This is a genomic window from Massilia sp. BHUDP2, assembly GCF_046236355.1.
Taxonomy (GTDB): domain Bacteria; phylum Pseudomonadota; class Gammaproteobacteria; order Burkholderiales; family Burkholderiaceae_D; genus Telluria; species Telluria varians.
Genome location: NZ_JBJUVW010000001.1, coordinates 1,701,679 through 1,811,085, shown reverse-complemented (window position 1 = coordinate 1,811,085; position 109,407 = coordinate 1,701,679). Strand labels below are relative to the sequence as shown.

Below are 109,407 nucleotides of genomic sequence, written 5' to 3'. Positions count from 1 at the left end.
GCCGGCCTCGATGCCGAAATTGAGCTCGACGTGCGCGGCATTGCCGGTGAGGTCGAGCACGAGCTTGGCCGGGCCCTATGCGAACAGACTTGGGTGGTGACGCTGAGCGGCTTCCCGTCTTCGATCAAACTGCACCTAGCCGCGCCGCTGATCGCCATCGAGCACGTCAAGTTTTATGACGCCGACGGCAATCTGCAAACGCTGGACCCGCAGGACTACATGGCGCCGAAGACAAGCGAGCCAGCTTGCCTGATGCCGGCGCCAGGACGTCGCTGGCCAGATACGGCCCTGCGCGCGGATGCAGTCGAAGTGCAGTACCGCTGCGGCTACGGTCCAGATCACGCCGCGGTGCCGGCGCAGATCCAGAGCTATATCCTGGGGCGGATTGAGGCGAAATACCTGCCGGCCGCTTTGAAGAATGCGGAGTTCCTGGGCGGCCTGTTGGACCGCTTTAAGGTGTATTGATGGCGGCGCCAGTTCGACTCAATGAGCGCGCGAGCATTCAGCAGCCGCCGGCTGGTCGGGATGCCTACGGGCGCAAAGCTCCCGCCTCCGCTGACTGGTCGACCGTCGCTGAGCGCATATGGGTGGAGGTGCAGGACGTGCTGCCCAGCCGCGCGGAACGCTCCGAGAACGGCGCTAGGGTGGCGGCCACGCAGGCCCGGCTCCGTCTCCGCAGGCAGATTCCGATCACCGCTGAGTCGCGGGTTGTGCTCCACGGCCGCGGCGATCGCATCATGCAGGTAATCGCTGGCCCTGCCCTACTGGACGACAAAACGCACGTTGAGTGCATGATTGAGGAGGTGCGCAATGGCTGAGGAAACATCGATCGTCGGCGGCCGGCAGTTGGCTCAGTTCCTCCAGCAGCTGCCAGTTAAAGTCGAGAAAAACATCATGCGCGCAGCCCTCGGCGCCGGCGCCAGGGTGATTCGCGACGAGGCGAAGCAGAACGTCCCGGTTCAGCTCGGCGACCTCAAGCGTAGCATCAAAGTCTCGACCAACTCGAAGCGCGGGACTGTTACTGCCAAGGTCAAGGCGGGCGACAAAAAGGCGTTCTACGCGCACATGGTCGAGTACGGGACGAAGGCGCACGTGATCAAGGTGAAGGAAGAGGATCGGCCGATTAACTACCGCCTGACTCGCCGGCGCGGCGTGCTCACCCGGGTATCGATCCGCACAATCAACCGACGCGGACTCCTGATCGGCAATAACTTCGTCGGCTCCCAGGTGGATCACCCTGGTGCACAGCCGCGGCCCTACCTGCGCCCTGCCCTGGACAACAAGTCTGACGCCGCTATAGCCGCGGTCGCCGCGAAGGTCCGCGAGCGGCTGACTCAGGAAGGAATCAACGTTCCGGCGCCGGAGGGCTCATGAACGCGGTCCTGGTAATGCGCGAGCTGCTGCTCGGTCACCCGCCGGTCGTCGCCCTGGTCGGTGAGAACGTCACTGCCGGCGATATCGACTACAACCAGGTGCCGGCGATCGGTCTGAGCGAGATCAGTCGGCGCGAGCAGGATACGGTCGGCCGCACTAGCCGCATGGTGATCGCACGGGTGCAGGTCACGGTGCACGCTAAGGACTATGCCGCGCAGAAGGAGCTGCTGCACGCTACGCGCCTTGGCGATGGTGTCTTCACCGGCACGGTCGCAGGCGTCGAAGTTCGCAGCGTGCTGCGCGACACCGTGGGGCCCGACCTGGGCGACCCGGCAGCTGATCTGTACCAGCAATCCCGCGACTTCATCGTGACGTACCTGGAACCCGCTTAACCCGCAACACCAACCGGCCGCCGTGAGCGGTCTTCTTTTTGCCCGCGCCTCGCGAGATGTGCGGGCATTTTTCATTGAAAGGCACCACACCATGGCAGGAATTGATTTCGATACCATCGCCGGTACCAAGCTGTACATTTCCACGGCGGCCCCGGCTGCGCAAACCGTTGCCGCTTTCGAGGCCCTGACCTGGGTCGAGATCGGCCAAATCACGAACGTCGGCAGCGTCGAAGGTCGCGAATACACGATGGCGACTCTGTCGACCGTCGGCGATTCGCAGGACCGCGAAAAGAAGGGCAGCTTTAAGCTCCCGAATGCAGAGTTCGAATGCGCCTGGGTTCCCACTGACGCCGGTCAGATTCTGCTCAAGGCCGCCTCGAAGGACTATTCGGTCCCATCGTTCAAGCTGGTCGGCCAAGACGCAGACGACGATATCGCTTTCTTCACCGCGCAAGTCGCGAAGTTCGTCCGCACCGGTGGCCAGTCGAACGATGCAGTGAAGGGCAACTTCACGTTGCTCCGTCAGACCGACACCATCACTGCCTAATCCCGGCTTCGGCCAACCCTGAGCACCGACCGGCCGCCGTCTTCCTTCGCGGGAAGCGGCGGCTGGCACGGGCATTATCATCCCGCGAAAAAGGAGATCACCATGTACGATCAAGCCAACAACACCGCCTCGACCCTCGCCGACCTGGAAGCCCGCGACACCGCCTGGCTGGAAGTCCAGAACAAGCAGGACGACGGCCCGCTGCTGTTCAACGGCAAGCCGGTGCGCATCGAAGTGCGCAGCCCGGGCACCCGCGAGGCCCTGAGCGCGCAGCACAAGCTGGAGCAGGCGCAGACCGCCAAGACCTTCGCGGCCATGCGCGGCAAGCCGGTCAAGGAAACCGTGGACGACAAGATCGCGTCGAGCGCTGACAAGCTGGCTGCCGTGACCGCGAGCATCGACGGCCTGCCGGTCACGCCGATCGAGCTGTACAAGAACCCGCGCCTGGGCTACATCGCAGAGCAGGTCGCCAAGTTCCACGGCGATTGGGCTAATTTCTAAAAGCCGCCGGCGACGACCTCTGTCTGTACGTCCGGCATAGCGCCTGGCTTGGGACTGCGCCGGATCGGGACGAGGGCGATAAATCCAAAGCGCCCCTCAAGACCCGGTTGCAGCAGATGGAGTTCGACGCCGGCGGCTTCTTCGAGCCTGACATGCCCGATCCCGGCGCCGCGGCTTACCTGCTCAGGCACTTCTGGGCAGTTGGACCAACGGAAGGCGATCAAGCGCTTACGCATGCCGAGCTGCGGCACTACCAAGAAAACGAGGGAACTCGCCTAACGCCCTGGGAGTGCGACACGCTGCGGGCCATGTCAGGCGCCTATCTGGGCGAATCCTTCAAAGCGCGGGAGCGGGACTGCCCGCCACCGTACACCGATTCCAGCGATGCGCAACGACTGCGGAAGGTACGGGTGCGTGAAAAGCTGAGGAAGTTCCTGGATTGAAGGGGTGGTTGATTCGACCACCCCTCGGGAAAGGGTATCCCAGATTGGGTTACCCCTTTGACGAAGGGTCCCTCGTTTCTAGGGGGCCTTTGGTGCCAGAGGGCGCTGAGCCGCCTGGAGCAGCGCTTTCAGCTCAGGGCTAACACCTTCCCCACCTGCCAATCGCTCAATATGGGTTAGTGCTTGCTGCATAGCCTGCGCTTTGGATGCCATTTCTTCCTCCAGCATGCGAGGACTATGTAAAAACGACGAGGCCTCGCGATAGGCCAGATCGATCTGAGAGGATAACTCTGAGTTGGCCGGGTCCACATGTGGGCGCAGTGCATCGCAAAGGAAGCGAATATGCTGAGCGAGGATGTTGGTTCGCATTTGCTCACTAACCTTCTCGGTCCCTACTAGACTGAGAGCAACACTCATTCGCGCAATTGCGGCAACTAGTTGAGGTGAGGTCGCGCCGGAGAACGATTCTTCGAGGCGCGCGATGATCTCCGCGTTCATGCTTTTGCTGGTCGCGTCCGCAGCCCCCTGCAACTTCAAGTGCAGCGGTTTCGGCATTCGCAACGTTATGCGGGTGTAGTTGTCGTCTTCCATGGCGCGAAGAATACACCAAACTCGTGTCAAAAAACACTTGACACAGATTTGGTGTCATATACACTAGACTCTATCGACACCAAATTGGTGTCTTAAGTGGAGGCAAAAATGGGAATGCAAGTAATGCCGTATCCCTTCCGTATTGATCAAGCGATTCGGGAGCGCGCGGAAAAGCTGGCAAAGATGGACGAGCGCAGTTTGAATTGGATGCTGAACAAGCTGCTGGGCCCCGCTGTAGAGGCGGAGCTGGCTCGTCGCGAAAAAGAGCGTGAAGCGCACGCATAAAGAAAAGCCCCGAACATGCTTGGCGGCGATCGGGGCTTTGGATTCCAACTGTGAGAAGGAACCGACATGAATGCTACAGCAGCATCGACGGCGGCGCAAGCGCTGCCAGCAGTGGTCAACGGCGTGGAAGTGTCGCGTCTACTTGCCGGCTTGAGCGAAACCAACGCTAGCAGCTCGCACCTGGAACTGTTCAGTCGCTGCCTGGGCGCGTACATCGTGCTGAGCGCGATTTACGGCGGAGGTGCAGCATGAATATCGTTCTGGGTGGCTCGGGCACGATGTCTAGTGTTGACTTGGTTAAGGTCATTAATGAGGTGCGCGCCGAAGAGGGCAAGGCCCCGCTTGAGCATGCGGACTTCGTCAAGAAGATAAAAGCCCACCCAAGCATAGATGCCGGAAAATTCTCCGGCATCTACGTGGATTCCGCGAATCGGGATCAAGTGTGCTATCACCTCCCAAGACGGGAATGCGATCTGATGGTGATGTCGGATTCGAGGCCCGTACAGGCAAAGGTCTACGACAGGATTGCCGCCCTGGAAGCCGGTAGAGCCGACCCGTTTGCGATGCTTCCACCTGAGCAGCGCGCCCTAGTCCAGCTCATGTGCGACAACGTTCAGATCAAGGCGCGGCAAGCCGAAATCGAGGCAAAGCAGAACGAGCAGCAGGAATCAATCAAACGGATCGAGGCCAAGCAGTCCGCGTTTGAGAACGGCCACTCGTTCTTCACTGCCATGGGCTTCTGCGGGCTGCGAGACATCAAGCTCTCCATGCGTGACATGCAGCGACTCGGGCGCCGGGCCGGTGCAATCAGCCGGAAACGCGGGGTCCCTATCGACAGAGTTCGGGATGCACGCTATGGGATGGTCAACTCTTACCACGAAGAGACCTTGGCTCAAGCGCTGAACGAAATTCACGGGGGCATGTAATGAGCTTGGTAGCAGGGTATGTTTATGTTTGCGATCCTGGCACCGGCCTTATCAAAGTTGGACAATCGGCTGAGCCAGCAAAGCGGCTGAAGACAATTGCGGGGTATGTTGGCTGCCCTGACCTGAAGTCCTGGGTTTCCCCAAGGGTCTGCGAGTACAAGCGCTTGGAGCGTGAATCGCATGCGAAGCTGAGTGAATGGCGTATTGCGGGGGAATGGTTCAACTGCAGTATGGAGTTGGCGGTTGCTGCGGTGCAGAGCTTACTCAAGAACTGCACTTCTCCTCGACATGCGCTGCGAGCACGCTCAAACGAACTTGCGGAAGCAATGCGGCGCTCTGCGGATGCTGCGAGAAGATCGCAAGAGGCTTACCAAGCTGCTATCCGCAACTATGAGGGTGTAGTACGCGACCAGCTCGCAAGTAGAGGTCTGGACTTGGCAGGGACTGCGCTACAGGAATTCAGTACTGATAGCGCCGGTAGGGTCGCTATTCCGCGCGACCGGTTTTACGAGGAAGTCAAGTGCGATAACTCGCCAGTGATTGACGCGATATGGTCGCAGATGTGTTTGGAAGGCGGCATCATAATACACCTGACCTAAAGCACCTAATCTCCCTCAGCCGCCCCAGAAATGGAGGCGGCTTTTCGCGCTGGTGTAATATTGCCTCCTCACAACAGGAGGCGATATGGCTTTGGTCCAATGCAAGGAGTGCGGCGGCTCGGTTTCAAATAGCGCTGCAGTGTGCCCGCACTGCGGTGTCGCAGCGCCGGCATTGTCGGTCGCGGAGAAGCGGCAGCTCACAATCGATCTCAAGCGAGCCGCTTACGGCCGCTTGGGTGGCTTCGCATTTTTTGCGGGCATCGCTTGGGTCTGCTTTCCGATGTTGAGCGGAGCAGAAAAAGAAGCCGTAGTCTCGGCATGGGGGGGCGCCAAGTTCTTGATCTTCGGCGGGCTGCTTGCGTACGTAATTTCCGAAATCGATCGGAACCTCGAATTGAGGCGAAGAAGTAAAAAGTAACTCCGGCCCAGCCGGAAACCATCAAAGCCACCCTCCGCGGTGGCTTTTTTCATTTTGGAGTGCTCATGATCGCAGGTCAAATTTCGATCGAACTGGCAGCCAACGTCGCCAGGCTGCAGCGTGACATGGCGCGGGCCCGACGCGCCGTAGATGACGCGACGGGAGGTATGCTCCGCGCAGCGCAAATGGCTATGAACGCCTTGGGCGGCATCGGCGCTGGCCTGTCACTCGGGGCCCTTACCAGCCAGTTGGTGGGTGCGCAACGCGAGTTCGACAAGTTAAACGCATCTCTGATTACCGCGACCGGATCAGTCGAAGGCGCTAGCGCTGCCTACAAGTCATTGCAGGCCTTCGCAGCGACCACGCCATATAGCGTGGCCGAGGCGACCGAAGCGTTCATCAAGATGAAGAACCTCGGCCTTGACCCGTCGGAACGCGCTCTCCGCGCCTACGGCAATACCGCATCATCCATGGGCAAGGATCTCAATCAGATGATCGAGGCCGTCGCCGATGCGGCTACCGGCGAATTTGAGCGCCTCAAAGAATTTGGCATCAAGGCCAGCCAGAGCGGCGATCAAGTTGCACTCACTTTCCGAGGCGTGACAACGAAAATTGGCAACAACGCAGCCGAGATCCAGGCCTATCTCAAGAAGATAGGCGAAGTCGATTTCGCCGGAGCGATGGAGCGTCGTGCCGCAACTCTCGACGGCGCGATTAGCAACCTGGGCGATTCCTGGAATACTTTCGTCCTAAATTTTGCACAGAGCGGTTTTGGCGATGCTGCGCAGGATGGGGTGAGGAAGATGGCTGCCCTTCTCGATAGGCTTGGCGAGAAGGTCGATGCTGTCGCGGATGGCATGGTCACCGGCGCGAAAGTCGGCGCCGCCTACGTCGGCGCCTTCGTACTTGCCCCCATAATCTTCCAGGGTGCAGCTACTTGGCTCGGTAACCTGAATTTACAGATCGCCCTGGCGCGGATGGAAATGGCTAGGGGCACGCCTATCACCACCCTATTCGCCGGCAGCATCAACGGTGTTGGGGTTTCGGCGCTGTGGGCGTCGGGCATGCTCGGCAAACTGAAGATCGCAACTGCCAGCCTGTTTGCCCTATACGCTGGCTGGGAGATCGGCAAATATCTGGAAGAGCAGTTTGTCGAAGTCAAAATCTTCGCCGAAGTCCTGACCGGCGCCGTGCTGGAGATGTGGGAGCACATCAAGCTGGCCACCAAACTGGCTCTCGACGCGATGACCGTAATGTGGCGCACCACGTTCTCGGGCCTGACAAAAACGCTGGCCCCGATGTATGAAGGCATCGCATTCGGCCTGCGTAAGCTGGGATTCGACGAGAAGGCCGGGCAGATTCAAGACTTCGCCGACCGCGTACGCGCTGCCGGCGAGTCGCAAGGCACCTTTGCCAGCCGCACCGCCGAGGCTCGCGCAGAGCACGAGCGCAACATCAAGGCCATCCGCCAGGTCACAGACTCCCACGTTGCGGCGATCATCGTCGCCGACCAGGTGTCCGAGGCCACTCGTGGCGTCGCCACCGCAGCCACCGCAGCCGGCGCCGCCGTGAGCGAGATGAGCAAGGAGGAAAAGAAGGCTCTCCAGGACGCGAAGGATTTCATCGAGGGCCAGAAGCGAGAGCTTGAAGCGATCGGCAAGACGCAGTCGCAGCAACGGATGCTGACGGCAGCCCGAGCGGCTGCTGCGGCGCCGACTGCCGCCCTGCGCCGTGAAATCATGTCATTGGCAGATGCGATCGAGGCCGAGACGAAAGCTTGGGATGACGCAGAAGCCGCGCGGAAGGCAGTCGAGGATGCTGTGGGCGCCAATGCCGAAACCATGCTGCAGCTGCACGAGCGTGCACGCGGCCTGGAGCTGGAGATTGAACTGCATGGCAAGACTGCCGAGGCAGCCGTCTATGCCGAGGCAGCGAAGGTGCGCGCAACCGCATCCTCCCTTGCGATCAGCGAAGAATACCGGGCTGAACTCATCAAGCAAGCCGAGGAGCTGGACCGGATCGGCGGCCTCGTGGCGAAGAAAGCGGCCCTCGACGCAAACCAAAAGGCTGCGGAAGAAGCGGCTCGCGAGTGGGAGCGCGTCGGGGATTCGCTGACCGACAACATCATGCGTGGCGGCAAGTCGGCTGCAGAGTACCTTCGTGATCTGTTCCGCACGCTGGTGTTGAAACCGATCATTCAGCCGATCGGCAACGCTGTCGGCAACTTCGTCAATGGCGCCATGGGCATGCCAGGTGCTGCGCAAGCGGCCGGTGGCGGCCTGTCGGCTGCCGCTGGGGCGGCATCGAACCTGTATGGCCTGGTCACTGGCGGCGCAACCTTGGCCGGCGGTCTTGGTACTGGCTTCCTGGGCAGCCTGGCTGGTGGCCTGAACGGCGCCGGCATCGGCTCCGGGCTGACTTCGGCGCTGGGCATGAACATCGGCAACAGCATCGCGTCGGTGGTCGGTCCCAACGTGGCAAGCGGTATCGCCAGCGGCCTGAGCGGCCTGGCTGCTGCTGCGCCATGGGTAGCCGGCGCACTGGCGGTCTACACCATCGGCAAGAAGGCATTTGGCATGGGCCCGAAGGAGTTCACCGGCGAGCAGACCCTAAACGGTTCGCTGGGCGCCGGTGGATTCACGGGCACCCTCGATGCTGAGTGGGTCAAGAAAGGCGGCTGGTTCCGGAGTAACAAGAACGGCGTGGACCGCAATGCGGTGGGCGCCGAGATGTCGGCCGGCCTGACGTCTGCTTACGACGCCATCAAGGCAAGCTCCGCGGATTTCGCCCGGGTGCTGGGGATCAACGCCGACAGCATCGCAACCCGCACCCAGGCCATCAGCATCGCCATGGGCAAGGACGAAGCGGCGAACCAGAAGGCAATCGCTGACTTCTTCGTCGGCGTCGGCAACACCATCGCCGGCGAGCTGCTACCCGAAATCGGCAAGTTCCAAGCTCAGGGCGAAGCCGCAAGTGCAACGCTGCAGCGCCTGGCGGCCGGCTACTCGACCATCGAACAGGCTCTGTGGTCGATCGGCATGTCGTTCGGCGCCGTGGGCACTGCTTCGCTGGAGGCGCGGGAGCGTCTGCTGGCGGCTGCCGGTGGGATCGAGGCATTCGCGGCCAACACCGCGGGCTTCCAGCAGAATTTCCTGTCCGAAGCCGAGCGCAACGCCCCGGTGCTGAAGATGGTCACCGAGCAGATGGCGGCCCTCGGCCTGGCCAGTGTGGACACGCGCGACGAGTTCAAGGAGTTGTTCCTCAGCCTGAATCCATCGGACGAGGCGGACGGGAAGTTGCTCGCGTCGCTGCTGAACATCCAGGCCGCGTTCGCCCAGGTGTATCCGGCTGTCGACAAGGCAGCCATCGCCGCCCAGGTGCTGCAGCAGCGCGCGTCGCTACAGGAGGAACTAGACCAGCTGACCATGACGTCAGTGCAGCTGCTGGCGCGGCAGCGTGACGCGCTCGACGAGAGCAACCGCCCGCTGTTCGATCAGATCCAGGCGCTCAAGGAATCGCGGGCGGCACTGGAGGCGCAAGTCGAGGCGCAGCGTAACGCGACCCAGGCCGCAAAGGACCGCGGGGCCAACCTGCTGTCCGGCGTGGACTCGATGTTCTCCGCGCTGCAAAGCGTGGTGGGCCGCGAGAAGTCGTTGCTCGAGCAGTCGGCCAACGCCCACCGGGCGCTGTCCCAAGCCCTGCGCGGCACGCTCGACAGTATGAGTGCAGCTGGCCAGGGGCTGGAAGATCGCCAGAGTGCACGCGCGCAGATTCAGGCGGCTCTGGCAATCGCCAAGGCCGGCGGCGTGCTGCCGGATGCCGACAGCCTGAAAGGTGCACTGTCGGTCCTGAGCAAGGACGCCTCGTCCATGTTCGCGACCCAGCAGGACTATCTGCGCGACTTCTACTCGACCCAGAACGACATCGCAGCCCTCGCAGGCCTCACCGATGACGCCCTGAGCGTGGAGGAAAGGTCGCTCAAGGCCCTGGACGGGATTCTCGAAAGTGCGCAGCAGCAGATCAATGCGCTTAAGGGGATCGACTACTCGGTGCTGACGCTGGCCCAGGCGATCAGTGGTTTCCAAGGTGCGCTCGGTGCGGCGAAAGCTGACCCAGTGGCCAGCGCCGGCAGCAGCATCGCCAGCCTGTACCGGGAGCTGCTGGGGCGCCCAGCCGACAGCGCAGGCCTCGACTACTGGCAGAACGCGGTAGCCGGCGGCATGTCGCTCGACCAGGTGCTCAAGATGATCATGGAAGGTGCTGAGTACAAGGGCCTTCGCGGCTTCGCGGTGGGTACGAACTATGTTCCGACCAACATGCCGGCAATGATCCACGAGGGCGAGCGCATCATCCCTGCGGCTGACAATCGCGAGCTGATGCGCAGGCTGTCGAGCCCGGGCGAAGGCAATGCCGCACTGGTCGGCGAAGTGCGGCGCCTTGCCGGAATTGTTGAGAAGCAGCAGCAGGCCCTCGACCGCATCGCCGGTAGCACTGGGCAGCTTGCCGACCAGTTCGACAACGCTACGGACGGCGGTAACGCAATGCGTGCCGATGTGATTAACGTCGTGAGGACGAAGGAGGTCGCGTGACGACAAGTGCAAGGGTGATGGTTCCGATCGATGTCACGGCCAGCATGATTAAGGCCGGGACATCGATCCCCGAGCCTGACTTGGCGAACGGCGAAGTTGCCTGGGTGTCCGGTGGCAACTTCGCCGTCAACGACGAGCGCACGTACAGCGGCTCCGTCTGGGGATGCAAGGTGGCTCATTCGGGCCGCTCTGCAACGCCCGACGTCGACAGCAACTACTGGTACAGGATTGGGCCGACGAACCGCATGGCCCCGTTCGACGACTATTCGAACACGAAGGTAGTCGCTACAGGGTCGCTGACGTACGTGGTTGGGCCTGGATTCCTCAACGGGCTGGCGATCTATGGCATGGAGGGATCGAGCTACAGCATCGTGGTTCGTGATGGTCCAGGCGGCCCGGAAATGCGCTCATGGACCGGTGACCTGTACAGCCAGGCTGCTGGCTTGTACGAACTCCTCTTCTCGACCCTCGCCAAGACTGAGCAGCTCTCGTTCGACGACATCCCGCTATCCCCGGCTGCTGAGGTGGTGATCACCTTGACTGCTGGGCCTGGCGGGCGAGTAGCGATCGGCACGATCAAGTTCGGCGACTGGCGTCAGTTCATCGGAAACGGGAAATTCGGGGGCGCTCAGTACGGCGCCGAGTCCAACCGAAAGAGTCGAACGCTGAGGGAATACAACCCGGACGGCACTTACAAAATTGTGCGACGCGCAACGAGCCGCGACGTTAGCTGCAGCATTGTCGTCGATGCCGAGCAGGCAATGGTCGCAGACGCCATCTTGGGCGAGATCATCGACACCGCGGTGCCGTTCGAGGCCAGTGGCCTGCCGCAGTACGGATACCTGAACACTCTCGGATTTGTAACCGGGAGCATTCGTGCGGACAGCCACGGCACGACTTCGATTAACTTGAAAGTGGAAGGCAATATCTGATGGCAATGACACCTGTTCCGGCATTCCCGGCCCTGTCGGATCGTGCGGACGGCTCCTACAACAGCAAGGCATTTGCATGGGCTTCGCACATGGGCGGCGTGTTCGTGCCAGAGGCGAATGCCCTCATCGCCAACCTCAACTCCCTCGCCGCCGGCGGAGCGTTCTCGCTCCCCTACGTGATCCAGAGTTCGTCGGTAACGGTCGGTGGTCCCGCCGGCGGTAACTTCGCCCTGACCCCTGACGGCACCGGCCTGCTGATCGACACGAAGAGCGCTCAGGGCGTGAACGTCGCGGGCGCCCTGCTGGCGGCAACCGCGGCCGCCGGCACCGTCCGCGGCTCCGTGCGGATCGTGAAGCAGAACGACCCGTCCGTTTTCCTCCTGTACAACATCATCAACTCGTTCTCCCCGGACGCAGGCGGCCTGTTTGGCTACTTCGCGGTGAGCTATGTGGCCGGCAACGGGACGTTCGGCGAGGGTAGTAGCGTGATGCTGTTCTTCCAGCGCGCGGGTGAGAAGGGCGACATGGGTTCGCTACCGAGCATGCTGATCCGAGACCAAAAAGCCTCGGGAGCGACGGCCCAAAGCCTGTCCGCCGGGGTCTGGACGAAGCGTACGCAGAACACGACGGTGCAAAACTCGATCCCCGGCGCATCGCTAAGCAACGATGAGGCGGTGCTACCCATCGGCACGTACCTCATTCATGGCACGGCACCCGCTGCAGCAGGGGCAACTCATCAGGTTCGCCTGTTCAACGTGACGGATAACGTGCTTTGCGACGTTGGAACGAGCGAAGGCATGGGCGCGGGGCAGACGTCTGTGTCCAGGTCGCTGTTGCAAACAGTTCTCGTCGTGGCAGGGGCAGCTAAGAGATATCGGATCGACCACTTCGCAAACAATACCGTGGCGGGTGGACTGCCGGTTAGCTCCGGCGGGTCGGAAGTGTACACGCAAACTTCAATCACCAAGATCGCATAATGGACAACCTCGACACTCCTATCGCCCCCGAGCCGCAGCCACTCGGCTACGTCACCTTCGACGACGCCGGCAGCCTTACCGGCTCGTACTTCCAGCTGCTGCATCCTGATCACGCCGACTGCCACATCCCGGTCGATGAGCCGCACCGCCTCGCCTGGGTCAACTACCGCGCCAACGAGGCGCGCGACGGCCTGGAACTGCTGCCGGTGAAGGATCCGGCCGAGCAGCCGGCGCCGGTTCCGCAGTCCGTCACCCGCCGGCAGGCGCGGCAGGCGCTGCTCATGGCAGAGCTGCTCGACGATGTGCAGCCCGCCATCGACGCCATTCCGGATCCGGTCCAGCGCCGCATGGCACAGATCGAGTGGGAGGACTCGCTCGAGTTCGTGCGCACGCGCCCACTGGTGATTCAGATCGGCGCCGCCCTGGATCTGGACGAAGCAGCCCTCGACCAGATGTTCATCACCGCAGCATCCCTCTAGGAGCAGTCATGCAAAAACTCTCGCAGGTGTGGCAGAACTTCATCTTCATCCTGATCTCGATCGATCAGACCCTGGGCATGATCCTCGGCTTCGTCATGCACCCGGCCAGCAAGGAGCTGTGGCCGGACGAGACGCTGTCTGCCCGCTGCGGGCGGCTCGGGCACCGCTACCCCTACAAGTTCTGGCGTGTCGTGATCGATGCGCTGTTCTGGTGGCAAGGCCCTGGCCACTGCGTCAACGCCCACAAGAAGGAGCTGACGCGATACCACTTCCCGCCGTCGATGCGAAACGACAACACCACCGAAGCCCGCAAAAGCGGGCTTTTTAATGCCCACTGAAAGGCACACATGAGCAAAATCTCCGCGCCCGAAGTGGGCAGCTACGCCGGCGGCGCCGTTTCGGTTGCGGCATCCCTGACCCTGACCGAAGTCGGCATCATTGTCGGTATCGTGACCGCGCTGCTGACATTCGGCCTGAACTTCTAGTACATGGCCAAGAAGAACGCTCGCGAGCAGAAGCTGGCCGACCTGGATCAGCGCGAACGCGAGGTGCGGCTGGCGCAGTTGGAAGCCCACGGGGCGAAACCATGACGCGCGTGCGGCAGATTGTCGCCGGCCTGACGCTGAGCGCTGCAGCCTTCGTCGGCATCGTCACCAGCGAGGGCTATACCGAGACGGCCGTCATCCCCACCAAGAACGACCGCCCTACCAACGGCTTTGGCTCGACATTCAAGGAGGACGGCTCGCCGGTGAAGCTGGGCGAGCGCGTGACTCCGGTTCGCGCGGTGCAGCGCGCGGCCGCTCACCTATCGAAGGAGGAGGCGGCGTTCCGCGCCTCACTCCCCGGCGTGGCCCTGCATCAGGCCGAGTATGACCTGTACGTGGACTGGGTCTACCAGTACGGCGCCGGCGCCTGGCGGGCCTCCTCGATGCGGCGCGAGCTGCTGGCTGGGCGCTACCCGCAGGCCTGCGACGCGCTGCTGCTCTACAAGAAGTCCGGCGGCTACGACTGCTCCGTCCCTGGCAATAAGGTCTGCGCCGGCGTATGGACTCGCCAGCTCGAGCGGCATCGCAAATGCATGGAGGCGCAATGATGGGCGCAATTCCCTCCCGCACCCATCTCCTGATCGGCGCCGCCGTCTTGGTCGTGGTGGCGACCGGTTCGGGCGCCGCATGCTGGACGGCTAACGGCTGGCGGCTCAACGCCGCTCATCAGGCCGAGATCGCAACCCGCGACGCCCAACTGGCGGCGGCAAAAGACCTGGCGCGCTTGCGCGAGCAGGATTGGAATAAGCAACGCAACGAGGCCCTCGAAAATGCGAACTCCCGCGATCAGATCATCCGGACTCTGTCTGCTGGCTCTGCCGGCGCTTCTCTCAGCCTGCGCGACACCCTCGCCGCAATTAGCCGCGGCGTGCCCGACGCTTCCGTCGAAGCCCTCCGCCACTCAGCCACAACCCTTGCAGCCGTACTCCAAAACTGCCAGAGCGAATATCGAGAGCTGGCAGAAAAGGCTGACCGACACGCCAGCGACACGCTGACGCTCGAGCAAGCGTGGCCGACGAACCCGAGACAAGAAAAATGAGCACGCTCGATCTCCATGCCCACACCGACCAGGGCACGACCCACGTGTGCACCATCCACCGCGGCGAGAAGGACGAGACGCCGCTGCAGATGATCAGCGCGCAGGAGCTTGCCCGGCTGCGGGCGGCTGAGGCAGAGTTGCTAGCCCTGCGCGCCCTCGCCGCTCCGATGGCCTGAGCAAGACCCGCCGGGCCAGCTCAAGCGGCAAGCCCATCCGGAACAGTTCGGCGGCGCCGGCAGCGACCCCATGCGACCCGGCCAGGTTAATGGCTAGGTCGACATGGAAGGCGGTCAAGCGGTCGGTGCGTTTGGTCATCCAATGAGCATAGCACCGGCCGACCTAGCCAGCTTGCGATAGCTCAACGGTGCTAGACTTGCCCTATGTACGGTAAAGTCAAACGCCTGCGCGCGGCCGGTAAGCGCCTCTCGGATCACGATATTGCCCGATCGGACTTCGTCCAGGGCGAGGTGCGCGTCTATGGCCTGGCTGGCGTCATTGTGGCCAGCGTCAGCGATCCGAATTCCCAAGTGGGCGAGCCGCTACTCCCTATCCTCCACCACGCCAAGCTGGTCACAATGCACGGCCACGGCATGCTGCTCTACGGCGAGGAAAGGCCGCAGGGCGATGCCGGGCCGGCCTATGTTCAGGAGTGGTCGGTGATGATAGAAGCGCGCTGACCTTCTACTAAAATACAGCTGTAAGTCATTGTTTTTCGAACTGATATACAGTGTTTTTTGGTGCCTTTTGTAACACCTTCAAATCATCTCTAAAGCATTGATTCGCTTATGAAAAACGAGCATGACCCGTATCTTTGGCTCGAAGAGGTCGACGGCGCCCGGGCACGCGCCTGGGTCGAAGGGCGCAACCGGATCACCGAGGCGGAGCTGGAAGCACAGCCTTCCTGCACCGCCCTGCGCGCGCGCCTGCGGGCCATCCTCGACTCCACCGAGAAGATCCCGTACGCCGGCTGCCACGCCGGCCTGCTGTACAACTTCTGGCGCGACGCCGTTCACGCGCGCGGCATCTGGCGCCGCACCACGCTGGACGAATACCGCAAGGGGGCGCCGGCCTGGGAGACGATCATCGACCTCGACCTGCTTGCACGCGAGGAGGGCGAGAACTGGGTCTGGGGCGGCGTCACCTGGCTCGAGCCCGACGGGGCGCTGTGCCTGGTCTCGCTCTCGCGCGGCGGCGGCGACGCCCACGTGGTGCGCGAGTTCGACGTCATGGAGCGCCGCTTCGTGCCCGATGGGTTCAATCTGCCGGAGGCCAAGAGCGACGTCGCCTGGATCGACCGCGACACCCTGTTCGTCGGCACCGACTTCGGCCCCGGTTCGCTCACCGAATCGGGCTATCCACGCATCGTCAAGGAGTGGCGGCGCGGCACGCCGCTCGAGGCGGCCGCGACGGTGTTCGAGGCGAGGCAGGACGACCTGTCCGCCTCGGCATGGACCGATGCGACGCCCGGCTTCGAGCGCGCGTTCGTGCAGCGCCAGATCGGCTTCTACAGCAGCGAACTGTTCCTGCGGCGCGACGGCCGGCTCATCAAGCTACCCAAGCCGGAGGATGCGAATGCCTTCGCGGTGCGCGACCAGCTCGTGATCGAACTGCGATCGGACTGGGAAGCGGGCGGCACGACCTATCCGCAGGGCGCACTGCTGGCCGCGGACTTCGATGCGGCGCTGGGCGGCCAGGCGGCCTTCGCCCCCCTGTTCCTGCCCTCGCCCCTCACCTCGCTCGACGGCCTCACGGTCACCCGCGACGCCTTGCTGCTCACCGTGCTCGACAAGGTCAAGAACCGCATCGTCGAGCTGCGCCGCGAGGACGGCCGCTGGCAGGCGCGCGACGTCGATCTGCCGAACATGGGCGCGCTCGACACCTGGGCCTTCGACCGGGTCGCCTCGAACCGCTACTTCCTGACCATGACCGGCTTCACCGAACCGTCCACCCTGTACCTGATGGAAGCGGGCACGGACGCGCGCGAGCCCCTGAAAAGCATGCCCGCCTTCTTCCAGGCCCAGGGCCTGCAGGTGCACCAGTTCGAGGCGCCATCGCGCGACGGCACCCGGGTGCCCTACTTCGCCGTGATGCACCGCGACACCCCGCTCGACGGTGACAACCCGACGGTCCTGTACGGCTACGGCGGCTTCGAGGTGTCCCTCAAACCGTCCTACGGCGCGATCAGCGGCTCGGCCTGGCTGGAAGACGGCGGCGTCTACGTGGTCGCCAACATCCGCGGCGGCGGCGAGTTCGGCCCAGGCTGGCACCAGGCGGCGCTGAAGCAGGACCGCCAGCGCGCCTTCGACGACTTCATCGGCGTGGCCGAAGACCTCATCGCGCGCAAGATCACCAGCCCGCGCCGGCTCGGCATCATGGGCGGCAGCAATGGCGGCCTGCTGGTCGGCGCGGTGCTCACCCAGCGTCCCGAGCTGTTCAATGCCGTGGTTTGCCAGGTGCCGCTGCTCGACATGCGGCGCTACCACCTGCTGCTGGCCGGCGCTTCCTGGATGGGCGAATACGGCGACCCGGACGACCCGGCCGAGTGGGCCTGGATCGCCCGCTACTCGCCCTACCACCGGGTGCGCTCCGGCCAGCGCTACCCGCGCGTGCTGTTCACCACCTCGACCCGCGACGACCGCGTGCATCCGGGCCATGCGCGCAAGATGGCGGCGCGTATGCTGGAACAGGGCCACGAGGTGCTGTACTGGGAAAACCTCGAGGGCGGCCACGCCGGCGCGGCCGACAATGCGCAGACCGCGCGCATGTGGGCCCTCACCTGGACTTTCCTGCGGCGCCAGCTCGGCAGGGATTAGGCGGCCTGAGGGGCCATGCGCTGGGCATACAGCGCTTCCCAGGTGGCGCGCACGTCGACATAGAAGGCCACCGCGTTCTCGATCCCGATGCGCTGCGGCTCGCCGAGGCGGCTGGTGACCACGCCGGCGCGCCGGGTGAGGCGCTCCATCGCGGTGGTGGTCACCGTCACGTAATGGGTCAGGCCGTTCTCGATGCCGTAGCGGATCACGGCCTCGAAGCATTGCATGGTCATGTCCGAGAAGCCGTAGCGGTTCTCCTTGTCGGTCTCGAGGGCGAAGCGCGACAGCTCCCAGATGCGTGCGTCGCTCGGCGCCGCGCGGCCTTCGAGCAGCTGCGGGAAGGAATCCTTGAGCATGTAGGGACCTTCGGTCGGCAGCAGGCGCCAGCAGCCGAGCAGCGCGCCGGCGGGCTCGCGCATCACCATATAGGCCGGATCCAGGGCGTCGTAGCCATCGATCTCCATGCCGGACATGACGGGCACTTCCCAGCCCAGGCGCCCGCTGAACACCTTGGCGCGCAGGGTGTGCATCTCCCACAGGTCTTTGGATTTGAACTCACGGCGTGCTGCGATTTTGATTTGCATCGTCATTTCTGGCCCCTGGTGTGGTTAATCAAGCTATGCACTTGGCATACAAGATTCATGCATGACGGGCAGATTCGGAACTATCAGCTCTGCTAGGTGGCTATGCGCGCCGCCGGTGGAATACTTGCAGTTTGCATAGCCACCGATGGAAAGGAGCAAAGATGGGAAACGAGATGATGTGCGACGCACTTGCGGCGGAACTGGAAGCGCAACAAGCGGCACAGGCGGGCGGCGCGCAGCGGTCCGCGCCACATGAACTGCGGCGCCTGCGCATTGCCAAACGCGAAAGCCAGGAAAAATTCTGGAGCCGTTTCGGCGTCACCCAATCGAGCGGAAGCCGCTTCGAGACCGGCCTTGCGGTCCCTCCCCCGGTCGCCATCCTGCTGCGCCTCTACGTCAATGGACGGGTCAGCGATGGTGACCTTCTGGCGTGATCAGGCCCAGGGCAATCGCCTTGACCACCGCCTGCTGGCGGGTGTTCACGCCGAACTTCTGGCGCACGTTGGCCAGGTGAAAATTGACGGTCGCCTCGGAGCAGTTGGTGATCCGGGCGACCTCCCAGGAGGACTTGCCGACCATGACCCATTGCAGCACCTCGAGCTCGCGCCGGGTCAGGCGCGGCAGCTCCGGCTCCGCCTTGGCCTCGCGGAAACGCGCCGATGAGGCGAAGGCATAGTCACGGATCAGGGAAAGGGCCGGCAGCGCCTCGAACAGCGAGCGCTCGAAAGGCGCGTCGGGCCGCAGGTCGGACGCGAAGCTGATCATGCCAAGCTCGCCCTGCGGGCCGTGGATCGGCAAGGTCACGCCGCTGCGGATGCCGTGCGCGCTGGCTTCCTCGTACAGGGCGCCCGGCACGCCGCTGCCGAAGGTGGACGGCGCCCAGACCAGCGGCAGGGTGTTCGAGACGCAATGGACCACGGTCGGGTCGACATAGTGGAAGCCGTTGACTTCATACCGGCTACGCCACTCCGCCGAATAATTACTGCGAATAAAGGCGTGTTCGAAACGTACATGGCGCGACGGCACAACGCCAACCAGCATCTGGTCGAAGCCCTGGCTGCGCGCAAGCTCGAACAGACGCTGCGCCCAGGTGCGGTCGTCTCCGGCTTCCAGCAGCCCCAGCAATAGTGCGGTGTCGATCATAGGACAAATCCGGGTCAATACCTCATTCATCCTAAATGACTTTAGCGTCCACATATTCACCAATTGCCACAGCTTCAACCAATGTTAGCTTGGAGATACGCACAGTTGTCGTTCAAATACAACAACGCTCCTGCAATCGTGCGCTGTATTGATGGAGATTACGTTACCCTCCGCCGAATGCCCATTCCAGGTTTTCTAAATAGCAATATTTCCTGGCGTTAGCACCTCACACCGATTGCGATGCTTGACTTGAATTTTTACAAGAGTATCTTCTCAGCAGTTAACAGTTCACAGTCGCCGGTCCCGCCGGCGCGGCACTCTTTCACCACCCACGCGAAACAAGGATTTAGTCGATGAACAACATGACCGACATGGGCGAGCAGTTGGACGTCAAGCTATTGCTGACCACCCTGATGGCGCTGAAAAAAGGCGACTTCTCGGTCCGCATGCCCTCGGACTGGACTGGCGTGTCCGGCAAGATCGCCGACACGCTCAACGACATCATCGAAACCAAGCAGAAGATGGTGGAGACGGTCACCGACGTGTCGCGCGTGGTGGGCCGCGAAGGCCACCTGACCCAGCGTGCGGACCTGCCGGGCGTGGTGGGCGGCTGGGCCACCATCATCAGCTCGGTCAACACCCTGATCGACGACCTGGTGCGTCCGACCACCGAGATGGCGCGCGTCATCGGCGCGGTGGCGAAGGGCGACCTGTCGCAGACCATGGCGCTGGAAGTGGACGGGCACCCGCTCAAGGGCCAGTACCTGCGCGCGGCGATGACCGCGAACACCATGGTGGAGCAGTTGTCCTCGTTCTCGTCCGAGGTGACGCGCGTGGCGCGTGAGGTGGGTACCGAAGGCAAGCTCGGCGGCCAGGCACAGGTGAAGGGCGTGGCGGGCACCTGGAAGGACTTGACCGACTCGGTGAACTCGATGGCGGGTAACCTGACTTCGCAGGTGCGTAACATCGCCGAGGTGACCACCGCAGTGGCGAACGGCGACTTGTCCAAGAAGATTACCGTGGACGTGCGCGGCGAGATCCTGCAGCTGAAGGACACCATCAACGTCATGGTGGACCAGCTGCGCTCCTTCGCATCCGAGGTGACCCGGGTGGCGCGTGAGGTGGGTACCGAAGGCAAGCTCGGCGGCCAGGCCTACGTGCCGGGCGTGGCGGGTACCTGGAAGGACTTGACCGACAACGTGAACTTCATGGCCTCGAACCTGACGGGCCAGGTGCGTAACATCGCGGCGGTGACCACCGCGGTGGCGAACGGCGACTTGTCGAAAAAGATTACCGTGGACGTGAAGGGCGAGATTCTCGAGCTGAAGAACACCATCAACGTCATGGTGGACCAGCTGTCTTCGTTCGCATCCGAAGTGACCCGCGTGGCGCGCGAGGTGGGTACCGAAGGTAAACTCGGCGGCCAGGCGGTCGTGAAGGGCGTCGCGGGCACTTGGAAGGACTTGACCGACTCGGTGAACTCGATGGCGGGTAACCTGACCGGCCAGGTGCGTAACATCGCGGACGTGACCACCGCGGTGGCGAACGGCGACTTGTCCAAGAAGATCACGGTGGACGTGAAGGGCGAGATTCTCGAGCTGAAGAACACCATCAACGTCATGGTCGACCAGCTGAACTCCTTCGCATCCGAGGTGACCCGCGTGGCGCGGGAGGTGGGTACCGAAGGCCGCCTGGGCGGCCAGGCGAACGTGCCGGGCGTTGCGGGCACCTGGAAGGACTTGACCGACGGCGTGAACTCGATGGCGGGCAACCTGACCGGCCAGGTGCGTAACATCGCGGAGGTGACCACCGCGGTGGCGAACGGCGACCTGTCCAAGAAAATTACCGTGGACGTGAAGGGCGAGATTCTCGAGCTGAAGAACACGATTAACGTCATGGTGGACCAGCTGTCCTCCTTTGCATCGGAAGTGACCCGCGTGGCGCGTGAGGTGGGTACCGAAGGTAAACTCGGCGGCCAGGCTTACGTGCCGGGCGTCGGCGGCACCTGGAAAGACCTGACCGACAACGTGAACTTCATGGCCTCGAACCTGACGGGCCAGGTGCGTAACATCGCGGCGGTGACGACCGCGGTGGCGCGCGGCGACCTGTCCAAGAAGATCACCGTGGACGTGAAGGGCGAGATCCTGGAGCTGAAAGACACCATCAACGTCATGGTGGACCAGCTGTCCTCGTTCGCATCCGAGGTGACGCGCGTCGCCCGTGAGGTGGGTACCGAAGGCAAACTGGGCGGCCAGGCGAACGTGTCGGGTGTTGCAGGTACCTGGAAGGACTTGACCGAGAACGTCAACCAGCTGGCGGCGAACCTGACCAACCAGATGCGCGCGATCGGCGAGGTGGCGACCGCGGTGACCCGTGGCGACCTCTCGCGTTCGATCCAGGTGGAAGCGCGCGGCGAGGTGTCCTACCTGAAGGACAACATCAACGAGATGATCCGCAACCTGAAGGAGACCACCCAGAAGAACGCGCAGCAGGACTGGCTGAAGACCAACCTGGCGCGCTTCACCCGCCTGCTGCAGGGCCAGCGCGACCTGCAGGCCGTGACCAAGCTGATCCTGTCGGAACTGGCGCCGCTGGTGTCGGCCCACCATGGCGTGTTCTACATGATGGATTCGCAGGAGACCGACGCACGCCTGCGCATGATCGCCTCCTACGGCTACCGTTCCAGCCGCAAGCTGCCGACCTCCTTCCTGCCGGGAGAAGGCCTGGTGGGCCAGTGCGCGCTGGAGAAGACCCGCATCTGGCTGACCGACGTGCCGCGCGACTACATCGTGGTGTCCTCGGGCCTGGGCTCGGCGCCGCCGAACAACATCGTGGTGCTGCCGATCCTGTTCGAACAGCAGGTCAAGGCCGTCATCGAGATCGCCTCGCTGGACCGCTTCACCGAGACCCACCTGTCCTTCCTCGACCAGCTGATGGAATCGATCGGCGTGGTCCTGAACACGATCGAGGCGAACAGCCGTACCGAGTCGCTGCTGACCCAGTCGCAGTCCCTGGCCCAGGAACTGCAGCAGACCAACCAGGAACTGGCGGAGAAGGCGCGCCTGCTGTCCGAGCAGAACATCGAGGTGGAACGCAAGAACCGCGAGGTGGAACAGGCGAAGCTGGCGCTGGAAGAAAAGGCGACCCAGCTGGCCCTGTCCTCCAAGTACAAGTCCGAGTTCCTGGCCAATATGTCGCACGAACTGCGTACGCCCCTGAACTCGCTCCTGATCCTGGCGCAGCAGCTCTCGGATAACCCGGAAGGCAACCTGTCCTCGCGCCAGGTGGAGTTCGCGAAGACCATCCACGGCTCCGGTTCCGACCTCCTGACCCTGATTAACGACATTCTCGACCTGTCGAAGATCGAATCCGGTACCGTCACGCTGGACGTGTCGGAATACCGCTTCTCGAACCTGCGCAACTACGTGGATCGCACCTTCCGCCACATGGCGGAGGCCAAGCACCTCGGCTTCCAGGTCGATCTGGCGGACAACCTGCCGACCGCGGTGATGACCGACACCACGCGCCTGCAGCAGGTCCTGAAGAACCTGCTGTCGAACGCGTTCAAGTTCACCAGCCACGGCCAGGTCGAACTGACCATCTCGCTGGTGAACAGCGGCTGGACCCACGACCACCCGAACCTGGTACACGCCGACGCGGTGCTGGCGTTCTCGGTGCGCGACACCGGCGTCGGCATCCCGTCCGACAAGCTGCAGCTGATCTTCGAGGCATTCCAGCAGGCCGACGGCTCGACCGCGCGTAAATATGGCGGCACCGGCCTGGGCCTGTCGATCTCGCGCGAACTGGCGCGCCTGCTGGGCGGCGAGATCCGCGTCGAGTCGACCGTCAACGTCGGTTCGACCTTCACCCTGTACCTGCCGTACAACCGCGCCGGCTTCATCAACTACGAACAGACCCGCCAGCCGCAGCCGGCCCGCCTGGCCCCGCCGCCGGCCCCGGCCACCACCGTGTCTCACCAGCCGGTGACGGAAGCGAGCGCCGAGGTGGCGACTGCCGAGACGGTGGAAGCCGGCTCGCTGGTCGAATACTCCTCGGTGCTGGACGACCGCGGCCTGGTGACCCCGGGCGACCCGTCGGTGCTGATCGTGGAAGACGACGAGCGCTTCGCCAAGGTGCTGCTCGACTTCGCCCGCGAGAAGAACTTCAAGGGCATCGTCACCCAGCGCGGCGATTCGGCGCTGTCGCTGGCGCGCGACTACCTGCCGTCGGCGATCCTGCTCGACATCGACCTGCCGGACATCGACGGCTTCACGGTGCTCGACCGCCTCAAGCGCGACCCGAACACCCGCCACATCCCGGTGCACGTGATGTCCTCGCTGCGCGAGCGCGAGCGCGCGCTGCGCCAGGGCGCGATCTCGTACATCAACAAGCCGGTGGGCCGCGAGGCGCTGCAGGAAGAGTTCAAGCGCATCCAGAAGTTCCTGATGGGCGGCAAGCGTTCGCTGCTGGTGGTGGAAGACGACATGGCCCAGCGCGAGTCGATCGTGGCCCTGATCGGCAACGCCGACATCCACATGGTGACGGTCGACACCGGCGCCGCCGCTTGGTCCGCGCTGGAAAGCGCGCGCTTCGACTGCATGGTGCTGGACCTGACCCTGCCGGACGTCTCGGGCTTCGACCTGCTGGACCGCATCGGCGCCAACGAGCGCCTGCGCGACCTGCCGGTGGTGATCTACACCGCCAAGGAGCTGTCGCGCAAGGAGGTCACCAAGCTCAAGCGCTACGCCAAGACCATCGTCATGAAGGACGCCCGCTCGCCGGAGCGCCTGCTGGACGAAACCGCCCTGTTCCTGCACCGTTCGCAGGCCAGCCTGCCGGAGCAGCAGCGCCGCATCCTGGAAGAGATCCATGCGGCAGACGGCGGCCTGGCCGGCCGCAAGGTGCTGATCGTCGACGACGACCTGCGTAACATCTTCGCGCTGTCCACCCTGCTGGAGCGCCAGCAGATGCAGGTGCTGTTCGCCGAGAACGGCCGCGACGGCATCGAGGTGCTGGAGAAGGACCCGACCATCGAGATCGTCCTGATGGACATCATGATGCCGGAGATGGACGGCTACGACACGATGCGGGCGATCCGCCGCATCCCGAAGTTCCGTTCGCTGCCGATCATTACCCTGACCGCGAAAGCGATGAAGGGTGACCGCGACAAGTGCATCGCCGCCGGCGCCTCGGACTACATCACCAAGCCGGTCGATGTGGCCCAGCTGCTGTCGATGATGCGTGTCTGGCTCCACTAAGGCCGCGGCGATGGGTGAATTGAGTGCCTGGTCCGGGTTCGCCGCCGCCCAGGCAACGGAGGAACTCGAGATCGAACTGCTGCTGGAAGCCGTCTACCAGCGCTTCGGCGTCGATTTCCGCGGCTATGCGCGGCCCAGGCTGCGCGACAAGCTGTTCGCGCTGCTGCGCGCGCGCAAGCTGGCGACCATCTCCAGCCTGCAGGAGCGGGTGCTGCACGAAGCCGGTGTCGCGCACGAACTCGTGCGCACGCTGGCGGTGCCGCAGGCGGAGCTGTTCGACCTGCCCGAGGACACGCGGCGCCTGCGTACCGCGCTGGGCGACAGCCTGCGTCCGACCGCCCTGCCCAAGGTCTGGCTGGCCGAGCCGGCCGGCGTGGCCGAGGCCTGGACGCTGGCGATCCTGCTGGCCGAGGAAAAGCTGTACGGCCGCACCGAGGTGTTCGCCACTGTCGCCAGCGACGAGCTGCTGTTCGACGTGCGCAACGCCTCGCTGCCGGTGGCCCAGCTGACCCAGTCGCAGGCCCGGTACCAGGCCAGCGGGGGCGTCGGGCGCCTGAGCGACTACTTCGAGATCGAGAACGGCGAAGCGCGCCTGCTGCCGCGCCTGCGCGAACGCATCACCTGGGCGCAGTACAGCCTGGTGACGGACGCCTCGTTCAACGAGTTCCACGGCATCATCTGCCGCCGCGCCCTGCCCGATTTCGGGCCGCTGCTGCGCCAGCGCGTGCTGCGCCTGTTCCGCGACAGCCTGTCGCTGTTCGGGGTGCTGGGGCTGGACCGCGAACTCGCGCCCACCGACGCCGGTGCGGCGGATTACCAGCTGTTGTTCGAGGACGGGGGCTGGTACAAGCGCGTTCGATGACGCAACTTGGTGTTGACCCCGTGGGCGGGAGACCCGCCCACCCTACGAATGCAGTTGTAGGGTGGGCAGGTCTCCTGCCCACGCGGTCATCCAGCGTTCGAACGGTCGCAGACTAAACCCTGTTCTCAGACGCAATTCTGTCGCGCCACGCCTGCAGGTGCGTCATCCCCTCCTGTCCCGGCCTGAACTTCAGCAATCCGCGTGCGAATTCGATCGCACAAAAGGCCGTGATATCGGCAATCGTGAACCGTTCCCCAGCCACGTAGGGCTGCCTGCCCAGCTCCCCGTCCAGCCAGCGCGCCGTTGCGCGCATCTTTTGTCCCTGCGCCGCGCCGAAGTCCGGAAACTGCGGCTGCTCCAGGCTTGCCAGCCCCGGATGCGTATGGCGCACGCACAGCGCCGTTTCCAGCATCAGGTGCAGCTCCATGCGGCGGTCGGCCATCTCGATGAAGGCGCGCTCGGTGCTGTCCACTCCCATCAGGTTCGGTTCCGGATACAAGCCTTCGAGGTAGGTGCAGATGGCGCGCGTCTCGCTCAGCGCGCGGCCATCGTCGAGCACCAGCACGGGAACGCGCGCCAGCGGATTCAGGGCGGTGAATTCAGGCCTGCGGTGGCCGCCGGCATTCAGGTCGACGTCGACCAGTTCGATGCCTTCGATTCGTTTGGCCGCCATGAACATGGTGACACGCCGCGGATTGGGGGCGCGGGGACTGACGTAGAGACGCATGGGCTTTTCCATCCTTGGACAGGGATGGCCATGATAGCGCGAACCGGCAGGAGTTCAGGCCGGTTCGACCAGCGAGGCCGTCCCTTCGCTGGCCCGCGCGGCATCCATCCAGGCGTCGACGTCGTCCGCACAACCAGGGGGCAGGTGCAGCCCGAGCTTGCTGCGGCGCCACAGTACGTCCTCGGCGCAGCCGGCCCACTCGTGCCGCATCAGGTAGCGCAACTCGGCGGCATGGAGGCCGGGGGCCACCTCTTCGCCCAGGTCATCGATGCCGGCAGCGCCGGCCAGCAGGATCTCGGCACGGGTACCGTAGGCACGCGCCCAGCGCCGCGCCAGGCTGGCAGGCAGCCAGGGATGGCGGCGTTCGAGCGCGGCCACCCAGGCGTCGAATTCGAGCACGGCGCGGCTGTTTGGCACGCTGCCGAACAGGTCTCCACCTGGCAGCACGGCCTGCGCCGTCCATCCCGGCCGGGTGTGCCCGAGTGCGCCGGAGATCCAGTCCGCCGCTTCCTCGGCCAGCTTGCGAAAGGTGGTGATCTTGCCGCCGAAGACGGACAGCAGGGGCGCGCCCGCCGTATCGCGCCCGAGCAGGTAGTCGCGCGTGGCCGCGCTGGCGCTGGCGGCGTCGTCTTCGAGCAGCGGGCGTACGCCCGAGTAGGACCAGACGACGTCCGCGGGCGCGACCTGGCGCCGGAAATAGCGGTTGGCGAGCTCGCACAGGTAGGCGGTCTCGGTGCCGGCGATCGCCACCCCGTCCGGGTCGCCCTGGAACTCGAGGTCGGTGGTGCCGATGAGGGTGAAGGCGCCTTCATAGGGCATCGCGAACACGATGCGCCCGTCGGGGTGCTGGAAGATGTAGGCGTACTGGTGCTCGAACAGGCGCGGCACCACGATGTGGCTGCCCTTGACCAGGCGCAGGCGGCGCGCGGGAGCGCTGCCGGTGGCGATCTGGGCCACCCGCGCGGCCCAGGGCCCGGCCGCGTTGACCAGGCAGCGCGCCTTGACCCTCAGCCTGCGCTCACCGCGCACCAGCGTCGCCGTCCAGTACTGCGGGTGGCGCTCGAAGGCGGTGCAGCGCGTGTGCGTCAGCACGGTGGCGCCGCGCTCATGCGCATCGAGTGCATTCAGCACCACCAGCCGGGCATCGTCGACCCAGCCGTCCGAGTACTCGAAGCCGCGTGTAAAGCTGGGCTTGAGCGCGTCGCCGGCGCGGTGCCCCGCCAGCTCCACCGCTTTTGAAGCGGCCAGGAAGCTGCGCGGCGCCAGGCGGTCATACAGGAACAGGCCGGCGCGGATCAGCCAGGCCGGCCGCTGCGTGGCGTCGTGCGGCATCACGAAGCGCAGCGGATGCATGATGTGCGGTGCGCTGCACAGCAGGGTTTCGCGTTCACGCAGCGCCTTGCGCACCAGGCTGAACTCGCGGTGCTCGAGGTAGCGCAGGCCGCCGTGGATCAGCTTGCTCGAAGCGGAAGACGTGTGGGACCCGAGGTCGTCCTTGTCGCACAGGAGCACCTTCAGGCCGCGCCCGGCAAGATCTCGCGCAATTCCCGCGCCATTGATGCCGCCGCCCACGACCAGCACGTCGCATTCCAGCTGGGTGTCCTCGTTCATGTCGCCTCCCGTCTGCGGGCCGGGCCCGCCTAGCCGGTCCAGTGTAGGCACTCGGCAGTGGAGCATCTTTGCTTGTATCAATTATGCGGAGAATGGACCCGCCGGTGTGTAAAATCGGCGCATGCACAACTCATCCAGCGCCGACGTGCGTGCCTGGGTCCGCATGCCTTCCGGTAAGCGCCTGGACCTGCTCAACCCGACTCCCTTCGACTGGGACGACGCCGACCTGGCGCTGGGCCTGGCGCGCACCTACCGCTGGGGCGGGCATTCAGCCTGGCCGCTGCCCCTGTCGGTGGCCCAGCACTCGCTGACCGTGATGCTGCTGCGCCGCGCCATCGCTCCCCCGCCCACGCCCCTGCAGGAGCTGCGCGAGCTGCTGCACGACGCCGAGGAAGGCCTGCTCGGCTTCGATGCGATCTCGGTGATCAAGCCCTTCCTGGGCGAGGGCTTTCGCGCGCTGACCCTGCGCCTGGAGCAGATGGTCTTCCTGCGCTACGGCCTGCCGGCCTGGACCGAGAAGGAGCACAGGCTGCACAAGCAGGCCGACCGGCTCGCGGCGGCAAGCGAAGCCGTGCACGTGACCGGCTGGACGCCGGACGAAGTCAAGCGCACGCTGAAGATCCGCGCCGACGTGCTGGACCAGGACCCGCTGGTGCCCTATTTCGGCGGCACGCCCTGGGAACCGTGGCCCCCTGGCCTTGCTGCAGAACGCTTCCTGGCCGAGCTGGATCGCCTGAAGCGGGCCTGCGCCAACGCGCCTGCCTGATCCCGCAACACGGGCTTTCTACACCAGCTTGCAAAGCTGGGCTGCAACTCGGCGTCGAATCTTGAGGAAACTCAAGCTTCGCACGTAAGCGATTGATTTCATGGGAAGTTCTTCAATATCCACAAGAACTGTGGATAAAGATGTGGAAAAGCACTACTTGACAAGCTGAAAGTCCAGTAATGATGCGGGTTTCAACAAATTGCCCGTTCCGCAGGCAAATTGAAAAACTCTAAAAATCAATGACTTGCACGCGCCCCACTTTTGTGCAGTGCGGGGGTCTGGGGCATATTCCTACAAAATCGCCGCACGGGGGATAAGTCCTCAACGTGTGCCGATCTTCGCTCATTTCCACGCGTTCCGAGCGCGCTCCCGCACCAGCATGCGCACGCTCTCCGGTACCGGCTTGCGCAGCTGCTGCGTGTCCGCGCTGAGCCAGGTCGTCTCCTCGAAATGCTTCAGCATGGCCGGGGTGATGAAGCGCGAGCGGGCCGCGTAGACGTGGCGGTCGCCCATCTGGGCCTGCTGCTTGATGAAGAAGCGGTTCGGCAGCACCAGGTGCAGGTGTTCGCGGGCGCGCGTCATGGCCACATAGAGCAGGCGCCGCTCTTCTTCGATGTCGTCGTTGTTCCCGGTACTCATGTCCGACGGAATGCAGCCGTCCACCACGTTCAATACCGTCACCGATTTCCACTCCTGTCCTTTGGCGGAATGGATGGTCGACAGGATCAGGTAGTCTTCGTCGAGCAGCGGGCTGCCTGCGCGGTCGCTGGTGGCTTCCGGCGGGTCGAGCGTGATCTCGGCCAGGAAGCTCTCGCGCGTCGCGTGCCCGCCAGCCAGCGCGCTGAGCTGCTCGACGTCGGCGGCGCGCACCTGCGCGTCGTCGTACATGCGTTCCAGGTGCGGCAAGTACCATTGCTTGACCAGCTCGATGTCGGCCGGCCAGCGCAGTCCCGGCGTGCGCAGGCGCCGGTACAGTGCGCTAAAGGCGGCCCAGTCCTCGAGACTCTTGCCCGGCGCGGCGAAGGCTTCCACCGCCGCCAGCGGGTCGGCGGCCTCGCCCACCGCATCCAGCAGGCGGGTGGCGGTCGCCGGGCCGATCCCCGGGATCAGCTGGGCCACGCGAAAGCCCGCCATGCGCCCGTTCGGGTTCTGGGCGAAGCGCAGCACCGCCAGCACGTCCTTGATGTGGGCCGCTTCCAGGAACTTCAGGCCGCCGAACTTCACGAAGGGGATGTTGCGACGCATCAGCTCGAGCTCCAGCGCGGCGCTGTGGCTGGCCGCGCGGAACAGCACCGCCTGCGATTTCAGGGCGATGCCGGCTTCGCGGTGTTCCAGGATGCGGCGGCAGGCCCAGCGCGCCTGTTCGGCTTCGTCCGGGATCAGGACCAGTTGCGGCTTGAGGCTGGAGGCCTTGTCGGTCCACAGCGTCTTGGCGTGGCGTTCGCGGGCGGCGGCGATGACGGCGTTGGAAGCGTCGAGGATCGGCTGGGTCGAGCGGTAGTTGCGTTCCAGCGTGATGACTTCGGCGGGCTGCGAGAACTGCTTCGGGAAGTCGAGGATGTTGCGCACGGTGGCGCCGCGGAAGGCGTAGATCGACTGGGCGTCGTCGCCGACCACCATCACGCCCTCGCCGCCGGGCTTCATGCCGGTGATGATCGCCGCCTGCAGGTGGTTGGTGTCCTGGTACTCGTCGACCAGCACGTGGTCGAAGCGGGCGCCCAGCTCCGGGCCCAGCTCCGGGTCGCTCGCCATCTCGGACCAGAACAGCAGCAGGTCGTCGTAGTCCAGCACGTTCTGCTCCTGCTTGGCGTCGACGTAGGCGCCGAACAGGGTTTTCAGCTGCCCTTCCCACTCGCTGCACCAGGGGAAGGTGGACTGCAGCACCGCCTCCAATGGCTCGCGGCTGTTGACCACCCGCGAATAGATCGACAGGCAGGTGCCCTTCAGCGGAAAACGCTTTTCCGTATGCGACAGGCCGATTTCGTGGCGCACCAGTCCCATCAGGTCTTCCGAGTCGCCGCGGTCGTGGATGGTGAAGGATTCGTCCAGGCCGATGCGGCCGGCATACTCGCGCAGCAGGCGGGCGCCGATCGCGTGGAAGGTGCCGGCCCAGGGCAGGCTCAGCTGGGCCGCGTTGGCGCTGCCGCCCTTGCCGAGCAGGCGCTGCAGCACGCCGCTGGCGCGCTGGCTCATCTCGCCCGCCGCACGCCGCGAAAACGTCAGCAGCAGGATGCGCTGGGGATCGGCACCCAGCTGGATCAGACGCGCGACGCGGTGCGCCAGCGTATTGGTCTTGCCCGAGCCCGCCCCCGCCACCACCAGCAGCGGCCGCACGCTGGCGGCGCCAATGTCGTGCTCGACCGCGGCGCGCTGTTCGGCATTCAGCCCGGCGAAGGGATCATCTGGGGCGGACTGCTGGAGGACGGCGGACATGGGGTGGGCAAGGAAAGGGCGGCTGCAAATGCCATACTGTACATTTATCCAGTTCTCTTGCGCAAGCCTCAAGAAAGCTAGAGTCAAGCCCGCGCACGATTGAATCCACATTTTGCCCGGCGTCAGGTCATGGATTACATGCAGAAGACATGCTAAGTAGTTAATAATTAAAAAGTTTTCCTGATATCCACAAAGTCTGTGAATAACTATGTGGAAAAGCGGGGGCTTGACACGCCGAATGCGGCCATCCGTGCGGCTTTCAACAATTTGCCTATTGGGAAGGCAATCGCGATAGCCCCAGAAATCAAGGGTTTACGCGCAGCTGTCGCGCAAGGGGAACGGACGCGCACAAAGTTATTTTACGGCAATTTTTGTGTATAAGCCCGGCTCGCCTCAGCGTCCAGCGCTGCGCCGTCTCCCGCCTGCGCCGCCTACAATGGCCGCGTGACCAACCACTGTGAGGACGCCATGAGCATGCAACCCGATCCCGACCTGAATCCCGGCGACGAAGCGGAACCCGGTACGCCCGGCGCCGGAGAAGACGTTTGCGAAGCCTGCGCCGGCACCGGCAAGCTGTCCGATGGCCGGCCCTGCTCCAACTGCGGCGGCAGCGGCAAGGTCATGCGGGGTATCGGCGGCGGCTGAGGGCCTATCCCCGCGTGGACAGGCGGGCGCCGGCCCGGCGATAATCCGGGGATGCGCGCTCCGCCTCCCGCCGCCGTCCCCGATCCGGACCGTCCCCGGCCCACTTCGCTGGCCGACCTGTTCGTCTCCTTCACCGTCCTCGCCCTGCAAGGCTTCGGCGGGGTGCTGGCGGTCGTCCAGCGCGAAATCGTCGAGCGCAAGCGCTGGCTGACGCAGGAAGAATTCATCGAGGACTGGGCCGTGGCGCAGATCATGCCCGGGCCCAACGTGCTCAACCTGTCGATCATGATCGGGGCGCGCTGGTTCGGGCTGCCCGGCGCCGCGGCCGCGGTCGCCGGCCTGCTGGCCTTGCCGCTGGTGCTGGTCCTGGTGCTGGCGGCCTTCCACGCGCAGTATGCGGACCATCCCGCGGTGGCCGGCGCGCTGCGCGGCATGGCGGCCGTGTCCGCTGGCCTGATCGCCGCCACCGGCCTGAAGCTGTCGAGCGCACTGGCCAGGAGCCCGATCCCGCTTCCCTGCTCGGTCGGGATCGCGGCGGCCGCCTTCGCCTTGCTGGCCTGGCTGCGTGCGCCGCTGGCCTGGGTGCTGCCCACGCTGGGTGCGCTCGGCTGCGTGCTGGCCTGGCGCAGGCTGCGATGACGGCGGCCCCGCTCGTTCTGGGATGGCACGATTGGCTCGGCCTGTTCGTCCATTTCCTGATGCTGTCGCTGATGCAGTTCGGCGGCGCGATCTCGGTCAGCGCCGACATGCAGCGCTTCCTGGTTGAAGACAAGGGCTGGCTGGCCCAGTCGCAGTTCAGCGATGCGATCGCGCTGGCGCAGGCGGCCCCGGGCCCCAACGTGCTGTTCGTCGCGCTGATGGGCTGGCACCTGGGCATGAACACCGGCAGCTTCGGCGCGGCCCTGGGCGGCGTGGCGCTGACCATGGCCGGCATCCTGCTGCCCTCCTCCATCCTCAACTACCACATCGCGCAGTGGGGACACCGCAACCGCGAGCTGCGCGCGGTGCGCGCCTTCCGCCTTGGCATGGCGCCGATCGTGATCGGCATGCTCCTGGCCACCAGCTGGCTGCTCGCCGGCGCCGGGTCTGGCAAAAGCAATTGGCCGGCCTGGCTGCTGGCCCTGCTATCCTGCCTGCTCATCTGGCGTACCCGCCTGCACCTGCTGTGGATGCTGGGCGCCGGCGCCCTGCTCGGCGCGCTCGGATTCGTCTGACTGGCAAGCTGCAACGCCACAGGGCATACTTGCGGGATTGACCACTCATCCAGCGAACCCATGCTCGAACTTCTCAGCGAACATGCCTGCTTCGGCGGCGTCCAGCGCTTCTACCGCTTCGATTCGACCGCCATCGGCCTGCCGATGCGCTTTTCCGTCTACCTGCCGCCCGGCGCCGAAGGCAAGCGCCTGCCTGTCCTGTTCTACCTCGCCGGCCTGACCTGCACCGAAGAGACCTTCATGATCAAGGCCGGCGCCCAGAGGGTGGCGGCGCAGGAAGGCCTGATCCTGGTCACGCCCGATACCAGCCCGCGCGGCGCCGGCGTGCCCGGCGAGACCGACAGCTGGGACTTCGGGGCGGGCGCCGGCTTCTATGTCGACGCCACCGAGGCGCCATGGTCGCAGCACTACCGCATGTACAGTCACATCCTGGAACTGCGCGAGCAGGTAGTAGCCCAGCTGCCGGCCGACCCGGCCCGGGTGGGCATCTTCGGGCACTCGATGGGCGGGCATGGCGCGCTCATGATGGCGCTGCGCAATCCAGGCCTGTTCCGTTCGGTGTCGGCCTTTGCGCCGATCGCGGCGCCGATGCGCTGCCCGTGGGGCCAGAAGGCCTTCGGCGGCTACCTGGGCGCCGACCAGGCGAACTGGCGCCAGTACGATGCGAGCGAACTGATGGCCGCGATGGACGCGGCGCCCTTCCCGGGCGGGATCCTGATCGACCAGGGGCTGGCCGATAAATTCCTGGCCGAGCAGCTGTATCCGGAAGCCTTCGAGCAAGCTTGCGCCCGTGCGGGCCAGCCCTTGACCCTGCGCCGGCATGAGGGCTACGACCACGGTTATTACTTCATTTCGACGTTTGTGGAAGACCACCTGCGCTTTCACCGCAGGCTGCTTGGCTGAAGACCAGGCGGACACGGCTGCGCCCGCTTGAAATGCTGCGGCCTCCATCCTATAAAGACATTGCCGGCACCCACCGGCACTCTCAGTCCTTATCATGGAGGCCATCATGAATCTCATTAGACGAGGCAATAGCCCGCTCCCGGCCTACCGTCCGGGCGCCGTCGAGGACCAGTTCGGGCGCATGGTCGAGAGCATGTTCCAGGACTTCTTCGCCCCGCTCGCACAGGGCGGGCAATGGGCCGGCGAAGGCGCCGCGACGCCGCGGCTGGACGTCAGCGAAACCGAGAAGACCTACGAAATCCAGGCCGAACTCCCCGGCGTGAACAAGGAGGACGTCAAGGTCTCGGTCGACGGGCAGCGTGTCACCATCGAGGCGGAATGCCGCTCGGCAAACGAACGCCGCGAGGGTGAAACCGTGGTGTATGCTGAACGCACCGCACGCAGGTTCATGCGCAGCTTCGCCCTGCCCACCGAAGTCGACGACGGTTCGGCACAGGCAAAGCTGGAGAACGGCGTACTGCAGCTGAGCCTGCCCAAAAAGCAGGGCACTGAAGCACGCCGCCTGACCATCCAGTAATCGCCCGGCCACGCCCGGCGCAGTCCATGGTCCGCGTCCCGCGTTGCGGCGCCCTGCCGCGGCGCGGCGCGGCCGTTTTGCGTTCTACCATGGCTACGTTTCGTTCTATGCGCTTCACCATGCCGGAGACCGAAGGCTACAAGGACCGCACCCACGCCGGCCGACAACTGGCGCGCAGCTTGCGGCATCTCGCCGGCCGGGCCGACCCGATCGTGCTCGGCCTGCCGCGCGGCGGCGTGCCGGTGGCCTTCGTGGTGGCCCAGGCCCTCGGCGCGGAGCTCGACGTCCTGCTGGTGCGCAAGCTGGGCATGCCCGGCAACGAGGAATACGCGATGGGCGCGATCGGCAGCGGCGGCGTGCGCGTGCTGCAGCCGGGCGTGCCCGGCCTGCTGGGCGTGACCCAGGAACAGGTGGATCAGGTGGCCGCGCGCGAACTGGCCGAGCTCGAGCGGCGCGACCGCCTCTACCGGGGCGGACGCCCGCCGCCGCGGCTCGAAGGCCGCTGCGTGATCCTGGTCGACGACGGCATTGCGACCGGGGCCAGCATGCTGGCCGCGGTCCAGGTGGTGCGCAAGCACCGGGTCGCGCAACTGGTGGTGGCGGCGCCGGTGGGCGCGCCCGACACCCTCGAACGGCTCGCGCGCGAAGCCGACGAAGTCGTCTGCCCGCTTGCCCCGCCCCGCCTCCATGCGGTCGGCCAGTTCTACCGGTCGTTCGGGCAGACGGATGACGAAGAAGTACAGGACCTGCTGGCACAGGCATGGGCGGCGCCCGCCGCGCCGAATGGTGGGCAGCAGGGGAACAAGGACAACAGAAAGGAGCGGACATGAAACCAATTCCAACCGAGACGGCAACCGATGTGGGCAGCGTGGGTAAATGGCTGGGTGCGGCAGCGGCCGGAGCGCTGCTGATGTACCTGCTGGATCCCGAACGCGGCTCCGCGCGCCGTTCGCGCGCAGTGTCCGCGGTGCGCGCAGCCGGCGCCCGCACCGGGGCGACGGTCGACGGTGTGCTGCACAGCGCCGGCGACCGCCTGGTGGGGCTGAAGGACAGCGCCGCCAGCGCCCTGTCGCGCGGCGCCGACCGCGTGCAGGCCAAGGCGGCGCCGATGCTCGAACGCGCCCGCCACAGCGCCCAGGAGGCGACCCATCGCCTGGAAGACAGTGCCGAACGCGTGCGCGAGCGCGCCAGGGCCGCGGCCGACGGCAGCAGCATGCGCGGCTACGAATCCGAGACCAGCCGTTCGCCGGCGCGCTACAAGCGCTACGAGACGGCCCGAGAGCTCGAGGCCGGGCAGCGTGCGCGCGGCGGACTGTCCGCACGGCTGCGCGGCGCGCGCGGCAGCGCCCGGGACCAGCGCGGCCCCGACTATCTCGAAGGAGCCCATCCGGCCCTGGTGGGCGGCGGCGTGCTGGGCCTGCTCAGCCTGATGCGCCGCTCTCCGGGCGGCCTGCTGATCGGACTGGCCGGCCTGGCCCTGCTGTGGCAAGGCACGCGCGACAAGACCTACCGCGTCAGCGACAACATGCCGGCCCGGCTGCCGCAGATGAACCAGCAGGACGAGCATGGCCAGGCGCCGATGATCCCCCCAAGCGAGCAGTCCGGCAGCCGTTACCTGCACTGAGCGAGGCGATGCGTCCATGGCCAGCGTCAGCGACCACGAAACCGGCGTCCTGCGTGCGGCCGCCCGGCCTCTCACGGGCAGCGCGTCCGACTACGACCCGCTCCTCGAGCTCGTCGGCGATGCGCGCTTCGTGCTGCTCGGCGAGGCCACCCATGGCAGCGCCGAGTTCTACGACGAGCGCGCGCGCATCACCCAGCGCCTGATCGAGGAAAAGGGCTTCACGGCGGTGGCGGTCGAAGCCGACTGGCCCGACGCCTGGCGCGTCAACCGCTACGTGCGCGGCGAAGGCGCGGACGCCGACGGGCGCGCCGCCCTGTCCGGCTTCGAACGCTTTCCCGCCTGGATGTGGAGGAATACCTCGGTACTGGCTTTCGTGGAGTGGCTGCGGGAGCGCAACGACGCCGCGGGCGCCGGGGGCGGCAAGACCAAGGCCGGCTTCTACGGGCTCGACCTGTACAGCCTGTTCACCTCGATCCAGGAAGTCGTGCGCTACCTGGAAGGAGTCGACCCGGTAGCCGCCGAGGAAACCCGGCGCCGCTACGCCTGCTTCGACCACTACGACCAGGACAGCCAGCATTACGGCTATGCGGCCAGCGTCGGCCTGTCCGAGTCGTGCCAGAAAGGCGTCAACGCGGCGCTGCAGGATTTGCAGCAGCGCGCCTTCGACTACATGCAGGCCGACGGCGCCAGCGCCGAAGATGCCTTCTTCTACGCCCAGCAGAACGCGCGCCTGGTGAAGAACGCCGAGGAGTACTACCGCACCATGTTCCGCGGGCGCATCTCGTCCTGGAACCTGCGCGACAGCCACATGGCCGAAACCCTCGACGCGCTCGCGCGCCACTTGTCGCGCGAAGGCAAGCCGGCCAAGATCGTCGTCTGGGAGCACAACTCGCACATCGGCGACGCGCGCGCCACCGAGATCGGCCGCCAGGGCGAATGGAACGTGGGCGAGCTGGCGCGCAAGGCTTATGGCCAGGATGCCTGCCTGATCGGTTTCACCACCTATGACGGCCGGGTGACGGCGGCCTCGGAATGGGACGGCCCTGCCGAACACAAGCACGTCCGGCCCGGCATGCCCGGCAGCTACGAGCACCTGCTGCACAGCGTCGGCATGGAGCGCTTCTTCCTGCCGCTGCGCGAACCCGGCGCGGCGCGCGACCTGCTGATGGAAGAACGGCTGGAACGCGCCATCGGCGTGCTCTACCTGCCGCGCACCGAGCGCCAGAGCCACTACTTCATGGCCCAGCTGCCGCGCCAGTTCGATGCGGTGATCCACATCGACCGCAGCAGCGCGGTGACGCCGCTGGATGCGACCAGCGGCTGGCATTCGGACGAGCCGCCGGAGACCTATCCGCAGGGCTTGTAGGTTCTTAGCCTTCGAAGAAGGCGTAGCCGTTCCTGCCCTGCCCCTTCGCCAAGTACAGCGCACTGTCGGCCGCCGCCAGCAGCTGTTCCTGGGGCTGGCGCGGCTGCGACAGCGCCACGCCGACGCTGGTCGAGACCTGTACCGGCCCGGAGCTGGTGCGAAACGGCACCCGCATGCTTTCCACGATCTTCCCCGCGATGTGCTCGGCCTCGACGCGGGCGCCGATTTCTTCGAGGATGACGACGAACTCGTCGCCCGACAGGCGCGCCGGGGTGTCGGTGGCGCGCACGCCGGCGCTGAGGCGGCGTGCGAATTCCTTCAGCACTTCGTCGCCGATGCCGTGTCCATGGGTATCGTTGATCTTCTTGAAATGGTCGATGTCCAGGTAGGCCAGGGCCAGCGGCTTGCCGCTGCGGCGCGCGCGGTCGAGCGCGTGGTGCAGGGTCTCGCCGAACATGCGGCGATTGGCGATGCCGGTCAGGGTGTCGACCCGCGCCAGCTGCTGCAGCTGCTCCTCGACTTCCTTCACGCGGGTCATGTCGTGCACCAGCGCGTACGCACCCGCCACGCTGCCGTCCGGCTGCTGGTCCGGGATGTAGGTAGCCTGCAGGATGCGCGGTTCGCCCTGCACCCGAATGCGCACCTCGTGCGTCACCGCCTGCCCGCCGAAGGCCTGCTCCAGGTGCGGCGAGATGTCCGCCTCGGTTTCCGCACCCAGCAGTTTCGCCACCGGCATCCCGACCAGTTGCTCGGGCGTGATGCCGAACCACTTTTCATAGGTGGCGTTCCCGAAGCGGAAGCAGTGATGGCGGTCGATATAGGAAATCAGGACAGGTAGGTTGTCGGTGATCATGCGCAGGCGCCGCTCGCTGGCCGCCCGGTGGTTCTCGGCCAGCTCGCGCTCGGCCATGAGTGCATGAAAGGCCCGCCCCAGTTCGCCGATTTCGTCCTTGCGCCCGTCGCGCAGCACGTCGATGTCGGCGCCGTCCTCGCGAATCGCGGCGACGTTGTCGCGCAGGTCCTGCAGCGGCGCCAGCAACCGGAACACCAGCACCCAGGCCAGCAGGCCGGCAGCCAGCGCCAGGCCACCGGCGCTGAAGAAGGCGTTGTAACGCATCCTGTCCATCGGCGCAAAGGCCTCCGCGCTCGGATAGCGCGCCGCCAGGATCCATCCGGTGGAGCGCAGGCGCTTGTAGGCGTAGATCGAATCGGTGCCGTCCTTGCTTTCGGTTTCGAGCCAGCCTTCGAAGCCGGCCAGGGCGCGGTCGGTTCCCTGGTTCACGCCGGGCGTGCTGCCGACGTACTGGAACAGGCGCGATTCGTCGGGATGGTCGATGACCATGCCCTCGGCCGTCATCAGGAACAGGTAGCCGGTCTTGCCCGGCTTGAGGGTGCTGATCTGGCGCAGGAAGCCGGAACGCCGCAGGTCCACGCTGCCGGTCAGCACCGCCGCCACCTTGCCCGATTCGTCCAGTACCGGCGCGCTGAAGACCACGATATGGTTGCCCGTCAGGCGGCTGCGGATCGGCCGCGAGATCACGCCCTTGCGCGTCTGGAGCGTGCGCTCGAAGTAATCGGTGCCGCGCGCGTTGAGGGACGCCGCCCCCGGCAATTCGCGCACCGACAGGCGCAGCTCGCCGTCGGCATCGAAGACCACCAGGTTCAGGTATTCGTTGGCGTCCCAGAGCTTCATCTGGTCGGCAAGGAAAGCCCGCAGCCCGGTCCAGTCGGTGCGCAGCCGTGGCGGAATGCCGGCGGCGAGCGCTTCGACCTGCCCCAGCCGCTCGGCCAGGCGGTCGTCCATGAAGGAGGCCGCGCCGGACAGCAGGGTGTACTGCTGGTCGCCGATCACGCCCTTCATGTCGCGCTCGGCCACCGACAGCGTCGAGAGCGTTACCAGGAGGGTGGCGGCGAACACCAGTACGGCTGCCACCGAGGCCAGCCGCAGCTTGAGGTTCGCCGATGCCAGGCGTGGACCTTGTTGGGTCATGAAATATCACGAAACGGATCAGCAGGATGACAAAGTATTACACGTTCCTTGTATCCATACCGCTCCGTTAGACAGGCACCCGGTCAATATTGTTCAGACCGTTCGATTGGATTAGCATGTCGGATTCGCTCTTATTTCTTTCCCGCAAACCACGAGGCTTCGCATGAGTAAATACACGCTGCACATCAACGGCAAGACGCAGGCCGTGGAGGTCGAACCCGACACGCCGCTGCTGTGGGCCCTGCGGGACAGCCTCGGCCTGGTCGGCACCAAGTATGGCTGCGGCCTCGGCCAGTGCGGCGCCTGCACCGTGCACATCGACGGCGTGCCGGCGCGCGCCTGCCTGACGCCGGTGTCCAGCCTGGGCAAGCAGAAGATCACCACCATCGAGGGCCTCGATCCGAAGGCGCAGCATCCGCTGCAGCTGGCCTGGCAGGAACTCGACGTGCCGCAATGCGGCTACTGCCAGTCGGGCCAGATCATGAGCGCCTGCCATCTGCTGAAGCAGCACCCGAAGCCGACCGATGCGCAGATCGACGAAGCGATGTCCGGCAACCTGTGCCGCTGCGCCACCTACACGCGCATCCGCGCCGGCATCCATCGCGCCGCCGAGATCGCTTCCACCGCAAAGGGCAAGAAATGAGCCAACTGAAGAGCGCACCGAGTTCCCCTTCCCGCCGCAGCTTCCTGCGCACTTCCGCCGTAGGCGGCGCCTTCATGCTCGGCATGTCGGCCGAAGGCGTGCTGGCAGCGGCCGCGAACACGGCCGCCGGCGCCGATTTCACCCCGAACGCTTTCATTCGCATCGGCCGTGACGGACGCGTGACGCTCATCTCGAAGCAGCCCGAGATCGGGCAAGGCATCAAGACCTCGCTGCCGATGGTGATCGCCGAACAGCTCGAGGTGGACTGGAAGGACGTACGTGTCGTCCAGGGCGACCTCGACCCCGCCCTGTACGGCCCGCAGGGCGCCGGCGGCTCGACCTCGACCCCGAACAACTACGAGAACTTCCACCGCCTCGGCGCCGCCGCCCGCATGATGCTGGTGCAGGCCGCGGCCAATACCTGGAGCGTGCCGGTCTCCGAATGCGCAGCGGCCAAGGGCGCCGTCGTCCACGGCCAGAGCAAGCGCCGCCTCGCCTACGGCGCCCTGGTGGAAGCGGCGTCGAAGCTGCCGGTGCCCGATGCGAAGAGCGTGGTGTTGAAAGACCCCTCCACCTACAAGCTGCTGGGCACCCGCATCGGCGGCGTGGACAACGCGGCCATCGTCAGTGGCAAGCCGCTGTTCGGCATCGACGTGCGCCTGCCCGGCATGCTGTACGCCGTGTATGCCAAGTGCCCGGTCTTCGGCGGCAAGCCCGTCAAGGCCAACCTGGACGCGATCAAGGACATGCCGGGCGTGAAGGATGCGTTCATCGTCGAAGGTACCAGCAACCTGAACGGCCTGCGCCCGGGCGTGGCGATCGTCGCCACCTCGACCTGGGCCGCGCTGCGCGCCCGCCGCGAGCTGCAGGTGACGTGGGACGAAGGCGAAGGCGCGAACCACAGCTGGGCCGATTTCACGGCCCAGGCCCAGGCCGCATCAAAGAAGGCCGGCGCCGCCACGGTACGCAAGGATGGCGACGTCCCGGGCGCGCTGGGCAAGGCAGCCAAGGTGGTGGAAGCGGCCTACAGCTACCCCTTCATCTCGCACGCGAGCATGGAGCCGCAGAACTGCACCGCCTGGTTCAAGGAAGACGGCGCGCTGGAACTGTGGGCGCCGACCCAGAACCCGGGCTCCGGCCAGGCCCTGGTGACATCGACCTTCGGCATCCCGAAAGAAAAAATCTTGCTCCACATCATCCGCAGCGGCGGCGGTTTCGGGCGCCGCCTGAGCTCGGACTTCATCGTCGAGGCGACCGCCATCGCGAAGCGGGTCGCGGCGCCGGTCAAGCTGACCTGGACCCGCGAGGACGACCTGCAGCACGACCACTTCCGCCCGGGCGGCTTCCACTTCCTGCGCGGCGGCGTGGATGCGGCCGGCAAGGCGGTGGCCTGGCACAACCATTTCGTGACCTTCGCCAACCGCGTCGAGCGCGAGGGCAAGAGCGTCCTGCAACCGGGCAGCGGCGGCAACCTCTCGAGCGACGAATTCCCGGGCCGCTGGCTGGATAACTGCCTGTTCGAACAGACCATGCTGGAAACCCGGGTGCCGATGGGCCCCTGGCGCGCGCCGGGCAGCTGCGTGTTCTCATGGGTGCTGCACAGCTTCATCGACGAGCTGGCGCATGCCGGCGGACGCGACCCGCTCGAGTTCCGCCTCGAGCTGTTGGGTAGCAAGGACCTGGTGCCGGCCAGCTTCGAACGCGGCCAGCCTTACGACGTCAAGCGCATGCGCAACGTGCTGGTCGAAGTGGCGCAACGCGCCGGCTGGGGCAAGAAGAGCTTCCCGCGCGGCCAGGGCCAGGGCATCGCCTTCCACTTCAGCCACCGCGGCTACGTGGCGCAGGTGGCCGAAGTGACCGTGTCGCGCGAGGGCAAGCTGAAGGTGGACCGGATAGTGGTGGCGGCCGACGTCGGTTCGCAGATCGTCAACCTGTCGGGCGCCGAGAACCAGGTGGAAGGCTCGGTCATCGACGGCCTGTCGACCTTGATGTTCCCGGAGCTGAACATCGAGAACGGCCGCATCGTGCAGAGCAACTTCCACGATTACGGGTTGCTGCGCATGCCGGACACCCCGACCAGGATCGAGACGCACTTCATCAAGACCGATAATCCGGTGACGGGCCTGGGCGAGCCCGCCCTGCCGCCGCTGGCGCCGGCCGTGTGCAACGCGATCTTTGCCGCGACCGGCAAGCGGGTGCGTCAGCTGCCACTGAGCAAGACCGACCTCAGCTGGAGCTGATGGGACAACGGGCGCCGGATGGCGCCCGCTATCTTTTAGAGCGTCTAACAAAGCCCCCAGGGCAAGGCGCATCGTCGAAGACAGTACGTTAGTACGGCGAGACGATGCAACGCCGCCATGGGGGAATTTGTTAGACGCTCAGTGTCGGTGCGCCGGGTCGTTGTCCTTGGCGCCGTGATACTCGAGGATCGACGCCGCCTTCTCGAGCCGCGATTCGTCGGCGGTGACGGTGACGACGCACTTGCCGATCTCCAGCCCCGGCGTGTACACGTCCTTGTAGTCGGTGCCGCCCTTCACCGCGGGCGAGTCGCCCACCGTGAAATTGGCTTCCGACGGACCGGCCTCGTCGCCGGTATGGCTGATCTCGATGCCGTCCCGGTCGAAGCCCGCGTCCAGCAGCGCCTCGCGCGCCCGCTCCGCATCCTGGAAGTTCTCGATCACACGTACGAGCTGCTTGTTCATGGTGCCTCCTTCGATTTCCTGTTGGAGAGACCGTACCAGAAATGCGCGCGGGCCGGCGCGTACGCTGCTTCTAGCGTCCCTTGTTAATCTGTTGCAGCAGCTTGAAGGCTTCGCTCTCCAGCACCGGCTGCGCATCCGCCAGCTCCTTGCTGGCCTTGACGTAGGCGGCGCGCTTGCGCTCCTTCTTCTCTTCCGGCGGCACGACCGGCTTCGCTCCCGGGAACATGATCTGCGGACCGCTGTTGTACTTTTGCTGGATGAGCTGCTTGCCGTAGGGCGTGTTGTAGAAGCGGGTCATCTCGGTCGCGGTATCGGCGGAGATCACCTTCGCCATCGGCAGCGCCAGACGCCGATGGACCTCGGCGGGCGGCGTGCGGTCGAGTTTGGCGAACACGTCCTTGCGTTGTGCTTCGCTCGGATAGCGGCTGCGCGCGGCGACGCCGCGCAGTGTTTTCTCGGCCTGCATGGCGGCCAGCAGGTCTTGCACGGCCTTGATGTGGGCAGGACTTTGCGCCGCAACCTGTGCCGGTGGCGCCGCGGAGGCGGCAAAGGCGGGGTTCACGGCGACCAGCGACAAGCCGAGCATGGCATGGACTGCAAACTTCATGGTTTTCCTTTCGGATGAGGATCTCATCGCGAATGATGCCATGTCCCAGCCTAAAGATATGCGTGGAAACTCACTTAAGGCTGGCTGCGCCACGCTAGCGCCCGATGCCGATGCCGATCCCCAGGCCGCTCCGTCCCCCGCTGCCGAAGCCGCCGAAGATCGAGGTCGATACGCCGCCGCGCCGGACACCGTCGCGCTCGGCCAGCTGGACGACGCAATTTCGCCAAGGGTCGGAATTGACTGCAAAACCCAGCTGGGTGCAGGCTGGTCCGAATTCGGTGATCAGGCGCTCCATCTCGGCTTGTTGCTGCATTGCCTTTTCCTGGGGCGTCGCACACCCGAGCAAGCAAAGGGCGCTTGCTGCCGTCACGATCAATGCGCGCATGGCGGTTCTCCCTATCTCAGGTTTGGTATCGCCAACTTACCGCGATGTGCAGAAAGGGGCAAGGTGCTCGACACTTGCCTTGACGTAGGAGCGCTCCTGCGGCGGCGTCCGCCCGGAACCTGGCGTGCCGCTCAGCGCCGCCTCGCTTGCGCACCTTCCAGATAGGCACGCAGCTCCTCGAAGCTGACGGCCCCGCGACCCCGGGTATCGATGGCGTCGAAATGCCGGGAGACGAATCCAAACCCTTTCGCCTCCTCGCGCGACAGCGTGCGGTTGCCATCCAGGTCGGCCGCCCGGAATTGCGCTTCCAGCTTGGCCAGCGCCTGCGCACGCAGTGCCGCCCCCGCCGCCGGCGACGCGTCGGCCGGACGGTTCCGCAAAGCCGGCGGAAGCTGGGCGTCGGCACCGAGCGGCACCTGCGCGTCAGTGAAGCCCGCCGTACCCAGGAGGAAGAAAAAGAGCAGCATGATCTTCATTGTGCCACCGATACGCTGTTGTAGAAAGCACGCAGATCCGCCTTCTGGAGGCGGCGCACGCGGTCGTCCAGGTAGCTCATGTGGCCGCTGTCGTAGTTGCGGATCTGGATGGCGTTGCCCGCACCCAGGCGCGCCAGGTCGAGCTCGGTCTGGTAGAAGGGCGTCGCCAAGTCATGGTAGCCGCTCATGGCGATCACCTTCAGCGACGGATTGAGCGTCAGGGCCGCGGCCAGGTCCGGAATCGTGTCCGGCAGCGTCTTGCCGTCGTGGCTGAAGTTCCACAGGTTGAGCACATTGTTGGAACTCACATAGGGCGTGAGCGCCGTATACCGCAGTTCGCTCTCGAGATAGGGGCGGATGGAGTCGACGAAGGCGCCGCCCACCAGCGTCATCGACGGATCGCCGCCTTGCGCCAGCGCACTGCCGACGGGCGCCCTCACCCGGGCATCGTAGCGCCCGATCACCTGGCCCGGCAGCAGGCGCGCGCGGTAGGCGCCGGGTGTCATCGACAGATCCTGGCGCCAGGTGAGCGTGGTCAGCCCGGCATAGGCGACCAGCTGCGCCAGCGTGGCCTCGCTCGGCGCCGCGCCGCTACCGATGAACGCATTCACCTCGCTGCGATAGCTGCCCGCCGCGAACGCGCGTGCGCCCTGCAATACCGACGAAAAATCGGTCGGCAGGCTGCCGTTCAGGTGGTAGCGCGAGACCGCGGCATAGCTCGGGATATAGCCTTCGCAGCTGGCCTGGCCGGGATTGAACATGCCGCAGTTGCTGTAGTAATTCATGGCGGCCGACTGCAGCATGACGCCGGCGACGCGCACCCCGGCGCTTTCCAGCAGGTTCGCCAGCACGGCCGTGCGCGGCGCGCCATAGGATTCGCCGTACAGGTAGAGCGGCGAGGCCTGCCGGTTGTTGGCCGCGAGGTAGCGGCGCACGAAGTCGCGGAAGGCCGCCGCGTCCTGGTCGACACCCCAGAACTGGGCATTGGTACGCGGCGCGATCGCCTGCGAATAACCGGTATCCACGGCGTCCACGAACACGAGGTCGGAATGCTCCAGCAGGGTTTCCTGGTTGTCGACCAGCGCCGGCGGACTGGCGGGCGGCTCGGTGGACGGGAAGCCCGTGGCCAGGCGGCGCGGCCCGAAGGAGCCCAGGTGCAGCCAGATCGAGGCAGAACCCGGCCCGCCGTTGTAGAAGAAGGTGAGCGGCCGCTGCGCCGCGGCTTGCGTGCCCGCGGTGTAGGCGACGTAAAAGAAGGACGCCGCCGGCTGGCCGGTTTGCAGGTCGGTGGCCGTCAGGTGGCCGGTGGTGGCGGTGTAGTCGAGCGCTTTGCCGTCGAGCGTGATGCGCGCCTGCACCTTGGCGGCGCCCTCCTGCGCGCTCGCCAGCGAGGCCGTGGCAGCGCCCGAGTAGACGACCGGGTCGGCGTAGCTGCCCGGCAGGGCCGGGACCGGCGGCGGCGCCTGTACCGGCGGCGCGGGCGCCGCGGCCGGGGCGCCGCCTCCACCGCCGCCGCACGCGGCCAGGGACGCTGCGAGCAGCAGGCTGGTCAAGACAGGTATCGGGCCGCTGGGGTACGACCGGCACACAGGAGTTTGACGGGCCATGATTATCCTGATGGAAACTGGCGGTAGGGCCGATTATGCGCCGACTGCAGGAAAACTCAACAGTAATTCAGCGGCGGAACGGGCCGCCTGACGCTCCATTTGATTACGCGCTCAGGAGCAGTCGATCTCGTGAAGCATCCAGGCAGACAAATGTCGCTCGCCATCGCCCTCCAGCAGGAGGGCGAGCTTCGCCAACACGACGATCAGCTCTTGCGTTTTTGGTCCGATATTAGTAAAGCGAATCGCGCTGCCGCTGTGGCAGAGCACTGTCATACGCGCCGCCATCGATCTGGCCGCGGGTGAGCGCGGCCAGCATCGTCCCCGGCGACGGTACGCCCGCGGTATCGTGCTCCTGGGGATGCCAGAGCCGCGAGCGCAGGATCGAACGCGCACATTGGAAGAAGACCTTGTCGACGGCAATGCGCAGGACGCAGATCGGCCGCTTGCCTTCGTGTTCGAACGATGCGAGCAAGTCCGGCTCGACGGAGATCTGCGCGCGGCCCCGCACCCGCAGGGTTTCGCCGACGCCCGGAATCATGAACAGCAGGCCGGCGCGCGGATCGGCGACCAGGTTGCGCAGGCTGTCGATGCGATTGTTCCCGCGCCGCTCCGGCAACAACAGCGTCTGTTCGTCGACGATGCGCACGATCGGTCCGGCGTCGCCACGCGGCGAGACGTCCAGTCCCTGCGGCCCGTTCGTGGCCAGCAGGGCGAAGCGCGCCTGCGCCAGCCAGCGCGCGTAGACAGGGTGCAGGCTGTCGGTTTCCTTGGCGAGCGACGGCGCCGCGACGTCGCCGAACAGGGCCTCCAGCGAGGCGAGGTCGGTCACGAGATGGTCGGTCATGGGCCTTCCGTTCAATCCGGCACCACGGCAGTCACTTCGATCTCGATGCGGGCGCGTTCTTCCATCAGCGCCGCCACCTGCACCGCGCTCATGGTCGGATAATGGCGCCCGATCACGTCCCGGTAGGCGGCGCCGAGCGCCGCGCCGGCCTGCAGGTATTCCTGCCGGTCGAGCACGTACCAGGTCATGCGCACGATGTGCTCGGGCCCGGCCCCTGCCTCCTTCAACACGGCGACCACGTTTTCCAGCGCCTGACGCGCCTGTGCCACGAAATCGTCGGTCTGGAAGCGGCACTCGGCATCCCAGCCGATCATGCCGCTCACGTAGACCTGGCGGCCGCGGGCGGCGACGCCGTTCGAGTAGCCCTTCGGGCGCACCCAGCCGGGTGGTTGCAGGATATCCATCAGTTCCCCTCCTGGGCCAGCAGTTCGCGCGCGATGATCAGGAGCTGCACTTCGCTCGTGCCCTCGTAGATGCGCAGCGCGCGGATTTCACGGTAGAGCGTCTCGACGGTCTCGCCGCTGACCACGCCCTGCCCGCCGAACAGTTGCACGGCCGCGTCGATCACCTGCTGGGCGGTCTCGGTCGCGGTCAGCTTGGCCATCGCGGCTTCTTTCGTGACACGCTTGCCCCCGTCGCGCAGCCAGGCCGCGCGGTAGGTCAGCAAGGCCGCTGCATCGATCCCGGTGGCCATCTGCGCCAGCTTGGCCTGGGTCAGCTGGAAGTCGGCCAGGGTCTTGCCGAACATCGCCCGTTCGCGGGCACGCTTCAAGGCTTCATCCAGCGCCCGGCGTGCGAAGCCGAGGCTGGCCGCCGCCACCGAGGTGCGGAACACGTCGAGCGTGGCCATCGCCACCTTGAAACCCTGCCCTTCCTCGCCGATGCGGTTGGCAAGCGGCACCCGGCAGGCCTTGAAGCGCAGGCGCGCCAGCGGGTGCGGGGCGATCACCTCGATGCGCTCGGCGATCTCGAAGCCGGGCGTGCCGGCTTCGACGATGAAGGCGGAGATGCCGCGCGAACCCCTGCTGCCCTCGCCGCCGCCGTCGCCGGTCCGTGCGAACACGACATAGAAGTCGGCGATGCCGCCGTTGGAGATCCAGGTCTTCTCGCCATCGAGCACGTAGCTGTCGCCATCGGGCCGGGCGGCGCACTGCATGGCGGCCACGTCCGAGCCGGCCTGCGGCTCGGACAGCGCGAAGGCGGCGATGGCCTGGCCGCCCGCCACGCGCGGCAGCCAGGTTTCCTGCTGCTCTGCCTTACCGAACAGCGAGATCGCGCCGCTGCCCAGTCCCTGCATGGCGAAGGCAAAATCCGCCAGGCCGGCATGGCGCGCCAGCGTTTCGCGGATCAGGCAGATGGCGCGGGTGTCGATCTGCCGGCCGGCGCCGCCAACGGCATGCTGCAGCCAGCCGCCGGCGCCGAGTTCCTTTACCAGCGCCCGGCAGGCAGCATCGACGTCGCGGCCATGCGCATGCTGCAAATGTTCACCCGCCCACGCATCGAGCGCCAAAGCCAGCGCGCGGTGACGCGGTTCCAGGAAGGGCCAGTCGAGGTAATCGCGGTCCGCCATCTCAATCCCCCTCGAAGCGCGGCGTGTCCCTGGCCACGAAGGCGTGGTAGGCACGGTGGAAGTCATTGGTCGCCATGCAGATCGCCTGGGCCTGGGCTTCGGCCTCGATGGCTTCGTCCACGCCCATGTTCCACTCCTGCTGCAGCATCTTCTTGGTCATGCCATGCGCGAAGGTCGGGCCGTTGGCGAGCGTTGCTGCGAAGGCCTGCGCTTCGCCCAGCACCGTATCCGGCTCACACAGGCGGTTGAAGAAGCCCCAGCGCTCCGCTTCCTCGCCCGTCAATGCGCGGCCGGTATAGAGCAGCTCGGCCGCCCTGCCCTGGCCGATCACGCGCGGCAGCAGCGCGCAGGCGCCCATGTCGCAGCCGGCCAGGCCGACGCGGGTGAACAGGAAGGCGGTCTTGCTGCGCGCGGTGCCGTAACGGATGTCGGAGGACAGGGCCAGGATCGCGCCGGCGCCGGCGCAGACCCCGTCCACGCTGGCGACGATCGGCTGCGGGCAGGCGCGCATCGCCTTGACCAGGTCGCCCGTCATGCGGGTAAAGGCCAGCAGGCCGGGCATGTCGAGTTTGGTGAGCGGGCCGATGATCTCGTGCACGTCGCCGCCCGAGCAGAAGTTCTCGCCCGCGCCGGCGATGACGATCGCCTTGACGTCGTCCGCGTAGGCCAGGGCGCGGAACAGGTCGCGCAGCTCGGCGTAGGACTCGAAGGTGAGCGGATTCTTGCGCTCCGGCCGGTTGAGAAGGATGGTCGCCACCCGGTCCTGCACGGCGTACTGGAAGTGGGTGGCCTGGTAGCCGGCAAGGCTGGCGCGGCTGCCCGGCAGCCGGTGCGCTTCGCCCGGTAGGTAATGCATGCGGTAACTCCTGATTAAATGGATTCAGCCTTCGAGCAGGCGTGCGGCCAGCTGCTGCGGCGTCAAACCGCTGCCGGCCGCCTGCATCTGGCGCTCGCGCTCCAGGTTGCGTTCGAGCTGCAGCTTGCCGGGGCGGTACTGGCGCGGCCAGGCGGCGCCGGCGTAGCCGATGCGCGCCGCCTCGTTCAACGTCCAGGCCGGGTTGGCCAGGTGCGGCCGGGCGACGGCGCACAGGTCGGCGCGGCCGGCCGAGACGATGCCGTTGACGTGGTCGGCCTCGTAGATGGAGCCGACCGCGATGGTGGGGATGCCGGCTTCGTTGCGGATACGGTCGGCGAACGGGGTCTGGAACATCCGTCCGTACACCGGCTTTTCTTCCTTGCTGACCTGGCCCGACGAGCAATCGATCATGTCCGCGCCCGCTTCCTTGAACAGGCGCGCGATCGCCACCGCATCATCCGGGGTAATGCCGCCCTCGACCCAGTCGTGGGCCGACAGGCGCACGCTGATCGGTTTGTCTGCGGGCCACACCGCGCGGATCGCGGCGAATACCTCGAGCGGATAGCGGCAGCGGTTTTCCAGGCTGCCGCCATAGGCGTCCTGGCGGCGGTTGGTCAGCGGCGAGATAAAACTCGACAGCAGGTAGCCGTGGGCGCAGTGCAGTTCCAGCCAGTCGAAGCCCGCCTCGTGCGCCGCCCGGGTGGCGCGCACGAAGTCGCGCTTGATGCGTTCCAGGTCCTCGGGCGTGGCTTCGCGCGCCAGCTGCGACACCCCTTTCAGGTATTGCTGGGGCGAGCTCGAGACCAGCGGCCAGTTGCCCTCCTCGAGCGGCAGGTCGATTCCGTCCCACATCGGCCGGGTCGAGCCCTTGGCGCCGGCGTGGCCCAGCTGCACGCCGATCTTCGCGTCGGAATTCGCGTGCACGAAGTCGACGATGCGCTTCCAGGCCGCCGTGTGTTCCTCCGTGTACAGGCCGGGGCAGCCGGGCGTGATGCGCGCATCGCTCGAGACGCAGGTCATCTCGGCCATCACCAGCGCCGCGCCACCGAGGGCGCGTGCGCCCAGGTGGGCCAGGTGGAAGTCGCCCACCGCGCCGTCCACCGCCGAGTACTGGGCCATCGGCGAGACGATCACGCGGTTCTTCAGCAGCACGCCGCGCACTTTATAGGGGGTGAACATCGGCGGCGTGAAACCGCTTGGCGCCGGCACGCTGGCCTGCGCCGCCGCCCGATCGGCGAACCAGCGCTCGAAGCCGGACACGTAGGCCGGGTCGCGCAGGCGCAGGTTTTCGTGCGACAGGCGCTGGCTGCGCGTGAGCAGCGAATAGGCGAACTGCTCGGCCTCCATGGCCGTGTAGCGCTTGACGTTCTCGAACCATTCCATCGAATTGCGCGCCGCGCTCTGCAACTTGAGCACCTCGACCCGGCGCGCTTCCTCGTAGGCGCCCAGGGCCTGTTCCATGGGCACGGCCGGGTCGTCGAGGCAGCGCGCCAGCTCGATCGCGTCTTCCAGCGCCAGCTTGGTGCCGGAGCCGATCGAGAAGTGCGCGGTGTGGGCGGCGTCGCCCATCAGGACCACCGGCACGCGGCGCCCATCGATCTCGTGGAAATAGACCCACTGGCGGCAGGCGATGCGCGGGAAGCGGATCCACATGCTGGAACCGCGCAGGTGGGCGGCATTGGCCATCAGCGGCTGGCCGTCGAGGTAGCGGGCGAACAGGCGCTCGCAGAAGGCCAGCGCCTCGCCCTGGTCCATCGCTTCCAGGCCGGCAGCCTGCCAGGTTTCCTCGGGTGTCTCTACGATAAATGTCGACGTGTCGCCGTCGTACTGGTAGGCGTGGGCCTGGAACCAGCCGTGTTCGGTCTCCTCGAAGGCGAAGGTGAAGGCGTCGAAGCGCTTGCGCGTGCCGAGCCAGACGAAGCGGCAGTGGCGCCGTTCGACTTCCGGCTGGAACACCTCGGCATAGCGCGTGCGTACCGCGCTGTTGACGCCGTCGCAGGCCACCACCAGGTCGGCCTGGCAGGTGCGCGCCAGCTCGGCGTCGTCGCGCACTTCGTGCTCGAATTCCAGCCGTACGCCCAGCGCGGCGCAGCGCTCCTGCAGGATGTTCAGCAGGCGCCTGCGGCCGATGCCGCAGAAGCCGTGCCCGCCGGACGTGACGCTGCGCCCCTTGAAGTGGACGTCGATCGCGTCCCAGTGGTTGAAGGACTGCAGGATGGCGCGTGCGCTCTCCTCGTCGGCCCCGGCCAGGTGACCGAGCGTCTGGTCGGAAAACACCACGCCCCAGCCGAAGGTGTCGCTGGCGCGGTTGCGCTCGACGACGGTGACGGCGTAGTCCGGGTGGCGCTTTTTCATCAGGAGGCCGAAATACAACCCGGCCGGACCGCCGCCCACGCACACTATGTTCATTCCCGCTCCCACTTAGGTGTTGCCGACATCTTACATGCGCGAATGCTTTAAGTGTCAAGCAATGTTGAGAGCAGCTTGCAAGCGGTATATCCGACAGCATTGTTTTAGTACAATACAGAAACGCCTGCACCTTCTTGGTGCATGGGCAACCGCACTCACCGAGACTGAATGAATCCTTTGCTCCAGCGCCTACGCCTGAACAGCCTGCGCAGCCGCCTGATGCTGCTGGTGGCGCTGGCGATCACCCCCATCGCCGTCATGACGGTGCTGGGCGGCGTGCGCGAACGCGAGGCGGCGATCCGCGCCTCCGAAGAGAATCTGCAGCGCCTGACCGGCATGGCCGCCGCCAACGAAGCCCAGTCGCTCGATCGCGCACGCCAGATCCTGGTGGACCTGGTCAGCGTGCCGGACCTGATGGGCCCGACCGAGCGCTGCAACGCGCTGCTGGCCGACGTCCTCGACCGTAACGAAGGCTATGCCAATTTCGGCCTCATCCAGCTGGGCGGCGAGGTGACCTGCAGCGCGGTGCCGATGCTGCACCCGGTGAACCTGGGCGACCGCAGCCACTTCCGGCGCGCCATCGCCGAACGCCGCTTCATCGCCGGCGACTACGTGTTCGGCCGGGTGATCCGGCGCCATACGATCAACCTCACCTACCCGGTCACCAACCGCAGCGGCCGGGTGGTGGCCGTGGTGTTCTCGGCCATGGACCTGGCCGGGCTCGACACCTTCGTCAACGAGATCAACCTGCCGGCCGGCTCGATCCTGGAGACGGCCGACGCCAACGGCCTCCTGATCTCGCGCCGGCCCGATCCGGAGCGCTGGTTCGGCAAGAAGATCAGCGCGCCCCTGCTCGCCGCCATGCGGGACCCGGCGCTGCGCCCGGTGCTGCTGCGCGGCGAGGACGGCATCGAGCGCCTGCATGCCTTTGCCCGCGTGGGCGGACCCTCGCTGTCGGAATACACGGTGACCATCGGCGTGCCGGTCGAAACCATCACCGCGGCGGCGCGCGAGGCCCAGCTGATGTCGCTGTTGGGCCTGGGCGTGACCACCATGCTGGCCTTGCTGGCCGCCTGGCTGGCCGGCGACATCCTGATCGTGCAGCGGGTGCGCAAGCTGATGGACACCGCGCGCCGCATCGCGGCCGGCGAGCTGCAGGCGCGTTCCGGCATCAGCTCCGGCAACGAGGAGATCGGCCGCCTGGCCGTCGCCCTCGACGAGATGGCGGCCGCCCTGCAGGCCAAGGAGGCGGCGCGCAGCCAGGCCGAACGCGAACTGCGCGCGGCCGACCAGCGCAAGGACGAATTCCTGGCGATGCTGGCCCACGAGCTGCGCAACCCGCTGGCGCCGATCAGCACCGGCGCTCACCTGCTCAAGCTGCTCCATTCGGACAACGCCCAGATCACCCAGACCTGCGCCATCATCGCGCGCCAGGTCGAGCACATGACCAGCCTGGTGGACGACCTGCTGGACGTGTCGCGCGTCACGCGCGGCCTGGTCTCGCTGTCGACCGGGGTGCTGGACCTGCGCAAGGTGGTCGACGACGCGGCCGAACAGATCCGCCCCCTGATTTCGGCGCGGCGCCACAAGGTGGTGCTCGACCTGCCGAGCGAGCCGGTGCGGGTGAAAGGCGACCACAAGCGCCTGGTGCAGGTGGTGGCCAACCTGCTGGGCAACGCCACCAAGTACACGCCCGAGGGCGGCCACATCACGCTGCGCCTGTTTGACGACGAGGACAGCTACGTGCTCACCGTCACCGACGACGGCATCGGCATGGAGCCGGCGCTGGTGGACCGCGTGTTCGACCTGTTCACCCAGGCCGAGCGCACCCCGGACCGCTCGCAGGGCGGCCTGGGCCTGGGCTTGGCGCTGGCGCGCAGCCTGGTCGAGCTGCACGGCGGCAGCGTCAGCGCGGCCAGCCCGGGACTCGGCAAGGGCAGCACCTTCACCGTGCACCTGCCGCGCTACGGGCCGGAAGCCGAGGTGCAGGTGCTCGATGTGGTCCGCCATGCGGCCGCCGCCCAGGCGCCGCTGCGCGTGCTGGTCGTAGACGACAACCTGGATGCCGCCCATACCCTCAACCTGTTCCTGGCCTCCAGCGGACACCGGGTCGAGATCGCCTACAACGCGCTGGACGCGATCGAGGTGGCGAAGGTGTTCTCGCCTCAGGTCTGCCTGCTCGACATCGGCCTGCCGGACATGGACGGCAACGAACTGGCGCGCCGCCTGCGCCGCCTGCCGCAGACCAGCGGCGCCCTGCTCGTCGCCGCCACCGGCTACGGCCGCCAGCAGGACCGCGATGCCGCCCGCGACGCCGGTTTCGACCATTACATGGTCAAGCCGGTCAATACGGTGCAGCTGAGCGAGCTGCTGGCCTCGGCCGGCGCCGCACCGGCCAACAGCTGAGGCAACAGGCCACACTCCCTGGGCGACGCCGCCCCGGCAGCGCTTCGCATATCATCGGGCTTTACATCGAGGGGCGCGCATGGGTGAAGTCGGGGTGGTGCTGGCCATGTTGGTGGCGGTGGTGGCGAGCGGCTACCTGGTACGGGTGCTGCCGATCGCCCTTCCGCTGCCCCTGGTCCAGATCGGGCTGGGCGTCCTGATCGCCAGCATGGGCTGGCATCCGGTGCGGCTCGATCCGCACACCTTCTTCATTTTGTTCCTGCCGCCGCTGCTGTTCCTGGACGGCTGGCGCATTCCCAAGGTCGGGCTGTTCCGCGACAAGAACGTGATCCTGGAACTGGCGCTCGGCCTAGTGCTGTTCACGGTAGTCGGCGCCGGCTTCCTGATCCACTGGCTGATCCCCGAGCTGCCGCTGGCCGTGTCCTTCGCGCTGGCCGCCATCCTGGCGCCGACCGATCCGGTGGCGGTCGGCTCGATCGCGGCGCGGGTGCCGATCCCGCCGCGCCTGATGCACATCCTGGAAGGCGAATCCCTGCTCAACGATGCGAGCGGCCTGGTGTGCTTCCGCTTCGCGGTGGCGGCGGCCCTCACCGGGACCTTCTCGCTGTCGAACGCCGCGCTCACCTTCCTGTGGGTGGCGCTGGCCGGCATCGCCTCGGGCGTGCTGGTCACGCTGGCCATGGGAGGCCTGCAGCGCCTGCTGGCCAAGCGCTTCGGCGAGGAGCCCGGCGCCCCGATCCTGCTCAACCTGCTGCTGCCCTTCGGCGCCTACCTGGTGGCCGAGCACATCGGCGCCTCGGGCATCCTGGCGGCGGTCGCCGCCGGCGTCACGATGAGCTACGTGGAGCTCAGCGGACGGGCGCTGGCCACCACCCGGGTGCGCCGCAACGTGGTCTGGGATACCGTGCAGTTCGCACTCAACGGCGTGATGTTCGTGCTGCTGGGCGAACAGCTGCCGGACATCGTGCGCGCCGCGGTGAACGGCCCGGACCTGGCGGTGCCGCGCGACTTCTGGTGGCTGGCGGGGCATGCGCTGGCGATCAGCTTCGGGCTGATCGTGCTGCGCCTGGTGTGGGTCTGGGTCTCGCTGCGGCTGTCCATGGCGGCAGCGCGGCGCCAGGGGCGTGCCGGCATCATGCCGCGCAAGCGCCTGATCCTGGCCACCTCGCTGGCCGGGGTGCGCGGCGCCATCACCCTGGCGGGCATCCTCACCCTGCCGCTGGCGCTGCCGGGGGGCGAACCCTTCCCGGGGCGCGACCTGGCGGTATTCCTGGCCAGCGCCGTCATCGTCATCTCCCTGGTGGTGGCCAGCATCGGCCTGCCGCGCGTCCTGCACGGGCTGGAACTGCCGCCGGAAACCACGCTCGATGCCGAGGAGGACCAGGCGCGCGAGGCGGCCGCACTGGCGGCGCTGGGCGCTATCGACAGCGCCGGCCCTCCCCAGCCCTTCGACGAGAAGGATGCCGACCTCCATGCCAGCGCCGCCGAGCAGGTGCGCGGCATGTACCAACACCGGCTCGGCGGGGCCGGCGACAGCCACCATCCGGGCCGGGCGCGGGTGGCCGAGGAAGCGGAACGCCACTACCGGCTGGCCGCGCTGGCGGCGGAGCGCAAGGTGCTGCTGCGGATGGCGCGCAACGGCCAGATTTCCGACGAGACAGCGCGCCGCCTGGTGCGCGAGATCGACCTGGTCGAGGCGCGCTACCAGCCCAGCCGCCAGCACTAAGTACTCGCCCCGAAATAAATGTGTTTTTGGCTTCCATAACCGGCGCGCTGCTGCGTTGGCTCCTGCTTGCAGTGCTCGCACTGCGGCGCACTCGCCGCCTTGCATCGCATCCGGTTCTGTTCGCCAAAATTCACATTTATTTCTTGTCGAGTACTTAGCGCACTACGTTAGCTCCCGTACGGCGCGGGTGCCGGCTTCGGCGTAGGATCGGGCAACCAGACTGGAAGGAAGCCCATGCACAGCGAAGAAAACGGCAGCGCCGACAACCCGCTCAGCGATCCACCCGCCGCCGCGAAAGCCGCCGGCCTGCGCTACGTCCACGACGACCGCCCCGGCATCCGGCGCGAAAAGTCCGGCGACGGATTCCGCTACCTCGACGCCGGCGGCGACCCGGTCACCGACGAAGCAAGCCTTGCCCGCATCAAGTCGCTGGTGATCCCGCCGGCCTGGACGGACGTGTGGATCTGCCCGCAGGCCAACGGCCACCTGCAGGCCACCGGCCGCGACGCCAGGGGGCGCAAGCAGTACCGCTACCACCCGAAGTGGCGCGCCGTGCGCGACGAGGTGAAGTACGAGCGCATGCTGAGCTTCGGCCAGGCCTTGCCGGCCATCCGCAAGGAAGTCGACCGCGCCCTGTCCCTGCCCGGCATGCCGCGCGAGAAAATGCTGGCCACCATCGTCTACCTGCTCGAGGCGACCATGATGCGCGTCGGCAACGAGGAATATGCGCGCACCAACAAGTCCTTCGGCTTGACGACCCTGCGCAACCGCCACGTCAAGGTGGACGGCAGCGACGTCGAGTTCCGCTTTCGCGGCAAGAGCGGCGTCTACCACAAGGTAGAGGTGCACGACCGCCGGGTGGCCCGCATCATCCGGCGCTCGCGCGACCTGCCCGGCCAGGAACTGTTTCAGTACGTGGACGACGAGGGCGAAACCCATAGCATCGACTCGAGCGACGTCAACGACTACCTGCGCTCGATCACCGGCGAGGACTACACCGCCAAGGATTTCCGCACCTGGTCGGGCACCGTGCTGGCCGCCCTGGCCCTGCAGGAGTTCGAGAAGTTCGACTCCGAGGCCCAGGCCAAGAAGAACATCGTGCGCGCGATCGAATCGGTGGCCGAAAAGCTCGGCAATACGCCCACGGTCTGCCGCAAGTGCTACGTGCACCCGGTGGTGCTCGACGCCTACCTCGACGGCGCCGTGCTGGAAACCCTGCGCGAGCGCACCGAGCAGGAACTGAAGGAGGACCTGCACGCCCTGCAGCCGGAAGAAGCCGCGGTGCTGGCCATGCTGCAGCAGCGCCTGCGCCATGAGCAGGAACAGGAGCAGAAGCGCGCCAGGGCCGTACCTGGAAAGACCGACAAACCCAAGCGCGCGCCGCGCCGCCGCAGCGCGCCCCAAGCCATGAGAGGAGCAGCATGAGCAAGCAGTCAGGATGGTCGATCGAGCAGGTCGCAGCTTTCGAGCACCAGGTGACCGGCGTCTCGGTCTCGGAGGACAACCGGATCTTCGTGAATTTCCCGCGCTGGACCGAGGACACTGCGGTGTCGGTGGCCGAAGTCGGCAAGGACGGCAGCCTGCGCCCCTACCCGGACGAGGAATGGAACGCCTGGCGCAACGCGCGCAAGGATGAACTGCCGCCCGACCGGCACTGGGTCTGCGTGCAGAGCATCGTCGCCGACGGCCGCGGCAGCCTGTGGGTGCTGGATCCGGCCGCGCCCGCGCAGGCCCACCTGGTATCGGGCGGCGCCAAGCTGGTGCAGATCGACCTGGCCACCGACCGGGTCAGCCGCAGCATCGCCTTCGACGAGGAAGCCGCCCCGCAGGGCTCCTACCTGAACGACGTGCGCTTCTCGAACGACGGCAAACATGCCTTCATCACCGATTCGGGCGTGGTCGGGGCGATCCTGGTCGTCGATCTTGCCGGCGGCAAGACGGTGCGCCTGCTCGACGGCCATCCGTCCACCCAGATGAAGAAGGGGCTGAACGTGAAGGCCGACGGCGAGGAGCTGCGCCGGCCGGACGGGCGCGGCGTCGAGTTCTCGGCCGACGGCATCGCCTTGTCCGATGACGGCCAGTGGCTGTACTGGCAGGCGATCAAGGGCGATACCCTGTACCGCATCGCCACCTCCACCCTGACCGGCAAGGGCATGCAGGGGCAGGACGTGGGCGAAGAAGTCGAGGAATACGGCAAGAACGGCGTCTCGGACGGCCTTCTGATCCTGCGCGGGACCAACCGGATGCTGCTCAGCGCGGTCGAGGACGATGCGGTGAAAGTGCGCGACCTCGACGCCGGGCCCGGCGGCCAGCCCGAGATCCTGGTGCAGGACAAGCGCCTGCGCTGGCCCGACACCTTCACCCAGGGTCCGGACGGCACGGTCTACGTGACCACCTCGCACATCCAGGATTCGGCCTTCTTCAAGCCGGATGCGCCGCCGGCGCTGCCGACCCAGTTGTGGAAGCTCAAGCCGGCAAACGCCTCATAGTCGCTGTCCGTATGGCCGCCGGTACCGTCCGGCGGCCTCTCCCGTCTCCGCAAAAGTCCTAGGCGCCCTGTCTAGATGACCAGGACAAATCAGGACACCCGCCTAGCCGAATCAGGATAGCCGGCTGATGCCGTTCCCCGCCCCGCTGCATTAACTTTGATCCAGCTTCTTACCAACTAACGCAGTTGTAGGGCCGGATCAAAGCGGGGTGATAGAAAATGGATGAATTCAGCGCATTTCTCGAATTGGCCGGCATGCTTGCCACCGACCCGCGCACAGTCCTGCTGTTCAGCCTCCTCATCTGGGCTGCCGTCACCGACGTGCGCAGCCGCCGCATTCCCAACAGGCTCACGATGACGGGCGTCGCCCTCGGGCTGCTGTACAGCGCCTTCGTGCCGTTCTGGCGCGACCATGGGCTGCTATGGTCGCTGGGCGGCGGCGGGGTTGCCCTGGCCCTGCTGTTCCCGCTGTGGATGCTGCGGGTACTGGGCGCCGGCGACGTCAAGCTGATGGCCATGGTCGGTACGCTGGTCGGACTGGATGCGATCACCGACGCCATGCTCGCCTCCTTGATCGCGGGCGGCATATTGGCCATCGGGTATTCCCTCTGGCACGGCAAGCTGCGCCTGATGTTCGCCAATGTCGGCCGCGTGTTCTACCAGGGCGGCGCTGCGCTCGTCACCCGTACTCCGCTGAGCGGCGCGCTGCAGGGCTGGGAATCGGTCGGCAAGCTGCCTTTCGGGCTCGCCATCGCGGCCGGGACCATCGCCAGCGTCGTCGGCCGGCATTTCGGTTTTCTCTGATTCCGCAGGGTGCACGCCATGAAGAACCTCAAAGCACTGATCTTCGCTGTCCTCGCCGTCGGACTTGGTCTGGCCGCGGCTGTCTACGCCAACACCTGGATCGGCCAGCGCGCCAACGTGGCGTCGAACAAGGTGGCGGTGGCCGCGGTGGACGTCGCGGCAGGCAGCCGCTTGACGCCGGAAATGCTGATGATGGTCGACTGGCCGAGCGCCTCGCTGCCGGCGGGAGCCGTCAACAATGCGGCCCTGCTCAAGGAGCGCGTCGTGAAGCTGGATGTGGTCAAAGGCGAGCCCATTATCGAGGGCAAGCTGGCGCCGGTGGGCACGAAAGGCGGGCTGTCGGCGGTGATTGCCGAGGGCAAGCGCGCCATGACGGTACGCGTCAACGAAGTCGTGGGCGTGGCTGGTTTCGCCCTGCCCGGCAACTACGTCGACATTCTCGTGCATGCCGAGCGCGATGGCGACGCCCGAGGCAATGGCAAGCCGATCAGCAAGACCGTGCTCGAACACGTACTGGTGCTGGCCGTGGCCCAGGAGGCGGGCCGCGACGACACCAAGCCCAAGGTCGTCAGCGCCGTCACCCTCGAGTTGTCGCTGGAAGACTCGGAAAAGCTCGACCTGGCGCGCAGCATCGGCACCCTGTCCCTGGTGCTGCGCAACCAGACCGACCCGGCCAAGGTGGACACCCGTGGCGCGACCAAGAGCGAACTGTTCGGCGAACCACAGATCGTCAAGGCCGCGGCGCCCGCCCGCCTACCGCGGCGCACCCCCGCCCCCAGGGTGGCGGCGGCGAGCGGTCCCTGCGTGGAAGTGATCGCCATGCCAGACGGCAGCGCACGCCTGAGCTGCTTCCGCTGAGACCGACTGCCGACAACCAGCCAACACCCGGAGAACATCCATGCGCCCCACTACACTCGCACTGCTGCTCGCCGCCGCCCTGAACGCCACCCCGGCCATTGCAGCGGCAGCCAAGCCGGCGGGCGCCTCGCGCGACACGGCCAGCCTGCGCAAGTGCAGCGCCACCGAAGTGAGCAAGCCGCTCTACGTTACCTTGGGCAAGTCGAGCGTCGTGGCCCTGCCCTACCAGGTCGCCCGGATCGTGGTCGGCGGCGCGCCGACCGGGCGCAACGTGGCCAACGCGGCGGCCGTGCCGAAGGCGGAGTCCGGCGAGGAAGGTCCTGGAAGATCCGCGCGTTCCAGCGGCGATGCGGACGGTGTGTCGGATGTCCAGATCACCCTGCTTGCGACGAATGAACTCTTCGTCCTGGGCCGCAAGCCCGGCGCCATGAACGTTATCCTCCAGGACACGACGGGGCGTTGCCATATCAGGGACATCATCGTCGCGGTCGACCCGGGCGCCCTGCAGGACATGCTGGCCGAGCTGGTTCCCGACGAGCGCGGCATCAAGGTCCGCGCCGCCGAGCAAAGCCTGGTGCTGACCGGCGAGGTCGGCGACAGCGTGACGCTCGACCAGGTCATGGCATTGGCCGCCTCTTACGGCGACGGCAAGAGGATCGTCAACCTGCTACGCGTCAGCAATGCCCAGCAGGTGATGTTGGAAGTAAAGATTGCCGAAGTGAGCAAGACCTTGCTCGACAAGCTGGGCGCCAGCGTCGGACTGACGCGCAACCGCAACGGCGGCCGCGATACCTTTTCAATGCTGTCCGACTTCCTGAGCGGCGGCGGCGGCCTGCTTGAGGCGATGCGCATCGGTCGTACGGCGGTCCAGGTCGACGGCCAGAAGGACGATGGCCTGGTGCGCGTACTGGCCGAGCCGAACATCATGGCCATCAGCGGCCAGCAGGCGAGCTTCCTCTCGGGTGGCAAGATTTTCATCCCGGTCGCACGGGAATCGGGTGCTGGCGGATTCGGCACCATCACGCTGGAAGAAAAGGAATTCGGCATCGGCGTCAAGTTCACGCCGACGGTGCTGGGCGGGAGCCGCATCAACCTGAAGATGGTGTCCGAGGTGTCGGACCTGTCCCAGACCGGCTCGCCGTTCACGACGATTTCGGGCCAGACCGCCATCCTGCCCTCGTTCTCGGTACGGCGCGCCGATACCACGGTGCAGCTCAACGACGGCCAGAGCTTCGTGATCGCCGGTCTCATCAAGAACGACGTCAGCCAGACGGTCAAGCGCTTTCCCGGACTGGGCGAAGTACCGGTGCTGGGCGCCCTGTTCCGCAGCACCGAGTTCCAGAAGGACCAGACCGAACTGATGTTCGTCATCACCCCGCGCCTCGTCAAGCCGCTAGCGGCGGCGCCGGCACTACCCACCGACAACCACGTCCTCCCGGAGCGCGCCGGCGTCTACCTGAACGGCGACCTGGAAGGCCGGCAACATCCCGGCGAAAGGAGCAAACCATGAAAACCCTCGCGCTACTGTGCGCGGCGATGACGGCGGCCGGCTGCGCCCACTCGCCCACCCCACAGTACGACATGCGCTTCGGCGAGGCGGTCCGCACGGCGCGCCTGGCGATGACGATCGACCCGAACGCCGCTGCCAGGGGCGACGCCGCCGGGGGACTCGACGGCCGCGCCGCAAGGGAAGCGATCAAGCGCTACCAGGATTCGTTCAAGGAACCGCCACCGGTCACCACCGTCATCAACATCGGCGGGATGACGGGCGGTGGCGGCGCCGCCAAGTGACACGCAGTAAATGCATTCGCAGTACCCGAAACTCCCGCTGTGCCCGCAGTACCCGGACAGGCATGTTGCCTGACGGTTTTTCCATGACCACCTGAAAGGAAATGACCATGAACACCATCACCGCAGCCAAGCAACTGTTCGCCAATTTCGCCCGCGAGGAAGACGGCGCCCAGGTCGTCGAGTACGGCCTGATCATCGCCGTGGTCTCGATCGCCCTGGTCGTCGCCCTGGCCAAGCTCGCCGGCGACGGCACAACCGGCGGCCCGTTCTCGGACTTTATCGACCGCGTGGAAGCTTGCCTGACCACGGCGACCTGCGAATAAGCATCACTCGCAACTGCGGCGCGGGCAGCGCAGGAAGCGCGCTGCCTGGCCCGCCGCTCTCACCTGACGACGCCAACACCAGGAGCCCATCATGCATGCGGGAATCGTACGGATAAGCAAGCAGCGCGGCGCCTTCATCGTCACCGTCTGTTTGATGCTGTTCTTCCTGCTCGGTTTCATCGGCATCGCCCTCGATTTCGGCCGCCTGTTCATCGTCAAGACCGAACTGCAGACCGCCACCGATGCCTGCGCGCTGGCGGCGGCGCAGGAGCTGGACCGCCAGCCCGACGCCCTGGTGCGCGCCACCAATGCCGGCCTCGCTGCGGGCAACGCCAACGGCGTGGTCATGCAGTCGGGTAACTGGAACGGCAGGGGCCGGCTGAATGCGAACAACCTGAGCTTCCGCGACGCCAACCACACCCTGACCACCACGCCGGACCAGGCGCGCTACGCACGCTGCGAGCACACCCAGCGCGCCACCGCCACGCCCCTGCTCAGGATGCTGGCCGTATTCGGCAACAATGCGGTGGCGGATGCCGGGGCCGACGTCTTCGCCCGCGCGGAAGCGACCCTGGCACCATCGCAGTCCACTTGCCCGCTGCCGCTGGCCCTGAAACCCAGGCTGCCGGGCGTCAAGCCCGACTACGGCTTCGTCAAGGGAGAATGGCTCACCCTGCTGAGCAAGGGTAGCGCGACCAATGGCCAGATCGGCTGGGCCAACCTGGACGGGAGCAACAACGCCTCCGAAACCGAGGCCGAGCTAAAAGGATATTGCGGCACCCGGGTCAACGACCAGCTGGGAACGCCGGGCGTACAGCAATCGGTCGCCGACGTCTGGAACGCCCGCTTCGGCATCTACAAGAACAATAGCGGGCCGGACCGGGCCCAACCCGATTACACAGGCTATGTCTACACCGCCAAGAACCATGCGCCGGGAAGAAATGCCCTGGCCGATTTCCAGGCCAAGCGCCTCGCGTTCGCCGCCTGCGCTGCGTCGCTGGCGGCCTGCGAAACGGCGACCGGCATCAAGCTGAACTCCTTCCAGTCGCTGGCGACGCCGGGCAGCGGCGGCGAGCTGCGGCGCTATGGCGGCAACCGCCGCATCGCCCCGGTGCCGGTGGTGAACGGCGCCAACAAGGTCGTCGATTTCGCCTGCATGCTGATGCTGCAGCCCGTACCCTCGCCGATGGCGGACGTCCAGCTCGAATACCTGGGCAACGCCTCCGAGCCCGGCAGCCCCTGCATCGCCAGCGGGTTGCCCGGCGGCAGCGCCGGACCGCTGGTGCCGGTGCTGGTCCTGTGAGGAGTCCATCATGACACGTCAACGCGGCGTCGCCCTGGTCGAATTCGCGCTCATCCTGCCCTTCCTGCTGGTCATGCTCGTGATGACCGCCGAACTGGGACGCGCCATCTACCATTACGGCGAGCTCGCCAAGTCGGTGCGCGAGGCCGCCCGCTACCTCTCGGTGCGCGCACCGGGCACGGGGATTGCCCAGGCCCGGAACATCGTCGTGTACGGCAGGCCGGAGGGCGCCTCGCGCGCCTCCATACCCGGGCTCAGCGCCAGTAACGTTCCCGACCCGGTCTGGGCCACGACCGGCAGCTACCCGACGGTCAACACCGTCACCGTCACCGTCCAGAACTACCGGTTCGTCCCGATGCTCGGCAATGTATTCGGTGCCCGGTTCGAGATCCTGAGCTTCGGCCCGATCCGGGCCACCATGCGGAGCCCGACATGAACTCTTCCATCCGCAACAGGCAGGGCGGCGCCACCATCGTCGAATTCTCGCTGGCGCTGCTGACCTTCCTGATGTTCACGCTCGGCCTGCTCGACTTCGCGCGCCTGCTGCATACCTGGAGCGCGGCCAGCGAAGTCACCCGTCTTGGCGCGCGTTTCGCCGTGGCCTGCGCCGACACCGGCAACCGCGACCTGGTGCTGGCCCGGATGCAGGGCCTGCTCCCCCAGGTGAACGCCATCGACCTCGCCTGGGCTCCGGTCGGCTGCACTGCCGCCACGTGCGAAAGCGTCACGGTCTCGATCACGGGACTACGCTTCAACTGGATCGCCCCTATTCCCGCTTCGATCGGCGACCGGATCATCGCGATGCCCGGATTCTCCACTTATCTTCCGCGCGAAATGATGCGCCAGGATCCGCACAGCGCGGTCGATTGCTAAATCTCTCCCGAGGCCACCACCATGAAGATCATCATCGTATCCGACGACACCAGTTTTCTCCAGCAGGCCAGTGCGCACCTCACGCGCAGCAGCTACGATCTTGTCCGCCTGCGCCTTGCGGAGCTGCACGCCAGCACCAAGAACAATGCACCCGACCTCGTGCTGTTCGACGCCGGCATCCGCGGCCGCGCCGTGCTGGCGGAAGCGGAAAGCCTGTCGCTGCGCCATCCGCAGGTCGCGATCCTGCTCGCCTGCGACAGGCCCGCGCCGGAGTTCCTGCTCGACGCGATGCGCGCCGGCGTGCGCGAAGTCGTCCCCTTGTCGCAGCTGAAGGAACTGCTGGTCGGGGCGGTCGAGCGCGTTGCCGCCAAGCGCGCGGCGACGCGCGGTCCAGCTCTCGGCCGCATCCATGCCTTCGTCGGCAGCTGTGGAGGCAGCGGGACCACCTTCCTGGCGACCAACTTCGGGCACCAGATGGCACAGACCCACAAGACCCTGTTGATCGACCTGAACCTGCAGTTCGGCGACGCGCTCGGCTTCGTGCAGGAAAAGCGGCCCCAGGCCACGATCGCCGACCTGGCGCGCGACCTCAACCGCCTCGATGCCGCCCTGCTCGAGGGGGTGGCGGTCAAGGTGTCGGACAATTTCAGCATCCTGGCGGCGCCGAACGAACCGGCGCAGGCCGCCGACATCCGGGCCGAGCATGTCGAAGCCATCCTGAAGCAGGCGGTTACCCAGTATGACGCGGTGCTGCTCGACCTTCCCCGCCATCTGGACGAGATCATGGTGGCGGCGCTGGACCTGGCCTCGACGACCTTCGTGGTGCTCCAGGCCAGCGTGCCGCAACTGCGCAATGCGGACCGGTTGCTGTCGATCCTGCGCTCGCTGGAGTATGCGACCGACAATGTCGAGCTGATCGTCAACCGCTACGACAAGCGCAGCGAAGTCACGCTGGAACAGGTGCAGCGTACCCTCGGCTCCTTTCCGATCCACACCATCGCGAATGGCTGGCGCCAGGTAAGCAGCGCGATCAACCAGGGCGTGCCCCTGGTACAGGTGGAGCGCAAGCATGGGGTGATCCGCAACCTCGTCGCCCTGGCCGCGGCCCTGAATCCGCCCAGGGAACCCCAGCTGGGGATGGTGGAACGCCTGTTCAAGCGCGCCTGAGTGGAGGATGCCATGTCACTACGCGACAAGTTCAGCGCCAGGCGGGACGATCCCGAGCGCGCACCCATGCCGGACACCCGGCGCGACGAATACAAGCAGCTGAAGGAACACATGCACCTGAAGCTGCTCGACCAGTTCGACCTGGGCGTGCTCGAGACGCTGCCGCCCGACCTGCTGCGCCAGGAGATCGCCAGCGCCATCGACCGCCTGCTGGCGCAGGAGCCGGCCCCGGTGAGCGCCGTCGAGCGGCGCATGCTGGTGCGCGACATCCAGCACGAGATGCTCGGCTTCGGGCCGATCGAACTGCTGATGGCCGACCCCAGCGTGTCCGACATCCTGGTCAATGCCCACGACCAGATCTACGTCGAGCGGCGCGGACGTCTCGAGCTCACGGACGTCAGCTTCACCGACGACAAGCACCTGATGCGCATCATCGACAAGATCGTGTCGCTGGTCGGCCGGCGCATTGACGAGTCGAGCCCGATGGTCGACGCCAGGCTGCCGGACGGTTCGCGCGTGAACGCGGTGATCCCGCCGATTGCCCTGGACGGTCCGATGATGTCGATCCGCCGCTTCGCCCACATTCCCTTGAAGATGGAAAACCTGGTCGAAGACACCCGCAGCCTCACGCCCGAAATGGCCGAGATGTTGCGCGGTCTCGGACAAGCCAAGGTCAACATGCTGATCTCGGGCGGCACCGGGGCCGGCAAGACCACCTTGCTGAACATTCTGTCCGGCTTCATTCCGGCTTCCGAGCGCCTGGTGACGATCGAGGACGCCGCCGAACTGCAGCTGCAGCAGCCACACGTAGTGCGCCTCGAGACGCGCCCGATGAACATCGAAGGCAAGGGCGAGATCACGGCGCGCGCCCTGGTCAAGAACGCCCTGCGGATGCGCCCGGACCGCATCATCATCGGCGAGGTGCGTGGCGCCGAAGCGGTGGACATGCTGCAGGCGATGAACACCGGCCACGAAGGCTCGCTCACGACGATCCACGCCAACACCCCGCGCGACGCGATCTCCCGGCTCGAGAACATGATCGGGATGGCCAACCTGAACCTGCCGCACAAGGCTGCCCGCCAGCAGATCGCATCGGCGATCACGGTGGTGATCCAGGCGCTGCGCCTGACCGACGGCCAGCGCAAGATCACCAGCATCCAGGAGATCACCGGGCTTGAGGGCGAGGTGATCACCATGCAGGAGATCTTCGCCTTCCACCAGACCGGCGTCGACGCCAAGGGCAAGATCGTCGGTCATTTCCAGGCCACCGGCATCCGGCCGCGCTTTGCGGAACGGTTGCAGGCATTCGGGATCTCCCTGCCCGACCGGATGTTCGATCCAAGCCGACGCTACAGCTGATTAAGGAGCCTGCCATGCCAGCCATCACCGACAATTATTCAGGCGCCATGATCTCGCTGCTGGTGTTCGTTTCCGTCCTGCTCGCCCTTGAAGCTCTGTACCTGGTCTGGCGTTCGCGCCGGGGTGTCGCCGCCAGGCGCCTGCGCCAGCGTCTCGACGCACTGGCAAAGGCGCCCGATGCCGGAACGGTCGGGCTCCACCGTCAACGCAAGCTGAGCGATGTTTCCAGCCTGGGCCGCGTGCTCGAGAGGGTTCCGCTGGCCCTGAGGCTGGAGCGCTTCCTTGGCCAGTCAGGCCTGCGCTGGACGGTCTCGGGCCTGGGACTGACCAGCCTTGCCGCCGGCATGGCCGTACTGGGGCTGGCGACTGTCGTGGCCCTTCCCCTGCCGACGGCCGGCTTGCTGGCGCTCGTGCTTGCGGCCCTGCCATGGGCCTGGGTCGGACGTGCGCGCCATCGGCGACTCGCCAGGTTCCAGCAACAGCTACCGGAAGCGCTCGAACTGATCGTTCGCGCCCTGCGCGCTGGCTATTCGCTGCCACTGGCGATCAAGCTGCTGGCCGACGAGATGCCTGACCCGATTTCCGGCGAATTCGGCATCGTGCACGAGCAGGTCAATTTCGGCGTGTCGATGCAGAAAGCCTTGCTGGGCCTGTGCGAACGCGTGCCGATCACCGACCTGCGCTTCCTCGTGGTGTCGATCCTGATCCAGCGCCAGTCGGGCGGCAATCTCACCGAGATCCTGAGCAACCTGGCGCGCCTGATCCGCGAGCGCTTCAAGCTGTACGGCCGGATCAAGGTACTGTCGTCCGAAGGCCGGATGTCGGCCTGGACACTGGGCCTGCTGCCACCCGGGATCGGCGCGGTCCTGAACCTGGCGAATCCGGAATTCATGTCGCGGCTCTGGACGGATCCCCTGGGAGTCGGGATCCTGCAATCGATGCTGTTCATGACCTTTCTGGGCGCCATGGTCATGGTATGGATCGTGAAAATCCGGGTCTAGGGGAGAACGCCATGTCACTGCCCATCATCGTCTTTCTCGCCGTCACCTGCGGCCTGCTAGCAGCATACTTCTGGCTGACCCCGACGGTGGTCGACCAGCGCGTCGATTCGCTTGCTGCGAAGCGCCCTGGCGCAAGCTGGACCGCCCGCGTTGCCGACGTCGTCAGCCCATTCGCGAAACTGTCGCGGCCTGACGAAGCCTGGGAAGGCTCCAGCCTGCGCATCCGCTTCCTCAACGCCGGTATCCGCTCGGCCAAGGCCCCGCTCGTGTTCTTCGGGTTGAAGACCCTGTTGCCGCTCGCATTTGCCGCCGGCAGCTTCGTCATGCTGAGGGCGAATACCAATGCCAGCGGCATGACCCTCTTGCTGGGGGTGATGCTTACCGCCCTGGCCGGCTGCTACCTGCCCAACCTGCTGCTGTCGCTGACGGCGCGACGCAGGAAGCGCGCGATCTTCGAAGACTTTCCCGATACGGCCGACCTGTTGCTGGTGTGCGTCGAGGCGGGACTGGGCCTGGATGCGGGCATGAGCCGCGTCGCAGAAGAAGTGATGGACAAAAGCCCCGCGCTTGCGGAAGAACTACACCTGACCAACCTCGAGATGCGTGCCGGCAGCACCCGCGAAGCCGCTCTGCGCAACCTGGCGCTGCGCACCAACGTGGAGGAACTGGGTTCGTTCGCGACGATGCTGACCCAGGCCGACCGCTTCGGCGCCTCGGTGGGCGATGCGCTGCGCGTATTTTCGGACGACTTGCGGCACAAGCGCTTCATCCGGGCCGAAGAAAAGGCCGCCAGGATTCCGACCAAGATGCTGTTTCCGCTGGTGCTGTTCATTTTTCCATCGGTGTTCCTGGTCGTGCTGGGACCGGCAGTCATCCAGATCATCCGGACCATCGGTCCCATGCTCAAGGCCGGCGGCTGAACCGCTCAGGCCGCATGCACCCCAGCCAGTGCGCCTGGCGCCGGCTGCGGTGCATAGCCGCAGTTCTGCGCATACATATAGAGGTCGAGGCGATTGCACACGCCCAACTTCTGGTAAATCGACGACAGGTGGTTGCGCAAGGTGGACTCGGAGATGAACAGCTGCCTGGCCAGGGTCTTGTTGGGGCGTGAGCGGCCGAGAATGACCGCATCGAGCACCTTGCGTTCACGCGGAGTCAGCCGTTCCAGGCCGGTAGCGCTCGGGGCGGCTTCCTGTTTGCTTGCGCGGCGGATCTCACTCAGGATCAGGTTGGCTGTCTCCCGGCCAAACCAGAGATCGCCTGCATGGGTTTTCTCGATTGCCTTGATCACCTCCTCCGCGCTCGACTTGCGCGTCAGGACGCCATGGGCGCCGCAACGTACCGATCGCTCAAGCTTGTCGGCGCCAGCATCGTCCAACAGCAGCAAGGTACGGCAACCGTTGATCAACACGTCGGGCAACCTTCCCTGCCCATCCATTCGTGCAAGCTCGAAGCGCATCAAGACGAGGTCGGGCGTGGCGATGGAGAGCCTGTCGATGGCGTCGTCCTGCGTGGCAACGACGCTCACCACGTCCATCATCGGTCGATGACTGCTGATAAGTTTACACAAAGCCCACAACATCAACTGATGACTTTCGACCAGAAGAACCCTGATGGGTTGTTGAAAGCTCACGTGCATAACGCCACCTCGTTATCAGGCGAATGGCAGGCAGTCGCCTCCCCGTACGCCGTTTCTTATAGACATAGTGGTCTGATCAAGTAGTCCTCTAGCGCAGACACGTGTAAATACTACTCCTAGCGAGCTCATGCAAGGCACATAAGTGCTCTTGAATAACTAACAGTCGAGATAGTGTGGTAACGACGCCGCACTTCGATTCTGGTTGAAAACAAGCGATGCGGCGAAGCAGTATTCATGACCAGCGAGGTGCGGATTTCACTACCCTTATGACTTAACGTGGTGCAATAAGGTAGGCGCTGCTATGTGCGCAGCGTTTGCCAACGTAATTCGAGCGTTGCCGATACGCTGCGTATGCTCTCGCGATCCCAGTTCGACACCTTGCGCGATTACTCCTGGCAGCTTGATCTAGCCGGGCACGGCGAATTCCTGGACGGCAGCAGGCTGCAGTGCATTCCAAGACGATCTCGAAAACGCCTGACAGCAATAACGACCGGCATGCCGGATCACCGACGCATCAATGCGGCGCATTGTTCCGTCCGGTACTAAACTCAAGCGCCCTTGGCCTGGAATTCCGAAGAAGCGATATCGGCCAGGTCGCACAGCGCCTGCAGTTCGGCAGAGCGCAGGCGGCGCGGTTCGCGGTCGATCACGCACAAGGTCCCCATCGGCAGGCCGGAACGGTCGCGCAGCGGCACGCCCGCATAGAAGCGGATGTGCGGCTCGGCCAGTACCAACGGGTTCTCGCGGAAGCGCTCGTCGGTGGCGGCGTCTTCGACCATGAAGGGCGCATCCTGCAGGATGGCGTGCGAGCAGAAGGCCCATTCGCGCGGCGTCTCCTGCGGCCCCAGGCCGACGCGCGCCTTGAACCACTGGCGACGCGCGGTCAGCAGCGACACCAAGGCGATCGGCGAGGCCGTGACGGTGGCCGCCAGGCGCACGATGCGGTTGAAGCGCTCTTCCTGCGGGCTGTCGACCAGCCTGGACGCCGCGAGCGCCGCCAAGCGGCGCGGCTCATCGGCGATGGTCGGATAGGTTTCGTCCCCCTGCAGCAGGAATTCCGGATCGGTCGGCGCCTGCACCAGCGTTTCGCCGGAAAGCGCGCCCGACAAGGGTCCTGCACGGTCCAGCATGGCCTGGATCGTACTTTGACGGGTACGCCGATGGCCCCCCGGGGTTTTCCACGAGGGGATGGCGCCGCTCTCCATCCATAACTGAACGGTGCTGGTTGCGACGCCCAGCATGCGCGCCGCGGCACTGGTAGTGAGGATCGGGTCTTCTTCGGTGAACTTGCTCTGCATTAGCGGTCCTGGTTATCCGTCCAAGTATACCCGAAATGACGAAATCCCTCATTTAAAACACGCATTCTAGAGATGAGTTTCAGAATATACACAATTAACTCAAATTCAGTTGCCAATAAGAAATTATACATACATACTCTTGCGCAATATTTAAGCAGATTCAATTAGTCAGTTACTAACTTTTCGTTCATTTACCTGAAAAGGCCATCATGCATTTCTTCCAGCGCGCGAGCATTGCAACCAGGCTGAGCACGGCATTTGCCCTGATTTTGTCGCTCACGCTCATTCTCGCGGCATTCTCGGTGTCGCGCGTGAACAGCATCGAACGTGCGCTGCACAGCTTTGACTCGGTCAGGAACAGCGAACTCGAACCCCTGTATGCCGCACGCGAAGCGCTGGCCCAGACCGGCATCGCGGCGCGCAATGCCTACATCTTCCAGGACGACGCCGCGGCACGGCGCGAGCTCGACCTGGTCGACGCGCGCAAGGCCGAGTACCTGGCTGCCCTCGCCCGCCTCGACCCGGTCCTGCGCGACAACGCGCAGTACGGCAAGGTGCGCGAGGGCATGCTGGCCATGGCACGCGAGCTGGAACGGCCCCGCGCCTATCGGGCGAGCGGCGACATGGAAGGCTTCGGCCGCTTCCTGGTCGAGGAATGCAGCCCGCTGCGCCGGAGCATCGTGGCCGACATCGACGTGCTGCTGAAGGGGTTGCAGGCGCGGACCGCCGAGGCCGTCCGGCTTGCCAAGGCCGAGGCCGCGGGCACGCGCTACTGGATCACCGGCCTGAGCATGCTGGCCGTGGTCCTGTGCGTGCTGGTGGCGCTGGTGCTGGTGCGCAGCCTGCTGGCCCAGCTCGGCGGCGAACCGGCCTACGCCGCCCGGGTGGCGCGCGCCATCGCCGGCGGCGAGCTGCACCAGGCGGTGGACACGGCCCGCGCCCGGCCGTCCAGCCTGCTGTATGCGATGAGCGCGATGCGCGACGGCCTGAGCGGCATCGTCGGCAAGGTCCGCGGCGGCACCGACGCGATCGCCTCGGCATCGATCCAGATCGCTTCGGGCAATCTCGACCTGTCGACCCGCACCGAGACCCAGGCCGCCGCGCTGGCCGAGGTGGCGAGCGCGATGAAGCAGCTGATCGAGTCGGTGCGCCGGAACGCCGAGTACGCGGCGCAGGCCAGCCAGCTGGCCGGCACCGCGTCGAACATCTCGGTCAAGGGCGGCGCGGCGGTGGAGGAAGTGGTCGCCACGATGCAGCTGATCGACACCTCCTCGAAGAAGATCGTCGACATCATCGCCGTCATCGACGGTATCGCCTTCCAGACCAATATCCTGGCGCTGAACGCGGCGGTCGAAGCGGCGCGCGCCGGCGAACAGGGGCGTGGATTCGCCGTGGTGGCGAGCGAGGTGCGCAACCTGGCGCAGCGCTCCGCCGCGGCCGCCAGGGAGATCAAGGCGCTGATCGAGGACTCGGTGAGCAAGGTCGGCCTGGGCGCGGCGCTGGTGGGCGAAGCCGGCGAAACGATCCGCCAGGTGGTCGACGGCGTGCACCGCGTCACCGACATCATGGGCCACATCAGCAGCGCGACCGGCGCCCAGCGCGCCGACATCGAACGCGTGGACGACGCCATCGCGCGCCTGGACGAGATGACGGTCCAGAATGCGGCGCTGGTCGAACAGGCGGCAGCGGCGGCGCAGTCGCTGCGCCGGCAGGCGGCCGAGCTGGCGACGGTGGTGGATACCTTCCAGCTCGAGGAGGAAAGCTCGTCGGCGCGCCAGGCGGCGCGTCCGTGATCAGCCCGGGCCCGGGTGGTTGAACACCTGCCGCAGGTAGGCCAGGAAGGTCTCGTCGGTGCACATCGACTTGCCCGGCGTATCCGACAGCTTGGCCACCGGCTGTCCGTTGCAGTGGGTGAGCTTCATCACGATGTTCAGCGCCTGGTAGGGCGTGTCGTTGGTGAGCTTGGTGCCGATGCCGAAGCCCAGCATGGTGCGGTCGGCGAAGTGGCGATACAGGGAGAGCGCCTTGGGCACCGTGAGCGCGTCCGAGAACACCAGGCGCTTGCTGCGCGCATCGATGCGCAGTTTAGCGTAATGCGCCAGGGCCTTCTCGCCCCACTCCACCGGGTCGCCCGAATCGTGGCGCAGGCCGTCGAACAGCTTGGCGAAATACAGGTCGAAGTCGCGCAGGAAGGCGTCCATCCCGACCACGTCGGTGAGCGCGGTGCCCAGGTCGCCCCGGTATTCCTGCACCCAGTCTTCCAGCGCCGCCTTCTGGAAGTCGCGCAGGCGCACCCCGAAGGCCTGGTAGGCCTGCAGGTACTCGTGCGCCATGGTCCCGATCGGCACCAGGTTGTACTTGTGCGCCAGGTAGACGTTCGAGGTGCCCTTGAAGAACTGCGGCAGCTCGCGCGCCATGGTCTGCACCACCTCGTCGTGCCACTCGCCGGAGAAGCGCCGGCGCACGCCGAAGTCGAAGAACTCGAAAGGCGTGGCGCGCGGCGGCTCCTCCGCGAACGCGCGCAATTCGTCGATCTTCTGCCGCAGGCGCAGGCGCGCCTCGAGGATCGCAGCCTGCTGGTCGAAGCGGCGGAAGTACAACTCGTTGACGATGTAGAGCACGAAGATCTCGAAACCCATCACGTGCACCAAAGGACCGGTGGCGCGAATGCGCAGGTGCGGGCCGTCGGTCTCTACCTGGATGAACTTGCGCTGGAAGCGGAACAGCGTGAGGAAGTCGGCGAAGTCGCTCTTGATGAAGCGCAGGCTGCGCAGGTAGGCGACTTCGTGGTCTTCGAACAGCATCGAGCACAGGTGGTCGAGCTCGCGCTCCACGTCATCCTTGAGCTCGGCCAGCGGATAGGCCGGCTGGTTCCGGCACAGGAATTCGTATTCGCCGATCGCGTCCGGGTGGCTGTGCAGCAGCGCCTGCCACATGGTGAACTTGTACAGGTCGGTCTCTAGCAGGCTGCGGACGACGGGCTTCATCGGGCTCCTTCAGGCGGTGGCGGGATTTTTCTTGGTGCGCTTCTTCGGCGCCAGCATGGTGCCGGTGCAGCCGGGCGTGCCGCAGCGGCAGGCGAACAGCTTCTTGAGGGCCGGCGTGTGGCGCTCGTCGTAGATCAGGGCGTAATTGTAGTTCAGCTCTTCGCCAGGCGCGATGTCGCGCATCGCGTGGATGTAGACCCGCCCTTCGTCCTCGAAGGCTTCGCAGTTGGGCGAGCAGGCGTGGTTGATCCAGCGCGCCGCATTGCCGTGGCTGCCGCCATCGATCACGCGGCCGTCCGCCAGCGTGAAGTAGAAGGTGTGGTTGATCGGTCCGCCTGCCTCGGCCGCGCGCCGGGTCGCCTCGTCCCAGCTGATGCGTTCGCCCCGGTATTCGATGATGCGCTCGCCGGCGCCGATCGGCTTGAGCGCGAACACGCCGTTGCCGTGGACGGGAGACTTCCTGACTTCATAGGCCTTGGCGGCGGCAGTGCGGGCTCTGGTGCTCATCGGGTCCTTGTCTGGTATTGCATGTCGAGCACGTATTATGGAGCCAATCACTCCCGCGATGCCGCACATTTTGATGTGCCGCGACCCGGTCAGGCCGGCGCCGGCGCTTGCGGATCGCAGGGCAGCATCCCGGCGCTGGACGCCAGCCGCTCCGCGCTCCAGCCGTCGCCGAGCAGGATCATCCGGGTATGGAAATCGTCGCCCAGGCAGGGCGCGGCGCCTGGCGCCTGCTGGCGCAGCTTCTTGTCGCGCAGCGCCACGTACAGCAACTCGCGCCGCCGCGCCAGGGACAGCCAGAGCGCATGGGCGCCCGCCGACTGGCGCGCACCGCTGATCAGGCAGTTCCCGCCTTGCAGCCACCAGCGGTAGATGGCGGTCGCGATCCCCTTGCGCTGGTAGGGAGGCGCAAACTTGGAATGCGGCGCGCGCAGGTGGCGGTCGGCGCGCCGGTCCAGCTCGACCAGGCGGTTGAACACCGTGTAGCCCGCCAGGCGGCGCAGCTGCAGGTCTTCCGCATACACATAATGTTCACCGTCGGCCTCGCGGTGGCGGAACACCAGAGCGGGATATTCGCCGGGCGCCACCGGCACGGTGGCCATCCCGTGCAGCCGGTGGCCGGGGCGCTGCATGCGGCGGTACAGTTCATCGAGTTCGCGCCCCAGGTCGTCGGGGCGATGCACCACGTCGATCCGCAGTTCCGCGGGACGCTGCCAGGCCCAGCCGAAGCCCGGTGCCAGGATGCTAGCCATCGGCAGCTCCGCAGCGCGGCACCCAATGGCCGCTCAGCAGCTGGCGTGGCCGTTCGCTCGCGTGCACCTGCGCGCTGCAGTCCCAGCGGTCCTGCTGGATCGCGAGACCGGCGAACACGCCGTAGCCTTCCCCGGCACGGATCTCTTCGCCGGCCAGCAGGCTTTCGCCGGCCCGGATCGCCCCCGCGGCCACCAGGGCGCCATTGGCCTTGATGCCCCAGGCGGCTTCGAGATGCCCGCCGCTCTCGATGCTGCCGCCCGATTCGATGCCGCGGCCGGCGCGAATGTCCGCCTGCCCCGTGATCGCACCGCCGGCGCGGATGCCCTGCTCGCAGCGCGCCGGGCCGCCCAGCACGATCTCGTGTCCGGCGCTGCAGTCGCCATCGAGGGACAGCGTGCCGCCGCAGGCGATGTCCCAGCCGGCCCGCAGGGAACCGGCCACGCGCATGTCGCCCAGCACATGGATGCCCCAGCCGGCGTCGACGCCGCCCCCGGCCGTGAGCGTGCCGGCGCACTGGATGCCGCCGCCGGCGCGGATGTCGTCGCCGCCTTCGATCGACTGGCCGGCGCGGATGCCGCCGCCGGCGCGGATGGCGCCGCCGGTCCTGAGCACGGTGTCGATCTCGATGTTGCCCTTCACCTCGAGCAAGCCGGCGAACACCAGGGCCTCGGCCTCGATCGCGTCGACCGTCATCACCGCCGAGCTCGGGCCGAACTGCGCCAGCAGCCAGCAAGCGTCGTCCACCCGTCCGGCGGCGACCAGGGCGTCGAGCAGGGGCTGGTAGTCGCTGCCCTGCGCGTGGTGTTGCAGGAACCAGCGGAAGCCTTCCGCGCAGGGACGCTTCGTCTTGATGAAATTCTTGTTCAGATCCATGTGATTCTCTTCGTGCATAGAACGGCCGGCCGCGCTGCGACAGCGCGCGGCCGGCGGCAGTATCGGTGAAATCGGCGGGGCTGCCTATTCGCCCGGGTCCGTACGGGAAACCCTTAGAGGCGCGGCTAGGCTGCGGGGGTCAGGCCGGCAGGCAACGCCAGGATGTCGCAGTCGGAGCGGGCCAGCGCCTCGCCGACCAGGCTGCGCAGGAACACGCGCCGCAGCCGCGCCGTCCGCTCGTTCGGCAGCACCAGCAGGTCGGGCTGCAGGCGCCGCTCCGCATACTGGAGCACGGTGGGCGCGTAGCCATGCTCGACGATGCGCACGACGCCGTCGGGCGCGCCCATGCCTTGCAGGGCGTCTTCGCGCTGCTGCTGGACGAAGGCCTCGATCCGGTCTTCGCCGGCGCCGGAGGCGCGCAGCTGGTTCTCGCCCTTGCGCTCGAGCGCCGCCAGCAGCACGATCTCGGCCCCGGGCGCGACGCCGCCGAGGTGGGCGAGCGTCTCGGTGATGGAAATGGCGGGGTCGACCAGCACCAGGGCGCGCCGATAGGCAGGCGCGGCGTCGCGCCGGACCATCAGCACCGGATGTGCGGCGCCGTGCGCGATGCCTGGTGCGAGGCGCAAGGCATGGCGGCCCGGGCCCCAGGCGCGGTACGCTTCGACCACGCTCAGGCGCGCCTGGCCGAAGCGCTTGAACAGCTCGGCCCCGCTGCGCGGCACGCTGCGGTGGGCTTCGACCTCGAACAGAAATCCGGTCTGGCGCTCGACCAGCTGGGCGAGCTGCTCCAGGCGTTCGCGCTGGTGCCGCGCGCAGGCCTCGGCGCTCATGCCGCGCACGAGATGCTGGAGACCGTAATGATGGAAGTGCACCAGCAGGCCCCGCTCTCCACGCTGCTGCGCGAGGCAGGCGGCGCGGCGCGCCACCTGCACGGTCCTGTCGGACCATTCGGCCGCAACCAGCGTCCAGTCGCGCGCCGCGCCCTCCTTCGTCATCTCCATCGGTCCTCCAGGGCGCCCAGTGCGCTCCCTGCGCATCGACGGCTGCCCGACGCCTCCAGTATAATGAGGCGCCGATGCCACCACATCCGCAGCCCGCGTAAGGAAAGCCCTTAGCCTGGCGCGCCCGACACGACGGGGCGCATCCGAGGAATCCGCCATGTTCGATCTCCGTGCCGTCCGCGCCGCCTGGCTCGGCGGTGCTTTCTGCCTTGCCTATGTCGCCCTGGACGTGACCAGCGGTCCCGAGGCGCGCCACCAGACCATCGCCCCGGTCTGGCACCCCGCGGCGGGCCTGGCGCTGTTCCTGGTCCTGCGCTGCGGGCGCCGGGCGGCCCTGCCGCTGGTCCTGGCCGCCCTGCTGGCGGCCGCGATCACCCCGGCCCTGCCGGCGCGCCCGGCATTCTCGCTGCTCATCGGGCTGCTGCCCCCGGCCATCTACCTGGCCGTGGGCACGGCAATGCGCCGCCACCTGCCCGGCAGCGCCTTCCATGCGAGCCACCAGGGCCTGCTGCTGTGGGCGGTGTTCGCCACCATGGGCAGCCTGGCCGGCGCCCTCGCCTACGCCAGCCTGCTGCACGGGCCGGAGGTGTTCGCCACGCGCGGATGGCTGGACGTGGTGGCGCGCTATGCGATCGCCGAGACCGCCGGCATGCTGGTGGTGGTGCCGATCTGCCAGTTCCTGCTCGACGAGGAGCTGCGCGCGGCCTACCTCGGCCGGATCCTGCGCTGGGAAACCGCCGCCTACATCGCCCTGATGGCCGCGGTGCTGGCGGTGGCGCTGCAGCGGCCCGCGCCGGAATCGCTGGCCTACTACCTCCTGATCCTGCCGCTGGCCTGGTCGGCCGCGCGCCAGGGCATGGCCGGCGCGGTCACGGCCGCCCTGGTGCTCGAGATCGGCGTCACCGTGGCCTCGCTGCGCCCGATCGCCTACGCCGCGCAGATGCCGAACGTGCAGATGCTGGTGCTCACCCTGACCCTGTCCGGTTTCCTGATCGGCATCGCCGTCGACGTCGCGCGCCGCGCCAGTCACGAGCTGCGCCATTCGCTGCGGCTGGCGGCGGCCGGCGAGATGGCGGGCGCGGTCGCGCATGAACTGAACCAGCCGCTGACCGCGCTGTCCATGTACGGCAGCGCCTGCGAGCGCCTGATGGCGCGCGGCGACAGCGAGGAACTGCTGCAGAAGACCATCCGCGCCATGGTCGCGGAATCGCAGCGCGCCTCGGAGGTGCTCAAGCGCCTGCGCGAGTTCTTCCGTACCGGGACCACCTCGCTCGCGCCGGTGGCCCTGCCCGCGCTGGTGGGCGACATGCTCGCTTCCTTCGCCGACCAGGCGGCCCGGGAAGGGGTGCGCCTGGAAGCGGGGCCGCTGCCCGACGCCTGCGTGCTGGGCGACCGGGTGCAGCTCGAGATCGTGCTGCGCAACCTGCTGTCGAACGCCATCCATGCGGTGGCCTCGATGCCGGCGGGCGTCGAGCGCCGGATCGCGCTGGACGCCGGCGTCGAAGGCGGATCGGTGTGGATCCGCATCGCCGACAACGGCCCGGGCATCGCCGACAAGATCCGGGCGCGCCTGTTCGAACCCTTCATCTCGCTGAAGTCCAGCGGCCTGGGCCTGGGACTGGCGATCAGCCGCGCCATCATCGAGACCCACGGCGGCGCACTCAGCGTCGAACCGGGGCGCCACGCCATCCTGAGAATCACCCTGCCGGCCCACAGCGAGGACGGCGAAAGGACCTCCTGACATGAACCGCAACCAGACCGTGTACATCGTCGACGACGATGCCGCCGTGCGCGACGCGCTCGGCCTGCTGCTGAGCCTGCATGGCTACCGGACTGCCTTCTTCTCCGACGCGGACTCGTTCCTGCGCGCGTGGACGAGCGAGGCCAGCGGATGCCTGCTGCTCGACATCCGCATGCCGGGAGTGGATGGATTGAGCCTGCAGAAGAAGCTGCGCGAACTGGGCAGCCGCCTGCCGGTCCTGATCATCACCGGCCATGGCGACGTCCATTCGGCGCGCGAAGCCTTCCGTTCGGAAGCCGTGGATTTCCTGGAAAAGCCGCTGCAGGAAGGGCCGCTGGTCGCGGCCATCGAAGAAGCGCTGGCGCGGGCGGCGCAGCCGGGCGCCGGCCAGGCTTCGCCCGAGTACCTGAAACGCCACGCCAGCCTGACCCCGCGCGAGCGCGAGGTGATGGAGCTGGTCGTGGCGGGGCGGCACAACCGCGAGATCGCCGAGGAACTCGGGATCAGCGTGCGCACCGTGGAAGTGCACAAGTCGCGGGTGATGGAGAAACTGCAGGTGGATTCGATCGCGGACCTGGTCCGCCAGCACCTGCAGAACCCGATCGGGTAGTCAGGCCGCGCGCAGCGCCTCGCCCTGCGCGGCAGTCAGCGCGCCGCCCGGCTGCGCCACCGCTACCTCGCCGAACAGCAGCTGCCCGGCCAGCAGCGCCGCCAGGGCGGCCGCCATGGTCTTGAGCACCGTGCGCCGCCATTGCGCATTGCGCTCCACTAGGTGCTTCGCCAGGCGCCGCTTGCTGCGCCGCTCCATTCGCTGTTCCATCCGCTGCTTGGCGCGCAGCGCCGCATCCCGGCCAAACAATCCCGGTCGATACATTGACATTCCGTCCTCCAGTTCGCCCCTGCTGCGGGGCATTCATCATGTCGCGGCGCTGGGCCGCGGGTCGTCGTCGCAAGGGGGCTCGGGAGCTGCGTAGTAGCGGGCCGGAAGGCCGCGCCGGCGCAATCCCGAGCTCAGGCGAGGCCGGCGTGGCCTCGCATCCGGCGCAACCGGTACATGACGATGGGAGTGACAGGAATCATGCCGTCAGCCGTGCCTGCGTGCCAGCGCCGCGTCGAGCTGGCGGCCGGCCAGCACCAGGCCTTCGCGCAGGGCGGCCGCGTCGCCCGTGCGCACCGCCAGCGCGGCTTCGAGCGCATCCCGGAACGGCAGCAGGGCCAGGGCCAGGTCCTGGTGTCCATACCGGGCCGCGAGCGCGAGATCGGCCGTGGCGCGCCGCCGTGCATGGCCGACTTCCTCCATTGCCCCATCCAGCTGGCGCTGCAGCGCCGCGATCCGGCGTCCGGTCGCGGCGATGCGTTCCTCGATGCCGTTCTCGGTGCGGGGAGCGTCTTGCGGGTGGAACGACCCGGCACAGTTCATCTCGGTCATGGGCTTCTCCTTTCCGGTGGGTTGCAAACTGGGTGGTATGGGGCCGGCGGCGGCATGCGCGCCGGCGCGTCCACCCCGACGATGTCGACCAGCATGGAGCGCGCGTTCGGCAGCTCGATCTCCACGCTGCAGCCTTCGGCATGCCCGAGCAACCCCAGCGCCAAGGGCGACAGGATGGTCACCCGCGCCAGCAGGGCGTTGGCGTCATACGGGCAGGCAATCACGATCGAACTCAGCTCGCGCGCGCCGTCCGAGCGGTAATGGACCGTTGCCCCCAGCGACACGTGGCGCGGCGCGGCGTCGGTCTCGGGCAGCGGCAGGGACGAAGCGAGCAAGGCCGCGAGCTTGCGTCCGGACGGGTCGCGCACCTCCGCACCGATGCCCTGTTCGCGTGCGAACCGATGGAGGATCGCCAGGTCATGCTGGCTCAGGTAATGCTTGTTGCACATACAATGCCTTTCCCAGCCCGGAGTAGGCTGGCCGACAGTCAGGAAACCGGACGGGCGCCGGAAGGTTCAAGCCGCACGCGCAGGCGGCAGCAACAGCAGGTCGCACTCGGTGCGGGCCAGCAGTGCGCGCAGGCGCGCGCGCCAGCGCCACGCCGCCCAGAGGCCGCCGCCATAGGCCAGCACCAGCAGGTCCGGGCGGGCCATGGCGGCATGCGCCGCGACCGCCGCGTGCCACGGCTCGCGCAGCACCATGAGCACCGGGCGCACCTCGCGCGCCGGCAACTGCGCGGCGAAGCGCCACAGCGCGGCGCGCGCCGCGCCTTCGCTGCGGCGGCGGCAGGCGTCGAGCGTGGCGTCGCCGACACCCGCCATGCGCATGCTGCCTGCGCCGCCGACGCGGCAGCCGTGCAGCAGCGTGAAGCGCATGCGCGGCAGCGTGCGCATCGCCAGGCGCAGGCTGTCCAGGGAGGACGGCGACAAGTCCGTCGGGAACAGCGCATGGCCGTCGCGGCGCTCGAGGGACTGCCGGCCGGTGCGCACCAGCAGCACGGCGCCCGCACCGGCACGCAGCGCCGCCAGCGCGCGCCCGGCGTTATGCCTTACCGGCCAGCACGGGTGTGCCTGCCAGTGGAGCACCTGCATCTCGCCCGCGGCCGAAGCGGCGGCGGGGTGTCGGGTGAGGCCGCCCTGCGGCATGGTGGTGGTATCCACATCATTCCTCCTCGATCACATCGCCATGGCCGCGGCCTCGCGCCGCGCCTGCGCAGCCGCATCCGGGCTGCTTGCATCCGCTCGATTCCACTTCATGTCCATTCCTTCTTCGATTGATTCACGCCGCCAGTCGGCGGTCACTACCGTCGCCCTGCCGGTCCGGTCCGACCAGGAGGTCGCATGCGCCCTCGTCCATCAGTTTTTGCATCACGTTGGTGCTGGACAGCCGCGCGCCGGGATGGCAGGCGCCCCGGCCCAGCACCAGCAGGTCGGCCTGCTGGCGCCGCACGCAGTCGCGGATGACCTCGTATGCGCGGCCGGCGTGCACTTCGCGCCGCCCCGGGGGCACGTCGTGCAGGAACAGCTCGACGAATTCGTCGAGCTTCCTGCGCGCTGCTTCCCAGCCCTGCTCCCGGTAGGAGCGGATCACGCGCGGCGGCAGCTCCAGCTCGCGCATCATGGCGGTCTCGGGCTGCTGGAAGGCGTGCACGAACACGAAACGGGCGTTCGGCGCCAGGAGCGCGGCCGTGCGCGCCGCCGCCAGCGAAGCGCGCGAAAAATCGGTCGCCACCACCACGTTGCGGTAATCGTGGCGCGGCTCTCCGTGCACCAGCAGCACGGCGCCGCGGCACAGGCGCACGACATCGGCGTCACGCGAGGGCCGCGCCCACAGCGGCAGGCGCGGCCTCCCGCTGCCCGCCATCAGCGTCAGGTCGGCCTGGATGTTGTCGGCCGTGACCGCGATCACGTCGGCCGGATGGCCGCGCCGGACCATCCATACCTTGTCCAGCTCGTCCGGGGGCGGGAAGCTGCCGAGCGCCCTGGCTTCGCCATCGACCAGCGCCCTGAGCCTGCCGCCATCCACCTGGACGTGGCTGTAGGCGGTGGTGGGGCGCAGGCCGTTGCCGGCGCGCTTGACGGCCAGCACGTCGAAGGCCTCGACGCCCAGCGCGGGCGCCAGCAGCGAGGCGCGCATTTCCACGCGGCCGGGATGGGCCTGGTGTATCGCGAGCAAGATCCGGTCGATTCTACGCACGGTGTCCTCCATGAATGCTATCCTCCGGCGTGCCAAGTGCCGGCGCGCTGGCCGGCTCCTCATGCCCGTAGCGCTCGGCCTGTGCGAGTCCGGCGGCCGCGCGCCCGCGCGTGTGGGCCAGCCCGGCAAGCGCTTCATCCAGCCGCCGCTGCAAGGCCGCGATACGCTGGCCGGCGGCCGCGATGCGCTCTTCGATGCCGGGCTTGCGCCCCGGCGCTGGCTTGTGCTGGATATCGGTCATGGCTTCTCCTTCAAGCGTTGGTGAGAGAGGATGGATGGTCCGGCGCGCCGGGCGCGGCCGGACTCAGGCCGGCAGGGCCGCGGGCGGCTGCACCTCGACGATTTCCAGGCGCAGGGTGCGCCCGAGGGCCAGGTCGACGTCGACGGTGCAGCCCTCGGCGTGGCCGAGCAGGCCCAGCGCAAGCGGGGCCAGCACCGAAACACGCGGCGTCATGGCTTGCGCATCCTGCGGACAGGCGATGACGACGGTATCCAGGTCGGCGCCGCCCCGGGTGCGTTCATGGATGGCGGTGCCGCAGGCGGCGACGCGGTAGCGCACGCTCGCGCCGAGCGAGACGCGGCGCTCGCCGCCGTCGCTATCGCCGTTGGGAAGCGTGCGCGATACCGCGGTCAGGTGCGCGAGGCGGCGCACGGCGGCCTCGACCCGGCCCGGGTCGGCCGATCGTGCCCGCACGAAGCGTGTCAGGACAGCCAGGTCGTGCTGGCTGAGGTAAGTAGTGGTGCACATGGCTTGCCTTTCCCAGCCCGTTCGGGCTGGCCAATAGGAACGAATGGCGTGCCGCGGCAAATGCATCCGCATATGCGCAGCGCTTCAGACGATGCTTTGGAGGGGGCTCGGGAGAGTGGGAAGCTGGGCTTCGCCGGCTCTCGCCGAGCTCAGGAAAGGCAGGCGAGATCGCGCGTCGACAATTGTGCGAGACGAGCGTGGAAGACGCTCAGTCCGAGCGACAGGGGAAGGTGGGAGCAAACCTGCGAGACGCCGGCAGCGCAGACGGCAACAGCGCGCGGGGTCCGCACGCTGGAGGAACAACCAATGCCGTAGGAAGAAATGCAGCGCATGCCGAGGTCGGATCTCATCAATTGGATACCGGACCAGTATATACCACCTGTTTTTTTCGTCAACCGAGCTGGACTGGGGCGCGAACGGCGCGCCCCGCCAGCGACGGGCGGCTCAGGCGGGGAACTCTTCCTCGCGGTATTCCACGCCCTGCCCTTGCGCCTGCGCCGTCCCGGCGGCGCGCCCGGCTTCTTCCTTGCGCAGCTCGACGCGCCGGATCTTGCCCGAGATCGTCTTGGGCAGCTCGCGGAACTCGATGCGCCGGATGCGCTTGTACGGCGCCAGCCGCTCGCGCGCAAACGCGAACAGCGACGCCGCCAGCTCGCGCGAAGGCAGGACGCCCTGGCGCACGGTGACGAAGGCCTTCGGCACCGACAGCCGCAGCGGGTCCGGGCTCGGCACGATCGCCGCCTCCAGCACGGCTTCGTGCTCGATCAGGACGCTCTCGAGCTCGAAGGGGCTGATGCGGTAGTCCGAGGACTTGAACACGTCGTCGTTGCGCCCGACGTAGAAATAATAGCCGTCCGCGTCGACCGTGGCGGTGTCGCCCGTATGGTAGTGGCCGGCGCGCATGACCTGGGCGGTCTTCTCTTCGTCGCCCTCGTAGCACATCATCAGGCCCAGCGGCGCCGGGTCGAGCGAGAGCGCGATCTCGCCTTCCTCGGCGGGCTGCTCGTCGATGTCGAGCAGCGCTACCCGGTAGCCCGGCAGCGGCCGGCCCATCGAACCGGGCTTGATCGGCTGGCCCGGCGGATTGCCGATCTGGCAGGTGCTTTCCGACTGGCCGAAGCCGTCGCGGATGCGGATGCCCCAGGCCTGCTCCACCTGCTCGATCACCTCCGGGTTGAGCGGCTCGCCGGCGCCCACCAGCTCGCGCAGCGGCGGGCGCCAGGCGCTCAGGTCTTCCTTGATCATCATGCGCCACACCGTCGGCGGCGCGCACAGCGAGGTCACGCCGCAGCGCTGGATCGTGTCGAGCGCGGCCTTGGCGGAGAAGCGCTCGTAGTTGTAGACGAAGATGGCGGCGCCCGCGTTCCAGGGAGCGAAGAAACAGCTCCAGGCGTGCTTGGCCCAGCCCGGCGAGGAGATGTTCCAGTGGACGTCGCCCGGCTGCAGGCCGATCCAGTACATGGTCGACAGGTGGCCGACCGGATAGCTCTGGTGGCTGTGCAGCACCAGCTTGGGCTTGGCCGTGGTGCCGGAGGTGAAGTACAGCAGCAGCGGGTCGGTGGCGCGGGTCTCGCCTTCCGGGGTGAAGACGGACAGGACGTCGCGGCTGTCGGCGAAGTCGCGCCAGCCGTCCGGCTTCTCGCCCGCCGCGGCGCCCACGGCGATGCGGGTGAAGCTGCCCGCCATGCCCTCGAACTTGTGCGCCTCGGAGGCCTGGGCGATGACGTGCCTGACACGGCCGCGCTCGAGCCGGTCCTGCAGGTCGGCGCCCGAGACCAGCATGGTGGTCGGCACCAGCACGGCGCCGAGCTTGATCCCGGCCAGCATGATTTCCCACAGCTCGACCCGGTTGGGCAGCATCAGGAGCACGCGGTCGCCGCGCTTGACCCCGCATAACTGCAGGTACTCGGCCACCTGGCACGAACGCGAAGCCATGTCCGCGAACGAGATCTTCTGCTCGAGGCCGTCTTCTTCGACCACCCACAGCGCGGTGGCGTGGTTGTCCCTGGCCATCTGGTCGAAGTAGTCCAGGCCCCAGTTGAAGGCGTCGAGCTGGGGCTGCCGGTACTCGCGGTAGGCGGTGTCGTAGTCGAGGCGGTGCTGTAGCAGGAAGTCGCGCGCTTGCAGAAAGCGCTGGGTCGGCGTCATGGTGTCTCCTGGTCGCTGAGTTGGCATGGCCGCGTTGGCCATGCCTGGCCATTTTGCCATGTTTGCAAACGCTGTTGTAGGGTAGCCGGGAGTAATTCAGGCCGGTGGCCTGCATGACAAACCGTCCACCCCACGAGCATCAGTCCCGCCTGAGGGCGGTGACGCGCATCTCGTCGCGCGGCTCCATCATGTCGATGACGCGGCAGTCGCCGCACATGCGCAGGCGGTCGAGGTGGCCGCTGAAGGCGGGATGCGAGGCCAGGCGGCCGAGCATGTTCTCGACCATCTGCAGGGTGCCGAAGGGCTGGTTGCAGCGGATGCAGTGGAAGGGCTGGGACTCGTTGAGCACCACGGCCTGGCTACGGCTCTCCATGAAGGACAGGCGCGGCGCGAGCGTGATGGCGTTTTCCGGACAGGTGCTGGCGCACAGGCCGCACTGGACGCAGTTCTTCTCGATGAAGCGCAGCAGCGGCGCGCCCTGCCCGTCCTGCAGCGCCCCGGCCGGGCAGGCGCCGACGCAGGACATGCACAGGCTGCACGCCTTGCGGTCGACCTCGATCGCACCGAACGGTGCGCCGGCCGGCAGCGCCACCTGCTCGGGCTTGACCGGCGCATGGCGGTGCAGGTGCTCGAGGGCGTAGTCGAGCGTGTTGCGCTTGTCGTTCGCCAAGTGGAACACGGCCGGCTCACCGGGCGTGCGGCCGCGCGGGGCGTGGCGCAGCGCCACCGCCAGTTCGTCCGGCGCATCCACGCGCAGCAGCTGGAAATGCGGGCCTTCGTAGCCGAGGCCGCCGAGTACCGCCTGGGCGATCTCCATCTGCTGGTCCAGCAGCGCGGCGTACTGGGGCGCCTCGCGTCCCGTCAGCAGCACCGAGATGCCGGCCGCGCCATAGGCCACGGCGGCGAACCAGACGTCGATGCCGGTCGAGGCGGTGTGCTGCAGCGCCAGCGGGATCACGCGCCCGGGCAGCGACTCGCCGAGCTGGGCCAGCAGCGCGGCGCCGTGTTCGGGGTCGTGCAGCACGAAGACCGGATCCTGCCCGCCACCCTCGCGGTAGGAACGCAGCGCCGCCTGCATGCGCTTGCCGGTCAGCGCCGCCGGCGGGAAGGCATAGCTGATGGCGCCGGTTGGGCAGGCCGTGGAGCAGGCGCCGCAGCCGGCGCACAGGTAGGGGTTAACCTTGATCCGGTCGCCGTCGTCCTGGATCGCCTGCGCCGAGCAGATCTCGATGCAGGCGCTGCAGCCCTTCTGGCCGTTGCGGCCATGGGCGCAGGTGCGTTCCTTGTACGCGAAATACTTGGGCTTCTCGAAGTCGCCGACCATCTCGAGCATGGCCTCGACCGCCTCGCCACGGGCGGCCTCGTCGTAACCGGGCGCGTAATAGCCGTGCGGGCGCTGGTGGCTGGGGATCAGGCGGCTTGGGCTGAGGTCGAGCACGAGGTCGAAGCGGCCCTGCTGGACCGGCTGCCCGGGCGCCTGCCAGCGCGCCTCAAAAGCGCCCAGCCAGCCCGCCACCGCGACGGTGCGCGCCACCTGGACCGGATAGGGGCGCACCGGCATGGTTTGCTGGCTGTCGAGCAGCAGCACGGTGACCGGCAGTGCGCCGGCGAGCCGGTCGGCCCAGGGCAGGGCCTGTTCGGCCGAGCCCACCACCAGGGTACGGCCGCTGGATTGGTAGCTGACCGTGATCGCCGGCTCGAACACGGGAATCGCATCGGCGGCCAGGATGGCAGCGCCCCGGGCCTGGACATTGCGGCCTTCCTGGACCGGGTCGAGCGGCGGATGATCGGTAAAGCGGATGTTCATGCGTTCCCTTGTCGTGTGGACGGCGGCGCCTGCTCGTGTTCCGTCACTGGCTGCTGTTCCTGTGCCTGCGCTGCCGCCGCCTCGGCCTGCTGCTGCCGGTCGTCGAACAGGCGCGTGACCAGGCCCTGCGCATGCTTGAGCGAAGCCAGCATGGCCGGGGTGAGCGGCGCCGCCTTGTTGTAGTCGTTCATGTAGATATCGAGCCCGTCGATCGCGTTGAAATGCGGATCGGCGAACAGTTTTTTGAGCGCCAGGCGCCGCACCGACTGGTCGACGCCCTTGGCCACGAAGGCGGAAAAGTCGGCGTCCGGGGTGAGCCGCGCCGCGTCTTCGAGGGTCGGCAAGGGTGCACGCGGCGCCGCTTCGGCTTCCTGCGTGGCGCCCGAGGGAGGCTCGCCCACGGGCACAGGGGACGCCGGGGCGCGCGGGTCTTCGGCCGGCGCGTCCCCGCCGGATGACTTCAGCCGCGCCCAGCGCCGGAAGAAACCTTCTTCGGACATGCTGGCTCCCCTCATCCGTGCTGGTGCCCGCGCCGTCCGCGGGGCTTGGGCTGGTAATGCTCGCGCAGGTAGCCGGCCACCCAGGCATAGATCTCGGCCGGCATGGCGACGCCGTCGGCCTGTTCGCCCGAGTCGAACATGCGCGTGCCCTCGACGTAGCTGACCGAGGCGCGCACCGGGATGGCCTTGCCCTCCTCCATGCGCCACAGCACGAACACCTTCGATTCCGGCGCCATGCAGTTCTCGTAATACCCTTCGTTCTCGTCGGTGTACAGCTCGAGTTCGAGGCCGGAGACGAGGTAGTAGTCGCGCTCCGGACTCTCGCTCAGCACCTGCAGGCGCGGCAGCTCGCCGCGGTCCGGCACCACGCCGACCGCCTCCCAGGCCTCGTCGGCCCAGCGGTGCTGCACCGCGCGGCGCTGCATGATCACCGCGATTGGCATGCTTCCCATCTTCATTGCTTGTTCGCCGTCTTGGGGCTGTGTTCCTTCTCCACCGCCGGTGCCGCGCCCTTGGGCACGGACCGGGTCTGCCTGGCCTTGACGTCCTCGCTCGGCGCCGCGGTACCCAGCTTTTCGCTCTTGATCGGGACGTTGGCCGCGTTCAGTGCCTGGGGACTGTAGGGCGCGGCGCCGGTGGCGGGCGCGGCAGCGGCGGTGCCGGGCGCCGCATTCGCCGGCGCCGCCGCCGGCATGCCGGCGTTGGGCGGGGTGACGCCCGGCGGCACCACGCCTGCCGCAGCGGCGGCACGGGCCGCGCCTGGCGGGGCGGCGCCAGGCGGCACCGGGTTGGCGACCTGGCCCGGCGCCATGCTGCCGGGTCCGGCCACGCCCGGGGCCAATCCCGGCGCGGTCCCCTGCCCCACCCCTGCGGGCGCGGCGGCAACCGTGGTCGGCGGCGTGATCTTCCAGCCCTTTGACGATGCCTGCGAGCGCCAGCGCGCGCTGACCGCGTCCATCGACGCTGCAAGCAGTTCCTTGTCCTTGGCCGCCTTGGCATCCGCGGCGGCCTTCTTGGCGGCGGCTTCCTGCTGCTGGGCCGGGGTCGGCGGCTTCAAGGCCGCCCAGCTGGACGCGCTGCAGGCCAGCAGGCCCGCCAGCACCCAGCGCAGTCGGCGATGTGTATTCGTGTTCATTGCTTGGCTCCCAATGTTCCCGGTGCGGCGGGGCCTTGCGGGGCCGCATTGGTGGCGGCCGGCGCCTCCACCGTGCCCGGCGCCGGCGCCGCCGGTTTGCCGTGGTCGCCGGGCTGGGTCTGGGTTCCCGGCTGTGGACCGGATGAGGGCGCCACACCCGAGGCCGGCCCTCCGCCGGTTTCGCTCGTGCTGCCGCCGAGCTGCGCTCCGCCGGTATTGCCGCCTGAACCGCCCGCAGTGCCCGGTTGCCCGCCGGCGTAGGTCGCGTCGGTGACCGGCTTGGCCGTGCTGGCGATGATGGCGCCGGCGGTGCGCCCGCCGGCCGTGACCTGGCCCGGGTACTTGGTCTGCTCGATGCCGCCCACGCTCGGGTTGCGGCCGCGGTCGCAGCCGCTGGCCAGCACCGCGAGCAGGGCCAGCGCGCCGTGGGTGATGATGGTGGATGCTTTCATGGTGTTCCTCGGTGTGCCTCAGGCGGCCGGGCCCGGACGGGGGCTCGGGCGGCCCGGCCTGGCGTCGGGATGCGGACGGTGCGCCGGGTCGGTCGCCGTGCCGTTGCGGACCTGCTCCAGCCACAGCGAATGGTGGGCGGCGGCCCAGTTCTCGTCGACGTGGCCTTCGCGCATGGCCTGGTAGGCGCCCGGCGTGCCCCAGGTGCCGATGTAGATGTGGCCCATGGCGGCGGCGATGTACAGGGCGGCGCCGCCGATGTGCAGGTAGTTCGCCACCTGCAGCACGTAGCGGGTCTGGCCGAAGGTGACGAAGTCCAGGATCAGGCCGGTGATCGACATGAGGATGCCCAGCAGGGTCACGCCGAGCCAGAACCAGGCCTTCTCGCCCGCGTTGAAGAAGCCGGCCGGCGGATGCTTGTGCGACACCAGCCCGCCGCCCTGCTTCACCCACTGCCAGTCGTTGCGGTTGAAGAAGTTACGGCGCAGGAAGGTGATGAACATCAGCACCGAGCAGACGATGAACAGCGGCCCGACGAAGTTGTGCAGGTACTTGGAGATGATGGCGAACCAGGAGAACAGGTCGTGGCCCATCCACGGCAGCATGATCTTCTTGCCGTACATGATGATGATGCCGGTGATCGCCAGCGCGATGAAGCTGTAGGCCGTGGCCCAGTGCACCTGGCGCTCCCATTTGGTGAAGCGCTTGATCTGGCGCCCGGATGCCGGCACTTCCTTGGCGGCGCCGACCGCCTTGTAGAACACGAAAATCAGGAGCGGCACGGCCAGCAGGATGAAGCCGGCGATGCTGGCGAGCGGGCCGTTGCGCAGGTGGCGCCAGGTGTTGCCGCCGCGCTGGACGATGACGTTGGCCTCGGTGGCGCCGTACTGGCCCAGGAAGTGGCGGTCCATGTGGACCCGGCCCGAGGCTGCGTTGGTCAGGCCCGGTTCCTTCACCACCGAATCGCCTTCGATCTGGAGCATGGTCTGCTCCTCGGCGTAGGCGGGCTTGGCGTCCTTGTTGGGTACGCCGGCCCAGGCGGCCGTCGACAGCAGTGCCAGCACCAGGCCAGTAATCAGCAACTGCGTCAGCAACAGCGACGCGCGCGAGGAAATGGCGTGCATGGTCGGCTCCTCAGGGGTTGGCCCGGTTGTATTCGTTCTGCTTCATGGCACGGTTCTGGACCGTCGCCGACCAGGCCAGCCTGTCATTGTGGAAGCGTTGCTGGAAATGGCGCTGGTCTTCCTTGCCGGCATATTCGCCGTGCAGCCAGCCGGGGAACTGCTCGACCTCGAGGCAGCCGGACAGCAGCAGCGGCAGCGCCAGGACACAGTAGCGGAATTTGTTCATGTTCATTGCACGATCCTCCCCGGGTCGTTCTGCACGTCGCCGACCTGCTGGTTCACTCGCGGCAGGTCGCCCTTGGCCTTGATCTCGCCACCGCGCTTGGGCCGACCGTAGGCGATCTTCCAGCCCCACAGCTCGGGACCGTAGCCGCGCGTCTCGACGCGCTGACGGTAGATGTCGGCGATCTGGTTCGCCTCGCCGCCCAGCAGGGCCTTGGTGCCGCACTGCTCGGCGCAGGCCGGCAGCTTGCCTTCGGCGATGCGGTTGCGGCCGTATTTCTTGAACTCGGCTTCCGACGTATCAGGTTCCGGGCCGCCGGCGCAGAAGGTGCACTTGTCCATCTTGCCGCGGTGGTTGAACATGCCGGTCTCCGGGAACTGCGGCGCGCCGAACGGACAGGCGTAGTAGCAGTAGCCGCAGCCGATGCACTGGTCCTTGCTGTGCAGGACGATGCCGTCCTCGGTGTGGTAGATGCAGTTGGTCGGGCACACCGCCAGGCAGGGCGCGTCGGTGCAGTGCATGCATGCCACCGACACCGAGCGCTCGCCCGGGATGCCGTCGTTGATGGTCACCACCCGGCGCCGGTTGATGCCCCAGGCCAGTTCGTGTTCGTTCTTGCATGCGGTCACGCAGCCGTTGCAGTCGATGCAGCGCTCTGTGTCGCAGATAAATTTCATTCTCGCGGCCATGCCGTTCTCCTCCGCTCTGCTCAGTTGAAAGCGCTGCGCCTCAGGCCTTGACGACCCGGCACTGCGATACCTTGGTTTCCTGCATCATCGTCACGGCGTCGTAACCGTAGGTCCAGCCCGTGTTGCAGGCCTCGCCGCGCACCGTCGGTGCCCCGCCTTCCGGATAATGGCGCTCGAGGTCCTCGCCCATCCACCAGCCGCCGAAGTGGAAGGGCATCCAGACCAGGCCGATCGGCACCCGCTCGGTGACCATCGCCATCATCTTCAGCCGCGCCCCGGTCGGAGTCTCTACCCAGACGTAATCGCCGACCTTGGCCGCGATCTGGGCCGCGTCGCGCGGGTTGATCTCGACGAACATGTTCTGCTGCAGCTCGGCCAGCCAGGGGTTCGAGCGGGTTTCCTCGCCGCCGCCCTCGTACTCGACCAGGCGGCCGGAGGTCATGATCAGCGGGAAGTCCTTCGAGTAATCGATCTCCTGCACCGACTTGTACAGGGTCGGCAGGCGCCAGAAGTTGGCCTTGTCGTCGTAGGTCGGGTACTTGGCGACCAGGTCGCGTCGCGGCGAAGCGAGCGGCTCGCGGTGGGTCGGCACCGGATCCGGGAAGTTCCACACGTTGCAGCGCGCCCGCGCATTGCCGAACGGGGCGCAGCCGTGGCCGATGACGACGCGGATGATGCCGCCCGACAAGTCGGTCTTCCAGTTCTTGCCCTCGGCCATCGCCTGTTCCTGGGGCGTGAGCTCGGCCCACCAGCCGAGCTTCTTCAGGAACACGTGGTCGAATTCGGGGTAGCCGACATCGAGCTGGCTGTCCTTGTTGGTCGAGCCGTCGGCGGCCAGCAGCGACTCGCCGTTGTGCTCGACGCCCCAGTTGGCGCGGAACGGCAGGCCGCCCTCGGCCACCGACTTGTTCAGGTCGTACAGGATCGGCGTGCCGGGATGTTTCATTTCCGGCGTGCCCCAGCACGGCCACGGCAGGCCGTAGTAGTCGCCCTTGCAGGGACCGTCGTCGGCGCGCAGGGTGGTCGGATTGAAGGTGTGCTTGTTCTCCATGTGGAGTTTCAGGCGCTCCGGCGAGCAGCCGGTGTAGCCGATGGTCCAGCAGGAGCGGTTGATCTCGCGCAGGATGTCCTCGACCACCGGCTCGTTGAGCACCACCTTGATGTTCTTGCACAGTTCGTTGTGGAAGCCCAGCTTCTTGGCGAACAGGTACATGATCTCGTGGTCGCTCTTGCACTCGAACAGCGGCAGGATGACGCGCTCGCGCCACTGGATGCTGCGGTTCGAGGCGGTGCACGAACCCGAGGTTTCGAACTGCGAGGCGGCCGGCAGCAGGTAGACGCCGTCGGTGCGGCCGTGCATCGAGGCGGTCATGCTCGGGTAGGGGTCGATCACCACCAGCATGTCGAGCTTCTGCATCGCCGCCTTCATGTCCGGCAGGCGGGTCTGGCTGTTCGGCGCGTGGCCCCAGTAGAACACCGCGCGCAGGTTGCTAGGCTGGTCGATGTACTGGTTTTCTTCGTTGACCGCGTCGAACCAGCGCGACACCGTGATGCCCGGCTTTTCCATCAGCTCCTTGGAGCCGAAGCGCGACTTGATCCATTCGTAGTCCACGCCCCAGACGCCCGCGAAGTGCTTCCAGGCGCCCTCGGCGATGCCGTAGTAGCCGGGCAGCGAATCGCCGTTGGGGCCGACGTCGGTGGCGCCCTGCACATTGTCGTGGCCGCGGTAGATGTTGGCGCCGCCGCCCGGGACGCCGATGTTACCCAGCGCCAACTGCAAGATGGACAGCGCACGCACGTTGGCGGTGCCGACCGTGTGCTGGGTGATGCCCATGCACCAGACCACCGAGGAAGGCTTGTTCTTGGCCAGCATCTCGGCGGCCATCTTGACCGAGGCTTCCGGCACGCCGGTAATGTCTGAGACTTTATCCGGGGTCCATTTCGCCACTTCCTTGCGCACGTCCTCCATGCCGTAGGTGCGGGCCGCGATGTATTCCTTGTCCTCCCAGCCGTTCTGGAAAATGTGCCACAGGATGCCCCATACCAGCGGGATGTCGGTGCCGGGGCGCACCCGCACGTAGTGGTGGGCGAAGCGCGCGGTGCGGGTGAAGCGCGGGTCGATCACGATCATCTTCGCGCCCAGCTCCTTGGCGTGCAGGAAGTGCAGCATCGAGATCGGGTGGGCCTCGGCCGGGTTGGAGCCAATGAACATCACCGCCTTGCTGTGGTGCAAGTCGTTGAAGGAATTGGTCATCGCCCCGTAGCCGAAGGTCTGGGCCACGCCCGCGACCGTGGTCGAGTGGCAGATGCGCGCCTGGTGGTCGCAGTTGTTCGAGCCCCAGAACGAGACCCACTTGCGCAGCAGGTAGGCCTGTTCGTTGTTGTGCTTGGAGCTGCCGATCACCATCAGCGCGTCCGGCCCGGATTTCTGGCGCAGCTCGATCAGCTTGTCGCCGATCTCGTTGATGGCCTGGTCCCAGGACATGCGCACGTACTTGCCGTTCACCAGCTTCATCGGGTAGCGCAGGCGGTGCTCGCCGAAGGCGTGCTCGCGCACCGAGGCGCCCTTGGCGCAGTGCGCCCCCATGTTGATGGGCGAATCGAAGGCGGCTTCCTGGCGCACCCAGACGCCGTTGGCCACCACCGCGTCCACCGAGCAGCCCACCGAGCAGTGGCTGCAGATGGTGCGCTTGATCTCGGTGGGCACCGGGGCGTCCGGCGCCTGGTCGGCCCGGGCCGGTTCGATCACGTTCAGCGGCAGCTGCCGGGCCAGGGCGCCGGCGCCGGCGGCGACACCGGCGCCGACCAGGAAGCGGCGCCGTTTGAGTCCGCTGTCGCGGACGGACTTCACGAGGGACATGCTGGTTCTCCCGTTGTGCTCACCAGTAGGCGGCGGTCTCGTAGTAGCGGCGGATGTGCTCGGTTTCGTGGTAGCCGCGCTTGACCTGCGGCTTCGCGGCGGGCTGGGGCGCCGGCGCATCGGCGGCCTCGGCCGTGCCTGCCACGACGGCCAGCGCTCCCAGCGGCGCGGCCTTCAGGAAGCCGCGGCGGCTGGGGTCCGGCACATCGTGCCCGGCGCCTGCGGCCGGCTTGCCGTCCTGTCCGTGTTCAAGTAGCTGCGGATGCTGTTCCATGCTGTGCCTCGCTTCAGTTAAACCATTGATTCAGTGAGCGCTTCCCCGACCACGAAGGCTTCGGCTTCGATGGCGAGGAAGGCGCCGGCCAGGCGCGCGACCAGCCGGTAGTAATTGGCGCCCTCGCCTGATGCGATGTCGTCCAGGCAGCGCTCGTACCAGGGCGCGATGTGGACCTCGAAGAAGGCCTGCTGCCGCGCGAGCGGCTGGCGCGCAATGCCGGGGGCGCCGGTGATCAGGACGCGCATCGTCTCGCACAGGGCGCCCAGGTGGTCTTCGAATTCGCCGACGCCGCGCACCCGGCCTATGCCGAAGCGCGCCAGGTCGGCGCGCAACTCGGCCAGCGGGGTGTCGTTCATGAAGCCGGCCAGGTAGCGCGAGCCGTAGGGATTGATCGGCGGCGTGCCGACGCTGATGAAGAGCGCGTCGAACTCCTCGGACACCGCATCCGGGTCCATGACGCCCGAGGCCAGGCTCAAGGCTTCCCAGGCCTGTTCCAGGGCCGGATCGCCTCCTTCGGAAAGGATGGGGTCGGCATGCGCCAGCGCGTCCAGCAGCGCGCCGTCCGGCGCCGCCAGCAGCAGGCGCGACAGCAGCGCGTACAGATCGGCGCGCGCCTGGTCCTCGCCCGACAGCGGTAGCGGTACGGCGACGGTGATGGCGGGGTCGGGGGGACGGTTGATCGACGGCGCGTCAGGGTGGGACACGTGCTGCTCTCCTGTTGGCAAAGGGTCACCAGCAGTGTAGCCCTCCAGCGCGGCAGGCCGCGCACGGTTGATGACACGGTGCTATCAAATCATGCTCAACGCATGCCCAGGGCATGCATGAGGGTGCGGATCACGTAGGCTACCGCCGACAGGGTAAATACGCCGCCGAGCCAGAGTGCCGCCAGCCAGGCCAGGCGCCGCAGCCATTCGCGCCGGGTCGCCTTTCGTGGCCCGACCATCAGTGATACCCCGCGTCGGCCTTGACCTTGCCCCGGAACACCCAGTACGACCAGGCCGTGTACATCAGGATGATGGGCAGGATGAACAGGGTGCCGACCAGCGCGAAGCCCTGGCTGCTGGGCGGCGAGGCCGCTTCCCAGATCGAGATCGCGGGCGGCACGATATGAGGCCAGATGCTGATCGCCATGCCGCTGTAGCCGAGGAAGATCAGGGCCAGCGCCGCCACGAAAGGCACCCGGTGCGGCATTTGCTCACCCCGGCGCTTGAGCGAGCGCAGCAGCAGCACGATGAACACCGCCACCAGCACCGGCACCGGCGCCAGGAACACGATGTTCGGGAAGCTGAACCAGCGCGCCGCCACCGCCGGGTCGCGCCAGGGCGTCCAGATGCTGACGATGACGATGGCCGCGAGCAGCATCAGGGCCAGGGGACGCGCCACCTGGATCATGCGCGCCTGCAGCTCGCCCTCGGTCTTCATCACCAGCCAGGTGGCGCCCAGCAGGGTGTAGGCGATCATCACCCCGAACCCGGCCAGCAGCGGGAAAGGTGCGATCCAGTCGAGCGGCCCGCCGGCATAGCTGCGCCCCGACACCGCGATGCCGTCGAGAAAAGCGCCCAGCGAGACGCCCTGGAAGAAGCTGGCCACCACCGAGCCGCCGATGAAGGCCTTGTCCCACAGGTGGCGCTCGTGCTCCTTGGCCTTGAAGCGGAATTCGAAGGCCACGCCGCGGAACACCAGGCCGACCAGCATGAAGATCAGCGGCAGGTAGAGCCCCGACAGGATGATCGAATAGGCCACCGGGAAGGCCGCCAGCAGCCCCTCGCCGCCCAGCACCAGCCAGGTCTCGTTGCCGTCCCAGACCGGCGCTACCGTGTTCATCATGGTGTCGCGGTCGCGTTTTTTCGGGCTGAAGGGAAACAGCAGGCCGATGCCCAGGTCGAAGCCGTCCAGCAGCACGTACATGAAGACGGCGAAGAAAATGATGATCGCCCAGATGACGGTGGTGTCAATGCCCATGGCCGGGTTCCTCCTTGTCGCGGCCGAGGCCGTCCGGGCTGGCCTCGCCCTCGTCGTCGTCGTTCTGCACGTCGGCGGCCGACAGCGGCCGGCTGGGCGTGCGTTCCTCGCCCGGGCCGCCTCGGGCCGGCGTATGCAGCTCGAAGCGCTGCGGCCCTTTGCGCATCATGCGCAGCAGGTAGACGGTGCCGGTGCCGAACACGAAGATATAGGCCACCACGAACAGGGCCAGGGTCAGGCCGAGCTCGGCGGCGCCATGCTTTGATACCGCATCGGCCGTGCGCAGCACCCCATACACGACCCAGGGCTGGCGGCCCACCTCGGTGGTGGTCCAGCCGGCCAGGATGGCGACCAGGCCCGCCGGACCCATCCAGAGGGCGAAGCGCAGGAAGGGGCGCTTGTGCCACAAGCGCGCCTCCCCTCCCCGCTTGCGCCGCAGCCACAGGCTCCAGGCGCCGAGCGCGATCATGAGCAGGCCCAGGCCTACCATCAGGCGAAAGCTCCAGAACACGATCAGCGAGTTCGGCCGCTCGTCGCGCGGAAAGTCCTTGAGCCCCGGGAACTGGCCGTTCCAGGAATGGGTGAGGATCAGGCTGCCCAGGTGCGGAATGCCGACCGCGTACTTGGTGCGTTCCTCTTCCATGTCGGGCACGCCGAACAGCAGCAGCGGGACCGCCTTGTCGCCTTCGTTCTGCCAGTGCCCTTCCATGGCCGCCAGCTTGGCCGGCTGGTGCTTCAGGGTGTTCAGGCCGTGGAAGTCGCCCACCACCGCCTGGATCGGCGCCACCAGCAGGATCATCCACATCGCCATCGACAGCATCTTGCGCACCGCCGGGTTGTCGCGGCCCTTGAGCAGTTGCCAGGCTCCGGTGGCGCCGACGATCAGGGCCGTGGTGAGATAGGCGGCGATCACCATGTGCAGCAGCCGGTACGGGAAGGACGGGTTGAAGACGATCGCCAGCCAGTCGGCCGGGACCATGCGGCCGCCCTCGATGGCATAGCCCTGCGGGGTCTGCATCCAGCTGTTGGCGGCCAGGATCCAGGTGGCCGAGATCAGGGTGCCGACCGCGACCGCGCAGGTGGCCCCGAAATGCAGGCCCGGGCCGACGCGGGTCCAGCCGAACAGCATCACGCCCAGGAAGCCGGCTTCGAGGAAGAAGGCGGTGAGCACCTCGTAGGACAGGATCGGCCCCATGATGCTGCCGGCGAACTCGGACAGGTAGCTCCAGTTGGTGCCGATCTGGTAGGCCATCACGATGCCCGACACCACCCCCATGCCGAAGCAGACGGCGAAGATCTTGAGCCAGTAGTGGTAAAGGTCGACGTAGACCTGGCGCTTCGTGCGCAGCCAGCACAGCTCGAGCACGGCCAGGTAGCTGGCCATGCCAATCGTTATCGCCGGGAACAGGATGTGGAAGGACATCGTGAACGCGAATTGCACGCGCGCCAGATCCAAAGCGGACAAACCGAACATGCGGGCCCCTTTTGCTCGTCGTACTCCGTTGTGGTGTCCAGAATCTAGCATGCGGGAAGGGTGCGCACGCTTGGCGATGTCGATTTGATACGCCAAAGCTTCGCTTCGGCCGCATGCGAGTCGCTTTTCATGCATGCGCAAGACCGGGCCTGCTTTCGGCGTCGAAACCTTTCCCTCCCACAGAAAACTTGGGGTCACTGATCCATATTAATGACCCGTCAGATCGATCCTGCCGACTCAATCCACTCGTCTATATTGGCTGACGATTCGAGCCCGGCGGCAGCCGGAATCCTGTGTATCCAGCATGCATGCGGACTCGCGATCCGGCGGCCCGGCCTCCGCCCTCGCCACGCGGTGGAGCGGGCCATCCATCGATCGTCGATGTGAAAGGAGATGGTCATGACTCAACATCAGAACCACGCGGCGGCAACGCGGATCGCGGCGCGCGCCGGGGAAGCGGAGGTGCTGGTCACTTCCTCGGCCATGCCGGCCAGCTTCCGCGAACTGCGCCAGGAGGCCGATGCGGCCGCGGTCCGGCAACTGTTCGGGACCGCACCGGCCCGGGCCGGCCAGCCCGAGCCCGAACTGAGCGGCACCGGTTTCACCTATCGTCACGACTGGGGCGCGCGGCGCGGCCGGTGGGTGCTGCGCCTGAACTGGGATGTCATCCAGCCCCCCTCCCGGGTCCTGGTGGCGATCGGCGAAGGCGTGCCGGGCGGCCCGTCCGCCGGCAAGTTCATCGGCGCGGCCCGCTACACCCTGCACAACGTCGCCTCACGCTGGAACGGCGTCGACATCTGGGTCGACATCGCGTGGAGCAGCGACATCTCGCTCTACGCCGATTACCTGATCATCAACCCTTGAAGCGCACCAGGAGATTCCCATGGCACCAAATGATCGTCTCGACCAGGACGCAGCACTGCTCCTCGACCCCGGAACGCAGGAGCGCGCGGATTCATCAAGCACCAAAGGCCCCTGGGCCGTCGCCGAAGCGAGCGTCGGCACGGAAGGCGTGCAGCCCGCGCTGCAAGGGAACGGCTTTACCTACCGCCACGACTGGGGCATGCGCCGCGGCGAATGGCTGCTGCGGCTCAACTGGGACCTGATCCAGCCCGGCTCGCAGGTCTTCGTGGCCATCGGCGAAGGCGTGCCCGGCGGACCGCCCGCCGGCAAGTTCATCGGCGCGGCCCGCTACACCGTGCACAACGTCGCCCCGCGCGGGGGCGGCGTCGACATCTGGGTCAACATCGAGTGGAGCGCCGACATTTGGCTCTACGTCGACTACCTGGTCGTCAACCCGCCCTCGGCGCCCCCTGGCCTGCGCACGGTCTCGGTCACGGTGCACCGCCACAGCAGCGTAGCCCTGAGCGAAGCCGAGGCCGACCGGATCCTGGCCGACATGGGCACGATCCTCCAGAACGACGACAGCGGGCCGGACGTCACGACCCCGGTCCGTTTCGTGCGCAACGGCGCAGTCCGGCTGCTGCCGGCGAACATCCCCGGCACCATCCAGACCTCAAGCGACCTGAATGCCCTCCTGACCGCCGGCAGCGGGGTCAAGATCGTGCAGGCCATCCGCTGGTGCGGCGGCCCCGGCGACGGCATCATCGGCTGCGCCCCGGTCGGCAGCGCCTCGGTCAACGTGGCCGCGGTGCGCTTCACCGCCAACCAGGAAGGCCTGATCTGGGTGCACGAGTACGGCCACAACTGCGGCCTGCCCCACCGCACCGACGACCCGCGCGCGGTCATGTACCCGTCCGTCGGCGCCGACCACAACGTGGTCAACGCGGCCGAGTCCTCGGCGTACCTAGCAGGCCCGCTCAGCATCAGCGGCAAGGTGATGGCCGCCGGCGGCTGCTCCTGCGGTGCGGGCGGCCTGGCGCTGCCTGCCGACGTGCGCGACTTCGTCTCCCAGCACTGGATCGAGGGCGTGCCATGGGAGCTGGCCTCGCAGTACGGCGAGAAGGACGCCCGCCTGCTGCTGGACTGGCTGGTGAACGAGCCGGAGAAGCACGAGGAGTTCCTGACCCAGATCGTGGCCACCCTCGGCTACATCGGCAGCGAGATCGCGGTCCAGCCGATGATCGACTTCGTCGAAAGTGCGCGCGCCGGCCGTGCCGTGTTCAATGCCAGGAACACGGCCCTGCTGCGCCTCGGCGACCTGGCCAACCGCTCCGGCAGCCGGGCGGCGCTCGATTTCCTGGCGCGGGTCGCCGGCGACATGGACCTGGCGCGCACGCTGGCGGCGCCCCAGGCCAGCGCCGAGCTGCAGGCGGCCAAGGCGCTGCAGGACGTGGTGGCGCCGAGCCTCGACACCCTGGCGGCCGAGCTGGCGGTGTCGGCCACCTTCGGCCTGGCGCTGGCGGGCACGGTGCAATCGCAGCAGGCCGTGGAAGCGCTCAAGGGGAACGCCGACGCCTTCGCGACCGTGAACCAGGCGGCGCAGGAAGCCGCCGAGATCGCCGCGACCGTGCGCGCCAAGGGCCGGCAGGAGTATTACAGGATGAAGGCGGAACACCGGCATCACCTGTAATCGGGCTTGTATTTTGGAAATGAAACCCGCGGACGCGGCCTTTGTCTATAATGGCCGCGTCAGCATTTTCGTTTCCCTGCCATGAACCAACCCATCTCGCTCCCGGGCGAAGCGAAGGTCATCCAGGCCCTCAAGGCCAGCTGCAGCGCGTGCAGCATGCACCAGCTGTGCCTGCCGATGGGCCTCGAGGATGCCGACATCAATCGCCTCGACCAGATCATCGGCCGCCGCCGCCGGCTCGCGCGCGACGAGCGCCTCTACGCCATGGGCGAGCCCTTCCGCAACCTGTACGCGGTGCGCTTCGGCCATTTCAAGACCTATCAGGTCAACGCCGCCGGCGAAGCCCAGATCACCGGTTTCCAGATGGCCGGCGAACTGCTGGGCATGGACGCCATCAGCGGCACCCACCACTGCGACGCCGTGGCCCTCGAGGACAGCGAGGTGTGCGAGATCCCGTTCTCGCGCCTGGAAGAGCTGTTCGGCCACGTGCCGGCCCTGCTGCGCCACTTCCACCGCATCATGAGCCAGGAGATCACGCGCGAACAGAACGTCATGCTGCTGCTCGGCAATATGCGGGCGGAGCAGCGTTTCGCCGTCTTCCTGGTCAACCTGTCGGCACGCTACGCGGCGCGCGGCTATTCGCCGCACAGCTTCCAGCTGCGCATGTCGCGCGAAGACATCGGCAACTACCTCGGGCTCACCATCGAAAGCATCAGCCGCCTGCTGTCGCGCTTCAAGAAACAGGGCTGGCTGCAGGTCGACAAGCGCGAAGTCACCCTGCTCGACCCGGCCAAGCTCAAGGCGCTGGCGGCTGGCACCGACGTCTGCAGCCCGATGGGCTAGCGACACCGCCATGGCTGCTCCGCTGCTCGACCTGCATCTGCGCAGCTATGGCGCCGCGCGCAGCTCGGACCGCCACGAGTTCGGCCAGCTGGTGCTCCCCGTGAGCGGCGAAGTCGCCCTGGAAATCGAAGGCCGCCAGGCCCGGCTCGATCCGCTGCGCGTGGCGGTGGTGGCGCCGGGCGCCTGGCACTCGCAGTGCAGCCCGGTGGCCAACCGGTCGCTGATCGTCGACCTGGGACCGGATACTTTCGCGCAAGGACCCTGGCAGCGCCTGCTCGAGCAACCCTTCGGCGCCATCGGTCCGGCAGCGCGCAAGCTGGTCGAATTCATGGGCATCATGGCCGCCACCGCTCCGCCCGCGCCTTCCGTGCTGGCCGGCTGGACCCCGCTGCTGCTCGACACCCTGGTGCTGGGAGCGCCCGCACCAAGCTCGCGCCTGGCCGCCCTGCTCGCCCGCATCGAGGCCGAACCCGGCCTGCCGTGGACCACCGAGGCCATGGCGCGCGCCTCCAGCCTGAGCGTCAGCCGCCTGCATGCGCTGTTTCGCGAAGAGCGCGACAGCACGCCCCACGACTGGCTGCTGGACTGCCGCCTGCGCCATGCCTGCGAATGGCTGCGTGCGACGGCGCGCCCGGTGGCCGAGATCGCGCTGGCAGCGGGCTTTTCCGAGCAGAGCGCGCTGACCCGTGCCATGCGCAGGGCGATGGACACCACGCCCGCGGCCTACCGGCGCGCGTATCGCGAGAATCTGTCAAACCAGCAGTAGCCAGGGTCAAGAGCGCCGCGGGCATCCGGCCGACAATCTCCCTTCCCAAGGAGATCGTCCATGCTTTCGCAGATTCACACCACATCCCACACCACGCAACTCGGCATCGGCGCCGGCATCACCGCGGGCGCCTTCTGGGGCCTGGTGTTCCTGGCCCCGGAACTGGTGCCGGGCTTCTCGGCCCTGCAGCTGTCGGCGGGCCGCTACCTCGCCTACGGCATCGTCGCCGCCATCCTGGTCGCCCGCGCCTGGCCGCGGCTCAGGCAGCGACTGACCCGGGCCGACTGGCGCGGCCTGGCCTGGCTCAGCCTGGCGGGCAACATCGTGTACTACCTGTTCCTGGCCCAGGCCGTCCAATTGGGTGGCGTGGCCATGACCTCGATCGTGATCGGGCTGCTGCCGATCACCGTGACCCTGGCGGGCTCGCGCGAGCACGGCGCGGTGTCCTTGCGGCGCCTGGCCCCCTCCCTGCTGCTGGGCGGGGCCGGCCTGGCCTGCATCAGCTGGGATTCCTTGTCTTCCCTGGAGGGCGGCTCGGGCATCGGCCTCCTGTCGGCGATCGGCGCGCTGCTGTCATGGACCTTCTATGCGGTCGTCAACCGGCGCTGGCTGGCGCGCCTCGAGGGCATTTCGGCCAACGAATGGAGCCTGCTGGTGGGGGTGATGACGGGCGCCCAGGCCCTGCTGCTGGCGCTGCCGGCCTTCCCGCCCGGCGGCGCCGCGCACACGGGCAGCGAATGGCTGCAGTTCCTCGGGGTGGTGACGGCGGTCGGGATCTTCTGTTCCGTGATCGGCAACGCCTTGTGGAACTACGCCAGCCGCGCCCTGCCGATGGCGCTGATGGGCCAGATGATCGTGTTCGAGACCGTGTTTGCCTCGCTCTACGGCTTCCTGTGGGAGGCGCGCTGGCCCAGCGGCCTGGAGGCGGCGGCGCTGGTGCTCCTGATGGCTGGCGTGGTGTCCTGCGCCGCCGCCCACCGCAATTGAGCGGTTCCAGGGAGCGCCAGGCGCTCCTTTCTTACACCTGGATCACCAGATCGGGCCGGAAGGCTTCCTGCTCGCCCTTGCTGAGATAGCCGAGCGGGTTGGCCACCACGCGGCAGGACCAGGGCCGGCCGGCGTCGACGCCGCTGACCACGTAGTCGTTGGCGCAGTGCAGGTGGCCGTGGATCCAGATGTCGGCCTGCGGGAACAGGCCGTCGAGCGCATTGCAGAAGCCCGCGGTCCCGGGCGTGAGGCCGTAGCGCGGGTCGGCGCTTTGCAGGCTGGGCGCGAAATGGGTCACCACCACCGTGCTTCCCTCGAAGGGCGCCGCCAGCGCCCCGCGCAGCCAGTCCTGGCAGTCCAGCGCCATCTCGCGGATGCCCTCGGCCAGCACCTTCTCGCCGTTTTTCAGGGTGGTGTTCTTCGACAGGTACCAGTTGGCGGCGCGGAAGGCCTTTTCGCGTTTCTGCAGCTGCTTGCTCAGCTCCTGCTCGCGCAACGCCAGCGCGTCGAAGTCGCTCCACAGGGTAGTGCCGATGAAGCGGATACTCCCGATGACGAGCGTTTCGCGGTCCAGCCATTCGATGCCGAGGCGCGCGCAGCTGGCGCGCAGGCGCGCGTAGGCTTCGTCGTAGTCGAGGCCATCGAATTCGTGGTTGCCGGGGATGTACAGGACGCGCGCGCCATTGGCGCCGGGGCGCAGCGGCGAGAAGCGTTCGAGCCCGAAATCCTCGTCGGTCAGGCGCGACCCGGCCTGGTAGGAGCCGATGTCGCCCGCCAGCACGACGACGTCGGTGTCGGCGTGGATCTGCGGATTGAAACCGGCGTAGCGTTCGAGGTGCAGGTCGGAGAAAATCTGGATGCGCATGGTCGGCGCAGTATAGCGGTTTCCACCGCAGGCTGCGCCGCCGCGTCAGAAGCTCACGCGCACGTGGGGCGCGCTTCGCTTCGCCTCGCCGTGGTAGACGGCTTCGATGTTGTTGCCGTCCGGGTCCAGCACGAAGGCGCCGTAGTAGCCCGGGTGGTAGGCGCGCTCGCCGGGGCGGCCGTTGTCCCTGCCGCCGGCGGCCAGGGCCGCGAAATAGAAGGCATTGACCATCTTGCGGTCGCGTGCCTGGAAGGCCAGGTGGTGGCGGCCGGTGAGCACGCCTTGCGCGGCCGCGCTGTCGCGGCTGGAGATGAAGAGTTCGTCGGCCCAGAAATAATCGTCACCCGCGCCGCCCAGCGGAATGCCCAGCACGTCGAACACGGCGCCGTAGAACCTGCGCGATGCGGGCAGGTCCCTGACCACGAGCTGGATGTGGTCGATGAGTCGGCCGCGGTAGATTTCTTGTGTTTCCATGCTGCGCTCCTGTGAAAGAAGGTCGTGAAAGACAGCGTGTGGGCGAGCAGTGTAGGAGCAAAAGCGCGCGTGGGCAAGCTTGTCAGCAGCGGTTAGCGCAAGGGCGGCAGGTCGCCGCGTGCGGTGCGTTCCAGCATGCGCAAGGTGTCGCGCTCGATCTGCGCGGCCGGGACGTGGCGCAGCACCTGGTCCGCGAAGGCAGGCAAGCCCGCCATGGCGGCTGGAACACGAAGGACTTCGCCGGCCTGCAGCTCGATCTTGAACCAGTGCCCAAGATTGCCGAAGCGGACCGCGCGGACCTCGCTCCAGCGGAAGAAGAGGCGCCGACCCGTCGGACGTCCGAAATCCATGCCCTCGTCCGACACGACGTGACGGGCAAACCGATAGTCGGCCACCAGGTAAGCGGGCAACAGCATCATGCCAACAAGGCATGCGGTGGCTAGCGCGTTCACCCCCTCGATCGGCAGGACATGCGCCGCCACCAGGAGTGCGGCAAAGCTCAGCATGCCCGCCACGCCGACAATGAGCATGACCTTGGTGTGGCGCACGCAGTTGCTGGCAACGCCATGCGCCCGCTGCCGGCTGCGCGCGAGCCAACGCGTGAAGAGCGTCATCGACACTACCCAGAACAACAAGTATGCGAGCGCACGCGTCCAATCGGGCATTACGGTGCTCCTTCCTTCGGTGCGGCGATCGCGCCGCGGTACAGGGCGTCCGTGATGCGCTCCTGGAAGCGCGCCTCGGACGAGAAGCGTCCGGGGTGGCGGTCGGGGTCGTCGCCCACGCCGCTGCCCACGTAGATCATGCCGTTCTTCGTTGTCGGATCGAACACGAACAAGGCGTTCAGGCCCCAGGACCAGCCCAGGTGGCCGACGCCGGTGAAGCCGCCGCCTTCCACCAGGCGATCGCCGCTGGCCCGGCCGTCCCTGACAACGCTGACATCGAGGAAGTGCTGGTTGCCCAGGCCCCAGGCGTGGTACAGCCCACGGAAGTTGTCGCTGTCGCCGTTGCCGCTGCCCGGCCGCAGGGTCCACTGGCGCGACAACATGAGCGCCACCGTTTCCGGCTTCAGTATCTGCCGGCCCTGATGGTCCCCCCCGTTCATCAGCATCAGCATGAGCTGCGCCAACTCGCCGGCCGAGATGCGCAGGCTGCCCTGCGGGCCGAACAGGGTGCCGTTGGTGCCCACGACGTAGTGCTCCAGCCCCGGCGGCGCGACTGGCGGGTTGACGTGGAAATCGTCGGACTGCGCGATCCACGGGCCTTGCGGGTCCCAGCGTTCGTCGCCGTCCTTCTCGCGGCGCCGGTACAGCGTCGCCGCATCCTCGATCCTGGCTGGCGCGAAGTCGGCCAGGTAGAAGCCGGCCTTCAGACCCATCGGATCGAACACCAGGCGCCGCATCAGGCGGTCGAAGCGTTCGCCACCGGCACGCTCCATGATGGTGGCGATGATGCCGGAGTTGAAATTGACGTATTCGAAGTAGCGCCCCGGCGCATGGGTGCTGGACCACATGGCGCCCTTGCCGTGCAGGCGTCCGCCCGGCAGCAAGACCTCCTTTAGGTCAACCGAAGGGTCGAACTTGAAGCCGCCCTCGTCGCGCAGCGAGGAGGTGTGCGTGAGCAGCATGCGCAGGGTGATCGGCTGGTCCGGGAAGTGCGGGTTGCGCAGCCGGTAGCCGAGCCAGGCGCTGACGTCCTGGTCCAGCGCCAGCCTGCCCTGCTCGACCAGCTTCATGGCGCCCAGCGCGGTCACCAGCTTGGACACCGAGGCGATGCGGAACATCGTGTCGGCGTCCATCGGCTGCGCCGGCAGGGCAGCGCCGGCCAGGCGCTTGTAGCCGAACTGGCGGCTGTAGACGATCTCGCCGCCACGGACCGCCACCACCGCCAGGCCGGGGAGCGGGATGGCGGGGTCGTCGACGATGGCCGCTAGCTGCCGCGTCAGGGCCTCGGCCTGGGGTGCGGACAGGGGCGCGGCTGCGCTCGCACAGGACAGCGCCGACAGAGCAAGCATGGCCAGCGTCGACTTCACGGCCCGGTCACGCCTTCTTCTGCTTGGCGATCCAGCCATCCACCAGCTCGCCCAGCACGTCGAGCGGCACCGAGCCCGCGCCCAGCACCAGGTCGTGGAAGCCCGGGAGCGAGAACTTGTCGCCCAGTTCCTTCTTCGCCTTCTCGCGCAGCTCGATGATGCGCAGCATGCCGATCATGTAGGCATTCGCCTGGCCCGGCCAGACGACGTAGCGCTCGACTTCCTGGGCGCCGATGCCGTAGTCGATCGCCTGCTGGCGGGTCCAGCCCTTCGAATGCAGGCCGGTGTCGACCACCAGGCGGCGCGCGCGGAACAGTTCCGAACCGAGCGCCCCCAGCAGGCCGGGCACGTCGCCTTCGTACCAGCCCTGCTCCACCGCCAGGCGCTCGGTGTACAGCGCCCAGCCCTCGGCGTGGGCGCTGCCGCCGCTGAAGATGCGCTGGCTGCGGAATTTCGGGATGCCGGTCAGTTCCTGCTGGATCGCCAGCTGGAAGTGGTGGCCCGGCACCGCCTCGTGGTAGGCCAAGCTGCGCATGCGGATCATGTCGAAGCTGGGCCCGCGCAGCGGCACCCAGAAGATGCCCGGACGGGTGCCGTCCGGCGCCGGCAGCGTGTAGTGGGCGGCGGCCGAGGGTTCGGTCAGCGGCGGCACGCGGCGCACCTCGACCGGCGCGCGCGGCTTCAGGTTGAACAGCGGTGCGCTGCGGCGCTCGGCGTCCTTCACCATCTCGCCGTAGCTGGCGATGATGCTTGGCCTCGGGTCGCCTTCTCCCTTCGGCTGGAAGCGCGCATCGAGCTGCTTCATGCGGGTTTCGATGTTGCCTTCAAGGAGGCCGAGCGAGCGCAAGTGGCGATCCATCTCGCCTTCGATGCGCGCCACTTCGCGCAGGCCGATCTCGTGGATCTCGTTCGGGCTCAGCTTGGTGCTGGTGAAGTTCTCGACCGCGCGCGCATAGGCCGCGGCGCCGTTCGGCAGGCGCGAGATGCCGGCCACGTCGCCGGTGCGCGGGTGGATCTCGGCCATGAATTCCTGCACCCGCTTGTAGGCCGGGCGGATGCGCTCGTCCACGATGCGGGCGGCGCGCGCCAGCGCGGCGTTGCGCACGTCCGGGTTCAGGCCTTCGATCTTTTCGGTGCGCTGGGCCAGCGAGGTCACCAGGACGTTCTCGTTCGCCGCCGGCTTGAGGAAGCTGTCGACCTGGAATTGCGCGCGCTCGAGGATGAAGCGCGGCGGGATCAGGGACTTGGCGGCGGCCTCGCGGGCGCGCGCCAGCGCTTCGTCCATGCGGGTGCCGACCTGCTCCAGGCGCGCCAGGTAGCTGTCGAGGTCCTGCGGGTTGCGCAGCGGATGGGTGGTGTTCATGAAGTTGACCAGGCCGACCTGCACCCCGCTGAACTGCGAGAACACGAAGGCATGGTCCTCGTAAGGCTCGTTGGCGATCACGTTCTGCAGCGACCAGCGCATGACCGCGGCCGAGATGCGCTGGTTTTCGTCGAGCGGGCCGGCCATCCACTTGTCCAGGCGCGCCAGGCCGGTCCTGGCCAGCGCCTGCATCTTCTGGCGATGGGCTTTCGTCATCGGCGTCAGCTCGCGGTCCAGCTTCGCCTGCGCGGCGCCGCTGAAGTACTGGGTGGACGTGGCCATCTGCGGGTTCAGGCGCACCCAGTCTTCGGCAAACTTGTCGGCCCAGGTATCGAAGGCCTTGTTCGGCTTGGCGCTGGCTGCCTTGGCCGCGGGCGCGGCCAGCGCGGCGCTCGGCAGGCTTGCCGCCGCGATGGCGGCGGGGATGAACAGGGCGGCGATGGCGGCGCGCAGGCTGCGCTGGCGGAGGGATGGCATCTTGGTCTCGTATCCTTGGTCGTTGTAATGTCGGTCGACGGCGCCGGGCGCCGTGCTTGCCGCGGAGGAATCTAACATGGAAAAGGTCAAAGAAACAACGCGCCCGTGGTATGTACCGACAGGCCGTCCATACGCTGCTAGACTGGGCCGGAACCATCCACGAGGACCCGACATGCGCATGCTCCGACGCCCGATAGCCTCCCTTGCCTTCCTTGCCCTCCTGCTGGCGGGGATCGATGGCCGCGCCGCCGAACCCACCTACCCGACCACCATGGCCGAATTGCCGGACGCGGTGCGCGAACTGCTGCTGCGCCGCGAGGATGGCATGGCCGACGTCGGCGGGCCGTTCAGCGAGGCTTGCGTGCGCAAGCCCGGCACCTTCCATGCGCGGCTGGTCTGGGCCGAAGTGCGGCCGGATACGGTGCTGGTACGCTACGAGCGCGGCGGACTCGCCGGACCGCGTCCCTACCAGGTGGAGTTCACCAGGATCGGGGACAGCTGGAGCGAAGTGGTCCAGCATACCCGCCTTACCTGGCCGGGCCGGCCACGCGCCTTCGGCCCCGCACATTAAGTTCGTTTATTGAACTATTATTGCCCTTGCCTTCGGGCATGCGCTCACTGCCATTGTTGCGGTGAAATAATAATTCATAATCGAGACAAAAATGAAATTTTCTTTCATGGCGCCGGCACTGTTGTGCGCTTCCCTGCTGGCTGCCGCGCCAGCCCAGGCCGAACAGTTCAACGTCCTCGTGTTCACCAAGACCGCCGGCTGGCACCATGACGCCGTGCACGCGGGCGTCACCGCCATCGAGGAACTGGGCAAGCTGCACGACTTCAAGGTCTTCTGGACTGCCGACGCGGGCCGCGTGATGAACGACGCCGAACTGTCCAAGTACCAGGCCGTCGTCTTCCTCTTGACCACCGGCGACGTGCTCGACGACAAGCAGCAGGCCGCCTTCGAGCGCTACATCCGCAAGGGCGGCGGCTTCGTGGGCGTGCACAGCGCCTCGGATACCGAATACGGCTGGCCGTGGTACACGAGGATGGTCGGCCACATGTTCCACGTGCACCCGGCGGTGCAGACCGCAGTGCTGCAGGTCCGCGACCGCAACTTCCCCGGCATGGAGCGCTTCGCGCCGCGCACCCTGTTCACCGAGGAATGGTATGAATTCGGTCCGCCGACTTCCGGCAAGCTGAATTACCTCCTGAGCGTCGACGAGTCCACCTACAAACCCGAGACCGGCAAGAGCAAGGGCATGGGCGCCTTCCACCCGATCAGCTGGTACCAGGCCTACGATGGCGGGCGCGCCTTCTACACGGCGTTGGGCCACATGCAGGCCACCTACCGCGACCCGGTGTTCCTGCACCACCTGTATGGCGGCATCTACTGGGCGGCGACGGGGCGCGGTTTCAAGGCCGAGTAGGATGTCGTTGTAGCGCAAGCGGCTGCGGGTGGCGCGTTGCCTTGCTGCCGCATGTCAAGGGCGCTGCTGTGCTGAGCAACTATGCCGTTTCCACATGGAAATTAAATGGAGGCAGGCATGGACACAACGGCAGACAGCATCCCCATCAGCGATAAGCAGGCAATCGCGTTATGGAACCCGAGCGCCGCCGCACTGTGGAGCCTGGTCTTCACACCGGCCTTCGGCGCCTGGCTCCACATGCGCAACTGGGAGCGGCTCGGACAGCCGGACAAGGCCAGGCAGGCGCGCTGGTGGTTCGCCGGCATGCTCCTGATTGCCATCGCCAGTTACGCCGCCGGCGCTGCAGGCGCCCTGCTTGGGCGCGAAGATCTCTCCGTGCCCTGGTGGGCCTCGCTGGCATTGTTCGGCGCCTGGGGGGCGGGGTCGGCTTACCAGCAGATCAAGCATGTCGACGACCACCACGGCGAAAGCTAT

General features: G+C 66.9%; 115 protein-coding genes (2 of these 115 cut by a window edge). 64 read left to right on the top strand and 51 right to left on the bottom strand.

What is annotated here, in order from left to right; genetic code table 11:
* The 7 genes from ACK6C6_RS08200 to ACK6C6_RS08170 form a co-directional block, all read left to right on the top strand.
* Window positions 1–465 carry the 3' portion of a hypothetical protein gene (locus ACK6C6_RS08200; RefSeq protein WP_409266815.1) on the top strand. It extends 81 nt beyond the left edge of the window, so only the last 465 of its 546 coding nucleotides appear in the window; the start codon falls outside the window, past its left edge; the stop codon is at window positions 463–465.
* On the top strand, window positions 465–818 hold the full coding sequence (locus ACK6C6_RS08195) for a head-tail adaptor protein (RefSeq protein WP_409266814.1): 354 nt from the start codon (window positions 465–467) through the stop codon (window positions 816–818). The genes ACK6C6_RS08200 and ACK6C6_RS08195 overlap by 1 nt, the downstream gene beginning before the upstream one ends.
* Entirely contained in the window at window positions 811–1,374 is a 564-nt protein-coding gene (locus ACK6C6_RS08190; protein ID WP_409266813.1) for an HK97-gp10 family putative phage morphogenesis protein, read from the top strand. Before ACK6C6_RS08195 ends, ACK6C6_RS08190 begins: the two co-directional genes overlap by 8 nt.
* The gene (locus ACK6C6_RS08185) at window positions 1,371–1,766 is read left to right on the top strand and encodes a hypothetical protein (RefSeq protein WP_409266812.1); all 396 of its coding nucleotides are present in this window, start codon (window positions 1,371–1,373) and stop codon (window positions 1,764–1,766) included. Before ACK6C6_RS08190 ends, ACK6C6_RS08185 begins: the two co-directional genes overlap by 4 nt.
* A gap of 22 nt (window positions 1,767–1,788) precedes the next feature.
* The gene (locus ACK6C6_RS08180; RefSeq protein ID WP_409266811.1) at window positions 1,789–2,313 is read left to right on the top strand and encodes a hypothetical protein; all 525 of its coding nucleotides are present in this window, start codon (window positions 1,789–1,791) and stop codon (window positions 2,311–2,313) included.
* A gap of 102 nt (window positions 2,314–2,415) precedes the next feature.
* Window positions 2,416–2,814: a hypothetical protein gene (locus ACK6C6_RS08175; RefSeq protein WP_409266810.1), complete on the top strand. Its 399-nt coding sequence runs from the start codon at window positions 2,416–2,418 to the stop codon at window positions 2,812–2,814.
* Window positions 2,815–2,921: 107 nt separating this feature from the next.
* Window positions 2,922–3,257: a hypothetical protein gene (locus ACK6C6_RS08170; protein ID WP_409266808.1), complete on the top strand. Its 336-nt coding sequence runs from the start codon at window positions 2,922–2,924 to the stop codon at window positions 3,255–3,257.
* A gap of 78 nt (window positions 3,258–3,335) precedes the next feature.
* Here ACK6C6_RS08170 and ACK6C6_RS08165 read toward each other — a convergent pair whose 3' ends face one another.
* Window positions 3,336–3,848, bottom strand: a complete 513-nt coding sequence (locus ACK6C6_RS08165) for an Arc family DNA-binding protein (protein WP_409266807.1) — start codon at window positions 3,846–3,848, stop codon at window positions 3,336–3,338.
* A gap of 108 nt (window positions 3,849–3,956) precedes the next feature.
* Between ACK6C6_RS08165 and ACK6C6_RS08160 the strand changes: the two genes are divergently transcribed.
* From ACK6C6_RS08160 to ACK6C6_RS08085, 16 genes are all read left to right on the top strand, one after another.
* Window positions 3,957–4,133, top strand: coding sequence for a hypothetical protein (locus ACK6C6_RS08160; protein ID WP_409266806.1), 177 nt, complete (start codon window positions 3,957–3,959; stop codon window positions 4,131–4,133).
* Between the two features lie 66 nt (window positions 4,134–4,199).
* On the top strand, window positions 4,200–4,385 hold the full coding sequence (locus ACK6C6_RS08155; protein WP_409266805.1) for a hypothetical protein: 186 nt from the start codon (window positions 4,200–4,202) through the stop codon (window positions 4,383–4,385).
* The gene (locus tag ACK6C6_RS08150) at window positions 4,382–5,059 is read left to right on the top strand and encodes a hypothetical protein (RefSeq protein ID WP_409266803.1); all 678 of its coding nucleotides are present in this window, start codon (window positions 4,382–4,384) and stop codon (window positions 5,057–5,059) included. The genes ACK6C6_RS08155 and ACK6C6_RS08150 overlap by 4 nt, the downstream gene beginning before the upstream one ends.
* Window positions 5,059–5,658: a GIY-YIG nuclease family protein gene (locus ACK6C6_RS08145; protein WP_409266802.1), complete on the top strand. Its 600-nt coding sequence runs from the start codon at window positions 5,059–5,061 to the stop codon at window positions 5,656–5,658. The genes ACK6C6_RS08150 and ACK6C6_RS08145 overlap by 1 nt, the downstream gene beginning before the upstream one ends.
* An 85-nt stretch (window positions 5,659–5,743) precedes the next feature.
* Window positions 5,744–6,076: a hypothetical protein gene (locus tag ACK6C6_RS08140; protein ID WP_409266801.1), complete on the top strand. Its 333-nt coding sequence runs from the start codon at window positions 5,744–5,746 to the stop codon at window positions 6,074–6,076.
* Between the two features lie 65 nt (window positions 6,077–6,141).
* Window positions 6,142–10,665, top strand: a complete 4,524-nt coding sequence (locus tag ACK6C6_RS08135; RefSeq protein ID WP_409266800.1) for a tape measure protein — start codon at window positions 6,142–6,144, stop codon at window positions 10,663–10,665.
* Entirely contained in the window at window positions 10,662–11,597 is a 936-nt protein-coding gene (locus ACK6C6_RS08130; protein WP_409266799.1) for a hypothetical protein, read from the top strand. The genes ACK6C6_RS08135 and ACK6C6_RS08130 overlap by 4 nt, the downstream gene beginning before the upstream one ends.
* Window positions 11,597–12,574: a hypothetical protein gene (locus tag ACK6C6_RS08125; protein ID WP_409266798.1), complete on the top strand. Its 978-nt coding sequence runs from the start codon at window positions 11,597–11,599 to the stop codon at window positions 12,572–12,574. Before ACK6C6_RS08130 ends, ACK6C6_RS08125 begins: the two co-directional genes overlap by 1 nt.
* Window positions 12,574–13,053, top strand: coding sequence for a hypothetical protein (locus ACK6C6_RS08120; protein ID WP_409266796.1), 480 nt, complete (start codon window positions 12,574–12,576; stop codon window positions 13,051–13,053). Before ACK6C6_RS08125 ends, ACK6C6_RS08120 begins: the two co-directional genes overlap by 1 nt.
* Window positions 13,054–13,061: 8 nt before the next feature.
* On the top strand, window positions 13,062–13,391 hold the full coding sequence (locus ACK6C6_RS08115; protein ID WP_409266795.1) for a hypothetical protein: 330 nt from the start codon (window positions 13,062–13,064) through the stop codon (window positions 13,389–13,391).
* Between the two features lie 9 nt (window positions 13,392–13,400).
* Window positions 13,401–13,538 (top strand): hypothetical protein, encoded by a 138-nt coding sequence (locus ACK6C6_RS08110; RefSeq protein ID WP_409266793.1) that lies wholly within the window; start codon window positions 13,401–13,403, stop codon window positions 13,536–13,538.
* Window positions 13,539–13,639: 101 nt separating this feature from the next.
* On the top strand, window positions 13,640–14,146 hold the full coding sequence (locus tag ACK6C6_RS08105) for a lysozyme (protein WP_409266792.1): 507 nt from the start codon (window positions 13,640–13,642) through the stop codon (window positions 14,144–14,146).
* Window positions 14,143–14,637 (top strand): hypothetical protein, encoded by a 495-nt coding sequence (locus ACK6C6_RS08100; RefSeq protein ID WP_409266790.1) that lies wholly within the window; start codon window positions 14,143–14,145, stop codon window positions 14,635–14,637. Before ACK6C6_RS08105 ends, ACK6C6_RS08100 begins: the two co-directional genes overlap by 4 nt.
* On the top strand, window positions 14,634–14,813 hold the full coding sequence (locus ACK6C6_RS08095; protein WP_409266789.1) for a hypothetical protein: 180 nt from the start codon (window positions 14,634–14,636) through the stop codon (window positions 14,811–14,813). The genes ACK6C6_RS08100 and ACK6C6_RS08095 overlap by 4 nt, the downstream gene beginning before the upstream one ends.
* A gap of 204 nt (window positions 14,814–15,017) precedes the next feature.
* Entirely contained in the window at window positions 15,018–15,314 is a 297-nt protein-coding gene (locus ACK6C6_RS08090; protein ID WP_409266788.1) for a hypothetical protein, read from the top strand.
* 108 nt (window positions 15,315–15,422) lie between these two features.
* On the top strand, window positions 15,423–17,450 hold the full coding sequence (locus ACK6C6_RS08085; RefSeq protein WP_409266786.1) for a prolyl oligopeptidase family serine peptidase: 2,028 nt from the start codon (window positions 15,423–15,425) through the stop codon (window positions 17,448–17,450).
* Here ACK6C6_RS08085 and ACK6C6_RS08080 read toward each other — a convergent pair.
* Window positions 17,447–18,040 (bottom strand): acyl-homoserine-lactone synthase, encoded by a 594-nt coding sequence (locus ACK6C6_RS08080; RefSeq protein WP_409266784.1) that lies wholly within the window; start codon window positions 18,038–18,040, stop codon window positions 17,447–17,449. The genes ACK6C6_RS08085 and ACK6C6_RS08080 overlap by 4 nt on opposite strands.
* 155 nt (window positions 18,041–18,195) lie before the next feature.
* Here ACK6C6_RS08080 and ACK6C6_RS08075 point away from each other — a divergent pair, with 155 nt between their 5' ends.
* Window positions 18,196–18,468 (top strand): helix-turn-helix domain-containing protein, encoded by a 273-nt coding sequence (locus ACK6C6_RS08075; protein WP_209586274.1) that lies wholly within the window; start codon window positions 18,196–18,198, stop codon window positions 18,466–18,468.
* Here ACK6C6_RS08075 and ACK6C6_RS08070 read toward each other — a convergent pair.
* Entirely contained in the window at window positions 18,443–19,177 is a 735-nt protein-coding gene (locus ACK6C6_RS08070; RefSeq protein WP_409266783.1) for a LuxR family transcriptional regulator, read from the bottom strand. The two genes, ACK6C6_RS08075 and ACK6C6_RS08070, sit on opposite strands and share 26 nt — an antisense overlap.
* A gap of 353 nt (window positions 19,178–19,530) precedes the next feature.
* On the opposite strand from ACK6C6_RS08070, the gene ACK6C6_RS08065 reads away from it, so the two are divergent.
* Entirely contained in the window at window positions 19,531–24,435 is a 4,905-nt protein-coding gene (locus ACK6C6_RS08065) for a HAMP domain-containing protein (RefSeq protein ID WP_409266782.1), read from the top strand.
* Window positions 24,419–25,297, top strand: coding sequence for a chemotaxis protein (locus ACK6C6_RS08060; RefSeq protein WP_409266781.1), 879 nt, complete (start codon window positions 24,419–24,421; stop codon window positions 25,295–25,297). Before ACK6C6_RS08065 ends, ACK6C6_RS08060 begins: the two co-directional genes overlap by 17 nt.
* Before the next feature lie 112 nt (window positions 25,298–25,409).
* On the opposite strand, the gene ACK6C6_RS08055 is transcribed toward ACK6C6_RS08060, so the two are convergent.
* A complete protein-coding gene (locus ACK6C6_RS08055) occupies window positions 25,410–26,024 on the bottom strand; it encodes a glutathione S-transferase family protein (RefSeq protein ID WP_409266779.1) in 615 nt (204 codons plus the stop codon).
* 54 nt (window positions 26,025–26,078) lie between these two features.
* Window positions 26,079–27,635: a glycerol-3-phosphate dehydrogenase gene (gene glpD / locus ACK6C6_RS08050; RefSeq protein ID WP_409266778.1), complete on the bottom strand. Its 1,557-nt coding sequence runs from the start codon at window positions 27,633–27,635 to the stop codon at window positions 26,079–26,081.
* Window positions 27,636–27,756: 121 nt separating this feature from the next.
* Here glpD and ACK6C6_RS08045 point away from each other — a divergent pair, with 121 nt between their 5' ends.
* Complete coding sequence (locus tag ACK6C6_RS08045; RefSeq protein WP_409266777.1) at window positions 27,757–28,401, top strand: phosphohydrolase; 645 nt, start codon at window positions 27,757–27,759, stop codon at window positions 28,399–28,401.
* A gap of 342 nt (window positions 28,402–28,743) precedes the next feature.
* Here the strand turns inward: ACK6C6_RS08045 and ACK6C6_RS08040 are convergent, their stop codons facing one another.
* Complete coding sequence (locus ACK6C6_RS08040; RefSeq protein ID WP_409266776.1) at window positions 28,744–30,834, bottom strand: ATP-dependent helicase; 2,091 nt, start codon at window positions 30,832–30,834, stop codon at window positions 28,744–28,746.
* Between the two features lie 468 nt (window positions 30,835–31,302).
* On the opposite strand from ACK6C6_RS08040, the gene ACK6C6_RS08035 reads away from it, so the two are divergent.
* The 8 genes from ACK6C6_RS08035 to ACK6C6_RS08000 all read left to right on the top strand — a co-directional run bounded on the left by ACK6C6_RS08035 (window position 31,303) and on the right by ACK6C6_RS08000 (window position 37,163).
* A complete protein-coding gene (locus tag ACK6C6_RS08035) occupies window positions 31,303–31,479 on the top strand; it encodes a hypothetical protein (RefSeq protein WP_200879943.1) in 177 nt (58 codons plus the stop codon).
* A gap of 51 nt (window positions 31,480–31,530) precedes the next feature.
* Window positions 31,531–32,118, top strand: coding sequence for a chromate transporter (locus ACK6C6_RS08030; protein WP_409266775.1), 588 nt, complete (start codon window positions 31,531–31,533; stop codon window positions 32,116–32,118).
* Window positions 32,115–32,693: a chromate transporter gene (locus ACK6C6_RS08025; RefSeq protein ID WP_409266773.1), complete on the top strand. Its 579-nt coding sequence runs from the start codon at window positions 32,115–32,117 to the stop codon at window positions 32,691–32,693. The genes ACK6C6_RS08030 and ACK6C6_RS08025 overlap by 4 nt, the downstream gene beginning before the upstream one ends.
* Window positions 32,694–32,753: 60 nt before the next feature.
* On the top strand, window positions 32,754–33,596 hold the full coding sequence (fghA, locus tag ACK6C6_RS08020) for an S-formylglutathione hydrolase (protein WP_409266772.1): 843 nt from the start codon (window positions 32,754–32,756) through the stop codon (window positions 33,594–33,596).
* Window positions 33,597–33,702: 106 nt separating this feature from the next.
* Window positions 33,703–34,173, top strand: a complete 471-nt coding sequence (locus ACK6C6_RS08015) for an Hsp20/alpha crystallin family protein (protein WP_209586265.1) — start codon at window positions 33,703–33,705, stop codon at window positions 34,171–34,173.
* A 119-nt stretch (window positions 34,174–34,292) separates the two neighbouring features.
* Entirely contained in the window at window positions 34,293–35,003 is a 711-nt protein-coding gene (locus tag ACK6C6_RS08010; RefSeq protein WP_409266771.1) for a phosphoribosyltransferase, read from the top strand.
* Complete coding sequence (locus ACK6C6_RS08005; protein WP_409266769.1) at window positions 35,000–35,797, top strand: hypothetical protein; 798 nt, start codon at window positions 35,000–35,002, stop codon at window positions 35,795–35,797. The genes ACK6C6_RS08010 and ACK6C6_RS08005 overlap by 4 nt, the downstream gene beginning before the upstream one ends.
* Before the next feature lie 16 nt (window positions 35,798–35,813).
* A complete protein-coding gene (locus ACK6C6_RS08000) occupies window positions 35,814–37,163 on the top strand; it encodes an erythromycin esterase family protein (protein WP_409266768.1) in 1,350 nt (449 codons plus the stop codon).
* A gap of 4 nt (window positions 37,164–37,167) precedes the next feature.
* On the opposite strand, the gene ACK6C6_RS07995 is transcribed toward ACK6C6_RS08000, so the two are convergent.
* Window positions 37,168–39,153, bottom strand: coding sequence for a diguanylate cyclase domain-containing protein (locus ACK6C6_RS07995; protein WP_409266767.1), 1,986 nt, complete (start codon window positions 39,151–39,153; stop codon window positions 37,168–37,170).
* A 163-nt stretch (window positions 39,154–39,316) separates the two neighbouring features.
* Between ACK6C6_RS07995 and ACK6C6_RS07990 the strand changes: the two genes are divergently transcribed.
* Together ACK6C6_RS07990 and ACK6C6_RS07985 are read left to right on the top strand one after the other, a co-directional pair.
* Window positions 39,317–39,796, top strand: a complete 480-nt coding sequence (locus ACK6C6_RS07990; protein WP_409266765.1) for a (2Fe-2S)-binding protein — start codon at window positions 39,317–39,319, stop codon at window positions 39,794–39,796.
* Window positions 39,793–42,036, top strand: coding sequence for a molybdopterin cofactor-binding domain-containing protein (locus ACK6C6_RS07985; protein ID WP_409266764.1), 2,244 nt, complete (start codon window positions 39,793–39,795; stop codon window positions 42,034–42,036). Before ACK6C6_RS07990 ends, ACK6C6_RS07985 begins: the two co-directional genes overlap by 4 nt.
* A gap of 138 nt (window positions 42,037–42,174) precedes the next feature.
* On the opposite strand, the gene ACK6C6_RS07980 is transcribed toward ACK6C6_RS07985, so the two are convergent.
* From ACK6C6_RS07980 to ACK6C6_RS07935, 10 genes are all read right to left on the bottom strand, one after another.
* Window positions 42,175–42,498 carry a hypothetical protein gene (locus ACK6C6_RS07980; RefSeq protein ID WP_409266763.1) on the bottom strand — a complete coding sequence of 108 codons (324 nt, stop codon included), beginning with the start codon at window positions 42,496–42,498 and terminating at the stop codon, window positions 42,175–42,177.
* Window positions 42,499–42,568: 70 nt separating this feature from the next.
* Window positions 42,569–43,105 carry a hypothetical protein gene (locus tag ACK6C6_RS07975; protein ID WP_409266762.1) on the bottom strand — a complete coding sequence of 179 codons (537 nt, stop codon included), beginning with the start codon at window positions 43,103–43,105 and terminating at the stop codon, window positions 42,569–42,571.
* Window positions 43,106–43,199: 94 nt separating this feature from the next.
* Complete coding sequence (locus ACK6C6_RS07970) at window positions 43,200–43,418, bottom strand: hypothetical protein (protein WP_051306099.1); 219 nt, start codon at window positions 43,416–43,418, stop codon at window positions 43,200–43,202.
* A gap of 203 nt (window positions 43,419–43,621) precedes the next feature.
* Window positions 43,622–43,966: a hypothetical protein gene (locus tag ACK6C6_RS07965; protein ID WP_409266760.1), complete on the bottom strand. Its 345-nt coding sequence runs from the start codon at window positions 43,964–43,966 to the stop codon at window positions 43,622–43,624.
* Window positions 43,963–45,573, bottom strand: a complete 1,611-nt coding sequence (locus tag ACK6C6_RS07960; protein WP_409266758.1) for a S10 family serine carboxypeptidase-like protein — start codon at window positions 45,571–45,573, stop codon at window positions 43,963–43,965. Before ACK6C6_RS07960 ends, ACK6C6_RS07965 begins: the two co-directional genes overlap by 4 nt.
* Before the next feature lie 229 nt (window positions 45,574–45,802).
* Complete coding sequence (locus tag ACK6C6_RS07955; RefSeq protein ID WP_409266756.1) at window positions 45,803–46,417, bottom strand: pyridoxamine 5'-phosphate oxidase family protein; 615 nt, start codon at window positions 46,415–46,417, stop codon at window positions 45,803–45,805.
* Between the two features lie 11 nt (window positions 46,418–46,428).
* A complete protein-coding gene (locus ACK6C6_RS07950) occupies window positions 46,429–46,821 on the bottom strand; it encodes a RidA family protein (RefSeq protein WP_209586255.1) in 393 nt (130 codons plus the stop codon).
* The gene (locus tag ACK6C6_RS07945) at window positions 46,821–47,987 is read right to left on the bottom strand and encodes an acyl-CoA dehydrogenase family protein (RefSeq protein WP_409266755.1); all 1,167 of its coding nucleotides are present in this window, start codon (window positions 47,985–47,987) and stop codon (window positions 46,821–46,823) included. Before ACK6C6_RS07945 ends, ACK6C6_RS07950 begins: the two co-directional genes overlap by 1 nt.
* A gap of 1 nt (window position 47,988) precedes the next feature.
* A complete protein-coding gene (locus ACK6C6_RS07940) occupies window positions 47,989–48,843 on the bottom strand; it encodes an enoyl-CoA hydratase family protein (RefSeq protein WP_409266753.1) in 855 nt (284 codons plus the stop codon).
* Between the two features lie 24 nt (window positions 48,844–48,867).
* Window positions 48,868–51,252, bottom strand: a complete 2,385-nt coding sequence (locus ACK6C6_RS07935; RefSeq protein ID WP_409266752.1) for a bifunctional salicylyl-CoA 5-hydroxylase/oxidoreductase — start codon at window positions 51,250–51,252, stop codon at window positions 48,868–48,870.
* Window positions 51,253–51,420: 168 nt separating this feature from the next.
* On the opposite strand from ACK6C6_RS07935, the gene ACK6C6_RS07930 reads away from it, so the two are divergent.
* From ACK6C6_RS07930 to ACK6C6_RS07855, 16 genes are all read left to right on the top strand, one after another.
* Window positions 51,421–53,658 (top strand): ATP-binding protein, encoded by a 2,238-nt coding sequence (locus ACK6C6_RS07930; RefSeq protein ID WP_409266751.1) that lies wholly within the window; start codon window positions 51,421–51,423, stop codon window positions 53,656–53,658.
* A 79-nt stretch (window positions 53,659–53,737) separates the two neighbouring features.
* Window positions 53,738–55,384: a Na+/H+ antiporter gene (locus ACK6C6_RS07925; protein WP_409266749.1), complete on the top strand. Its 1,647-nt coding sequence runs from the start codon at window positions 53,738–53,740 to the stop codon at window positions 55,382–55,384.
* Window positions 55,385–55,618: 234 nt separating this feature from the next.
* Window positions 55,619–56,809 carry a DNA topoisomerase IB gene (locus ACK6C6_RS07920; protein WP_209586249.1) on the top strand — a complete coding sequence of 397 codons (1,191 nt, stop codon included), beginning with the start codon at window positions 55,619–55,621 and terminating at the stop codon, window positions 56,807–56,809.
* Window positions 56,806–57,873, top strand: coding sequence for an L-dopachrome tautomerase-related protein (locus ACK6C6_RS07915; protein WP_409266748.1), 1,068 nt, complete (start codon window positions 56,806–56,808; stop codon window positions 57,871–57,873). The genes ACK6C6_RS07920 and ACK6C6_RS07915 overlap by 4 nt, the downstream gene beginning before the upstream one ends.
* A 218-nt stretch (window positions 57,874–58,091) precedes the next feature.
* On the top strand, window positions 58,092–58,676 hold the full coding sequence (locus tag ACK6C6_RS07910) for a prepilin peptidase (protein ID WP_409266747.1): 585 nt from the start codon (window positions 58,092–58,094) through the stop codon (window positions 58,674–58,676).
* A gap of 18 nt (window positions 58,677–58,694) precedes the next feature.
* Window positions 58,695–59,534 carry a Flp pilus assembly protein CpaB gene (cpaB, locus tag ACK6C6_RS07905; RefSeq protein ID WP_409266746.1) on the top strand — a complete coding sequence of 280 codons (840 nt, stop codon included), beginning with the start codon at window positions 58,695–58,697 and terminating at the stop codon, window positions 59,532–59,534.
* A gap of 40 nt (window positions 59,535–59,574) precedes the next feature.
* Complete coding sequence (locus tag ACK6C6_RS07900) at window positions 59,575–61,044, top strand: type II and III secretion system protein family protein (protein ID WP_409266744.1); 1,470 nt, start codon at window positions 59,575–59,577, stop codon at window positions 61,042–61,044.
* Window positions 61,041–61,325, top strand: a complete 285-nt coding sequence (locus tag ACK6C6_RS07895; RefSeq protein ID WP_409266743.1) for a hypothetical protein — start codon at window positions 61,041–61,043, stop codon at window positions 61,323–61,325. Before ACK6C6_RS07900 ends, ACK6C6_RS07895 begins: the two co-directional genes overlap by 4 nt.
* A gap of 107 nt (window positions 61,326–61,432) precedes the next feature.
* Window positions 61,433–61,648, top strand: coding sequence for a Flp family type IVb pilin (locus tag ACK6C6_RS07890; protein WP_409266741.1), 216 nt, complete (start codon window positions 61,433–61,435; stop codon window positions 61,646–61,648).
* A gap of 91 nt (window positions 61,649–61,739) precedes the next feature.
* The gene (locus ACK6C6_RS07885) at window positions 61,740–62,951 is read left to right on the top strand and encodes a pilus assembly protein TadG-related protein (protein ID WP_409266739.1); all 1,212 of its coding nucleotides are present in this window, start codon (window positions 61,740–61,742) and stop codon (window positions 62,949–62,951) included.
* A 10-nt stretch (window positions 62,952–62,961) separates the two neighbouring features.
* A complete protein-coding gene (locus ACK6C6_RS07880) occupies window positions 62,962–63,387 on the top strand; it encodes a TadE/TadG family type IV pilus assembly protein (protein WP_209586241.1) in 426 nt (141 codons plus the stop codon).
* On the top strand, window positions 63,384–63,824 hold the full coding sequence (locus ACK6C6_RS07875) for a TadE/TadG family type IV pilus assembly protein (RefSeq protein ID WP_409266737.1): 441 nt from the start codon (window positions 63,384–63,386) through the stop codon (window positions 63,822–63,824). Before ACK6C6_RS07880 ends, ACK6C6_RS07875 begins: the two co-directional genes overlap by 4 nt.
* A 21-nt stretch (window positions 63,825–63,845) precedes the next feature.
* Window positions 63,846–64,991 carry a CpaE family protein gene (locus ACK6C6_RS07870; RefSeq protein ID WP_409266735.1) on the top strand — a complete coding sequence of 382 codons (1,146 nt, stop codon included), beginning with the start codon at window positions 63,846–63,848 and terminating at the stop codon, window positions 64,989–64,991.
* Window positions 64,992–65,003: 12 nt separating this feature from the next.
* Entirely contained in the window at window positions 65,004–66,350 is a 1,347-nt protein-coding gene (locus ACK6C6_RS07865; protein WP_409266733.1) for a CpaF family protein, read from the top strand.
* A 14-nt stretch (window positions 66,351–66,364) separates the two neighbouring features.
* Complete coding sequence (locus tag ACK6C6_RS07860) at window positions 66,365–67,351, top strand: type II secretion system F family protein (RefSeq protein WP_409266731.1); 987 nt, start codon at window positions 66,365–66,367, stop codon at window positions 67,349–67,351.
* 11 nt (window positions 67,352–67,362) lie between these two features.
* Window positions 67,363–68,271, top strand: a complete 909-nt coding sequence (locus ACK6C6_RS07855) for a type II secretion system F family protein (protein WP_409266730.1) — start codon at window positions 67,363–67,365, stop codon at window positions 68,269–68,271.
* A gap of 5 nt (window positions 68,272–68,276) precedes the next feature.
* Here ACK6C6_RS07855 and ACK6C6_RS07850 read toward each other — a convergent pair whose 3' ends face one another.
* Window positions 68,277–68,984, bottom strand: coding sequence for a response regulator transcription factor (locus tag ACK6C6_RS07850; RefSeq protein WP_409266728.1), 708 nt, complete (start codon window positions 68,982–68,984; stop codon window positions 68,277–68,279).
* Window positions 68,985–69,538: 554 nt separating this feature from the next.
* Window positions 69,539–70,288, bottom strand: a complete 750-nt coding sequence (locus tag ACK6C6_RS07845) for a GAF domain-containing protein (protein ID WP_409266726.1) — start codon at window positions 70,286–70,288, stop codon at window positions 69,539–69,541.
* A gap of 209 nt (window positions 70,289–70,497) precedes the next feature.
* Between ACK6C6_RS07845 and ACK6C6_RS07840 the strand changes: the two genes are divergently transcribed.
* Window positions 70,498–72,081: a methyl-accepting chemotaxis protein gene (locus ACK6C6_RS07840; protein WP_409266725.1), complete on the top strand. Its 1,584-nt coding sequence runs from the start codon at window positions 70,498–70,500 to the stop codon at window positions 72,079–72,081.
* Here ACK6C6_RS07840 and pncB read toward each other — a convergent pair whose 3' ends face one another.
* The 5 genes from pncB to ACK6C6_RS07815 all read right to left on the bottom strand — a co-directional run bounded on the left by pncB (window position 72,082) and on the right by ACK6C6_RS07815 (window position 76,406).
* The gene (gene pncB, locus ACK6C6_RS07835) at window positions 72,082–73,275 is read right to left on the bottom strand and encodes a nicotinate phosphoribosyltransferase (RefSeq protein ID WP_409266724.1); all 1,194 of its coding nucleotides are present in this window, start codon (window positions 73,273–73,275) and stop codon (window positions 72,082–72,084) included.
* A gap of 9 nt (window positions 73,276–73,284) precedes the next feature.
* A complete protein-coding gene (locus ACK6C6_RS07830) occupies window positions 73,285–73,782 on the bottom strand; it encodes an SET domain-containing protein-lysine N-methyltransferase (protein WP_209586232.1) in 498 nt (165 codons plus the stop codon).
* An 89-nt stretch (window positions 73,783–73,871) separates the two neighbouring features.
* Entirely contained in the window at window positions 73,872–74,531 is a 660-nt protein-coding gene (locus tag ACK6C6_RS07825; RefSeq protein ID WP_209586231.1) for an N-acetyltransferase, read from the bottom strand.
* The gene (locus ACK6C6_RS07820; RefSeq protein ID WP_409266723.1) at window positions 74,524–75,405 is read right to left on the bottom strand and encodes a hypothetical protein; all 882 of its coding nucleotides are present in this window, start codon (window positions 75,403–75,405) and stop codon (window positions 74,524–74,526) included. The genes ACK6C6_RS07825 and ACK6C6_RS07820 overlap by 8 nt, the downstream gene beginning before the upstream one ends.
* Before the next feature lie 125 nt (window positions 75,406–75,530).
* On the bottom strand, window positions 75,531–76,406 hold the full coding sequence (locus tag ACK6C6_RS07815) for a universal stress protein (RefSeq protein WP_409266722.1): 876 nt from the start codon (window positions 76,404–76,406) through the stop codon (window positions 75,531–75,533).
* Between the two features lie 157 nt (window positions 76,407–76,563).
* Here ACK6C6_RS07815 and ACK6C6_RS07810 point away from each other — a divergent pair, with 157 nt between their 5' ends.
* The gene (locus tag ACK6C6_RS07810) at window positions 76,564–78,147 is read left to right on the top strand and encodes an ATP-binding protein (protein WP_292037782.1); all 1,584 of its coding nucleotides are present in this window, start codon (window positions 76,564–76,566) and stop codon (window positions 78,145–78,147) included.
* Window position 78,148: 1 nt separating this feature from the next.
* A complete protein-coding gene (locus tag ACK6C6_RS07805) occupies window positions 78,149–78,757 on the top strand; it encodes a response regulator transcription factor (protein WP_409266721.1) in 609 nt (202 codons plus the stop codon).
* On the opposite strand, the gene ACK6C6_RS07800 is transcribed toward ACK6C6_RS07805, so the two are convergent.
* The 22 genes from ACK6C6_RS07800 to ACK6C6_RS07695 form a co-directional block, all read right to left on the bottom strand.
* Window positions 78,758–79,027: a hypothetical protein gene (locus ACK6C6_RS07800; protein WP_409266720.1), complete on the bottom strand. Its 270-nt coding sequence runs from the start codon at window positions 79,025–79,027 to the stop codon at window positions 78,758–78,760. It abuts the gene before it with no gap.
* Between the two features lie 204 nt (window positions 79,028–79,231).
* Complete coding sequence (grpE, locus tag ACK6C6_RS07795; protein WP_409266719.1) at window positions 79,232–79,576, bottom strand: nucleotide exchange factor GrpE; 345 nt, start codon at window positions 79,574–79,576, stop codon at window positions 79,232–79,234.
* A complete protein-coding gene (locus ACK6C6_RS07790; protein WP_409266717.1) occupies window positions 79,573–80,025 on the bottom strand; it encodes a GreA/GreB family elongation factor in 453 nt (150 codons plus the stop codon). Before ACK6C6_RS07790 ends, grpE begins: the two co-directional genes overlap by 4 nt.
* Window positions 80,026–80,091: 66 nt before the next feature.
* Entirely contained in the window at window positions 80,092–80,736 is a 645-nt protein-coding gene (locus tag ACK6C6_RS07785; RefSeq protein ID WP_409266716.1) for a hypothetical protein, read from the bottom strand.
* A gap of 118 nt (window positions 80,737–80,854) precedes the next feature.
* Window positions 80,855–81,784, bottom strand: coding sequence for a universal stress protein (locus ACK6C6_RS07780; RefSeq protein ID WP_409266715.1), 930 nt, complete (start codon window positions 81,782–81,784; stop codon window positions 80,855–80,857).
* Window positions 81,765–82,013: a hypothetical protein gene (locus ACK6C6_RS07775; protein ID WP_409266714.1), complete on the bottom strand. Its 249-nt coding sequence runs from the start codon at window positions 82,011–82,013 to the stop codon at window positions 81,765–81,767. Before ACK6C6_RS07775 ends, ACK6C6_RS07780 begins: the two co-directional genes overlap by 20 nt.
* Window positions 82,014–82,076: 63 nt before the next feature.
* On the bottom strand, window positions 82,077–82,520 hold the full coding sequence (locus ACK6C6_RS07770; RefSeq protein WP_409266713.1) for a GreA/GreB family elongation factor: 444 nt from the start codon (window positions 82,518–82,520) through the stop codon (window positions 82,077–82,079).
* 444 nt (window positions 82,521–82,964) lie between these two features.
* On the bottom strand, window positions 82,965–84,668 hold the full coding sequence (locus tag ACK6C6_RS07765) for an AMP-binding protein (protein ID WP_409266712.1): 1,704 nt from the start codon (window positions 84,666–84,668) through the stop codon (window positions 82,965–82,967).
* A gap of 139 nt (window positions 84,669–84,807) precedes the next feature.
* Window positions 84,808–86,475 (bottom strand): 4Fe-4S binding protein, encoded by a 1,668-nt coding sequence (locus ACK6C6_RS07760; RefSeq protein WP_409266711.1) that lies wholly within the window; start codon window positions 86,473–86,475, stop codon window positions 84,808–84,810.
* Window positions 86,472–86,975: a DUF3306 domain-containing protein gene (locus ACK6C6_RS07755; RefSeq protein ID WP_409266709.1), complete on the bottom strand. Its 504-nt coding sequence runs from the start codon at window positions 86,973–86,975 to the stop codon at window positions 86,472–86,474. Before ACK6C6_RS07755 ends, ACK6C6_RS07760 begins: the two co-directional genes overlap by 4 nt.
* Before the next feature lie 11 nt (window positions 86,976–86,986).
* Window positions 86,987–87,427, bottom strand: a complete 441-nt coding sequence (locus ACK6C6_RS07750; RefSeq protein WP_409266708.1) for a DUF3305 domain-containing protein — start codon at window positions 87,425–87,427, stop codon at window positions 86,987–86,989.
* 2 nt (window positions 87,428–87,429) lie between these two features.
* The gene (locus tag ACK6C6_RS07745; RefSeq protein ID WP_409266706.1) at window positions 87,430–88,110 is read right to left on the bottom strand and encodes a hypothetical protein; all 681 of its coding nucleotides are present in this window, start codon (window positions 88,108–88,110) and stop codon (window positions 87,430–87,432) included.
* Window positions 88,107–88,562 (bottom strand): hypothetical protein, encoded by a 456-nt coding sequence (locus ACK6C6_RS07740; RefSeq protein WP_209586215.1) that lies wholly within the window; start codon window positions 88,560–88,562, stop codon window positions 88,107–88,109. Before ACK6C6_RS07740 ends, ACK6C6_RS07745 begins: the two co-directional genes overlap by 4 nt.
* Window positions 88,563–88,580: 18 nt before the next feature.
* Window positions 88,581–89,684, bottom strand: a complete 1,104-nt coding sequence (locus ACK6C6_RS07735) for a formate dehydrogenase subunit gamma (protein WP_209586214.1) — start codon at window positions 89,682–89,684, stop codon at window positions 88,581–88,583.
* Window positions 89,685–89,694: 10 nt separating this feature from the next.
* Window positions 89,695–89,916 (bottom strand): hypothetical protein, encoded by a 222-nt coding sequence (locus ACK6C6_RS07730; protein ID WP_229412972.1) that lies wholly within the window; start codon window positions 89,914–89,916, stop codon window positions 89,695–89,697.
* Window positions 89,913–90,596 (bottom strand): formate dehydrogenase FDH3 subunit beta, encoded by a 684-nt coding sequence (gene fdh3B / locus ACK6C6_RS07725; protein ID WP_200879948.1) that lies wholly within the window; start codon window positions 90,594–90,596, stop codon window positions 89,913–89,915. Before fdh3B ends, ACK6C6_RS07730 begins: the two co-directional genes overlap by 4 nt.
* Window positions 90,597–90,636: 40 nt before the next feature.
* A complete protein-coding gene (locus ACK6C6_RS07720; protein ID WP_409266704.1) occupies window positions 90,637–93,576 on the bottom strand; it encodes a formate dehydrogenase subunit alpha in 2,940 nt (979 codons plus the stop codon).
* A complete protein-coding gene (locus tag ACK6C6_RS07715; protein WP_409266702.1) occupies window positions 93,476–93,730 on the bottom strand; it encodes a twin-arginine translocation signal domain-containing protein in 255 nt (84 codons plus the stop codon). The genes ACK6C6_RS07720 and ACK6C6_RS07715 overlap by 101 nt, the downstream gene beginning before the upstream one ends.
* Window positions 93,731–93,747: 17 nt before the next feature.
* On the bottom strand, window positions 93,748–94,437 hold the full coding sequence (locus ACK6C6_RS07710; protein WP_409266701.1) for a molecular chaperone: 690 nt from the start codon (window positions 94,435–94,437) through the stop codon (window positions 93,748–93,750).
* A 95-nt stretch (window positions 94,438–94,532) separates the two neighbouring features.
* On the bottom strand, window positions 94,533–94,676 hold the full coding sequence (locus ACK6C6_RS07705) for a DUF2474 domain-containing protein (RefSeq protein ID WP_409266700.1): 144 nt from the start codon (window positions 94,674–94,676) through the stop codon (window positions 94,533–94,535).
* The gene (gene cydB / locus ACK6C6_RS07700; protein WP_209586211.1) at window positions 94,676–95,695 is read right to left on the bottom strand and encodes a cytochrome d ubiquinol oxidase subunit II; all 1,020 of its coding nucleotides are present in this window, start codon (window positions 95,693–95,695) and stop codon (window positions 94,676–94,678) included. Before cydB ends, ACK6C6_RS07705 begins: the two co-directional genes overlap by 1 nt.
* Window positions 95,685–97,169: a cytochrome ubiquinol oxidase subunit I gene (locus ACK6C6_RS07695; RefSeq protein ID WP_409266699.1), complete on the bottom strand. Its 1,485-nt coding sequence runs from the start codon at window positions 97,167–97,169 to the stop codon at window positions 95,685–95,687. Before ACK6C6_RS07695 ends, cydB begins: the two co-directional genes overlap by 11 nt.
* 399 nt (window positions 97,170–97,568) lie before the next feature.
* Between ACK6C6_RS07695 and ACK6C6_RS07690 the strand changes: the two genes are divergently transcribed.
* The 5 genes from ACK6C6_RS07690 (at window position 97,569) to ACK6C6_RS07670 (ending at window position 102,298) form a co-directional block, all read left to right on the top strand.
* Window positions 97,569–98,033: a hypothetical protein gene (locus ACK6C6_RS07690; protein WP_409266698.1), complete on the top strand. Its 465-nt coding sequence runs from the start codon at window positions 97,569–97,571 to the stop codon at window positions 98,031–98,033.
* Between the two features lie 19 nt (window positions 98,034–98,052).
* Complete coding sequence (locus ACK6C6_RS07685) at window positions 98,053–99,702, top strand: hypothetical protein (protein ID WP_409266696.1); 1,650 nt, start codon at window positions 98,053–98,055, stop codon at window positions 99,700–99,702.
* A gap of 81 nt (window positions 99,703–99,783) precedes the next feature.
* A complete protein-coding gene (gene fnr, locus ACK6C6_RS07680; protein ID WP_027863600.1) occupies window positions 99,784–100,545 on the top strand; it encodes a fumarate/nitrate reduction transcriptional regulator Fnr in 762 nt (253 codons plus the stop codon).
* Window positions 100,546–100,555: 10 nt separating this feature from the next.
* A complete protein-coding gene (locus ACK6C6_RS07675; RefSeq protein WP_409266695.1) occupies window positions 100,556–101,311 on the top strand; it encodes an AraC family transcriptional regulator in 756 nt (251 codons plus the stop codon).
* A gap of 60 nt (window positions 101,312–101,371) precedes the next feature.
* A complete protein-coding gene (locus ACK6C6_RS07670; protein WP_409266694.1) occupies window positions 101,372–102,298 on the top strand; it encodes a DMT family transporter in 927 nt (308 codons plus the stop codon).
* Window positions 102,299–102,329: 31 nt separating this feature from the next.
* On the opposite strand, the gene ACK6C6_RS07665 is transcribed toward ACK6C6_RS07670, so the two are convergent.
* The 5 genes from ACK6C6_RS07665 to ACK6C6_RS07645 all read right to left on the bottom strand — a co-directional run bounded on the left by ACK6C6_RS07665 (window position 102,330) and on the right by ACK6C6_RS07645 (window position 107,509).
* On the bottom strand, window positions 102,330–103,163 hold the full coding sequence (locus ACK6C6_RS07665; protein ID WP_409266693.1) for a metallophosphoesterase: 834 nt from the start codon (window positions 103,161–103,163) through the stop codon (window positions 102,330–102,332).
* 45 nt (window positions 103,164–103,208) lie between these two features.
* Complete coding sequence (locus tag ACK6C6_RS07660) at window positions 103,209–103,637, bottom strand: VOC family protein (protein ID WP_409266692.1); 429 nt, start codon at window positions 103,635–103,637, stop codon at window positions 103,209–103,211.
* A 92-nt stretch (window positions 103,638–103,729) separates the two neighbouring features.
* Complete coding sequence (locus ACK6C6_RS07655) at window positions 103,730–104,302, bottom strand: PH domain-containing protein (RefSeq protein WP_409266691.1); 573 nt, start codon at window positions 104,300–104,302, stop codon at window positions 103,730–103,732.
* The gene (locus tag ACK6C6_RS07650) at window positions 104,302–105,651 is read right to left on the bottom strand and encodes a serine hydrolase domain-containing protein (RefSeq protein WP_409266690.1); all 1,350 of its coding nucleotides are present in this window, start codon (window positions 105,649–105,651) and stop codon (window positions 104,302–104,304) included. Before ACK6C6_RS07650 ends, ACK6C6_RS07655 begins: the two co-directional genes overlap by 1 nt.
* A 25-nt stretch (window positions 105,652–105,676) precedes the next feature.
* Window positions 105,677–107,509, bottom strand: coding sequence for a DUF885 domain-containing protein (locus ACK6C6_RS07645; RefSeq protein WP_409266689.1), 1,833 nt, complete (start codon window positions 107,507–107,509; stop codon window positions 105,677–105,679).
* A gap of 172 nt (window positions 107,510–107,681) precedes the next feature.
* On the opposite strand from ACK6C6_RS07645, the gene ACK6C6_RS07640 reads away from it, so the two are divergent.
* From ACK6C6_RS07640 to ACK6C6_RS07630, 3 genes are all read left to right on the top strand, one after another.
* The gene (locus ACK6C6_RS07640; protein ID WP_409266688.1) at window positions 107,682–108,080 is read left to right on the top strand and encodes a hypothetical protein; all 399 of its coding nucleotides are present in this window, start codon (window positions 107,682–107,684) and stop codon (window positions 108,078–108,080) included.
* 91 nt (window positions 108,081–108,171) lie between these two features.
* Window positions 108,172–108,933, top strand: coding sequence for a ThuA domain-containing protein (locus tag ACK6C6_RS07635; protein ID WP_409266687.1), 762 nt, complete (start codon window positions 108,172–108,174; stop codon window positions 108,931–108,933).
* Window positions 108,934–109,050: 117 nt separating this feature from the next.
* Window positions 109,051–109,407 carry the 5' portion of a hypothetical protein gene (locus ACK6C6_RS07630; protein ID WP_409266686.1) on the top strand. It continues 105 nt past the right edge of the window, so the window shows 357 of its 462 coding nt (coding positions 1–357); its start codon is at window positions 109,051–109,053; its stop codon lies beyond the right edge, outside the window.

Excerpts from the sequence above, each read along its gene's own strand:
- ACK6C6_RS07650 (WP_409266690.1), bottom strand. The coding sequence starts at position 105,651 with ATGCTTGCTCTGTCGGCGCTGTCCTGTGCGAGCGCAGCCGCGCCCCTG.
- ACK6C6_RS07765 (WP_409266712.1), bottom strand. The coding sequence starts at position 84,668 with ATGACGCCGACCCAGCGCTTTCTGCAAGCGCGCGACTTCCTGCTACAG.
- ACK6C6_RS07705 (WP_409266700.1), bottom strand. The coding sequence starts at position 94,676 with ATGGTCGGGCCACGAAAGGCGACCCGGCGCGAATGGCTGCGGCGCCTG.
- ACK6C6_RS07865 (WP_409266733.1), top strand. The coding sequence starts at position 65,004 with ATGTCACTACGCGACAAGTTCAGCGCCAGGCGGGACGATCCCGAGCGC.
- ACK6C6_RS08010 (WP_409266771.1), top strand. The coding sequence starts at position 34,293 with ATGCCGGAGACCGAAGGCTACAAGGACCGCACCCACGCCGGCCGACAA.
- ACK6C6_RS08145 (WP_409266802.1), top strand. The coding sequence starts at position 5,059 with ATGAGCTTGGTAGCAGGGTATGTTTATGTTTGCGATCCTGGCACCGGC.
- ACK6C6_RS07800 (WP_409266720.1), bottom strand. The coding sequence starts at position 79,027 with ATGTCAATGTATCGACCGGGATTGTTTGGCCGGGATGCGGCGCTGCGC.
- ACK6C6_RS07845 (WP_409266726.1), bottom strand. The coding sequence starts at position 70,288 with ATGCAGAGCAAGTTCACCGAAGAAGACCCGATCCTCACTACCAGTGCC.
- ACK6C6_RS07875 (WP_409266737.1), top strand. The coding sequence starts at position 63,384 with ATGAACTCTTCCATCCGCAACAGGCAGGGCGGCGCCACCATCGTCGAA.
- ACK6C6_RS07985 (WP_409266764.1), top strand. The coding sequence starts at position 39,793 with ATGAGCCAACTGAAGAGCGCACCGAGTTCCCCTTCCCGCCGCAGCTTC.
- ACK6C6_RS08090 (WP_409266788.1), top strand. The coding sequence starts at position 15,018 with ATGTACGGTAAAGTCAAACGCCTGCGCGCGGCCGGTAAGCGCCTCTCG.
- ACK6C6_RS08120 (WP_409266796.1), top strand. The coding sequence starts at position 12,574 with ATGGACAACCTCGACACTCCTATCGCCCCCGAGCCGCAGCCACTCGGC.
- ACK6C6_RS07940 (WP_409266753.1), bottom strand. The coding sequence starts at position 48,843 with ATGCATTACCTACCGGGCGAAGCGCACCGGCTGCCGGGCAGCCGCGCC.
- ACK6C6_RS07860 (WP_409266731.1), top strand. The coding sequence starts at position 66,365 with ATGCCAGCCATCACCGACAATTATTCAGGCGCCATGATCTCGCTGCTG.
- ACK6C6_RS07870 (WP_409266735.1), top strand. The coding sequence starts at position 63,846 with ATGAAGATCATCATCGTATCCGACGACACCAGTTTTCTCCAGCAGGCC.
- ACK6C6_RS08080 (WP_409266784.1), bottom strand. The coding sequence starts at position 18,040 with ATGACGATGCAAATCAAAATCGCAGCACGCCGTGAGTTCAAATCCAAA.
- ACK6C6_RS07750 (WP_409266708.1), bottom strand. The coding sequence starts at position 87,427 with ATGGGAAGCATGCCAATCGCGGTGATCATGCAGCGCCGCGCGGTGCAG.
- ACK6C6_RS08110 (WP_409266793.1), top strand. The coding sequence starts at position 13,401 with ATGAGCAAAATCTCCGCGCCCGAAGTGGGCAGCTACGCCGGCGGCGCC.
- cydB (WP_209586211.1), bottom strand. The coding sequence starts at position 95,695 with ATGGGCATTGACACCACCGTCATCTGGGCGATCATCATTTTCTTCGCC.
- ACK6C6_RS07855 (WP_409266730.1), top strand. The coding sequence starts at position 67,363 with ATGTCACTGCCCATCATCGTCTTTCTCGCCGTCACCTGCGGCCTGCTA.
- cpaB (WP_409266746.1), top strand. The coding sequence starts at position 58,695 with ATGAAGAACCTCAAAGCACTGATCTTCGCTGTCCTCGCCGTCGGACTT.
- ACK6C6_RS07640 (WP_409266688.1), top strand. The coding sequence starts at position 107,682 with ATGCGCATGCTCCGACGCCCGATAGCCTCCCTTGCCTTCCTTGCCCTC.
- ACK6C6_RS08025 (WP_409266773.1), top strand. The coding sequence starts at position 32,115 with ATGACGGCGGCCCCGCTCGTTCTGGGATGGCACGATTGGCTCGGCCTG.
- ACK6C6_RS07925 (WP_409266749.1), top strand. The coding sequence starts at position 53,738 with ATGGGTGAAGTCGGGGTGGTGCTGGCCATGTTGGTGGCGGTGGTGGCG.
- ACK6C6_RS08165 (WP_409266807.1), bottom strand. The coding sequence starts at position 3,848 with ATGGAAGACGACAACTACACCCGCATAACGTTGCGAATGCCGAAACCG.
- ACK6C6_RS08095 (WP_409266789.1), top strand. The coding sequence starts at position 14,634 with ATGAGCACGCTCGATCTCCATGCCCACACCGACCAGGGCACGACCCAC.
- ACK6C6_RS07960 (WP_409266758.1), bottom strand. The coding sequence starts at position 45,573 with ATGGCCCGTCAAACTCCTGTGTGCCGGTCGTACCCCAGCGGCCCGATA.
- ACK6C6_RS08100 (WP_409266790.1), top strand. The coding sequence starts at position 14,143 with ATGATGGGCGCAATTCCCTCCCGCACCCATCTCCTGATCGGCGCCGCC.
- ACK6C6_RS07820 (WP_409266723.1), bottom strand. The coding sequence starts at position 75,405 with ATGGATCTGAACAAGAATTTCATCAAGACGAAGCGTCCCTGCGCGGAA.
- ACK6C6_RS07770 (WP_409266713.1), bottom strand. The coding sequence starts at position 82,520 with ATGTGCACCACTACTTACCTCAGCCAGCACGACCTGGCTGTCCTGACA.
- ACK6C6_RS07880 (WP_209586241.1), top strand. The coding sequence starts at position 62,962 with ATGACACGTCAACGCGGCGTCGCCCTGGTCGAATTCGCGCTCATCCTG.
- ACK6C6_RS08150 (WP_409266803.1), top strand. The coding sequence starts at position 4,382 with ATGAATATCGTTCTGGGTGGCTCGGGCACGATGTCTAGTGTTGACTTG.
- ACK6C6_RS08175 (WP_409266810.1), top strand. The coding sequence starts at position 2,416 with ATGTACGATCAAGCCAACAACACCGCCTCGACCCTCGCCGACCTGGAA.
- ACK6C6_RS07670 (WP_409266694.1), top strand. The coding sequence starts at position 101,372 with ATGCTTTCGCAGATTCACACCACATCCCACACCACGCAACTCGGCATC.
- fghA (WP_409266772.1), top strand. The coding sequence starts at position 32,754 with ATGCTCGAACTTCTCAGCGAACATGCCTGCTTCGGCGGCGTCCAGCGC.
- ACK6C6_RS07915 (WP_409266748.1), top strand. The coding sequence starts at position 56,806 with ATGAGCAAGCAGTCAGGATGGTCGATCGAGCAGGTCGCAGCTTTCGAG.
- ACK6C6_RS07910 (WP_409266747.1), top strand. The coding sequence starts at position 58,092 with ATGGATGAATTCAGCGCATTTCTCGAATTGGCCGGCATGCTTGCCACC.
- ACK6C6_RS07675 (WP_409266695.1), top strand. The coding sequence starts at position 100,556 with ATGGCTGCTCCGCTGCTCGACCTGCATCTGCGCAGCTATGGCGCCGCG.
- ACK6C6_RS07665 (WP_409266693.1), bottom strand. The coding sequence starts at position 103,163 with ATGCGCATCCAGATTTTCTCCGACCTGCACCTCGAACGCTACGCCGGT.
- ACK6C6_RS08115 (WP_409266795.1), top strand. The coding sequence starts at position 13,062 with ATGCAAAAACTCTCGCAGGTGTGGCAGAACTTCATCTTCATCCTGATC.
- ACK6C6_RS08085 (WP_409266786.1), top strand. The coding sequence starts at position 15,423 with ATGAAAAACGAGCATGACCCGTATCTTTGGCTCGAAGAGGTCGACGGC.
- ACK6C6_RS08055 (WP_409266779.1), bottom strand. The coding sequence starts at position 26,024 with ATGCGTCTCTACGTCAGTCCCCGCGCCCCCAATCCGCGGCGTGTCACC.
- ACK6C6_RS07755 (WP_409266709.1), bottom strand. The coding sequence starts at position 86,975 with ATGTCCGAAGAAGGTTTCTTCCGGCGCTGGGCGCGGCTGAAGTCATCC.
- ACK6C6_RS07645 (WP_409266689.1), bottom strand. The coding sequence starts at position 107,509 with ATGCCATCCCTCCGCCAGCGCAGCCTGCGCGCCGCCATCGCCGCCCTG.
- ACK6C6_RS07735 (WP_209586214.1), bottom strand. The coding sequence starts at position 89,684 with ATGCACGCCATTTCCTCGCGCGCGTCGCTGTTGCTGACGCAGTTGCTG.
- ACK6C6_RS07965 (WP_409266760.1), bottom strand. The coding sequence starts at position 43,966 with ATGAAGATCATGCTGCTCTTTTTCTTCCTCCTGGGTACGGCGGGCTTC.
- ACK6C6_RS07980 (WP_409266763.1), bottom strand. The coding sequence starts at position 42,498 with ATGAACAAGCAGCTCGTACGTGTGATCGAGAACTTCCAGGATGCGGAG.
- ACK6C6_RS08155 (WP_409266805.1), top strand. The coding sequence starts at position 4,200 with ATGAATGCTACAGCAGCATCGACGGCGGCGCAAGCGCTGCCAGCAGTG.
- ACK6C6_RS07790 (WP_409266717.1), bottom strand. The coding sequence starts at position 80,025 with ATGTGCAACAAGCATTACCTGAGCCAGCATGACCTGGCGATCCTCCAT.
- ACK6C6_RS07975 (WP_409266762.1), bottom strand. The coding sequence starts at position 43,105 with ATGAAGTTTGCAGTCCATGCCATGCTCGGCTTGTCGCTGGTCGCCGTG.
- ACK6C6_RS07885 (WP_409266739.1), top strand. The coding sequence starts at position 61,740 with ATGCATGCGGGAATCGTACGGATAAGCAAGCAGCGCGGCGCCTTCATC.
- ACK6C6_RS07740 (WP_209586215.1), bottom strand. The coding sequence starts at position 88,562 with ATGAAAGCATCCACCATCATCACCCACGGCGCGCTGGCCCTGCTCGCG.
- ACK6C6_RS08190 (WP_409266813.1), top strand. The coding sequence starts at position 811 with ATGGCTGAGGAAACATCGATCGTCGGCGGCCGGCAGTTGGCTCAGTTC.
- ACK6C6_RS07890 (WP_409266741.1), top strand. The coding sequence starts at position 61,433 with ATGAACACCATCACCGCAGCCAAGCAACTGTTCGCCAATTTCGCCCGC.
- ACK6C6_RS08040 (WP_409266776.1), bottom strand. The coding sequence starts at position 30,834 with ATGTCCGCCGTCCTCCAGCAGTCCGCCCCAGATGATCCCTTCGCCGGG.
- ACK6C6_RS07660 (WP_409266692.1), bottom strand. The coding sequence starts at position 103,637 with ATGGAAACACAAGAAATCTACCGCGGCCGACTCATCGACCACATCCAG.
- ACK6C6_RS08015 (WP_209586265.1), top strand. The coding sequence starts at position 33,703 with ATGAATCTCATTAGACGAGGCAATAGCCCGCTCCCGGCCTACCGTCCG.
- ACK6C6_RS07815 (WP_409266722.1), bottom strand. The coding sequence starts at position 76,406 with ATGGAGATGACGAAGGAGGGCGCGGCGCGCGACTGGACGCTGGTTGCG.
- ACK6C6_RS07745 (WP_409266706.1), bottom strand. The coding sequence starts at position 88,110 with ATGAACACGAATACACATCGCCGACTGCGCTGGGTGCTGGCGGGCCTG.
- ACK6C6_RS08030 (WP_409266775.1), top strand. The coding sequence starts at position 31,531 with ATGCGCGCTCCGCCTCCCGCCGCCGTCCCCGATCCGGACCGTCCCCGG.
- ACK6C6_RS08070 (WP_409266783.1), bottom strand. The coding sequence starts at position 19,177 with ATGATCGACACCGCACTATTGCTGGGGCTGCTGGAAGCCGGAGACGAC.
- ACK6C6_RS08035 (WP_200879943.1), top strand. The coding sequence starts at position 31,303 with ATGAGCATGCAACCCGATCCCGACCTGAATCCCGGCGACGAAGCGGAA.
- ACK6C6_RS07730 (WP_229412972.1), bottom strand. The coding sequence starts at position 89,916 with ATGAACATGAACAAATTCCGCTACTGTGTCCTGGCGCTGCCGCTGCTG.
- ACK6C6_RS07930 (WP_409266751.1), top strand. The coding sequence starts at position 51,421 with ATGAATCCTTTGCTCCAGCGCCTACGCCTGAACAGCCTGCGCAGCCGC.
- ACK6C6_RS07935 (WP_409266752.1), bottom strand. The coding sequence starts at position 51,252 with ATGAACATAGTGTGCGTGGGCGGCGGTCCGGCCGGGTTGTATTTCGGC.
- ACK6C6_RS07995 (WP_409266767.1), bottom strand. The coding sequence starts at position 39,153 with ATGACCCAACAAGGTCCACGCCTGGCATCGGCGAACCTCAAGCTGCGG.
- grpE (WP_409266719.1), bottom strand. The coding sequence starts at position 79,576 with ATGACCGAGATGAACTGTGCCGGGTCGTTCCACCCGCAAGACGCTCCC.
- ACK6C6_RS07830 (WP_209586232.1), bottom strand. The coding sequence starts at position 73,782 with ATGAGCACCAGAGCCCGCACTGCCGCCGCCAAGGCCTATGAAGTCAGG.
- ACK6C6_RS07715 (WP_409266702.1), bottom strand. The coding sequence starts at position 93,730 with ATGGAACAGCATCCGCAGCTACTTGAACACGGACAGGACGGCAAGCCG.
- ACK6C6_RS08065 (WP_409266782.1), top strand. The coding sequence starts at position 19,531 with ATGAACAACATGACCGACATGGGCGAGCAGTTGGACGTCAAGCTATTG.
- ACK6C6_RS08105 (WP_409266792.1), top strand. The coding sequence starts at position 13,640 with ATGACGCGCGTGCGGCAGATTGTCGCCGGCCTGACGCTGAGCGCTGCA.
- ACK6C6_RS08135 (WP_409266800.1), top strand. The coding sequence starts at position 6,142 with ATGATCGCAGGTCAAATTTCGATCGAACTGGCAGCCAACGTCGCCAGG.
- ACK6C6_RS08075 (WP_209586274.1), top strand. The coding sequence starts at position 18,196 with ATGGGAAACGAGATGATGTGCGACGCACTTGCGGCGGAACTGGAAGCG.
- glpD (WP_409266778.1), bottom strand. The coding sequence starts at position 27,635 with ATGAACGAGGACACCCAGCTGGAATGCGACGTGCTGGTCGTGGGCGGC.
- ACK6C6_RS07945 (WP_409266755.1), bottom strand. The coding sequence starts at position 47,987 with ATGGCGGACCGCGATTACCTCGACTGGCCCTTCCTGGAACCGCGTCAC.
- ACK6C6_RS07955 (WP_409266756.1), bottom strand. The coding sequence starts at position 46,417 with ATGACCGACCATCTCGTGACCGACCTCGCCTCGCTGGAGGCCCTGTTC.
- ACK6C6_RS07900 (WP_409266744.1), top strand. The coding sequence starts at position 59,575 with ATGCGCCCCACTACACTCGCACTGCTGCTCGCCGCCGCCCTGAACGCC.
- fnr (WP_027863600.1), top strand. The coding sequence starts at position 99,784 with ATGAACCAACCCATCTCGCTCCCGGGCGAAGCGAAGGTCATCCAGGCC.
- ACK6C6_RS07720 (WP_409266704.1), bottom strand. The coding sequence starts at position 93,576 with ATGCGCCGGCGCCCCAGCCCGCCGCGAAGCCGCAGGTCAAGCGCGGCT.
- ACK6C6_RS07775 (WP_409266714.1), bottom strand. The coding sequence starts at position 82,013 with ATGACCGATATCCAGCACAAGCCAGCGCCGGGGCGCAAGCCCGGCATC.
- ACK6C6_RS07760 (WP_409266711.1), bottom strand. The coding sequence starts at position 86,475 with ATGAACATCCGCTTTACCGATCATCCGCCGCTCGACCCGGTCCAGGAA.
- ACK6C6_RS07895 (WP_409266743.1), top strand. The coding sequence starts at position 61,041 with ATGAAAACCCTCGCGCTACTGTGCGCGGCGATGACGGCGGCCGGCTGC.
- ACK6C6_RS08185 (WP_409266812.1), top strand. The coding sequence starts at position 1,371 with ATGAACGCGGTCCTGGTAATGCGCGAGCTGCTGCTCGGTCACCCGCCG.
- ACK6C6_RS08005 (WP_409266769.1), top strand. The coding sequence starts at position 35,000 with ATGAAACCAATTCCAACCGAGACGGCAACCGATGTGGGCAGCGTGGGT.
- ACK6C6_RS07810 (WP_292037782.1), top strand. The coding sequence starts at position 76,564 with ATGTTCGATCTCCGTGCCGTCCGCGCCGCCTGGCTCGGCGGTGCTTTC.
- ACK6C6_RS07655 (WP_409266691.1), bottom strand. The coding sequence starts at position 104,302 with ATGCCCGATTGGACGCGTGCGCTCGCATACTTGTTGTTCTGGGTAGTG.
- ACK6C6_RS08140 (WP_409266801.1), top strand. The coding sequence starts at position 5,744 with ATGGCTTTGGTCCAATGCAAGGAGTGCGGCGGCTCGGTTTCAAATAGC.
- ACK6C6_RS07695 (WP_409266699.1), bottom strand. The coding sequence starts at position 97,169 with ATGTTCGGTTTGTCCGCTTTGGATCTGGCGCGCGTGCAATTCGCGTTC.
- ACK6C6_RS08160 (WP_409266806.1), top strand. The coding sequence starts at position 3,957 with ATGGGAATGCAAGTAATGCCGTATCCCTTCCGTATTGATCAAGCGATT.
- pncB (WP_409266724.1), bottom strand. The coding sequence starts at position 73,275 with ATGAAGCCCGTCGTCCGCAGCCTGCTAGAGACCGACCTGTACAAGTTC.
- ACK6C6_RS08045 (WP_409266777.1), top strand. The coding sequence starts at position 27,757 with ATGCACAACTCATCCAGCGCCGACGTGCGTGCCTGGGTCCGCATGCCT.
- ACK6C6_RS07950 (WP_209586255.1), bottom strand. The coding sequence starts at position 46,821 with ATGGATATCCTGCAACCACCCGGCTGGGTGCGCCCGAAGGGCTACTCG.
- ACK6C6_RS07690 (WP_409266698.1), top strand. The coding sequence starts at position 97,569 with ATGACTCAACATCAGAACCACGCGGCGGCAACGCGGATCGCGGCGCGC.
- ACK6C6_RS07920 (WP_209586249.1), top strand. The coding sequence starts at position 55,619 with ATGCACAGCGAAGAAAACGGCAGCGCCGACAACCCGCTCAGCGATCCA.
- ACK6C6_RS08000 (WP_409266768.1), top strand. The coding sequence starts at position 35,814 with ATGGCCAGCGTCAGCGACCACGAAACCGGCGTCCTGCGTGCGGCCGCC.
- ACK6C6_RS07635 (WP_409266687.1), top strand. The coding sequence starts at position 108,172 with ATGAAATTTTCTTTCATGGCGCCGGCACTGTTGTGCGCTTCCCTGCTG.
- ACK6C6_RS07805 (WP_409266721.1), top strand. The coding sequence starts at position 78,149 with ATGAACCGCAACCAGACCGTGTACATCGTCGACGACGATGCCGCCGTG.
- ACK6C6_RS07840 (WP_409266725.1), top strand. The coding sequence starts at position 70,498 with ATGCATTTCTTCCAGCGCGCGAGCATTGCAACCAGGCTGAGCACGGCA.
- ACK6C6_RS07970 (WP_051306099.1), bottom strand. The coding sequence starts at position 43,418 with ATGCAGCAACAAGCCGAGATGGAGCGCCTGATCACCGAATTCGGACCA.
- ACK6C6_RS08195 (WP_409266814.1), top strand. The coding sequence starts at position 465 with ATGGCGGCGCCAGTTCGACTCAATGAGCGCGCGAGCATTCAGCAGCCG.
- ACK6C6_RS07825 (WP_209586231.1), bottom strand. The coding sequence starts at position 74,531 with ATGGCTAGCATCCTGGCACCGGGCTTCGGCTGGGCCTGGCAGCGTCCC.
- ACK6C6_RS08125 (WP_409266798.1), top strand. The coding sequence starts at position 11,597 with ATGGCAATGACACCTGTTCCGGCATTCCCGGCCCTGTCGGATCGTGCG.
- ACK6C6_RS07990 (WP_409266765.1), top strand. The coding sequence starts at position 39,317 with ATGAGTAAATACACGCTGCACATCAACGGCAAGACGCAGGCCGTGGAG.
- fdh3B (WP_200879948.1), bottom strand. The coding sequence starts at position 90,596 with ATGGCCGCGAGAATGAAATTTATCTGCGACACAGAGCGCTGCATCGAC.
- ACK6C6_RS07685 (WP_409266696.1), top strand. The coding sequence starts at position 98,053 with ATGGCACCAAATGATCGTCTCGACCAGGACGCAGCACTGCTCCTCGAC.
- ACK6C6_RS07780 (WP_409266715.1), bottom strand. The coding sequence starts at position 81,784 with ATGGAGGACACCGTGCGTAGAATCGACCGGATCTTGCTCGCGATACAC.